The sequence below is a fragment of the Quatrionicoccus australiensis genome, from assembly GCF_020510525.1.
Classification (GTDB): Bacteria; Pseudomonadota; Gammaproteobacteria; order Burkholderiales; family Rhodocyclaceae; genus Azonexus; species Azonexus australiensis_B.
Window position 1 is genome coordinate 2,820,800 of record NZ_CP075188.1, and the last position, 115,343, is coordinate 2,936,142.

86 protein-coding genes and 8 tRNA genes (2 of these 94 running past the window's edge) are annotated in these 115,343 nt (G+C 61.6%); 24 read left to right on the forward strand and 70 right to left on the reverse strand.

From position 1 onward, the window contains the following. The 3 genes in view from KI612_RS13565 to KI612_RS13575 are tightly spaced (at most 21 nt apart) and all read right to left on the reverse strand, a layout consistent with a single transcriptional unit that may run on beyond the window. Positions 1-645, reverse strand: partial view of a DUF2325 domain-containing protein gene (locus tag KI612_RS13565; protein WP_226440610.1) — the 5' portion only. It extends 630 nt beyond the left edge of the window; the window shows 645 of its 1,275 coding nt (coding positions 1-645); the start codon lies at positions 643-645; the stop codon falls past the left edge of the window. Between the two features lie 21 nt (positions 646-666). Continuing rightward, entirely contained in the window at positions 667-930 is a 264-nt protein-coding gene (locus KI612_RS13570) for a hypothetical protein (RefSeq protein WP_226440611.1), read from the reverse strand. A gap of 12 nt (positions 931-942) precedes the next feature. Continuing rightward, entirely contained in the window at positions 943-1,098 is a 156-nt protein-coding gene (locus KI612_RS13575) for a hypothetical protein (protein ID WP_226440612.1), read from the reverse strand. Between the two features lie 378 nt (positions 1,099-1,476). On the opposite strand from KI612_RS13575, the gene KI612_RS13580 reads away from it, so the two are divergent. Then, a complete protein-coding gene (locus KI612_RS13580) occupies positions 1,477-1,743 on the forward strand; it encodes a hypothetical protein (protein ID WP_226440613.1) in 267 nt (88 codons plus the stop codon). A gap of 23 nt (positions 1,744-1,766) precedes the next feature. Further along, a complete protein-coding gene (gene rpsD / locus KI612_RS13585; RefSeq protein ID WP_226440614.1) occupies positions 1,767-2,384 on the forward strand; it encodes a 30S ribosomal protein S4 in 618 nt (205 codons plus the stop codon). A gap of 45 nt (positions 2,385-2,429) precedes the next feature. On the opposite strand, the gene KI612_RS13590 is transcribed toward rpsD, so the two are convergent. The 3 genes from KI612_RS13590 to KI612_RS13600 form a co-directional block, all read right to left on the reverse strand. Next, positions 2,430-2,876, reverse strand: a complete 447-nt coding sequence (locus tag KI612_RS13590) for a PaaI family thioesterase (protein ID WP_226440615.1) — start codon at positions 2,874-2,876, stop codon at positions 2,430-2,432. Positions 2,877-2,884: 8 nt separating this feature from the next. Continuing rightward, positions 2,885-4,066 (reverse strand): acetylornithine transaminase, encoded by a 1,182-nt coding sequence (locus KI612_RS13595; RefSeq protein WP_226440616.1) that lies wholly within the window; start codon positions 4,064-4,066, stop codon positions 2,885-2,887. 131 nt (positions 4,067-4,197) lie between these two features. Next, positions 4,198-4,755: a YkgJ family cysteine cluster protein gene (locus tag KI612_RS13600; protein ID WP_226440617.1), complete on the reverse strand. Its 558-nt coding sequence runs from the start codon at positions 4,753-4,755 to the stop codon at positions 4,198-4,200. A gap of 234 nt (positions 4,756-4,989) precedes the next feature. Between KI612_RS13600 and KI612_RS13605 the strand changes: the two genes are divergently transcribed. The 3 genes from KI612_RS13605 (at position 4,990) to KI612_RS13615 (ending at position 7,235) form a co-directional block, all read left to right on the forward strand. Further along, positions 4,990-5,589 carry an RNA polymerase sigma factor gene (locus KI612_RS13605; protein WP_226440618.1) on the forward strand — a complete coding sequence of 200 codons (600 nt, stop codon included), beginning with the start codon at positions 4,990-4,992 and terminating at the stop codon, positions 5,587-5,589. A 13-nt stretch (positions 5,590-5,602) separates the two neighbouring features. Beyond that, a complete protein-coding gene (locus tag KI612_RS13610) occupies positions 5,603-5,983 on the forward strand; it encodes a DUF3106 domain-containing protein (protein ID WP_226440619.1) in 381 nt (126 codons plus the stop codon). Between the two features lie 76 nt (positions 5,984-6,059). After that, entirely contained in the window at positions 6,060-7,235 is a 1,176-nt protein-coding gene (locus KI612_RS13615) for a metallophosphoesterase (RefSeq protein ID WP_226440620.1), read from the forward strand. Between the two features lie 75 nt (positions 7,236-7,310). On the opposite strand, the gene KI612_RS13620 is transcribed toward KI612_RS13615, so the two are convergent. Genes KI612_RS13620 through KI612_RS19905 form a run of 3 tightly spaced genes read right to left on the reverse strand, consistent with a single transcriptional unit; the run spans position 7,311 to position 12,117 of the window. Next, complete coding sequence (locus KI612_RS13620) at positions 7,311-8,711, reverse strand: diguanylate cyclase (RefSeq protein ID WP_226440621.1); 1,401 nt, start codon at positions 8,709-8,711, stop codon at positions 7,311-7,313. 11 nt (positions 8,712-8,722) lie between these two features. Beyond that, positions 8,723-11,329 carry a hybrid sensor histidine kinase/response regulator gene (locus tag KI612_RS13625; RefSeq protein WP_226440622.1) on the reverse strand — a complete coding sequence of 869 codons (2,607 nt, stop codon included), beginning with the start codon at positions 11,327-11,329 and terminating at the stop codon, positions 8,723-8,725. After that, positions 11,326-12,117: a response regulator transcription factor gene (locus KI612_RS19905; RefSeq protein ID WP_319002948.1), complete on the reverse strand. Its 792-nt coding sequence runs from the start codon at positions 12,115-12,117 to the stop codon at positions 11,326-11,328. The genes KI612_RS13625 and KI612_RS19905 overlap by 4 nt, the downstream gene beginning before the upstream one ends. Before the next feature lie 272 nt (positions 12,118-12,389). Here KI612_RS19905 and KI612_RS13640 point away from each other — a divergent pair, with 272 nt between their 5' ends. Together KI612_RS13640 and KI612_RS13645 are read left to right on the forward strand one after the other, a co-directional pair. Continuing rightward, complete coding sequence (locus KI612_RS13640) at positions 12,390-15,323, forward strand: autotransporter domain-containing protein (RefSeq protein WP_226440623.1); 2,934 nt, start codon at positions 12,390-12,392, stop codon at positions 15,321-15,323. A gap of 65 nt (positions 15,324-15,388) precedes the next feature. Beyond that, positions 15,389-16,312, forward strand: a complete 924-nt coding sequence (locus KI612_RS13645; protein ID WP_226440624.1) for an alpha/beta hydrolase — start codon at positions 15,389-15,391, stop codon at positions 16,310-16,312. A gap of 17 nt (positions 16,313-16,329) precedes the next feature. On the opposite strand, the gene KI612_RS13650 is transcribed toward KI612_RS13645, so the two are convergent. The 29 genes from KI612_RS13650 to KI612_RS13790 form a co-directional block, all read right to left on the reverse strand. Next, positions 16,330-16,773 carry a GlcG/HbpS family heme-binding protein gene (locus KI612_RS13650; protein WP_226440625.1) on the reverse strand — a complete coding sequence of 148 codons (444 nt, stop codon included), beginning with the start codon at positions 16,771-16,773 and terminating at the stop codon, positions 16,330-16,332. Continuing rightward, on the reverse strand, positions 16,773-18,008 hold the full coding sequence (locus KI612_RS13655) for an MFS transporter (protein ID WP_226440626.1): 1,236 nt from the start codon (positions 18,006-18,008) through the stop codon (positions 16,773-16,775). The genes KI612_RS13650 and KI612_RS13655 overlap by 1 nt, the downstream gene beginning before the upstream one ends. Before the next feature lie 164 nt (positions 18,009-18,172). Next, positions 18,173-18,565 (reverse strand): MAPEG family protein, encoded by a 393-nt coding sequence (locus KI612_RS13660; protein WP_226440627.1) that lies wholly within the window; start codon positions 18,563-18,565, stop codon positions 18,173-18,175. 30 nt (positions 18,566-18,595) lie between these two features. Beyond that, entirely contained in the window at positions 18,596-19,792 is a 1,197-nt protein-coding gene (locus KI612_RS13665) for a Bcr/CflA family multidrug efflux MFS transporter (RefSeq protein WP_226440628.1), read from the reverse strand. A 246-nt stretch (positions 19,793-20,038) separates the two neighbouring features. Further along, on the reverse strand, positions 20,039-21,493 hold the full coding sequence (locus KI612_RS13670; protein ID WP_226440629.1) for an NAD-dependent succinate-semialdehyde dehydrogenase: 1,455 nt from the start codon (positions 21,491-21,493) through the stop codon (positions 20,039-20,041). Between the two features lie 859 nt (positions 21,494-22,352). Continuing rightward, on the reverse strand, positions 22,353-23,144 hold the full coding sequence (locus KI612_RS13675; RefSeq protein WP_226444248.1) for an aldolase/citrate lyase family protein: 792 nt from the start codon (positions 23,142-23,144) through the stop codon (positions 22,353-22,355). A gap of 22 nt (positions 23,145-23,166) precedes the next feature. Continuing rightward, the gene (gene hpaH, locus KI612_RS13680) at positions 23,167-23,970 is read right to left on the reverse strand and encodes a 2-oxo-hept-4-ene-1,7-dioate hydratase (RefSeq protein ID WP_226440630.1); all 804 of its coding nucleotides are present in this window, start codon (positions 23,968-23,970) and stop codon (positions 23,167-23,169) included. 20 nt (positions 23,971-23,990) lie between these two features. Beyond that, a complete protein-coding gene (locus tag KI612_RS13685; protein ID WP_226440631.1) occupies positions 23,991-24,383 on the reverse strand; it encodes a 5-carboxymethyl-2-hydroxymuconate Delta-isomerase in 393 nt (130 codons plus the stop codon). Between the two features lie 27 nt (positions 24,384-24,410). After that, on the reverse strand, positions 24,411-25,307 hold the full coding sequence (gene hpaD, locus KI612_RS13690; protein WP_226440632.1) for a 3,4-dihydroxyphenylacetate 2,3-dioxygenase: 897 nt from the start codon (positions 25,305-25,307) through the stop codon (positions 24,411-24,413). 67 nt (positions 25,308-25,374) lie between these two features. Continuing rightward, on the reverse strand, positions 25,375-26,223 hold the full coding sequence (gene hpaD / locus KI612_RS13695; protein WP_226440633.1) for a 3,4-dihydroxyphenylacetate 2,3-dioxygenase: 849 nt from the start codon (positions 26,221-26,223) through the stop codon (positions 25,375-25,377). A 157-nt stretch (positions 26,224-26,380) separates the two neighbouring features. After that, positions 26,381-27,835 (reverse strand): 5-carboxymethyl-2-hydroxymuconate semialdehyde dehydrogenase, encoded by a 1,455-nt coding sequence (gene hpaE, locus KI612_RS13700; protein WP_226440634.1) that lies wholly within the window; start codon positions 27,833-27,835, stop codon positions 26,381-26,383. 21 nt (positions 27,836-27,856) lie between these two features. Continuing rightward, complete coding sequence (locus tag KI612_RS13705) at positions 27,857-28,618, reverse strand: fumarylacetoacetate hydrolase family protein (protein WP_226440635.1); 762 nt, start codon at positions 28,616-28,618, stop codon at positions 27,857-27,859. Then, positions 28,615-29,259 carry a fumarylacetoacetate hydrolase family protein gene (locus KI612_RS13710; protein ID WP_226440636.1) on the reverse strand — a complete coding sequence of 215 codons (645 nt, stop codon included), beginning with the start codon at positions 29,257-29,259 and terminating at the stop codon, positions 28,615-28,617. The genes KI612_RS13705 and KI612_RS13710 overlap by 4 nt, the downstream gene beginning before the upstream one ends. A gap of 15 nt (positions 29,260-29,274) precedes the next feature. Beyond that, positions 29,275-30,603: a TRAP transporter large permease gene (locus tag KI612_RS13715; RefSeq protein WP_226440637.1), complete on the reverse strand. Its 1,329-nt coding sequence runs from the start codon at positions 30,601-30,603 to the stop codon at positions 29,275-29,277. Further along, positions 30,600-31,142: a TRAP transporter small permease gene (locus tag KI612_RS13720; RefSeq protein ID WP_226440638.1), complete on the reverse strand. Its 543-nt coding sequence runs from the start codon at positions 31,140-31,142 to the stop codon at positions 30,600-30,602. Before KI612_RS13720 ends, KI612_RS13715 begins: the two co-directional genes overlap by 4 nt. A gap of 28 nt (positions 31,143-31,170) precedes the next feature. Next, entirely contained in the window at positions 31,171-32,190 is a 1,020-nt protein-coding gene (locus KI612_RS13725) for a TRAP transporter substrate-binding protein (protein WP_226440639.1), read from the reverse strand. A gap of 205 nt (positions 32,191-32,395) precedes the next feature. Beyond that, positions 32,396-33,826, reverse strand: a complete 1,431-nt coding sequence (locus tag KI612_RS13730; protein WP_226440640.1) for an aldehyde dehydrogenase family protein — start codon at positions 33,824-33,826, stop codon at positions 32,396-32,398. Positions 33,827-33,903: 77 nt separating this feature from the next. Further along, a complete protein-coding gene (locus tag KI612_RS13735) occupies positions 33,904-34,896 on the reverse strand; it encodes a WD40/YVTN/BNR-like repeat-containing protein (protein WP_226440641.1) in 993 nt (330 codons plus the stop codon). Positions 34,897-34,908: 12 nt separating this feature from the next. After that, entirely contained in the window at positions 34,909-37,302 is a 2,394-nt protein-coding gene (locus KI612_RS13740; protein WP_226440642.1) for an efflux RND transporter permease subunit, read from the reverse strand. 80 nt (positions 37,303-37,382) lie between these two features. Further along, positions 37,383-39,008, reverse strand: a complete 1,626-nt coding sequence (locus KI612_RS13745; RefSeq protein WP_226440643.1) for a DUF1302 domain-containing protein — start codon at positions 39,006-39,008, stop codon at positions 37,383-37,385. A gap of 32 nt (positions 39,009-39,040) precedes the next feature. Beyond that, the gene (locus tag KI612_RS13750) at positions 39,041-40,420 is read right to left on the reverse strand and encodes a DUF1329 domain-containing protein (protein WP_226440644.1); all 1,380 of its coding nucleotides are present in this window, start codon (positions 40,418-40,420) and stop codon (positions 39,041-39,043) included. A gap of 396 nt (positions 40,421-40,816) precedes the next feature. Next, complete coding sequence (locus tag KI612_RS13755) at positions 40,817-42,436, reverse strand: methyl-accepting chemotaxis protein (protein WP_226440645.1); 1,620 nt, start codon at positions 42,434-42,436, stop codon at positions 40,817-40,819. A 201-nt stretch (positions 42,437-42,637) separates the two neighbouring features. After that, positions 42,638-43,078, reverse strand: a complete 441-nt coding sequence (locus KI612_RS13760) for a cytochrome c (protein ID WP_226440646.1) — start codon at positions 43,076-43,078, stop codon at positions 42,638-42,640. A 10-nt stretch (positions 43,079-43,088) separates the two neighbouring features. Continuing rightward, positions 43,089-43,538: a c-type cytochrome gene (locus KI612_RS13765; RefSeq protein ID WP_226440647.1), complete on the reverse strand. Its 450-nt coding sequence runs from the start codon at positions 43,536-43,538 to the stop codon at positions 43,089-43,091. Continuing rightward, entirely contained in the window at positions 43,535-44,077 is a 543-nt protein-coding gene (locus tag KI612_RS13770) for a methylamine dehydrogenase light chain (protein ID WP_226440648.1), read from the reverse strand. Before KI612_RS13770 ends, KI612_RS13765 begins: the two co-directional genes overlap by 4 nt. Before the next feature lie 3 nt (positions 44,078-44,080). After that, positions 44,081-44,698 carry a methylamine dehydrogenase accessory protein MauD gene (gene mauD, locus KI612_RS13775; protein ID WP_226440649.1) on the reverse strand — a complete coding sequence of 206 codons (618 nt, stop codon included), beginning with the start codon at positions 44,696-44,698 and terminating at the stop codon, positions 44,081-44,083. Further along, positions 44,695-45,240 (reverse strand): MauE/DoxX family redox-associated membrane protein, encoded by a 546-nt coding sequence (locus KI612_RS13780; protein WP_226440650.1) that lies wholly within the window; start codon positions 45,238-45,240, stop codon positions 44,695-44,697. Before KI612_RS13780 ends, mauD begins: the two co-directional genes overlap by 4 nt. Position 45,241: 1 nt before the next feature. Continuing rightward, positions 45,242-46,411, reverse strand: coding sequence for an amine dehydrogenase large subunit (locus tag KI612_RS13785; RefSeq protein ID WP_226440651.1), 1,170 nt, complete (start codon positions 46,409-46,411; stop codon positions 45,242-45,244). Between the two features lie 106 nt (positions 46,412-46,517). Then, positions 46,518-47,516 carry a helix-turn-helix domain-containing protein gene (locus tag KI612_RS13790; protein WP_226440652.1) on the reverse strand — a complete coding sequence of 333 codons (999 nt, stop codon included), beginning with the start codon at positions 47,514-47,516 and terminating at the stop codon, positions 46,518-46,520. Positions 47,517-47,628: 112 nt separating this feature from the next. Between KI612_RS13790 and KI612_RS13795 the strand changes: the two genes are divergently transcribed. Further along, positions 47,629-48,045 (forward strand): hypothetical protein, encoded by a 417-nt coding sequence (locus KI612_RS13795; protein ID WP_226440653.1) that lies wholly within the window; start codon positions 47,629-47,631, stop codon positions 48,043-48,045. A 114-nt stretch (positions 48,046-48,159) separates the two neighbouring features. Continuing rightward, positions 48,160-48,735 (forward strand): hypothetical protein, encoded by a 576-nt coding sequence (locus KI612_RS13800; protein WP_226440654.1) that lies wholly within the window; start codon positions 48,160-48,162, stop codon positions 48,733-48,735. 250 nt (positions 48,736-48,985) lie between these two features. On the opposite strand, the gene KI612_RS13805 is transcribed toward KI612_RS13800, so the two are convergent. From KI612_RS13805 to hpaA, 7 genes are all read right to left on the reverse strand, one after another. Then, positions 48,986-50,041 carry an NADH:ubiquinone reductase (Na(+)-transporting) subunit F gene (locus KI612_RS13805; RefSeq protein ID WP_226440655.1) on the reverse strand — a complete coding sequence of 352 codons (1,056 nt, stop codon included), beginning with the start codon at positions 50,039-50,041 and terminating at the stop codon, positions 48,986-48,988. Positions 50,042-50,105: 64 nt separating this feature from the next. Beyond that, positions 50,106-50,468: a phenol hydroxylase subunit P4 gene (locus tag KI612_RS13810; RefSeq protein ID WP_226440656.1), complete on the reverse strand. Its 363-nt coding sequence runs from the start codon at positions 50,466-50,468 to the stop codon at positions 50,106-50,108. 10 nt (positions 50,469-50,478) lie between these two features. Next, positions 50,479-52,023 (reverse strand): YHS domain-containing protein, encoded by a 1,545-nt coding sequence (locus KI612_RS13815; RefSeq protein ID WP_226440657.1) that lies wholly within the window; start codon positions 52,021-52,023, stop codon positions 50,479-50,481. Between the two features lie 25 nt (positions 52,024-52,048). After that, positions 52,049-52,318, reverse strand: coding sequence for an MmoB/DmpM family protein (locus KI612_RS13820; protein ID WP_226440658.1), 270 nt, complete (start codon positions 52,316-52,318; stop codon positions 52,049-52,051). Between the two features lie 10 nt (positions 52,319-52,328). Beyond that, positions 52,329-53,321: a ferritin family protein gene (locus KI612_RS13825; protein ID WP_226440659.1), complete on the reverse strand. Its 993-nt coding sequence runs from the start codon at positions 53,319-53,321 to the stop codon at positions 52,329-52,331. Positions 53,322-53,381: 60 nt separating this feature from the next. Beyond that, positions 53,382-53,648 (reverse strand): phenol hydroxylase subunit, encoded by a 267-nt coding sequence (locus KI612_RS13830; protein ID WP_226440660.1) that lies wholly within the window; start codon positions 53,646-53,648, stop codon positions 53,382-53,384. A gap of 130 nt (positions 53,649-53,778) precedes the next feature. Then, positions 53,779-54,693, reverse strand: coding sequence for a 4-hydroxyphenylacetate catabolism regulatory protein HpaA (gene hpaA / locus KI612_RS13835; RefSeq protein WP_226440661.1), 915 nt, complete (start codon positions 54,691-54,693; stop codon positions 53,779-53,781). 152 nt (positions 54,694-54,845) lie between these two features. Here hpaA and hpaR point away from each other — a divergent pair, with 152 nt between their 5' ends. Beyond that, the gene (gene hpaR / locus KI612_RS13840; RefSeq protein ID WP_226440662.1) at positions 54,846-55,331 is read left to right on the forward strand and encodes a homoprotocatechuate degradation operon regulator HpaR; all 486 of its coding nucleotides are present in this window, start codon (positions 54,846-54,848) and stop codon (positions 55,329-55,331) included. 92 nt (positions 55,332-55,423) lie between these two features. Here the strand turns inward: hpaR and KI612_RS13845 are convergent, their stop codons facing one another. The 15 genes from KI612_RS13845 to KI612_RS13915 form a co-directional block, all read right to left on the reverse strand. Next, positions 55,424-56,059, reverse strand: coding sequence for an SOS response-associated peptidase family protein (locus KI612_RS13845; RefSeq protein ID WP_226440663.1), 636 nt, complete (start codon positions 56,057-56,059; stop codon positions 55,424-55,426). Positions 56,060-56,137: 78 nt separating this feature from the next. Next, positions 56,138-56,320, reverse strand: coding sequence for a hypothetical protein (locus KI612_RS13850; RefSeq protein ID WP_226440664.1), 183 nt, complete (start codon positions 56,318-56,320; stop codon positions 56,138-56,140). Between the two features lie 33 nt (positions 56,321-56,353). Then, complete coding sequence (locus KI612_RS13855; protein ID WP_226440665.1) at positions 56,354-56,779, reverse strand: hypothetical protein; 426 nt, start codon at positions 56,777-56,779, stop codon at positions 56,354-56,356. A gap of 153 nt (positions 56,780-56,932) precedes the next feature. After that, the gene (locus KI612_RS13860) at positions 56,933-57,856 is read right to left on the reverse strand and encodes a radical SAM protein (RefSeq protein WP_226440666.1); all 924 of its coding nucleotides are present in this window, start codon (positions 57,854-57,856) and stop codon (positions 56,933-56,935) included. After that, a complete protein-coding gene (locus KI612_RS13865) occupies positions 57,843-58,703 on the reverse strand; it encodes a hypothetical protein (protein ID WP_226440667.1) in 861 nt (286 codons plus the stop codon). Before KI612_RS13865 ends, KI612_RS13860 begins: the two co-directional genes overlap by 14 nt. Positions 58,704-58,805: 102 nt before the next feature. Then, positions 58,806-59,789, reverse strand: coding sequence for a methyltransferase (locus KI612_RS13870; RefSeq protein WP_226440668.1), 984 nt, complete (start codon positions 59,787-59,789; stop codon positions 58,806-58,808). Then, on the reverse strand, positions 59,734-60,477 hold the full coding sequence (locus tag KI612_RS13875; protein WP_226440669.1) for a hypothetical protein: 744 nt from the start codon (positions 60,475-60,477) through the stop codon (positions 59,734-59,736). The genes KI612_RS13870 and KI612_RS13875 overlap by 56 nt, the downstream gene beginning before the upstream one ends. A 74-nt stretch (positions 60,478-60,551) precedes the next feature. Beyond that, entirely contained in the window at positions 60,552-61,388 is an 837-nt protein-coding gene (locus tag KI612_RS13880) for an efflux RND transporter periplasmic adaptor subunit (protein WP_226440670.1), read from the reverse strand. A 5-nt stretch (positions 61,389-61,393) separates the two neighbouring features. After that, a complete protein-coding gene (locus KI612_RS13885) occupies positions 61,394-63,388 on the reverse strand; it encodes a preprotein translocase subunit SecA (RefSeq protein WP_226440671.1) in 1,995 nt (664 codons plus the stop codon). Beyond that, a complete protein-coding gene (locus tag KI612_RS13890) occupies positions 63,381-65,519 on the reverse strand; it encodes a peptidase M50 (RefSeq protein ID WP_226440672.1) in 2,139 nt (712 codons plus the stop codon). The genes KI612_RS13885 and KI612_RS13890 overlap by 8 nt, the downstream gene beginning before the upstream one ends. Positions 65,520-65,523: 4 nt before the next feature. Then, positions 65,524-67,344, reverse strand: coding sequence for an efflux RND transporter periplasmic adaptor subunit (locus KI612_RS13895; RefSeq protein ID WP_226440673.1), 1,821 nt, complete (start codon positions 67,342-67,344; stop codon positions 65,524-65,526). Continuing rightward, positions 67,341-93,149, reverse strand: coding sequence for a DUF4347 domain-containing protein (locus tag KI612_RS13900; RefSeq protein WP_226440674.1), 25,809 nt, complete (start codon positions 93,147-93,149; stop codon positions 67,341-67,343). The genes KI612_RS13895 and KI612_RS13900 overlap by 4 nt, the downstream gene beginning before the upstream one ends. Positions 93,150-93,297: 148 nt before the next feature. Further along, positions 93,298-94,674, reverse strand: coding sequence for a TolC family outer membrane protein (locus tag KI612_RS13905; RefSeq protein WP_226440675.1), 1,377 nt, complete (start codon positions 94,672-94,674; stop codon positions 93,298-93,300). Further along, positions 94,667-95,503: a SapC family protein gene (locus KI612_RS13910; protein WP_226440676.1), complete on the reverse strand. Its 837-nt coding sequence runs from the start codon at positions 95,501-95,503 to the stop codon at positions 94,667-94,669. Before KI612_RS13910 ends, KI612_RS13905 begins: the two co-directional genes overlap by 8 nt. A 208-nt stretch (positions 95,504-95,711) precedes the next feature. Beyond that, entirely contained in the window at positions 95,712-96,080 is a 369-nt protein-coding gene (locus KI612_RS13915; RefSeq protein WP_226440677.1) for a hypothetical protein, read from the reverse strand. A gap of 214 nt (positions 96,081-96,294) precedes the next feature. On the opposite strand from KI612_RS13915, the gene KI612_RS13920 reads away from it, so the two are divergent. Both KI612_RS13920 and KI612_RS13925 read left to right on the forward strand, forming a co-directional pair. Next, positions 96,295-97,857, forward strand: coding sequence for a CYTH and CHAD domain-containing protein (locus tag KI612_RS13920; RefSeq protein WP_226440678.1), 1,563 nt, complete (start codon positions 96,295-96,297; stop codon positions 97,855-97,857). Between the two features lie 18 nt (positions 97,858-97,875). Continuing rightward, positions 97,876-99,099 (forward strand): sensor domain-containing diguanylate cyclase, encoded by a 1,224-nt coding sequence (locus tag KI612_RS13925; protein WP_226440679.1) that lies wholly within the window; start codon positions 97,876-97,878, stop codon positions 99,097-99,099. Between the two features lie 63 nt (positions 99,100-99,162). Here the strand turns inward: KI612_RS13925 and KI612_RS13930 are convergent, their stop codons facing one another. Beyond that, entirely contained in the window at positions 99,163-99,717 is a 555-nt protein-coding gene (locus KI612_RS13930) for a hypothetical protein (RefSeq protein ID WP_226440680.1), read from the reverse strand. Positions 99,718-99,794: 77 nt separating this feature from the next. Between KI612_RS13930 and KI612_RS13935 the strand changes: the two genes are divergently transcribed. Together KI612_RS13935 and KI612_RS13940 are read left to right on the forward strand one after the other, a co-directional pair. Then, entirely contained in the window at positions 99,795-100,421 is a 627-nt protein-coding gene (locus KI612_RS13935) for a ParA family protein (protein ID WP_226440681.1), read from the forward strand. Between the two features lie 51 nt (positions 100,422-100,472). Beyond that, on the forward strand, positions 100,473-100,844 hold the full coding sequence (locus tag KI612_RS13940) for a Crp/Fnr family transcriptional regulator (protein ID WP_226440682.1): 372 nt from the start codon (positions 100,473-100,475) through the stop codon (positions 100,842-100,844). 42 nt (positions 100,845-100,886) lie between these two features. On the opposite strand, the gene KI612_RS13945 is transcribed toward KI612_RS13940, so the two are convergent. Then, the gene (locus KI612_RS13945; RefSeq protein WP_226440683.1) at positions 100,887-101,318 is read right to left on the reverse strand and encodes an NUDIX hydrolase; all 432 of its coding nucleotides are present in this window, start codon (positions 101,316-101,318) and stop codon (positions 100,887-100,889) included. Between the two features lie 331 nt (positions 101,319-101,649). Continuing rightward, positions 101,650-101,724, reverse strand: a tRNA-Val gene (locus KI612_RS13950). Between the two features lie 94 nt (positions 101,725-101,818). Between KI612_RS13950 and gltX the strand changes: the two genes are divergently transcribed. The 7 genes from gltX to KI612_RS13985 all read left to right on the forward strand — a co-directional run bounded on the left by gltX (position 101,819) and on the right by KI612_RS13985 (position 103,955). After that, positions 101,819-103,213 carry a glutamate--tRNA ligase gene (gltX, locus tag KI612_RS13955; RefSeq protein WP_226440684.1) on the forward strand — a complete coding sequence of 465 codons (1,395 nt, stop codon included), beginning with the start codon at positions 101,819-101,821 and terminating at the stop codon, positions 103,211-103,213. A 64-nt stretch (positions 103,214-103,277) separates the two neighbouring features. After that, positions 103,278-103,353, forward strand: a tRNA-Ala gene (locus KI612_RS13960). Positions 103,354-103,378: 25 nt separating this feature from the next. After that, positions 103,379-103,454 (forward strand) — tRNA-Glu (locus KI612_RS13965). 31 nt (positions 103,455-103,485) lie between these two features. Continuing rightward, positions 103,486-103,562, forward strand: a tRNA-Asp gene (locus KI612_RS13970). Positions 103,563-103,661: 99 nt separating this feature from the next. After that, positions 103,662-103,737 (forward strand) — tRNA-Ala (locus tag KI612_RS13975). Positions 103,738-103,772: 35 nt separating this feature from the next. Beyond that, a tRNA-Glu gene (locus tag KI612_RS13980) sits at positions 103,773-103,848 on the forward strand. Between the two features lie 30 nt (positions 103,849-103,878). After that, positions 103,879-103,955, forward strand: a tRNA-Asp gene (locus KI612_RS13985). An 85-nt stretch (positions 103,956-104,040) separates the two neighbouring features. On the opposite strand, the gene KI612_RS13990 is transcribed toward KI612_RS13985, so the two are convergent. Further along, positions 104,041-104,817: a ferredoxin--NADP reductase gene (locus KI612_RS13990; RefSeq protein WP_226440685.1), complete on the reverse strand. Its 777-nt coding sequence runs from the start codon at positions 104,815-104,817 to the stop codon at positions 104,041-104,043. Between the two features lie 100 nt (positions 104,818-104,917). Between KI612_RS13990 and KI612_RS13995 the strand changes: the two genes are divergently transcribed. Continuing rightward, complete coding sequence (locus tag KI612_RS13995; RefSeq protein WP_226440686.1) at positions 104,918-105,838, forward strand: LysR family transcriptional regulator; 921 nt, start codon at positions 104,918-104,920, stop codon at positions 105,836-105,838. Between the two features lie 8 nt (positions 105,839-105,846). On the opposite strand, the gene KI612_RS14000 is transcribed toward KI612_RS13995, so the two are convergent. Further along, positions 105,847-107,055, reverse strand: coding sequence for an MFS transporter (locus KI612_RS14000; protein WP_226440687.1), 1,209 nt, complete (start codon positions 107,053-107,055; stop codon positions 105,847-105,849). A gap of 178 nt (positions 107,056-107,233) precedes the next feature. On the opposite strand from KI612_RS14000, the gene KI612_RS14005 reads away from it, so the two are divergent. Further along, the gene (locus KI612_RS14005) at positions 107,234-108,823 is read left to right on the forward strand and encodes a transglycosylase SLT domain-containing protein (RefSeq protein WP_226440688.1); all 1,590 of its coding nucleotides are present in this window, start codon (positions 107,234-107,236) and stop codon (positions 108,821-108,823) included. Between the two features lie 82 nt (positions 108,824-108,905). On the opposite strand, the gene KI612_RS14010 is transcribed toward KI612_RS14005, so the two are convergent. The 4 genes from KI612_RS14010 to KI612_RS14025 all read right to left on the reverse strand — a co-directional run bounded on the left by KI612_RS14010 (position 108,906) and on the right by KI612_RS14025 (position 113,607). Beyond that, the gene (locus KI612_RS14010) at positions 108,906-110,882 is read right to left on the reverse strand and encodes an ABC transporter ATP-binding protein (protein ID WP_226440689.1); all 1,977 of its coding nucleotides are present in this window, start codon (positions 110,880-110,882) and stop codon (positions 108,906-108,908) included. Next, positions 110,879-112,279 carry an ABC transporter permease gene (locus KI612_RS14015; protein WP_226444250.1) on the reverse strand — a complete coding sequence of 467 codons (1,401 nt, stop codon included), beginning with the start codon at positions 112,277-112,279 and terminating at the stop codon, positions 110,879-110,881. Before KI612_RS14015 ends, KI612_RS14010 begins: the two co-directional genes overlap by 4 nt. After that, the gene (locus tag KI612_RS14020; RefSeq protein ID WP_226440690.1) at positions 112,279-113,256 is read right to left on the reverse strand and encodes an ABC transporter permease; all 978 of its coding nucleotides are present in this window, start codon (positions 113,254-113,256) and stop codon (positions 112,279-112,281) included. Before KI612_RS14020 ends, KI612_RS14015 begins: the two co-directional genes overlap by 1 nt. A 263-nt stretch (positions 113,257-113,519) precedes the next feature. Then, positions 113,520-113,607 (reverse strand) — tRNA-Ser (locus KI612_RS14025). Between the two features lie 76 nt (positions 113,608-113,683). Between KI612_RS14025 and mltF the strand changes: the two genes are divergently transcribed. Further along, positions 113,684-115,060, forward strand: coding sequence for a membrane-bound lytic murein transglycosylase MltF (gene mltF, locus KI612_RS14030; protein WP_226440691.1), 1,377 nt, complete (start codon positions 113,684-113,686; stop codon positions 115,058-115,060). 207 nt (positions 115,061-115,267) lie between these two features. On the opposite strand, the gene serS is transcribed toward mltF, so the two are convergent. Next, positions 115,268-115,343 carry the end of a serine--tRNA ligase gene (gene serS / locus KI612_RS14035; protein ID WP_226440692.1) on the reverse strand. 1,211 nt of this gene lie beyond the right edge of the window, so the window shows 76 of its 1,287 coding nt (coding positions 1,212-1,287); its start codon lies beyond the right edge, outside the window; it ends in the stop codon at positions 115,268-115,270.

Below are 115,343 nucleotides of genomic sequence, written 5' to 3' on the forward strand. Positions count from 1 at the left end.
CTGCGCCTGCGTCGCTCGCTTCTGGCGCAGATCCTCGGCGTCGGCCAGGGCGGCATCGAGGCGAGCCTGCAGTTCGGCATTCTTCGCCTGCGCATTGATCAGGGCCTGCTGCTCGGTGCGGTCATGCGCGCCGAGCTGGTGCTGGATCATGTGGATGTCGCCGTAGATTTCCTGGTCGAGCTGCTCGTTGCTGCACGGATGCGTCCAGCACGCCCAGAGGACGGCCGGGATGTCGCGCTTGGCGCGGCAGGCGGCCTGCCAGGCGCGGCGCAGCTCGGCGACCGACTTGCAGGCGGCGAGCTGGCGAATGCTCAGCTGGTAACGTTTTTCCAGCGATTTCTGCAGGATTTCGGCGAGCCGGCTTCTTTCCTCGCAGGCGCCGACCGCCGTGGTGTGCAGCATGAAATCCGAGGCATCGCGCGGCAGGTGCATGACTTTTTGCATCAGGCGGCGCAACTCGTCGCATTCGAAACAGACGCCGACGATGGGGCAATGGAATTTGTGGGAAATCTCCCACAGCTTGCGCCGGCGCGAACCGACCGCAACTTGCGCCTTGGGCAGGGCGGGCGGCGTCATCGCCTCGGCGAGCAGGGAATGGCCAGCGCCGAAGGAACCGCCGGCGACATGAAAGGGAAATCCGGACATCGATGTTCTCCGCAAAGTGAATCAGGAATGGCCGGGCAGCGGCCCGGACGCAAGACCCGAACGGGCTCGGGGCGCGGCATTGACGGCCGCAGAAGCAGGCGCCAGGCTGTTTTCGAGACGCCGGCTGGCCCGCTCGCAGAGGCCACGCACGTCGGCATCGAGATCGTCGAATTCGCTGAGTTGCTCGAGCAGGCGAATGGCGTGCCGGGTCGAATGCGGGCAGCCGGTTTCCTGGTGAATCAGCAACTGACTCACGACGCCGGCCCAGAAGTTATTGCTAGGCATGATTGACCTCCCTCAAAAACAGCTCAAAGCCAGCCAGAGAAAGCCGGCCGCGATGGAAATACTGAAATAGAGACTGTCCGGCCGGGTCAGCGCCCGCCCACCCGGGGCGGCCGGGGATGACCGACGGCTGGCGGCCTGGCCGCCCGACTGCAAGAAAGTGATGTGCATGCTGCCTCCACGAGAGGATTGCCGGATTGGCTGGCTAGCACGCGGGCTTGGCTGGCTTGTTGAGAATAATTCTTATCAAAAACATTGGCATTGTCAAGCAAATGAGAACCGTTGCTATTTGAGCAGTGAGTCGCGCGCTAACTTGCCGCGCCTGCCAGCCGCCTTTTCGCGCTTGCATTTTGCCCGAACTTAAATAACAATAATTCTCATTCGCCAGCAAACGGCGAAAAACGCCTAGCCAGCCAGTGCGCCGCAATCGCCCCCAGCCAGCCGGATTTCCCTGTCACCAGGGGGCTGCATGCGGCAGCGGATTGTCCGTACCGGCAAGGCCGGAGCCGGCATCCGGTCGCATCCCTCCGCAACTCAAGTGCAATCTTCATGGATATCGAACCGATGCCGCTCGCGCTTCGCCTGGCGGCGATCGTCGCCCTGCTTTCGGCCAGCGCCCTGCGCGGCAATACCTGCAACAAGACCGACGCCCTGTGCGCCCATCTCGCCGCAGCGGCGGGCGCCGACGGCATCGATCCGCGCCTGCGCAGCACCCTGGAACAAGTCCTGGCCGGCTGGCAGGCGGTCGACTGCCAGCCCGCCTCGATTTCGAGCGAATTTTTCCCGTTGACCGTACCCGGTCAGCTTCTCCACTAACCGTTCACTGGAAAGAACACGCAATGTCCCGTTACACCGGCCCCCGCCTGAAAGTCCTGCGCGCCCTCGGCGTCGACCTGCCCGGCCTGTCCCGCAAATCGACGCAGGACCGCCCGCAGCCGCCCGGCCAGCATGGCGCCCGCAAACAAAGCAGCCGCAAGTCCGAGTTCGGCCTGCAATTGATGGAAAAGCAGAAGCTGCGCTACAACTACGGCCTGACCGAGCGCCAGTTGCGCCGTGTCGTCGTCGATGCCAAGAAGGACAAGGGCGCCACCGGCAACAAGCTGGTCGAGCTGCTCGAACGCCGCCTCGACAATCTCGTCTTCCGCGCCGGCTTCGCGCCGACCATCCCGGCCGCGCGCCAACTGGTCAGCCACGGCAAATTCGAGTTGAACGGCAGGCGCGTCACGATTCCGTCGATCCGCCTGCGCATCGGCGACCGCTTCGGCCCGAGCGAGGCCGGCCGAAAAATCGATCTCGTGCGCACCACGCTTGAAGCGCCAGCCCTCGAACGCCCGGAATGGATCGCCTACGACGCCACCACCGGGACGGCGCACCTGAACCACCTGCCGGACGGCGATTCGGCGCCCTTCCCGCTCGACCTGCAGCGCATCGTCGAGTATTACGCGACCCGCCTGTAAAAAAGGCGACCCTGCGGTCGCCTTGTTGCCTGCCTCGCCGGCGGACTAAGTCCGCATGGCGATCACCGCCAGCGGCGCCGTGGCGCTGGCGAGCAGGCTGTCATCTGGGCCGTACAGGCTGGCGCGTGCATTGACCATGCTGCGCCCAATCTTTTCCAGCTCGGCTTCGGCGAACAGTTCGCCGGCCGGCGCCGGGCGGAAGTAATTGCTGGTCTGGCTGACCGTGGCCAGCGTCATGCCGGCCGGGGTTTGCGAGAAGGCGGCAAAGATCATCGCAAAGTCGAGCAGCGCCGCAACGATGCCGCCCTGCACGACACCATTGCCCTGGGTGAAGGCCGTGCCGACCGTGAAACCGAGACGCACCCGCCCGTCGCTGGCCGAGACGATGCGCATGCCGAGCGAAATGGCCAGCGGATTGCTGTCGACCGCCAGGTCGCGCAAGCCGCCGTCGATCGCGCGCCGGACAAGCAGGCGTTCGGGATGATCGGTCACGACTGCCCTCAGCCCTTGAGCAGGCCGTCAAGGATGGCGATCATCTGGTCGATTTCGCCTTCGCTGACATTGAGGGCCGGCATGAAGCGCAGCAGGTTCGGCCGCGGCGAATTGAGCAGCAGGCCCTGCGGCGCCAGTTCGAGGCCGCGCTTGACGATGTCCGGGCCACGCTCGTCGGCAAGCACCAGGGCGCGCAACAGGCCGGAGCCGCGTTCGCCCTTGAGGCCGTGGCGGGCGCTGAGTTCGAGCAGTTTCTGCGACAGGTACTGGCCGCGTGCCTCGACACCGGCCAGGAAGCCCGGCGCCAGCAGCGCCTTGGTGACGGCCAGGCCGACCGCCGTCATCAGCGGGTTGCCGTTGTAGGTACCGCCCTGGTCGCCCGGCTCGAAACAGCAGATGGCTTCGCGGGCGAGCAGCGCGGCGAGCGGCACGCCGCCGCCGATGCCCTTGCCCAGCGTCATGATGTCCGGCGTGATGCCGGCGTGTTCGTAGGCAAACAGCTTGCCGGTACGGCCCATGCCGGTCTGCACTTCATCGACGATGAGCAGCACGCCGCGCGCTTCGGTCAGGGCGCGCAGTGCCTTGAGGAATTCGACCTCGGCCGGAATCACGCCGCCCTCGCCCTGCACCGGTTCAAGCATGACGGCGACGGTTTTCGGCCCGATCAGCGCGTCGACCGCTGCGATGTCGTTGTAGGCCGCCTTGTGGAAGCCCGGCACCTGCGGTGCATAGAGCGTGTCCCAGCCGGCCTTGCCGGAGGCCGACATGGTCGCCAGCGTACGGCCGTGGAAGGAATGGTCGAAGGTGATGATCTCGTGCGCACCGCCCTTGTTGAGGCGGCCCCACTTGCGCGCCAGCTTGATGGCGCCTTCGTTGGCTTCGGCGCCGGTATTGGCGAAGAAGACGCGGTCGAAGCAGGAATTCTCGGTAAGCAGGCTGGCCAGCTTGACCATCGGGCCGTTGTAGAAAGCCGGGCTCGGATTGATCAACTGCGCAGCCTGGGTGCTCAGGGCCGTGGCGATTTCCGGCGGGCAGTGGCCAAGGCAATTGACCGCCCAGCCCTGGATGAAATCGAGATAGGCCTTGCCGGTGTGGTCATACAGCCAGGAACCTTCGCCGCGCTCGAAAACGAGCGCCGGGCGGTTGGTGATGTACATCAGCGAATCGGTATTGGCAGATTGGTATTGCATCGTCGGTTTTCCGTAGCGGGGGACGTGAATGGTAAGGGCGTAATGTTACCGAATTACGCCATGCTGCGCCGCACCAAAAACGCCGGACGGCATGCAGCCGGTCCGGTTTGCGCCGCGCCGGGGCGGCGCGATCAGGCCCGCGGCGGACGCCGGCCCGGCGCCTTCTTGACTGTCTTTTTGGCCGCCAGCGTGACCAGGAAGGGAAACTCGGCATCGGCAGACTGGACGATGCGGAACTCTGGCCCGACCGCGCGGGCCAGGCGGGCGACGAGTGCGTCGAGATTGACCGCTTCGCAGCGCAGGTCGGCGGTGACGCTGCCCATGTCCTCGTACACCGGAAAGTCGGAACACCCCGCCGGCTTGATGTCCTGGCCGTAAATCGTGCAGGCGTGTCCGCTCAGATCGTAGGCAGGACAAGGCTTGCTATGCACGTAATACAGCCCGTTGCCGGCCCGGATTTCCTCCGGACCACCGCCCGTGGCCAGGCGCTTGTCGAATGCATTGCGCGACTCGCCAAGCTTCCAGAAGGTCTTGATCTGTTTCCACTCCAGTTCGAGCACCAGCGCATCGAGGCAGCAACAGGGCCTGGCGCAGACGCTGCAATGCGGAATCACGTCAGCCACCTGGTAGGCATCGGCGGCGGCAGCAAGCTCGCTGGCGAGAGAACGGCGGGAATCGCGATTGCTCATTGCAGGGCAGACGGGAAAAACGGGGCGGCGGAGGAAAGGAGGATCACGGTCAACGGGTGTCAGATGGAAAAAATGGGGAGTTACGCCCGAGATCACCCGGGCAGCGCGCAGTATACGGCCAAAGTCACCGGACTTGCCGGCAGAGGCTGGCGGCAGGTAGGCCGGACTGCCGGCATACTGCAATATATTTTCGCCGCGCCACAATATCCGCGTCTGGCGTTCGTCTACCCAGGCATGGACACATCGCTTTCCCTGCCGCCACCTTACGAGAAAAACCGCCTGATGGCCGAGCAGAACCGCCGCCTGACCGAAACCGTTGCCCGCGAAAGCGGGCGGCTGGGCAGCTTCATCCGGCAGCGCGTGCCTGATCCGGGCGAGGCCGAGGACATCCTGCAGGACGTCTTTTTCGAACTGGTCGAGGCCTGGCGCCTGCCGGAACCGATCGAACAGGTCGGTGCCTGGCTGTTCCGGGTGGCGCGCAATCGCATCATCGACCGCTTCCGCAAGCGGCGCGAGGAGCGTTTGCCGGCATCCGGCACCGCGGATGCCGACGAGGACAGCGAACATTGGCTGGAGAACGCCTTGCCGGCCAGCGACGGCGGTCCGGAAGCTGCGCATTTGCGGCGCCTGTGGCTGGATGCCATTGCGGCCGGGCTCGAAGAACTGCCGGCCGGGCCGCGCGATGTCTTCATCGCCCATGAACTCGATGGGCAAAGCTTCAAGGAAATGGCCGCGGCCAGCGGCACCTCCATCAACACCCTGCTCGGCTGGAAGCGGCAGGCCGTCCTGCACCTGCGCGAACGCCTGCGCCCCCTTTACGACGAACAACCCTGAACGAGGAATCACCATGTACTGCTCTACTGAAAAATCCGGCTGCGTTTCACGCTGCCTCAAGATCGGCCTGATGGTCGTTGCCGGCATCTCTGCCCTGACCTGGGTCGTCATGCAGTTATGGAACTGCCTGCTGCCCGACCTGTTTCTCGGCGTCTCGCCGATCGGCTACTGGCAGGCGCTCGGCGTGCTGGCACTCAGTCGCATCCTGTTCGGCGGCCTGCGCGGCAGTTGCCCCAGCCATTGGCACGAACGCCGCGAGCGCTGGGAAAAAATGACGCCGGAAGAACGGGCGCAGCTCAAGAGCCGCTTCCGTAGCCGCTGGAGCGCTTGCCGTTCTTCGGAGAAGAGCGAAGAAGCCGCACCCGCCGACGACAAACCCGCCGGCAAGGCCTGAGCCAGACTGCATGCACCGCCCGCCACCCGCCGGGCGGTGCACGCGCAAAAAAAGCCAAAAATTAAAATCGAAGCCCATGCCCGACAGCCCCACCCTGCCGCCCGCGGCAAGTAACCGCCCCGCCCTGCCCGGCCGCCTGCGCCGTGCCTTCTGGCGCTTTCTGCCCCTGATCGGCAGCCTGCATCTCTACCTCGGCTGGCGTCTGCTGCCACCGCTCGATCTCGACGCCGTCGGCCTGACGCTGGCCATCGCCGGGCTGACGATTTCCACCGGCCTGGTCCCGCTCGGTTTGTTCGCCCGTTTCGTCGTCGACCGCCAGGCGCTGGCCGACCGGCTCGGCTGGCTGGGCGGTCTGGCGATGGGGCTTTTCTCGTCAGTGCTGGTGTTGACCGTATTGCGCGATCTCGCCCGGCTGTTCGCCGACGCACCGGCGCTGGCCGCGCCGACGGCCATCGGCGTGCTTGCCCTTGCCGGCCTGTTCACGCTGCTCGGCTATGTCAATGCGCGCCGCGTTGCCCGCGTCGTCCGGGTCGATATCCCGCTGAGCGGGCTCCCCGAGGCGCTAGCGGGATTCACCATCGTCCAGCTCAGCGACATCCACGTCGGGCCGACGATCAAGCGAAAATACGTCCAGGCCATCGTCGACCGCGTCAACCAGCTCGCTGCCGACCTGGTCGTCATCACCGGCGACGTGGTCGACGGGACAGTCGAACAGTTGCACGCCGATACCGCACCGCTCGGCCAGTTGCGCAGCCGGCATGGCAGCTACGTGGTGAGCGGCAACCACGAGTATTACTCCGGCGCCAAGGCGTGGCTGCGCGAATTCACACGCATCGGGCTGCAAGTCCTCGATAACCGCCACGTCGTCATCGAGCACCGTGGTGCCCGCTTCGTTCTCGCCGGGGTCAGCGATTACTCGGCCGCCGCTTTCGACGTAAGCCAGGCCAGCGACCCGGTCGCCGCACTCGCCGGCAGCCCGCCCGGCCTGCCGCGCATCCTGCTCGCCCACCAGCCACGCTCGGCCAGCGCCGCCGCAGCCGCCGGCTTCGACCTGCAACTCTCCGGCCACACGCACGGCGGCCAGTTCTGGCCGTGGAACCACTTCGTGCCCTTGCAGCAACCCTTTACCGCCGGCCTGCACCGGCTCGGCCGGCTGACGGTCTATACCAGTCGCGGCACCGGCTACTGGGGGCCACCCAAGCGCTTCGGGGCACCTTCGGAAATCAGCGTGCTGCGCCTGGCCAGCGGCTGAAGGCCGGTCAGGGAATCGTTCGCCGTTTCGCCGGAAACAACCTGCCGGCCATTGACGACTCGAGAGGAAGCAAGACTATCCCGCTCGCGTCTGATTGCCGCCCTGACGCCTGGCTTCACGCAGGGCCACATCGGCGCGGGCAACAATGTCCCTGGACTGGTCACTCAGCTGATACGAGGCAAGCCCGAAACTGACGCTCTTTTGCTGAGCGACAAGTAGTTCCATAGGGGCCAGCAACTGGCGCAGGTTTTCCGCCAGTTTTATCGCCCCCTTCTGGTCGGTTTGCGTACAGACGAGCATGAACTCGCAGCCACCAACGCACCCGAGCACATCGGTTTTGCGAGTATGGGCCTTCAGGACATCGGCCACGGCAAGCCGCACCTGACGGTCGGCCTCGGCAACAACACCGTCATTGAGCTCATGGTTCCCGTCGATATCAAGCAGGATGACACTGAAGGGATGACCGAAGCGCAAAGAACGCTGGAATTCGCTCTCCACTACCTCATTCATCTTCACACGATTGAACAGGCCGGTCGGCTTATCCGTTACCGACAGCCGGGCCAGTTCCCGGTTCAGCGTATTGAGCCTGTGCATCCAGGCCAGCACAAGGACCAGCACACCAGCCGCTGCGCCGGCAATCTGCCAGACCAGCGTGTAGTCGACTCCATTCTGGACATTGATCGGAACATGCCGGTTGGCGATGGCTTCGCGCTCCGCCGCCGTCACCGTTTTGACTCCCTTGTCGAGAATATCCCGCAACAGGGGTTCATCCTTCACTACGCCGATGCGCAACTGGTTGGAATAGGCCGGGATGTGTCCCGAGATTTTCAGGTTGAAGAACCCCTGCTTCTTGATCGCATAGGCGGCGACGATCAAGGAACGTACCGTCATGTCGGCCTTGCGCTCGGAAACATAGCTGATCGCCTCGGCCTCGCTATCCGTGGTGATCACCTTCAAATTGGGGAAGTCACGCCGGATGCGCTCCTCGATCATCGTGCCGCGGGGCAAGACCACGGTATGCTCGGCGAGATCCCTGGGTTCGCCGATATAAGGATGCTCTTCACGGGTGATGATGATGTTCTGGTCGTAAAAGATCGGCTGGGTGAAGATCAACCACTGGTCGCGCGCCGGCGTCTGGTTGAGAAAACTCATCAGCTGGCAGCGCTTGCTCTTCGAGGCCACCAGCGACTCATCCCAGGTCTTGACCGGATACACCTCGATTTTGAGGCCAACGCGCTGGGCCACCAGTTGCAGCAGATCGGCGGCAATACCTTCGTGCTGCCCCTGGGCATTGATCTGTTCAAAAGGAATCCAGTCGGGATCAACACATACCCTCAGCGTCCCGACCCGCTCCAGGTAGGCCTTCTCCTGCGGTGTAAAGGCAATGCCGGCGGGTGCTGCATCAGCAGCCCGCAGAATGGGAGCAAAAACCAGCGGCAAGAGCAGGCGCAAGACAAAAAAGAGGAAATTCATCATCGGGGCGATCATCACTGACAGTTATTGTGCACTTGCAGCCGCCCCCAAGCCCTGCGGGCCAGGTGTTCCAGCAAACCCAGATCGAGGCGCCCCAGGGCTGCGCGCACCCAGGAAGCAAGCCGTTCGTCATCTTCCGTCCGGATATCCAGTCCGGCCAGCCAGTCCTCGATACCGCTGACATCGCCGTCGCTGGCCAGGGTGGCGAGTTCGAGCCAGCGTCCGGCAGTCACGCCACCCGGCGTCGGGCTGGCGGAACCGATTTTCAGCAGCAGCATCCATAGTGTCAGCAGCAAGTCTTCCGACAAGGCCGGCTTGCGCAATATCGCATCGAATTCCACCCCGGCCGGAAATCCGGGAGGCCGTTGCGGCAATGCCGCTGAAAGCAGGATGACCGGCATGAATTGCCCAGAGTCGCGAATCTGACACAGCAGATACCAGCCATCGCCTTCCGCCATCATCTGATCGGTGATGATCGCATCCCACCTTGAGTTTTCAGCCTGTTCGAGCGCGGCCAAGGCGTTGCGAGCCACGCCCGTATCGAAGCCGGCTTCGCCGAGCTGATCGCGCAGCAATGCAAGATGTTCCGGATCATCCTCGACCAGCAACACTCTGGGAGAAGACGCGACCACAGGCAAACCGGTCAAGTCAGGCAAGGACACCAGTGGCCTGGCGCTGACGGAAAAGGCATTGAGCTCCACGCCACTGACTTCTTCAGGCGCCAGCAGGGGGCAATGCAGGGTAAACCGGAAACAGCTCCCCTTGCCCGGATCACTGCTAACGGCAATATCGCTCCCCATCTGGCGAATCAACTCGCGACAAATGGGCAAGCCCAGACCAAAGCCGGAACGCCTGCGGCGATCGCCCTGCCCATTTTCCGGGCCGCGGACGAAGGGTTCAAAAATGACCCTGATCTGCTCCGGCGTAATCCCTTCCCCATCATCCCTGACAACGAATTCCAGAAGCGCTGTCGCATCCCTGAGCGAGGCCTTGCATTCAAGCTGAATCTCGCCATGTCGGGTGTGCCGATTCGCATTGCTCAGAAGGTTTTCGAGCACCTGGCGCAAGCGCAGGCCATCCAGCAAGACCGCTGGCGGCAACTCAGCCGAACGTACGCAGACAAAGCGGTTGCCCTGCGCTTCGCAAGACACCTCGGCGCCGGCCACCACCTCTTCCAGCCAGCTGACAAACGGCGTCGGCACCGGCGAGACACTGAGTTTGCCTGCTGCCACCCTTGCCTCATCGAGCAATTCGTCAATCAGGCCAAGCAGGCGGATTGCCCCCTTTTCGATGCCGGCGGCACCTTCGGCCAGAGACAGGCGGGCAGAACCGCGCCGCAGCATGCGGGCAAAACCAAGGATCGTGTTCAGCGGCGAACGCAACTCATGGCTCACCCGCGCGAGAAAGGCCGATTTGGCCTGCTGCAACTGCTCCGCCACGGCCAGTTGCTGCGACAGCTTGCGGGTCTGCTCGACCATGCCGATCAGAATGAAAGGCGCCGAGAGCAGATAGCCGGCCAGGCTGAAATCCATCGCCTTCGCCCAAGGCAGAATGCCCAGGTTAGCCAACTGGCGAGCCGTCTCAAGCAACAAGCCAAGCGAAAACGCAGCGGCAAACCAGCGCGCTGGCGCATAACCCCGCCGCCAGAGCACGAGAGGCAGCGTCAGGCCGGCCAGATGCACACACACCGCGGCCACGGCCAGCAGGCGAGCCCCCAGACCATAATCGAAAAAGCTGACGCAGACCGCCCCTGCGGCAATCCAGCGCAAGATCCGGAGCAGGGTTTCGGCACGGGGCAACTGGCGTGGCAAGTCGAGCGCGAAAGAAAGCACCCTGGCCAGCGCAAACAGGGCCAGCCCGGCAAACAGCGACAGCATTTGCAGTGGCACAGCCATGTCGTGCGGCCAGAGATAAACCCCGATGAAATTTTGCCGGGCCGACTCCAGGCCGGCAATGGCGATCAGGAGCAGGCTCAACCAGAGATAGCGGGTCTGCCGCAACCGGATGAAAGCGAGCAGCGCCAACCAGCCGCTGATCAGAATCCCGGCCAGGATGGCGACCAGCCACAAGCGGCTTTCGCCCGATGCGAAGCGATAGGCTTGCGGCTCCCACAGGATGCAGGACATGTCGGTCGCACCGCGTGCGACAACCCGGATCAGCAGTTCACGATTTTCGCCGGGCGCCAGGGTGACCGGGAACACGGCATCCGTCGCCACCACGGGCTTTTGGGCCAGCGCCACACTGCGCCCCGAGTACATCGCCTGCCAGTCATTGCCGCTTCGCAGATAAAGCGTGACCAGATTGATCTTGGCCGTTCCCACCACCAGCCAGCGGGTGATGGGCTGCGCCCCGGCATGAACCAGGGAGACGCGCAACCAGAACACCCCGGCATTGAAACCGCGTACCAGATCCTCAGGCTGAGCTTCGCGAAACGCGTCACCCATGGCCAGCACTTCGGTGTAATGCAGCTTGCCCGCCGGATCATGCAACAGGCTCAGGCTGCCGGACAGGTCAATGCGTTCCGGGTAGGCATCCAGCGCCAGCGTGGCGGCCGATGCGCCAGAACAGAGCAGCGCCAGCAGCAGCGCCCAGGTGCGCAGCAGATAGCCCGGCAAACTCATGCCTCGGCACCATCTTCGGTAGCATCCTGATTGCCGATCCGGCGCCGGAAGTCACGCGGCGTGCATTCAAAACGCTCCTTGAATGCCGTTGAAAAATTGGCCGGTGATGAATAGCCGCAATGCACCGCAATATCGGCAATCGGCGTATCGGTCTGCGACAACAGCTGGCGCGCCAGACGCAGGCGTTGTTCGCGCAACCAGGCAAAGACCGGCAGCGAAAAGGCTTCATGGAAAGCCTCGTTCAGGCGCTTCTCGTTGGTCCCCAGTTGCTGCGCCAGCTTTTCCGGCGATGGCGGATTGCCCAGCTTGTCCATGAGAAGCTGGGTCGCAGCGCTGACCAGTGCCGACTGTTCCGTCCCCTCGACGGGCCTTGGACTCTGCGCCTCGCCCAGGCGGCGGGAAAGCTCAAGATGAATACCCAGCCGCGCCAGAACCTCCTCCTCGCAAACATAGGGCTTGATGATGTAATCCACGGCCCCGAGCGACAAGCCGGTCAGACGATCTTCCCTGTCTTCGGCCGAGGTCAGGAAAATCACCGGGATCGCCTGCGTCCGGGGATCGGCCTTCAGGCGCCGGATCGTGCCAAAGCCGTCCATCCCGGGCATGCGCACATCCAGCAGAATCAGGTTGGGCTGCTTGACCTGCGCCTTGCGATAACCGTCCAGCCCATCAAAGCTGACCAGGGTGCGCCACTTGCGCGCCGCCAGCAGGTCGATCAGCACACGCAATTCGGCAACGGAGTCATCAATCAGCAGCAGGGTTGGCGCAGGGGCAGTAACAACATCCATGGCAGGCACGACAGGCAATAACAGGTCAAGCCATGCAGGCTACCGATTGAAGCCGCCGGGGGGAATAGCGGCGGGCACAAATATTCGCCAGTACAAAGGTTTTTGCCGCCAGACCAAAAGTCCATGCCTGCCAGACGGTCGACCATGCAAAAAAGGCAAAAAATATCCTCTACAGCAAAACTTCCCGGCGCCAGCGCAAAAATGGCCGATTGCATTCCTCCTTAGACTAACAAGGTCAAATTTTCCGCACGTTTTTCCCAGGGGATGGAAGCATGAACAGCAAAAACAATGGATCAATGAATCGCGTGTTCCGGGTTGTATGGAACGCCGCCACCGGCGTCTGGCAGGCCGTTTCGGAAGTGGCCAGCGGGCATGGCAAACGCCGCAGCAGCGGCCAGTGCGTCAAGCAGGACACTCAACCCGCCTGGCCGCTGAGCGCCCTGGCGCTGGCCGTCGCAACAACGCTGGCGACAGGGCCGTTGCACGCGGGAGAACTTGGTGCGCAAGTGTTCACCGATATCAACGCCAATCTCACTGTCCAAAGCGACCAAACGATAACGCTGCCGTATGCATCTGGCACAAAAATTGGTATTCACGCCCTGTGGGATACCTTTTCGACGAACACCACCCTGAGAGCGGATCTAGCCAATGAGGGCATGATCGATGTGCAGTCCTCGGATGGATACACAGCGGGAGTCAGGATCATGTCGGTGCCGATGCCAGGTTCAGGCGCGATTATCCTGACTAACAGAAACAGGATCTCAAGCCAGAGCTTTGGTGGAGCGGCCGACGGACTGGTCGTCGCAAATCAAGTGGGCGCGCTCCTTATTTCGAACGAGGGTCCCAGGGCTCAAATTAATGTGAGTGGAACCGCCGGGCGCGTCAGTGGAATTTCCCTGGATGGCAGTCTACTGTCGGGGGGCAGCTATATAGGGAACCAAGGTGTCCTGAGTGTAACTAGCAGCGATGGTGCAGCAGGCAACACCTATGGCATTAACGCACGCTCATTGAACGGTGGTGCCTATATCCGGAATGAAACAACTGGCAGAATCACGGTGGCCAACAGTAATGCCAGCAGTACGGGAACAGTGTACGGGATTTATACCGAGACAGTGCGGGACACGTCCGGGGTGACCAATTTCGGCGCGCTGAATGTCAGCAGCACCCATGGTTCGGCGACCGGGATCAATGTCGGTACCTTGAGTGATAGTGCCACTATCCAGAGTAGTCAGATCACCATGCAGGGTGGGAACGGGGCCTGGGGTATTGTGGTCGGTACAGCCCAAGGGAACTCGACGGTTGTTAACCAAGGATATATTAGTACCGCTGTCCAGACCGGTCCGGCCACCGGTATTGAGGTTGCCAGCCTGAACGGAAATGCCAGCATCTCCAACGCGGGGGGGATCATGCTGACCTCCGGGGATATTGCTGCCGGCATTACTGTGCGGAACCTGAATAGTGCTGCCGCAGTTGCCATTGATAATAGCGTCACGATTAATGTCAATTCGACTAGCGTCGCTGCACTTGGCATGATGATCGGGAGCGGAACCGGCACAATCCGTAACAGCGGCCTCATTAACGCAACCATGAACGGGGTAGCTGATGCAATGGGGTTTTCTCTCATGGTGGGGGGGGCTGGGAATACCGCTACCAATACCAGTACCGGTGTGCTGAACGGCAATTTAGGCATCGCTGGAACGCTGAATAATGCCGGCACCATCAGCCTGCCGCACAACGCCAACACCGATCAGGGCGGGTTGTCTGCCTCGGTCGGCACCTTCGTCAATACCGGCACGCTGGAGATCGGGCTGCTGACCAATGGCACGACCACCACGCACTCGCAACTGCTGACCGACACGGCGACCTTCGACGCGGGTTCGAAAATCAAGGTGAATGTGCTGGCTGCATCGACAAACGAGGCGCTGCTGGTCGGGCAAACCCTGCATGATGTGGTCAAGGCCTCCACATCCCTGACGGTCAATGCGGCTCCGACGATAGACGACAACTCGGCACTGCTCAATTTCGAATATGCACGAAATGGCAACTCGATCGACCTGAATGCCGTTGCGGGCACCACGATTCTCGACTCGACTGCGGCTGGCGGCGGCTCCTCGAATGCCCAGGCCGCAGCTGGCGCCCTGATGCGCATCAAGGACGATGGCATCACCCCCGCGATGACCCCGATCTTTACCGCCCTGAACGCCCTGCCGAGCGATGCCGATGTCGCCCGGGCGGTCAACAGCCTGACGCCGGTGACGACGCAGGCCGCGCAGCAGGCTGGTGTGCAGATTGGCAATACCATCCAGAACATCATCGGGACGCGCCAGGCAGCCAGCCTGAACGGCAGTGGCCTGAACGCCGGCGATACGCTGCTGGCCAACCGGAACTTCTGGCTCAAGCCCTTCGGCTCCTGGGCCAAACAGGATGACAAGGGTGGCCTGAGCGGCTTTGACCTCAAGACCCGCGGCATTGGCCTGGGCCTGGACGGCGAATATGCACCGCAGCAGAAACTTGGCTTCGCCTTCTTCTATACCAACGCCGACGTCAATGTGAACAACATGGCCCAGAAGGCGGATCTGAATGTCTACTCTGCCCTGCTCTACGGCAGCCTGCCGGTGTTTGACGACAAGACCAATGTTCTCTACCAGGCCGGCTATACCGCCCAGGAGACCGACACCACGCGGCAGATTGCCCTGACCGGCCAAACCGCCAAGGGCAATTACACCGCTACGGTCGCATCGGTCGACCTGAAACTGGTGCGTGATTTCCAGGTTTCCGAGCGACTGCTGCTGCAACCGCTGGTTTCGGCCAGCTATCGCAGCCTGACCAACCCGGCCTACAAGGAAACGGGCGCCGGTGCCGCAAATCAGCAGCTTGACCGGATGACCAATTCGCAAACCACGGTGGGGCTTGGCGTACGTGCCAATTACCTGCTCGACGAGCAGTCGAAGCTGATCACCAACCTGCATCTCGGCCACGACCTGAACAGCAGTGCGGTTACGATCTCCAGCAGCTTCGACGGGGCGCCCGGCGTCAAATACCAGACCCGCGGCATCGACAATGGCCGCAACAGCTATGAGCTGGGCCTGGGCTATGAACGCAAGGTCAGCGACAGCAGCAAGCTCAACCTGATGTACACCCGCCAGGGTCAGGGCAACAGCTTTGCCAACGACGCCATCTCGGCCACCTACAGCCTGAAGTTCTGAGTAGCTCACCGGCAATCCTGAGAAGCCTCGTTCGCGAGGCTTCTTTTTTTTGCTATCGTCGATTCATGAACGCTAACGAAACCGGCCAGGGAAGAATCGATGGCAGCCGCCCCCGAGCACAGGCCCATCTACGCAAACATCTGCCGCGCCTCAAGCGGCGAATGCTTTGCGGCGGCGCACTGCTGCTCGGCCTGTTTGCGCAGGCGGGCTGCACGACGATTCCTTCGGCAGCGACGCGTCGGCAAACGGCAGATGAAGTCGCTGCCGCCCGGGACTGGGCGCGCAGCACGATCGCAGCCCCGGGCTTCGAGCTCACTACCTATGCGCCGCAACGGATTACGCCGGATGAAATACTGACGATCTATATCGAAGGCGATGGTCTGGCCTGGCTAAGCACCGACACCCCGTCGTCAGACCCGACGCCGCGCGATCCGCTCGCCTTGCGCCTGGCGCTGGCGCAGCCATCGGGCAACGCCGCCTATCTGGCCCGCCCCTGCCAGTTTGCCGGCATTGACTCGCCCCGATGCAGCCAGCGCTACTGGACCAGGGCGCGCTTCGCTGCAGAAGTGATCGAGGCCATGGATGCCGGGGTGACGCAGCTGAAATCGCGCTTCGGGGCCAGACAACTGACCCTGGTCGGCTATTCCGGTGGCGCAGCGGTGGCCGCACTGCTGGCGGCACGGCGCACGGATGTTGAACGGCTGGTCACGGTGGCGGGCAATCTGGACCACCGCGCCTGGACCACCCATCACCGCATCAGCCCCTTGACCGACTCACTGAATGCCGGTGATGCAGCGCATCAACTCCGGGCGATTCCCCAGACGCACTTTTTCGGCAGTCTCGACAAGATCATTCCGCCCACCCTGGCACTCAACTTGCCGAGCGAACTGCGCGGACAGGGAAACCGGCATCTGCAATTCATGCCAGACCATGACCACCAGTGTTGCTGGGTGCAAGACTGGCCCCGGCTCTGGGCGCTGCTGCCGTAAGCGGATAACCGGCGGCTTCAGGCAGCCTGCGCCGCCTCGCCCACAAGCAAAGCGGCCAGCGCCGCCTCGGCAAACTGCACGTCCTGCGCTTCGCTGCCGCCCGAGATGCCGATCGCGCCGACCAGCACGCCTTCGTGCTTGACCGGCAGGCCGCCGCCGAAGCCGACGAAGCGCTCGCGCTGCAGCAGACCGTGGCGCAGCATTTCCGAACCCTTGGCGAGGCGGGCATCCCATTTGGCGGTGGCCGGGCCGAAGCTGACCACGGTGTAGGCCTTGTCGAGGGCGATGTCGATGGAGTGGAAAGGCGCACCCGGGTGGCGTTTGAAGACCAGCGGGTAGCCGGCGCGGTCGACCACCGCCACACACACTTTTACGCCGGCTTCGGCCGCGGCGGCCAAGGCGAGGTCGGCCAGTTCGTCGGCCGTACCCAGGCCGAGCGAAGCGATCATTTCAATATCCATCAGGTTTTTTCTCCATGGGCTGCCGACACCGTCGCCGCCAGACGGGCGCGACGGGTCAGCAGGAAGACGACAAAGCCGGCGAGGACGACGCCTTCGCCGAGCAGGGTATTACTGGCGCCGAGGCCGACCGCGACGAAGCCGGCGAGCAGGCCGCCGAGCGCGTCGAAGCCGAAGCGGGCCGAGGTGAAGAAGGAAACGATGCGGCCGCGCAGGTGGTCGGGTGCCATGCTCTGCAGCAACATGTTGATGCCGACATTGCACACCGAGATGCCGAAGCCGAGCCCGGTCATCGCCGCCAGCGCCAGCGGCAGGTGTGGCGTCAGGCCGAAGACGAGCAGCGCAGCGGCGGCAATTGCGGTGCCGGCAACGACGGCGCCGATCAGGCCGGGCACCGTCTTGCGCGTGGCGAGGAAGATGGTCGAGGCGAAGGCGCCGCAGCCGGCGGCACCCCACAGCCAGCCCAGCGTCGTCGCATCACCGGCAAAGACGTCGCGCGCGAAAACCGGCAGCAGCACGGCGTAAGCCGAGGCGGTCAGGTTGAGCCCAATCAGCGTGATGATCAGCATCCGTACGGTCCACGTCTGCCAGGCATACAAAATGCCTTCCTTGAAGACCTGGCCGACCGAGCCGCTCGCCCGCGCCGTCGCCTTGACCTCGATGCACAGCAGACCGCCAATCAGGGCGAGGAAGGACAGGCCGTTGATCGCGAAACAGGCTGCTTCCGAGGTCAGCCCGACGAGCAGGCCGGCAATCGGCGGCCCGACGAAGCGGCCGGAATTGAACAGCATGGCATTGAGCGCCAGCGCGTTGGGCAGGTCGTCGCGGCTGCCGACGAAACCGCCGATCATCGACTGGCGCAGCGGCGTGTCGAAGCTGTTGAGAATGCCCAGGGTCAGCGACATGGCGATGATGAAACCGGTCGTGATCAGCCCCGAGGCGGTCAGCGCCGCCAGCACGAAGGCCTGCAGCGCGAGCAGCGACTGGATGCGCAGCAGCCACTTCTTCTTGTCCTGCTTGTCGATCCAGGCGCCGGCCAGCGGCCCGACGACGAGCTGCGGAATCAATGCGCAGAAGGCAGTGACGCCGAGCAGCGCGGCCGAACCGGTCAAGCGGTAAACCAGCCAGGAAAGCGCCACCTGCTGTATCCACGAACCGAGAATGGAAACCGCCTGACCGAGGAAATACAAACGGAAATTGCGGTGCGCCAGGGCGCGCATGCCGGCGGGGAGAGCCATATCAGTGGTCTGCTTCGTAATTGATAGGACAGGATGAAAGCGCCGGATTTGTTTGTCTGGCTAGGCGCGAACCGCAGCGATAGCCGACGCTATCGCGAGGATGAGCAACGACGCCAGGCGGACAAAGACAAGCTTTCATGTTCGATTAATTGCGAAACAGGCCACTATATGCTCGCCACCATCGCCGCACACAAGGCTGCACCGCACAGATAGGTACCGAGCGCCCCGACGAAGCGGGCCGGATTCGGTCGGCCAAGGCTGGGCCAGGCGACCAGGCCGACGACGATCAGGAAGCGGCAGATGGTGGCGGCGATGATCAGGTTGACCACCAGGCTGGACGGGCCGCGCCAGCCAAAATAGAGAAAAATCACGGCAAGAAATGGCGCGAACTCGGCAGTATTGGCATGCGCCCGGATCACCCGGTTGAGCAGCGAATTGCGCTCGTCAGACGGCCCGGCACCGACACCGCTGCGAAAGCGCAGGAGGGAAACAGACAGGCCGAGCAGGAAAAGCAGGCCGCCGAGCGCGGCGGTGCAATAGAGGGCGACGGGATGCATGGGGCAGGACTCTTTGTTGTTTTGACGGGATCAGCGCGCCGCGCGCCGGAACAGCAGGTAGCCGGCGAGCGAGGCGGCGGCGGTCACCAGGATGACCCATGCCATCGGCCGGCCGCTGCCGTCGTGATGATAACTGACCGCCGCACTGGCCAGCATGCCGAGGCCAAACTGGCTGGCGCCGAACAGTGCGGCCGCGGCACCGGCATTCTGCGGGTAGCGCGCCATCAGCAAACCGACACAATTGGCGCCGAGCAGGCCGGTCATGCTGACCACGACGAAGAGGCCGCCGATCACCGCCGGCAGCGCATCGTTGACACCGGCCGCCACCCACAACAGCAAGGCGCCGACGAAGCCCAGGCCGCTGCCGACACCGGCCATCACGGCCGGCCCCTTGGCCTTGACCAGACGACTGTTCACGTAATTGGCGGCGAAGATGCCGATCGCGTTGGCCGCAAAGAGCAGGCCGTAGGCGAAAGGCGAAAAGCCGTGCAGTTCGATGAAATAGAAAGGACTGGCCGTGATGTAGGCAAACATCGCGGCGAAGGACATGCCGCCGGCCAGCACCAGGCCGAGCGCCACCGGATCAACGAGCAGGCTGCCGTAGATGGCAAAAGCGCGGCTCAGCGGCAGTTGACCGCGCTGGTCGGCCGGCAGGGTTTCCGGCAACTGCCACCAGACGACGAGCAGGCTGAGCACGCCCCACAGCACGACGGCGGCGAAGGTGCCGCGCCAGCCGAACTGGACGAGCAGCAGGCTGCCGAGCAGCGGTGCCAGCAGCGGCGCAATCGCCGTCACCATGGCCATCAGGGAAAGCTTGCGGATCGCCTCGGTCGGCGTGTACACGTCGCGCACCACGGCCCGCGCCAGCACCGAGGCCGCCCCGCCGCCAAGCGCCTGGACGAAGCGCGCGACGATCAATTGCTCGACCGCCGTTGCCAGCATGCAGGCCAGACTGGCCGCGGCGAACAGCGCGATGCCGGAGAGCATCACCGTACGCCGGCCATAACGGTCGGAAAGCGGCCCGTAGAACAGCATGCCCAGCGAAAAGCCGGCGAGGAAGACGGTGATCGATAACTGCACCGCCTCGGCCGACGCCGCCAGACCGCTCGCGATGGCCGGCAACGCCGGCAGATAGAGGTCGATGGCGAGCGGCCCGAAGGCGACCAGCGCACCGAGCAACAAAATAAAACGGCCCTCGCGGGCCGGATCGATAGCGGAATGGGTCATGGTTCGGAAATCAGTAAAACTGGACGAAGCCTGGCGGAAAGCGCGGAATCTGCCCAAATTCGCCGGTCGACCGCTGGGGACGGTCGACGCGGGAAAAAAGGCAAATTCCGCAGAACATATTCCTTGGCAAGATCAATCGTGACGCGAAGACGAGCCGAAGACAGTGCGAATAGCACGGCAAGGCGAAGCGACGCCCCGGAGGAAGTCCCCTTGGGGGACAAAGTCACGGTTGGTCTGGCCAAGGAATTACAGGCCGCCGAGCGCCAAATATTTGGTTTCCATATACTCGTCGAGACCATGGCTGGAGCCTTCGCGACCGACGCCGGACATCTTGACGCCGCCGAACGGGGCAACTTCCGTCGAGATCAGGCCGGTATTGACGCCAACCATGCCGTATTCAAGCTGCTTGGAAACGCGCCAGACGCGGCCGTGATCCTTGGAGAAGAAATAGGCGGCAAGACCGAATTCGGTGTCGTTGGCCATGTGCACCGCTTCGGCCTCGGTCTTGAAGCGGAAGAGCGGCGCCACCGGCCCGAAGATTTCTTCCTTGGCCACCGCCATGCCGGCGGTCACATCGGCGAGGATGGTCGGCTCATACCAGGTGCGGCCGAGCGCGTGGCGCTTGCCGCCGGTCACGACGCGAGCGCCTTTATCGACGGCATCCTTGACCAGTTCCTCGACCTTGTTGATCGCCGCATCATCGATCAGCGGGCCTTGCGTGACGCCCTCTTCCGTACCATGCCCGACCTTGAGCGCGGCAACGGCGGTCGCCAGCTTGGCCGCGAAAGCATCATAGACGCCATCCTGGACCAGGAAGCGGTTGGAGCAGACGCAGGTCTGGCCGGCGTTGCGGTACTTGGAAGCGAGCGCACCGGCGACGGCGGCATCGAGATCGGCGTCGTCGAAGACGATGAAAGGCGCATTGCCGCCCAGTTCCAGCGACATCTTCTTGACCGTGCCGGCGCACTGCTGCATCAGCAACTGACCGATAGGGGTCGAACCGGTGAAAGTCAGCTTGCGGACAATCGGGCTGGCCGTCATCACGCCGCCGATGGCGGAAGCCTTGCCGGTGACAACGCTGAACACGCCGGCCGGCACGCCGGCCCGCTCGGCCAGTTCGGCCAGGGCGAGCGCCGACAGCGGCGTCTGTTCGGCCGGCTTGAGGATGATGGTGCAGCCGGCAGCCAGCGCCGGGGCAACCTTGCGGGTGATCATCGCCGACGGGAAGTTCCACGGCGTGATCGCCGCGCAGACGCCGACCGGCTCCTTGGTAACGACGATCTGGCGGTCCTTGAACGGCGACGGGATGACCTCGCCGTAGGCGCGCTTGGCTTCCTCGGCGAACCACTCGATGTAGGCGGCGGCGTAGGCAATCTCGCCCTTGGCCTCGGCCAGCGGCTTGCCCTGCTCGGCGGTCATCAGCGCGGCGAGGTCGTCCTGGTGGGTCATCAGCAGGTCGAACCAGCGGCGCAGGATGCGCGAACGCTCGGCGGCCGTGGTTTCGCGCCAGGTCTTGAGCGCCTCGTCGGCGGCGGCGATGGCGCGCTCGGTTTCGGCGGCGCCGCAACGCGGGACGGTGGCGATGGTTTCGCCGGTGGCCGGGTTGGTGACGGGGAAAATTTCGCCGGAGTCGGCGGGGGTCCAGGCGCCGTTGATGTAGCAGGCCTGGCGCAGCAGGGTGGGGTCTTTCAATGCCAGCATGAGGTGGGCTCCTTGGTGTACGTTTTTATGAATGGTGGTGGTCTGGGGTCAGACCGGGGAATGTTGGTTGGCTTGGCCGGTGGTTAGCGGCGGATGTTGTGCTTGTTTGACGCTAGGGTTACGGCGTTCGCTTTGGTCTCGGCTACGGGGGATGTTGTGCTTGTTTTACGTTGGGGTTCCGCCTTGCGGGCGGGCGTACTTTCTTCTTGCTTCGCCAAGAAGAAAGTAGCCAAAGAAGAAGGCGACCCCCGGGTCGGCGCCGGGCGTTGCCCGGTCCCTTGCGCTACTCGGCTAGCCGGGCGGCTTGCTAAACTCGCCTGCGGCTCAGACAGACGCAAGCCGAAACCCCCGGCCAGCCTGCGTTGCTCAGCGCCTCCCAGGGGGACCCGAAAGGCGTCGCCGCCGAACCGGTGGGGGTGGTTTTGGGGTGTTTTCAGCGGTCGACCGTTAAAAACAAGGCCTTTATTTTTTTCTTCCTGGGCAGAGCCGTTGCTCCGAGACGCCTTGCGGGGTCCCCCTGAGAGGCGCTGAGCAACGCAGAAAGCGGCGGAAAGAGGGCGAGGACTGTCTGAGGCCCGCAGGGCCGAGTTCCGCAGCCCCCGCCGATTTCGAGTAGCGCAAGGGACCCGCGTAGCGGGCGCCGACCCGGGGGTCGCCTTTTCTTTGGCTACTTTCTTTTGGCGAAGCAAAAGAAAGTACGCCCGCGCCGCCAGCGCGGAACCCAACGGTTCTGCAAGCGCGCCAAACGACAACGCCCGCGCAGAACCCAGCGCTTCACCGCGCAATGCGGCCCGCGCCGATCCCGGCAGCCAAACAGCGCCGCAAAGCATTTGCCGCAAAGAAAAGGCAAAAGCGTCCATCAGTACGCCGCCCCACCCTTCGCAACATCACCCTTCTTGAACTTGTCCGCCAGCGCCACCGCAGAATTCCGCAACAAAAGCGCATCAACCCCCACCAGCAAAAAGCTCGCGCCAATCTCGCGATAGGCTTCCGCCGCAGCCGGATCAGCCGAGAACACGCCCGCCGCCTTGCCGGCCGCCGAGATCTTGCCGATCGCAGCAGCAACCGCCGCCTTGACGTCGGCGTGTCCCGGATTGCCGAGGTGGCCCATCGAAGCGGCGAGGTCGGACGGGCCGATGAAGACCGCGTCTACGCCTTCGACTTGCAAAATCGCGTCAAGACCGGCCAGACCGGTGGTCGATTCGATCTGCACGATCAGGCACATTTCTTCGTCGGCATGCGCGAAGTAGCCTTCGACGCCATTCCAGCGGGCGGCGCGCGCCATCGCCGTGCCGACGCCACGGATGCCGTTCGGCGGGTAGCGCATGGCGCGGACCAGCTTTTCGGCATCGGCGGCGGTTTCGACCATCGGCACCATGAGCGTCTGGACGCCGCCATCGAGCAATTGCTTGATGCGGGCGACGTCGTGATCGACGGTGCGCACGACCGGTTTGACCGGGTACGGCGCCAGCGCCTGCAGCTGTTCGATGATGCTGCGCAGGTCGTTCGGACCGTGCTCGCCATCGATCAGCAGCCAGTCGAAGCCGGTGGTGGCGACGATTTCGGCGGTGTAGGCGTTGGCCAGGCCGAGGAACAGGCCGATCTGCGTTTCGCGGGCGGCGAGCGCACGCTTGAAGGTATTGCGGGGCATCTGCACGGTCGACTCCTGTTTTTCAGACAAAACGGCAGGTGATGTTGCCGAGGGGGCCGTAATCGACATGGAAGGTGTCGCCCCGGCTGGCCGGCACCGGCCGCGTGAAGGAGCCGGCGAGGATGATCTGGCCCGGTTCGAGCGCCACGCCGTGCGGCGCGAAGCGCTTGGCCAGCCAGGCGATGCCGTTGGCCGGATGGTTGAGCACGCCGGCGGCGACGCCGGTTTCCTCGATCACGCCGTTGCGGTAGAGCAAGGCCGAAACCCAGCGCAGGTCGATGTCCATCGGCTTGATCGGACGACCGCCCATGATGATGCCGGCGTTCGCGGCATTATCGGAAATGGTGTCGAAGACCTTGCGCGGCCGCTTGCTTTCCGGGTCAATGCGCTGCGAGCGGGCATCGATCAGTTCGAGCGCCGGAATCACGTAGTCGGTGGCGGAGAGCACGTCGAGCATGCTGACGTTTTCGCCTTCGAGACGATCTTTCAGGATGAAGGCCAGCTCGACCTCGATCATCGGCACGATGAAGCGGTCGACCGGGATTTCGCCGCCATCGGCAAAGACCATGTCATCGAGCAGCGTGCCGTAGTCCGGCTCGTTGATCTGCGACGACATCTGCATGGCGCGCGAGGTCAGGCCGATCTTGTGGCCGACGATCTTGCGCCCTTCGGCGATCTTCATGTCGACCCAGGCCTTCTGGATCGCGTAGGCGTCGGGGATGGTGATTTCCGGGTAATCCAGCGAAATCTGGCGGATCTGCTGGCGGGTCTTTTCGGCTTCGTGGAAGCGACGCGCGGTGGCTTCGATGATGTCCTGGCTGAGCATGGTCATTCCTCTTGGTGGGCTTAAGTCTTCTTGTAACGGGCGTGGATATTGTTTTGCTTCCAGGTCCCGGATTCGCTGAACTCGACGATTTCCATCGACAGGGCCAGCGTGCGCTTTGCGTAAATCGTGGCGAAGTGCTCGCAGATCATCGCGAACAGCTCGTCGCCGGCTTTCTTTTTGGCTTCTTCGCTGCGGCCGCCGCCAATTTTCAGCGTGACATGCACGAAGGCATCGTCCACCGTGCCGTCGGCCACGCAGTAATCGTGCAGCCAGACGACGCGGGAACGGATGCCGCCGATCGGGAACACCCCACCCTGGTCAATCAACACCTGGTTGGCTTTTTTCAACAGGCTCCTGACGTCGGCTTCGGCCGCGTCAAGGTTGTCGGTGACTTCAAAGATCAGATGGGGCATTCCTTGCTCCTTTGGTTTGTTATTGCTTCAGGAAACCGGCATTTCGGCGCCGATGCCGCGCGCGCTCAGCGGGATGCCGGCGACCGGCAGGCTGACCACGACCTGGCCGGTACCCGAACTTTCGAAGTACGGGCAGACGATTTCGGCCTTGCCTTCGTATTTGTCCCAGCCGAGCGCGCCGAACAGCATGGCGGTGTCGTGCATCTTGCCTTCGCCGGTGCAGTACTGGGCGTATTCGGGCAGCATGCGCAGGAAGGTGGCCCACTGGCCTTCTTCCCACAGTTGCAGGGCGCGCAGGTCGACCTGCTTGTTGAATTCGCGGCTGATCGTGTTGAAACCTTCCTCGACCAGGCGGTTTTCCCAGATCTGGTGCGACATCGAGCCGGACGCGACGATGGCGACCTTGCAGTTGCTGCGAGCGACGGCCTTGGCCAGCGCTTCGCCGAGGATGCGCGACTCTTCGAGCGAGCCGAAGGTGCTCCAGCCGGCAATCGAAACCACCTTGATCTTGCCTTCCGGGTTCATGTAGCGCATCGGCAGGATGGTGCCGTATTCGAGATCGAGCGAAGCAACCCGGTGCGCACGCGTCTTGACGCCCATGGCGGTGGCTTCTTCGGCGATCAGGTCGCCCAGTTCCGGATTGCCCGGAAACTCGTAGGGCAGGTCCTGGATGAAATGCGGGAACTCGTGGCTGGTGTAATTGCCCTTGTGCACCGCATTGTTGTTGATGTGATAACCGGCATTGACCAGCCAGTGCGTGTCGAACACGATGAAGGTGTCGACGCCGAGTTCGGCGGCGCGGCGGCCGATCTCGCGTTCGGCATCAATCGCAGCCTGGCGGCACCCATGCGCGGGTCCCGGCTGTTCGGAAATAAGCATCGACGGCACGTGCGTGCACTTGATGGCCATCAGAATTTCACCCATGAAACTGTCTCCCTGAATTTTGAAAAAGATGTTTTCTCTGTATGGGGATCAATATGGCTTTACGCTCTTATTGAATGGGGAACACGACGTTGATCTGGCCGGTGCCGGACGAACCAAAGTAAGGCGTCACGATTTCGGCCTTGCCCTGGTAATCCTCGGCACCGAGCACGCCGAGCAGCATCGCCGTGTCGTGCATCATGCCTTCACCGTGACACTTGACCGCGTACTCCGGCAACATGCCGCAGAAGGTCTTCCAGTCGCCGTTCTTCCACAGTTCGATGACGTGGCGGTCGACGTTTTCCAGGAACGGATCCCAGACCTTGTGCATGAATTGCTCCGACACACCGTTCTGCGCGAAGCGGTGCGACAGCGAACCGGAGGCGAGCACGGCAACATTGCCTTCGCTCTGCTCGATGGCGCGGCGCACGGCGCGGCCCAGCTCGATCGAGTCGGCGAGGTTATGCACGGTGCACATCGCCGAGACCGAGATGACCTTGAACTGCTTGTCTTCGTTCATGTAGCGCATCGGCACCAGGGTGCCGTATTCGAGCGCCAGGCTGGTCGCGTCATGGGCGCGGGTAAGCACGCCGGCAGAGGTCGCTGCCGCGGCGATGGCATGCCCGAGCGCCGGGTTGCCTTCGTACGAGAACGGCATGTTCTTGATGAAGTGCGGCAGCTCGTTGGAGGTATAGATGCCCTCCCAGCTCGGCGCGCAGTTGATGTGATAGCCGGCATTGACCAGCCAGTGCGTGTCGAAGACGACGATGGTGTCGACCTTCAGCTCGCGCATGCGGCGGGCGATTTCCTTGTGGCCGTCGATGGCGGCCTGGCGGCAGCCCTTGTGCGGCCCATCCATTTCGGACAGGTACATCGACGGTACGTGGGTGATCTTGGCGGCGAGGACGAGTTTGCCCATATCTGTGTCTCCTTCTGTTCTTTAACTCCCTCCCCTTCAAGGGGAGGGTTGGGGTGGGGATGGGTTTTATTCGCGGAACAAACCCATCCCCCTCCCGGCCTCCCCCTTGTCCTACTGGATACCGTCCCTGCGGGACATAAAGGGGAGGGGTTTCTTGTTAGACGCCCCAGCGCGGGATGTGATGGCTGCCATACGAGACGGCGATGTTCTTGGCTTCGCAGAACACGTCGTAGCTGTAATGGTTGCCTTCACGACCGGTGCCGGAAGCCTTGGAACCGCCGAAGGGCTGGCGCAGGTCGCGCACGTTCTGGCTGTTGACGAAGGTCATGCCCGACTCGATGGCCTTGGCCAGGCGGATGGCGCGGCCGGTGTTGTTGGTCCACAAGTACGACGAGAGGCCGTAGATGGTGTCGTTGGCGATGCGCACAGCGTCCTCTTCGGTCTTGAAGCGGATGATGCAGGGCACCGGCCCGAAGATTTCTTCCTGGGCGATGCGCATCTTGTTGTCGACATTGGCGAACACGGTCGGCTGCACCCAGAAACCGTTCTTGAACTTGTCGGCGACGACCGGCGTGCCGCCGCCGAAGACGACTTCGGCGCCTTCCTGCTTGCCGAGTTCGATGTAGTAATTGACCTTGTCCTGGTGGCCCTTGGAGATCATCGGGCCGATCACGGTGTTCGGATCCATCGGATCACCGACCACCAGGCGCGAGGCACGGGCGGCGAAATCGGCGACGAACTTGTCGTAGATGCCTTCCTGGACAATGATCCGCGAGCCGGCAGTGCAGCGTTCGCCGTTGTTCGAGAAGATCATGAAGATGGCGGCATCGAGGGCGCGTTCGTAGTCGGCGTCGTCGAAGATGATGAACGGCGACTTGCCGCCCAGTTCCATCGAGAACTTCTTCAGGCCGGCGGCCTTGACGATGCGGTTGCCGGTAGCGGTCGAGCCGGTGAAGGAGATCGAGCGGACATCCGGATGCGAGACGAGCGGTTCGCCAGCCTTGTCGCCGAAACCATGCACGACGTTGAAGACGCCGGCCGGAATGCCGGCTTCGAGGGCCAGTTCGCCGAGGCGGTTGGCGGTCAACGGCGACAATTCGGACATTTTCATCACCGCGGTGTTGCCGAAAGCCAGGCACGGTGCCGTCTTCCAGGTCGCGGTCATGAACGGCACGTTCCACGGCGAGATCAGCGCGCAGACGCCGACCGGCTGCCACAGCGTGTAATTAAGGTGGCCGGTGTCGGAATCGTAGGTTTCACCGTGCATGTGCTGGATCAGCTCGGCGAAGTAATTGAAGTTGTCGGAGGCACGCGGAATCAGCACGCGCTTGGTCTGGTTGGTGACCTGACCGCAGTCGGCGGTTTCCATGTCGGCAATCGGCTCGACATTGGCGGCGATCAGTTCACCCAGCTTGCGCACCAGACGGGCGCGTTCCTTGACCGGCGTTGCCGCCCAGCCCGGGAAGGCGGCCTTGGCGGCAGCCACCGCGGCGTTGATTTCGTCCGTACCGCCGCTGGCAACGGTGTCGATGACTTCACCGGTCGCCGGGTTGATGGTTTCGAACGTTTCCTTGCTGTCGACCTTCTGGCCGTTGATGATGTGCTTGATCATGCTGTCCTCGCTTTTTGGTCTTCAGTTAGCGAAATAGGTGGCGTCGTCGACGATGCTGTTGATCAGGCAACAGACCCCTTCGACTTCGGTTTCGATGACATCGCCGGCCTTGACGTCAGCCAGGCCTTCCGGCGTGCCAGTCAGGATCACGTCGCCCGGATTCAGCGTCATGAAGGACGACAGGTATTCGATCAACGTCGGGATGTCGAAAATCATGTCGGCGGTCGTGCCTTCCTGCGTCGTCTTGCCATTGACGCGGGTGGTCAGCTTGAGCGCCATCGGATTCGGCACGTCGGCGGCGTCGACCAGCCAGGGGCCGAGCGGCGTGCAGGCGTCGCGGTTCTTGACGCGCAGGTTCGGGCGGTAATAGTTCTCGAGGTAGTCGCGGATGGCATAGTCGTTGGCCACGGTATAGCCGGCGACGATATCCATGGCGTCGGCCTTGGCGACGTTCTTGCCGGTCTTGCCGATGACCACGGCCAGCTCGCACTCGTAGTGCATGTAGGTGGCGTCGGCCGGGCGGCGCGTCTGCGCCTTGTGGCCGGTGATGGTGTTCGGCCCCTTGAGAAAGACGAGCGGCACTTCCGGCGCCTTGAAGGCGAGTTCCTTGGCGTGGTCGGCGTAGTTCAGGCCGAGCGCGAAGACGGTACCGACTTCGACCGGCGGCAGCCACTGAAAATCATTTTCAGAGAGCAGGCGGCCGTCGGCCAGGCAGAGCCGGCCGTCGGCAGATTCGGTGACCTGATGAACGGCGCCGTTGTAGGCAATGCGTCCGTGCTTCATGCTGCAACTCCTTCGGCGATGGTGAAGCTCAGGCTGCCGACCCCGTCGGCGCTGAGCGTGATCTTGCTGCCGGCCGCGGCTTGCGGCGCCTGGTAGCTGACGCCGACGAGCAGCACGTCACCCTGGCGCAGGCTCATGAATTCGGTGACATCGGCGAGCAGTTGTGCCGGCTGGCGGATCAGGCCGGCCAGTGAGCGGGATTCGACAACCTTGCCGTCAATTTCGGTGTTGAGGACCAGTTGATCGAGATCGACCAGCGGCTTGACCGAAGACAGCGGCAGCGAGCCGTCGAAACATTTTTCGCGGATCGCCGGGCGGTAGTAGCTGGCGTGCGGCAGGCTCAGGTCGGCGGCGAGCACGATGCCGGCGACAGCATCGAGTGCGTTTTCAGCCGTCAGGCGACCGGCGGCACGGCCCATGACCAGACCGATGGTGGCGGCCACCTCGACGGTTTTGGCATCACCCGGCAGGTTGACCGCTGCGCCGCAGGCAGCGCGGGTATTGGCCGGCTTGATGTACAGGGCCGGGGCCTTCGGAGCGCCCTTGTAAGGCGCCTCTGCGAGCGAACCGATTTTTTGCACGGAGGCTGCGTCATTGAGAATGACGCCATATACCGTACCGCTGACTTGCTGTTTGATCATTGTTGCTAGCTCCAGTTAGCCGAGGTAATGCACGAGGCCGAGGGACACAATCGGGAAGAAGACCAGGGCGACGATGCGGATGAAGTCGGAAGCGAGGAAAGGCATCACACCCCAGGCGGTCTCGCTCATCGGCACATCCCTGGCGATCTTGTTGATGACGTAGAGGTTCATGCCAACCGGCGGATGGACCAGGCCGATTTCAACCACCATCAGCGCCAGGATACCGAACCACACCGACTTGTCTTCCAGACCCATGCCGAAGAAATCGAGGCCCATCACCATCGGGTAAAAAATGGGAATGGTGAGCAGGATCATGGCCAGCGAATCCATGACGCAGCCGAGCAGGACATAGATGACCAGGATGGCGAACAGCACGACCAGCGCGGGCAGGCCGCTGCTCTGCACCCACAGCGCCAGCTCGGTCGGCATTTGCGACAGGGCCAGACTGGAGTTGAGCAGGTCGGCACCGATCAGCACCATGAAGATCATGCCGGTCGCGTGCGCCGTGCCATAGACGCTCTGCAGGAAATCCTTGGTCCGCATGCCGCCCGACACCGCGGCGATGATGCCGCAGGCCGCCGCGCCGATCGAGGCGGCTTCGGTCGGATTGGCCCAGCCGCCGTAGATGCCGACGATAACGACGAGGAAGACGCAAAGCACCGGAATGATGTTGATCTGGGCCTTGATCATTTCGCCGAACGGCACTTTCTTGCCGGCCGGACCGGCCGTCGGATCGCGGCGGACGATGATGGCAATGACCAGCAGGTAGCCGAGCGCGGCGACGATGCCGGGCACGACGGCGGCCACGAAGAGCTTGCCGATCGATTCCTGGGTGAGCACGGCGTAGATGACCAGCGGCACCGACGGCGGAATCATGATGCCCAGCGTGCCGGAAGCGGCCAGCGTGGCGGTGGCCAGCTTGCCGGAATAACCGGCTGCCTTCAGTTCAGGCAGGGCAACCTGGCCCATCGTTGCAGCCGTCGCCAGCGAGGAACCGCAGATTGCACCGAACGCCGCGCAGGCCGCCGTCGAGGCCATCGCCAGACCGCCGCGCCAGTGACCGATCAGGGTGCCGGCCGCCTTGAACAGCGCCTTGGACAGGCCGCCATGCGTGGCGAACTGACCCATCAGGATGAACAGCGGAATCACCGCGAGGTCGTAGTTCGACACCCGGGCATAGACCAGGTTGTTGAGGGTATACAGCAGGCCGGACGTCTCGCCGTGGTTCATCACCAGGTAAATCGCCGAGCCGGTGATGAACATTGCCATCGTGATATGGATCCGGATGGCGAGCATGCCGAGCAGGCAGGCGAAGCCGATCAGGCCGATTGCGGTACCGCTCATTTGTGGGCTCCCGGAATGTTCTTGGTCGGATGGAAGTGGGCGTAGGCGCGGTAGATGGCACAGATCATCATCAGGAACAGGCCGGGCACGAGCAGCGCGGTCGGAATCCACAGCGGCAGCGAGACCAGGGTCGTCACTTCTTCCGATTCGTAGGTGGCAATCGCCGACAGGATGGTGCGCCAGACGAGAATGCCGGAGACGATGGCAAAGAGGACTTCGGCCACGCCATCGATCGGGCGCTTCAGTGAATCACGCATGTTCTCGGTGAAAAAATCGACCTTGATGTGCTCGCCGAGCAGCGTGCAGTACGGCAGGAAGGCCGTGGCTGCAACGGCCGTCCCGGCCTGCATCAGCTCGATATCGCCATTGACCGAGCCGAAACCCAGCTTGCGGCCGATGATCGACACCAGCGACATCGCGATCAGGGCGATGAACAGCATGCCGCCCGAAATCGCCATCGCCTTGCCCGCCAGGATCAGCCAGTGCTCTGCCCTGTCGTGTTCCACCAGATCGTGGGGCATCCCCATCGGATCATGCATGATTCACCTCTTCCCTGTTTCGTCTTTGTTACTTGTTGGTGCCGGTCAGTTCGCGGGCAGAGGCAATCAGCTTCTTGCCGTCCAGACCCTTCTCGGCAACCTGCTTCGCCCAGTCTTCCTCGACGCTGTCGGTCGCCTGCTTCATGGCAGCAACCTGGGTCGCGCTGAAATTGGTGATCTTGTCGCCCTGGGCGGCAATGCGCTTGCGGGTATCGGCAGCCACTTCGTCAAACATCGCGCCGAACTTGGCGACCATGACTTCGCCGGTCGTCTTGTCGACAATGGCCTTCAGGTCAGCCGGCAGGCCGTCGTACTTCTGCTTGTTCATCAGCACGGTGAGCACGGTGGCGGTCGGGTGAGCGACGCCGGGGGCCGGCTGGGCGTGGAACTTGGTGACTTCGGAAAGCTTGGTCGGGTAGACCAGCTCCCAGGCGCCGAGCGAACCGTCGACGACGCCCTTGGCAATGGCTTCAGTGACCTGGGCCGGCGGCATGGCCACCGGCTGACCGCCGAGTGCGGCCAGGGTCTTGGCGCCAACGCGCGTCGAGGTGCGCAGCTTCATGCCGGAAAAGCCGGTCAGGCCAAGAATTTCCTTTTTCGAGGTGTGCACCGCCTGACCGCCGTCGGTATGGAAAGCCAGCACCTTGTAGGCAGCAAATTCCTGCTGCGCGTTCTGCTGGTAGTACTTCCACAGCGCCTTGGAGGAGCTGGTCGCGTCCTTGACCATGAACGGCAGTTCGAAAGCTTCGATGGCCGGGAAGCGGCCGGCCGAGTAACCCGGACCGGTCCACACCACGTCGGCAACGCCGTTCTTGACCTGGTCGGCGAGCTGGGCCGGCGTACCGCCCAGTTGCATGGCCGGGTAGAACTGGCAGGCGATGCGGCCGTTCGACTGTTTCTTCATGTCGTCGCACCAGGGCTGCAGCACCTTCTGCTGGGTCGGCGCAGCCGACGGCAGGAAGTGGGCGATCTTGAAGGTGACTTCCTGGGCCATGGCCGGCAGCGAAACAGCCAGCGCACCGAGAACTGCGAAGTTGCGATAGTTCATGTTATCTCCTCGTTTTGGAAAAATGGCCGGGGCCAGATCTTTGTTAATATGTTAGCGATTAAATCACTACGATATTAGTGAGTCAACATGCTGAGATGAAAATCTTTGAAAATATTTTCAAAAAAAACCGGCCGCACAAGGCGGCCGGAAAACTCGCAGAGGAGAGAGAAAACGAACGACAGGCCGGCCCGCAACGGGCGCCGGCTCAGGACTTCATGATCTTGAGGGTCTGGATCGAGGTGTATTCGGCCAGACCATGGCTGCCGAACTCGACGCCGATGCCGGACTGCTTGACGCCGCCGAAGGGCGCATCCGGCTGCACGGCGCCATGCTCGTTCACCCAGGCCGTGCCGCATTCCAGGCGCTGCGCCAGCTCGGCCGCGCGCACCAGGTCGGAGGACCAGATCGAGCCGCCCAGACCGTTCAGGCTGCGGTTGGCACGGGCAATGACTTCATCGACATCGCTGTACTTGATGACCGGCAACAAGGGGCCGAACGGCTCTTCATCGACCAGGCGCGAACCGTCGCTGAGATCGGCGACGATGGTCGGCTCGTAGAAATAGCCCGGCCCGGCGCGACGCTTGCCGCCGCACAGGAAACGGCCGCCACTGGCACGCGCGTCGGCGGCCAGTTCCTCGACCTTGGCCAGTTGCATGGCATTCTGGATCGGCCCGAGCTGGGTTTCCGGCAGCAGGCCGTCGCCGACCACGGTCGACGTCGCAATACGGGCCAATTCCGCGCACATTTCCTCGTAGATGCTGGCATGCACGTAGAGGCGCTTGAGGCAGGCGCAGGTCTGGCCATTGTTGTGAAAGGTGACGCCGAACAGCTTGGGCGCCACCGCCTTGACATCGACGTCGGGCAGCACGATGCCGGCGTCGTTGCCGCCGAGTTCCAGGGTCAGGCGTTTCAGGTTGCCGGCGCCGGCCGCCATGATCTTGCGCCCGGTCGCCGTCGAGCCGGTAAAGACGATCTTGGCGATACCGGGATGGCTGGCCATGGCCGGGCCGACGTCGGAGCCGGCGGCACCGGTCACCAGGTTGAGCACCCCCGGCGGCAGGATGGCATTGGCCAGTTCGACGAAACGCGCCGTCGCCACCGGGCTCAGTTCGGACGGCTTGATGACCACCGTGTTGCCGGCGCGCAGGGCCGGAATGACGTGCCAGATGGCGATCATCAGCGGCCAGTTCCACGGCGTGATCGAACCGACCACGCCGAGCGGCTTGCGGTGAATCTCGACACGCGCTTCGGCGTTGTCCTGCAGGATTTCGACCGGCAGCGTCAGGTCGGCCGTGACATGCGTCCAGGCAATCGAACCGCCGACCTCCATGCCGGCGCCGACACCGTTCAGGCCGGCGAGCGGCTTGCCGGTTTCCAGCGTGACCAGCTCCATCAGTTCCGGCATGTGCGCCTCGAGCGCCGCCCCCACGGCATGCAGCAGGGCCTGGCGTTCGCCGTCCGGCGTCTTGCTCCAGCCGGAAAACGCCCGCTGCGCGGCGTCGACCGCTGCGTCCACATGCGCGGCATTGCCGGCTGCCGCCAGGGCGAAAGCTTCACCGGTGGCCGGGTTGATGACGGGAAAGGTCGCCGCAGCGACCACCGGCTGACCATCGATCAGCATCGTGATGTTTTTCATGTTTGTCTCCTGATTATTATGTGTTGTTGCCGTGGTGCAGCGCCAGGCACTGCACCACGCTACTACCTGTTACCCGTTCAATGCTTGCCTTCGGCCAATACGCCGCGCCGCGAAAAACGCACCAGGCCGTTGCCGCTGCCGGCCACCAGCGCCGTCATCGACACGCGGTCGTCACGTTGCAGGCCGGTGAAACTGGCACCCGCATCACGACTCTCGATTTCCACGCCGTCCAGACCGACACCGACGACGCGTGCGCCGACTTCGAGCAGATTGGTCAGCGAGCTCTTGCTGCCGCTGTCGACGGCATGCCAGCTCTTGCCGTCATCGCTGCTGCGATACAGCGAGCCGCGCAGGCCGGCCACCAGCAAGGTGCCGTCATGCAGCGCGAGGCCGCTCCAGAACGAGCCCTTGTAGCCGGTGTTCAGGTATTGCCAGGTCTGGCCCTTGTCGTCGCTGCGCAGCACGGCGCCGCGCTCGGCGGCAACGAACAGGCTGCCCTTGGGCGAAGCGAAGGTCGCAAACAGGTTGCGGTCGGCCCGGCCGCCTTCCGGCGGTGCCGGCAGGGTGACCGTTTCCCAGGTCTTGCCGCCGTCACGGGTGCGCAGCACCAGCGACCACAGGCCGACCGCAACGCCCTCTTCGGCATTGAAGAAATGCACGGCAAACAGCGGCCGGTCCTCCTGCGTGTCGAGACGCTGGATGCTCCAGGTCTCGCCGCCGTCGGTGGTATGCACGATGGCGCCCCAATGACCGACGGCCCAGCCATTCTTCTCGTCGGCAAAACTCACAGCGGTCAACGTCGAGGAAACAGGCATTTTGCCGGCCTGACGGAAGTGCTTGCCGTCATCGTCGGAAAGCAGCGCGATGCCGTAGTCGCCGACTGCAACGATGCGCTTGCCGGCGGTGGTGGCACCCAGCATCGGCGCCAGGGTGGCACTGGCCGACTGGCGGGCCGGCTGCGCCTGCAACGGGACAGGCGCGGCCGGCATCTGGGCCAGGGCCGGCAGACAGGCGGCAGCGAACAACAGGGCGACGAGCGGACGACGGAAGTTGAAGGATTTGTTTTGCATGATGAACTCCGCTCAGTGACTGAAGATGCCCGGCGCGCGGACCGGCGTCTTGCGCGGGAAAAGTTTTTCCAGCCAGACCGCGAAGGCGGGCAGGGCCGTCATCGCCATGACCATGTTGACCATGAACATGAAGGCGAGCAGCTTGCCCATGTCGGCCTGGAACTTGAGATCCGAGAAGGCCCAGGTGGCGACACCGACCGCCAGCGTGATGGCGGTGAAGATGGTTGCCGTGCCGACTTCGAGAATCGAGAACTCAAGCGCCTTGACGATGCTCTGGCCACCCGCCATGTGCAGCTGCAGGCGGTTGTAGATGTAGAAGGCGTAATCGACGCCGATCCCGACCGCGAGCACCATGACCGGCAGCGTGGCGACGGTGAGGCCGATTTCCAGCTCCTTCATGAACCAGTAACCGATGAAGGTGCCGACCGTGAGCGGCAGGCAGCAGGCGATCACGGCGCGGAAGTCGCGATAGACAAGCGCAACCAGGATGATGATGGCAGCGTAGACATAGAGCATCATCGGCATTTCGCTCTTCTCGACCTCGTCATTGACCGCGGCGAGCACGCCGGCATTGCCGGAGGCGAGACGGACGCTGACGCCGTCGAGCTTGTTGCTGTCGCGGAAGGCCTTGACCTGGTCGATGACGCGGTTGATCGTGGTCGCCTTGTGGTCGGTCAGGAAGAGATGCACCGCGGTCATGCTGCAGTCTTTCTTCATGTAACCGCGCATGCGGCCGATCTCGGTGCTCAGCGCCGCGTAATTGCCCGGATCGATCGGGATCGCCCCCATTTTCGGGTTGCCTTCGTTGTAACCCTCGTTGAAGGTACGCAGCTGGCCGGCGTAGGAACTGGCCGAAAGAACGCCTTCGACGTGCTGCATTTCCCAGACGAACTGGTCCTGGTAGATGCCGATCGCGACGTTCTCGCAGGACTCGGGCGCTGCCTCGAAAATCACCGTCAACCAGTCGAGACCGGTGTCGTAGGAGGTCGAGATGGATACGGCGTCACGGTTGAAGCGGGCTTCCGGACGCAGTTCCGGCGCGCCCGGCTGCAGCGTGCCGATGACACGGTCGCTGCTCTGCCAGACGGCTATGCCGAAAATCGCCGTGGTGATCGCGATGACGATCGCGGCATTGCGCGGCTCGGCAACGCGGGCCAGCGAACGCAGCCAGCGCGCCCGCTTGTCACGCTTGAGCATCGCTTCCTGCGCGTATTGCTTGGTGAATTTGAAGTAGGACGCGGCAATCGGCAGCATCGCCAGATTGGTGGTGATCTTGAAGAAGACGCCGAGCGAGGCGGTGATCGCCAGTTCGCGCACCATCGGGATCGGGATCATGACCTGGGTGATGAAGGAAACGAAGGCGGTGACCAGGGCCAGCACGCCCGGAATCAGCAGGCCGGAGAAGCTGGCGCGGGCGGCTTCTTCAGTCGTCTTGCCGTGCGACAGTTCGCGCACGATGAAGTTGATCTGCTGCACGCCGTGCGACACGCCGATCGCGAAGACCAGGAAAGGCACCAGCACGGCCAGCGGATCGAGCCCGAAGCCGAGCAGGCGCAGCGCGCCGAACTGCCAGACCAGCGAGGTCAGCGAACAGACCACCGGCAGCAGCGTGAAGCGGATCGAATGGCAGTACCAGTACACCGCGGCAGCGGTCAGCAGCAGCGCCACGGCACAGAATTCGAGCACCGCCGAGGCGCCGTTGGCGATGTCGCCGATCTGCTTGGCGAAGCCGATGATCTGGACCTCGAAGCCGGCATCCTCGTACTTGCCGCGCAATTCTTCGAGCAGCGCGTTGTAGGCGACGTAGTCGATCTTGTTGCCGTCCTTGTCGAGTTCGGCCAGCTCGGCGACGATCATCGCACTCGTCTGGTCACGCGAGACCAGGGTGCCGACGAAACCGCCCTGCCCGGCCGAACGCTGGATGCCGGCGATCAGTTCCGGGGTCAGTTGATCCGGCATCACGGTGCCGGGAATCAGCGGGTCGGCGCGAAAGCCTTCCTCGGTGATTTCGTTGACGAAGCTGTTCGGCGTCCACAAGGACTGCACGCCGAGGCGATCGACGCCGGGCAGGTAGATCACCGCCTGGGTCACGTCGTAGAGGCGCTTCAAACCTTCCTGCGTCCAGATCGTGCCCTGCTTCGCCTTGACCACGACGTTGAGGCGATTGGCGCCAAGCACGTCGTTGCGGTATTTCTGGAAAGTCTCGATGTATTCGTGGCCGGTCGGCATCTGCTTTTCGAAGCCGGCTTCCATGCGTAGCTGGAAGGCGAAGTAGCCCATGCCGGCAGTAAACACGGCGAGCCAGATCAGGAAGGGCGTCCGGAAGCGGAAGCAGAAATCTTCAAGGCCCTTGAGCAACCGGGTCAGATGCCGGTCGACATCATTTACGCTGAAAAAATTGATCATGGCGAGCTGTTCCCTGCGGAGTACTTGTTATTGGTTTGGGTCAAAAAATGGGGCCGACCCGCGGCCGGCCCCGTCCTGCATCAGAGATTGCGTGAAACGGTGATACCGAAGAAGTCGCGGTCGGCGTACGGCTGGTCGAAGACGCGCTTGCCGGCCCAGAACTTGGCGTAATTGACGCCGATCTGCCAGTTGGCCGGGTTCTGCACGAAATTGACCATGAAGTTGGCCGACTTGGCCCCTTCCATGAACAGCGCCGAGGAGTTCGGCGTACGACCGCTGACGGCGTGGAAGAAGTAGATTTCCGGAATGACCTGCCAGCCCGGAATCAGGCTGCCGTCATAAACCCAGCTGAAATCCAGGTTGTAGCCGGCCGACAGCTTGTCGCCAACCGGTTCGGCGGTACCGCCGGCAAACTCCTGACCCCAGCCCCAGACGCCGGCAGCTACCATCTCGCCGTTATAGAACTTCTTGAGCTTCGGGTAATAAGTCGCCACACCTTCGACCATCAGGGTGGCAGTCGAAGCACCGCCGAGCGCCTTGAGAATGCCGCCGTAATCCCCCGGCGTCATGCTCAGCATGCCGGTCAGGTGCCATTGGTACTTCTGCTCATCCACCCAGCAGCGGCCACCGGTTCCAGCACACCCGGTCGGATTCGGATTGAGCGACACGGCGTCCTTCGGGCGGTAGGACAGCTCGGTACCGATAGACCAGTCACCAACCGGCGCATTGGCCGAGATGCCGAACATCTTGCGGTCTTCGGCAAAAACCCATTCCGGTCCATTGGCAAAGCTCAACTGCGGCACCTTGTCATGGTAGGCCATGGCATAGAGCCCCAGACTCAGCTGCGTGTCAGCCGGTTGCCAGCGTACGGCCGCGCCGTACTGACCGGAATCCTTGGCGTTGCGCTTGGGCAGGCCATAAGCCGCATCGCCCTTGCCCAAACCATTGACCTGCGACCAGTAACTGCCGGTCGGCGGGAAATAGCTGTCGTTCCATTTCCCCTGCACATAGGCCTCGACATTGACGCCGTTGCCCAGACCGGTCGCAAAACTGACGATGGGCGCCGGCAGGAAGACTTCCTTCAACTGCGTGCCGGGCTGCGACAGACGCATGATGTCCTGGGCATTGGTCTGGTTGATCCCCCCCGGCAGGAAGATACTCTCACCCCAGCTGATCACCTGGTTACCGACGCGGACGCGGGCGCGCTGCTCGCCGATCGAGAATTCCTTGCTGACCCACAGGTCAAGCACGCGTGCCTTGAATTTAAGATCGTCGCGGGCTTCATCGCTCAGCGAAGCGCTGTAGCCATTCGGCCCGCCCGCCGCACTGACGTAGCCGGTCGTGTTGGAAGCCGAGAAATCCTTCAGCCAGCTGACCCGGCCCATGAACTTCCAGTCGTCGGGCAACTTGACCAGCAGTTCGTGCGTGCCCTTCAGATAGGTCGTGAAGGCATCACCCTTCTTGTAGTTGATATTGCCCTGGTCGCCGACACCCAAAGCAGTCGTGCACCCCGAAGGCGCACCGCTGCCGGTGGCGCCGCTGACCACCAGGTTACAGGCCGGGCTCTGGGCACGAATGCCCATGCCCATGCTGATCGTCGAGTCGAAACTGCCGGAAACGCTCTCGGTTTCAAAGGTGAAGGCCGCAGCGCTGCCGATGTAGCCGAGCAGTGCCGCGACGACGGTTTTCTTGAAAAGTCCGTGCATGGAAAATCCCCCGTTTTAAGGTGTCGACCGGATCAGCGATCGCTGATGGCGCGCAGGTTGTCCGCCGTGTAATAGCTTTCCTTCAGCTTCGGGTCGTTGGCTTCGACGAACCACTTCATGTCCTTGCCGCCAGCCAGCGAGCTCTGGTCGACCAGGTAACGGTTGTCGATCAGGTTGTACTGGACGAAGGCCGGGTTATCGCAGGCGCCGGTTTCATGCACCGGAATGACGAAGCCTTCGCGCAGCTTCCACAGCTTGCCCTGGGCGTCGTAGTCTTCGGCAACGACCAGCGACCAGCTGTCTTCGTCGATGTAGAAGGTGCGCTTCGGTGCAACGTGGCGCACGCCGGCCTTGACCGTGGCCTCGACCACCCAGACGCGGTGCGTTTCGTAACGGCGATGTGCCGGATCGACACCGTTGTCCTTGGCGACCTCGTTGAACTTGACCTTGGGGTCGTACATGCCGAAGGCGTTGTAACCGACGATCAGTTCCTTCTTGCCGACCAGCTTCCAGTCGAAGCGTTCGATGGTGCCGTTGAACAAACGCGGCTCGTCCATCGTGTACTGGTTCTCGAAGCCGAGTTGCGGCGCATCGTAGGCGTAGGTCGGCATGCGGCGCACGCGACGCTGGCCCGGGAAGTAGTAGAAGACGTCGTTGGTCTTGTCGAGGAAGTTGGTCACCGCCAGGGCCTGACCGGCCAGCGCGGTCGGCGACTTGTAGGTGAAGTAGGTGAAATACTCGACCTGCGGCACCGACGACAAGGCATTGGAGCCCTTCTTGCCCCACGGGAAGAAATAGGTCTGCGTCGAGGTGGCGGCAATCCACTCGCTGGAACCGGCGCGCGGCGACAGGGCGGTATAGACATTGGGCAACTCGTAACCGACGCCCATGTACTTCATCTTGGCGTTCCACATCACTTCCGTACCGGTCTTCGGCAGCGGGAAGGGAATGCCCGGCACGGTGGCTTCCTTCAGGCTCCAGCCATCGGCGCCAATCTTGGCCGTGGTGGCATTCTTTTTCGTGTTTTCCACAACGAAGTCAGGATTGCTGCAGGTGCGGCGCGACGGATAAACATCCATCTTGTAGCCCTTGTTCTGCTTGATCATCTGGACCTGACCCGGCGACAACTGGGCGGCGTACTTGTCGACGTTGCTCGCATCGATGCTGTAGAGTGGCTTGTCGGCGTGATATTTCCAGAATTCGCCGCGGTTCTTGCCGTAAGACCAGCCGGCGGTCATCGCTTCGCCCTGGAAGGCCGGGATGGAACCGTCCTTGTTGGCGCCCTTTTCGGCACCGACGGCGGTCAATTCCTTGCCCAGCTTGGCCGCTTCGGCCTCGCTGGCGGCATACGCACTGCTACTGATCGCAAACAGCGCGGTCAGGATTGCGCCCACTTTTCGCATTTCAAACATTTGAACCTCCTGGTTAGGTAGTAGGCGCGACCCCCGCCGAGCCCGGACTGCTTATTGATGACTTGAGTGTAGAAATTGCGGGTGCCTGCCCGTTATCAAAAATCGGCAACTTTTCTTGATCTGGATCAGAACGGCGCCTGGCGATTGGGTACACGTGCGGAAGCTGAAGTGGTATGCAATGGTTCGCGCTCTCCGACTGGCGATGAAAACCCCTCCCGACCTCCCCTTGTCAGGGGAGGAGCACCCCAAATCGCGCATGGACGGGCTCCCTCCCCTGACAAGGGGAGGGCTGGGGATAAGCAGAGACTTGGCCGCCGTTCTTTGGCGGCTTAGTCGGTTGCTTAGTAGTTTCATCAGGGGTTTTACAGGCGTATCAAATAAAGCCACTGCCCGTCGCTACGCCAGCCGATAACTGGCGACGATTTCCTGCACCTGGCGGGCCAGCCCTTCGAGCTGCACGGCGGCATCGGAGGTTGCCGCAGCGGCGCGGTCGTTGTCCTGCGACATGTGGGCGATCTGCTCGATGCGCCCGGCAATTTCGCCGCTCGCCCGACTTTGTTCCTGCAGCGCGGCATTGATGCCGGCGACCATGCCGGTGATCAGCGCACTGCTGCTGCCGATCCGTTCGATCGCGCTGCTTGCGTTGCCGGCCCGGGCGACGCCGGCTTCGACCTGGCGCACCGCCTGCTGCATGGCCCCGGCAGTCTGCTGCGTGTTGAGATGCATGACTTCGATGGTGGCGTTGATTTTCTGCGTCGATGCGGCGGTACGCTCGGCGAGTTTCCTGACCTCGTCGGCGACCACCGCGAAGCCGCGCCCCTGCTCGCCGGCGCGCGCCGCTTCGATGGCGGCATTGAGGGCGAGCAGATTGGTCTGTTCGGCAACCTCCTTGATCACCCCGACGACCAGCGCAATTTCCTGGCTCTGCCGCTCGAGCTGGTCGATCATGCCGGCCGCGTCGCGCACCGTGCAGGCGATGTCACCGATGTCGCGCACCGTTTCCTGCATCGCTGCCTGCCCGTCGCGAGCGACGGCGGCCGATTCCAGCGCGAGGCGGTCGGCGCTATCGACCTGGCTGCCGACCTGGCCAATGCTGGCCGCCATCTGCTGCACGTTCACCGCCATGTTGGAGGCGGCATCGGTCTGTGTCGCCGAGGCACGAGCGACCTGCCCGGCATGGGCGGCCAGATCGTCGGCGGCCTCGACGACTTCGCTGGCGCGGGCGGCAATCGCCTGCAGGTTGTCTTGCGTCTTGCCGGTCAGCGCATTGAGATCGCGCGCCAGCAGGCCCAGCTCGTCCTGACCGGTCAACGCGATGCGGGTCGTGAAATCGAGTTCGCTGGTGATCCGCGTCGTCGCCCGGTGAAAGGTGGCAAGACTGCCGTTGATCTTGCCGATCAGCGGCACGGCGGCGAGCAGCAGGAACACGATGCCGGCCAGGGTGATGACGCCCGCTGTATTGATGCCATGCGCGGCGGCGTCGAGCGACTCCTTGCCATACTCGGCCGAGAGCCGGTAATTCAGTTCGAGGTGACGGCTGATCGCCAGACTCGCCGCCGCGCTGCGCGCCGCCCCCTGGCTCACGAAGCGGGCCCGCGCCTGCGCCTTGTCGCGATGCGACAGGGCAAAGATCTCCTGCATCACGGCATAAAGCTCGTCGACCGCCTGCCGGTCGGCCGCCAGATGCTGACGGTCGATATCGGACGCCGGATCGAGATAGTTCTCGTATTGCTTCAGGGCCGCTTCGATGCTCGCCCGGCCCTGCGCCGCGCGCTGCTCCAGTTCGCCCATGGCTGCCGCATCGGATTCGGCAAGGTGCTGCAGCAGGGCAATGCGGATGCCGGCCAGTTCGCGCTCGCTGTCGGTCAGCAACTTGATGCTGGGCACGGCAAGGTTGATGATGGCGCCGAGATTCTCGCCCAGGCCGCTGGCGGCGCGGTAACCGGCACCGCCGACAATGAGCAGGGAAAGCGAGGAGAGCAGCGTGATCGCCCAAAGGCGGAGCTTGATGGTCATGCGGTCGACTTCCGGTGGTGGGGTAATTCGTTTCCGAAGCTCCGCACAGGACGGCGAACCTCGGCGAAATGCCGGGTTATCGGCCCCGGCTGGGGAAAATTATCGCCAGCCGCCGCCCCCCGCCTTTATCGAAAATCGGCAATAAAAGGGCAAAAAAATGGCGGCAGCGCCGGCCGACGCTGCCGCCATGCAAGGACGAACTTACTCGCCCTTGCGTCCTGCCTCGATCAGGCCGACCAGCTTGACGCGCAGGCCCGGAATGTCTTCCGGCACGCTGGCGCGATAGCCCTTCACGTCGGCCTCGGTATAGGGTTTGAAATCGGCCGGCACGCTGCGCCCGCCGATGTTCTTCATGACCCAGTTGAGCAGTTCGGCGGTATCGCCGTCGCTGAGCGGCGTATGCAGCGTACCCGGCACCTGCGACAGGTAGGCGCGACCGCCCGGCACCTTGAGGAAGTTGCCGACTTCGCCGCGCATGCTGGGAATGCCGTTGGCCGGCGAACCGCTGCCATCGGCCTGGTGACAACCCATGCAATGCAGGCGGTAATTCTTCTGGGCCGGATCGGCCTGGGCCGTGCCGGACGCGATCAAAGCGAACCCGGCAATCGCCAGGCAGCGGGCAAGCAGAGTGGAGGCACGCATGTTTTTTTCCTTATTCCGACTCGGCCCGCCAGGCCTTGAGTTCCTTGCCAGAGGGCTTCTTTTCACGCATCTGCGCAAACTCGGCAACCACGTAAGGCTGATGTCCGGGCTGCAGCTCGGCCGCGTTGTACGTCGTCAGCACGTAATTGACGACCCCGGCCAGCTCCTCGTCGGAGAACTGCTGCCAGGACGGCATGATGCCGGTGTAGGTGACGCCCTTCGAGACCAGCTTGCCGGCCAGCCCGGAAATCAGCACGCCGGGCACGTACTGGCGCCCGGCCGGCGTCGTGATGCGCTTGCCGAGGGTGCCGGCGAGCGGCGGCGCCAGGCCGACCGCACCGGCGCCATCCGGCTGGTGGCAGGACGCGCAGTTGGCGTCGTAGATCGCCTTGCCGTCGGCGGCCAAAGCGCCGCCAGCGGTCAACACCAGAAAAAGGGCAAAAATGCGCGGCAACTTCATGACTGCCCCTCTTCCAGACCGACGATGACCGACACCGTGCAGTGATAGAGGCTGCTCTGGTTGGCCATGCACCAGTTGATGTCGTTATGCACGCCCAGGCGATAGCCCGGCCGTTCGCGGATGTTGGTGTTGCACTCGCAGCGGCCGCAGGTCGTCTTGCCGCAGCAGTCGTTGTAGCTGACCAGGTAGTCGCGGCCGTCGGCCGGGTTGCGGCAAGTGCCGACCCAGGATACGGCGGACGGCGTCGTGCCCGGCGGGCAGCTCGTCTTGGTACCGCCGCAGCAGGTGCAGAGAAAGCCGTCGACGCTGCAATAACGCCAGTAGTCGCAATCGGTATCGGTCGGCTCGGCCTTCTTCTTGCGCGAGTCGTCGGCGGCGAGCGCCGAGGTGGTGCGGTCGAAAGGCAGCACCGGCAGCGTGAAGGCGCTGGCGACGAGGATCTTGCCGACGCCGGTCAAAAAGCTGCGGCGGCCGGTTTTCGATGCCACCTGGCGCGTGCCGCGCTCGGCGAAACGGTCCAGCAGTTTGAGGAAATCCATGATTTACACCTTCTCCGGGGTCACGTCGCCGAGCAGCTGGCGATCGATGTGTTCCTGCACCGAGGCGACGCCGCTTTCATAGGCGGTCATCAGGCTCTCGACCTGCTCGCGGGAATTGACCAGGCCCTTGGCGCGCACGAAGCCCTTGGCATCGAGCAGCACGCAATACGGCAGCTTGGAAATCTTGTAGGCCATGCCGAGCGGCTGCGACAGCACGTAGGGGAAATCCGCGAGCTGATGCTTGGCGTAAAAATCGACGTGCTCGGTGCGGTCGCCATCGGAAGCGAGCACCACGTCGAGCCAGCGGTTTTCACGCGCCTGCACCGAACGGATGATAGGCAGCAGCTTCTTGCATACCGGGCAGGTCGGCGACAGGAAGAAGACCAGCTTGCTCTTCTCGGCGCTACGGCCGATGGTCAGGCTGCGGCCCTCCCAGGTGGAAACTTCGACTGGCGGGGCGATTTCGCCGACCTTGGGGCCGGTGTCCATCATCAGCGCGCCCATCGGTGCGACGCGTTCATAGAGAATGCCAATCTGACGGGAGAGTGCGAGGACGCAGACGCCCAGCGCGATGACGACGGCCCACAGGATGGCCAGGGAAAGGACGATGGGGTCCATCATGATTGCAACTCCTTCAAGAGCGGTTGATTGGCAAGCAACTGGTTGGCGCTGGCGTAGATCGCCAGCAGGGCGAGGATGGTCCCGGCGACGCTGAAGTAATCGAGAACGCCGAGTTGGCGCGACTGTTCGTCGGCGGCAGCAAGGACGATCAGGCCGATCAGGCAGACATTGCGCCCGACCAGGCCCCACGAAATGCGCTGGCCGCCGGTGCCGCAACCGCACTCGATGCGATCGAGGCCGCGCAGCAGGTTGACCGCGACGCCACCGGTGGCAGCGAGCATCACGGCCAGCGCCAGCCACATCGCGAAGGGCCGCGTCGTCTCGAAGACAAGGCCGATCCCGGCGAGCAGTTCGGCGCCGGCAAAGAGCGGTGCGAACAAGGCGGCGGCACGGCTGCCGAGCAGACGGTAGTTTTCGACGGCGTAGCGGAACAGCTCGATGTCACGCAGCTTTTCGCTGGCGCCGGCGATCAGCACCAGACCGACCGCTGCCGCCGCGGCATGCACGACGACCGGATCGAACAGGAAGAGACCTTCGTTCATCTCAGTTCACCTCCATGAAGACGGCGGTGTCACCGACGCGCGGAATGGTGCGCAGCTTGGGATAGCCCTTCTTGCCGATGGCGCGCACGTCGATCTCGCCACGCTCGACATTGAGCGAGTAGAGGAAAGGCTCGGCGCCCTGGCTGGCGACGATGGACGAAGCCGTGTTCGACGGAATGCGCGCCGTGCGCTTCAGCGTGCCGAGGTCGAAGGCCCAGATTTCCTTGGACGGGAACTTGTGGCTGCCCTCCTCCCCCTTGTCGTGCATATTCACGAACAGGGTGTTGCTGTTGCGATGCAGGGCCATGACCTGCATGCCGCCCGGCACCCAGGCTTCCTTGCGGTCGCGCGCCGTGAGCAGCGACACCGGCGGCGTGAAAGTCGGCTTGTCGCCGGCCAGGCGGACCTTGTACAGATTGGCGTTGTAGGAGACGAAGTAACGCTCGTCGCCGACCACTTCCGGGTGGATGTAGATCGGGTCCTTGTCCGGATCGAAGAAGGCTTCGCTGCGCTCGCGCGACACCGGCTGGCCGTTGTCGTCCAGCGTCACGGTGAGCAGGCGGCCATCGCCGCAGATCGCCGAGAAACGATGCCCCTGCGCCCAGGTCTGGATGGACCAGCAGCCCGGCGTCTGGATTTCGGACACGAACTTGCGCTGCTGCAGATCGACGACGGTGACCGAGGTCGCCGGCGTCGCGTTCTGCACGTAGAGGAAACGCCCGTCAGCGCTCGGCGCGAGCAGGCTGCGGTAAGTCGCCGACTGCGCCCGGCGCGCCGGGATGTCGATTTCGGCGAGCAGCGCAAAGGTCTGCGGATCGTGGATTTCGACCACATCGGCACGTTGACCGCGATAGAGGCGCGTGTAGTAGGTGGTTGCGACGTAGATCGCCTTGCCGTCCGGCGCCACTGTGGTCAGCCCGCCGAAGCTGGTATTGACCATGCCGAGATAGCGCCCGGCCTTGCCATCGACAATGTGCAGGCGCCCGTCGACCATGTGGTGGAAGGCAAAATCGCTGACATAGAGGCGATTGCCATCCGGCGCAGACGCCTTCTCGACGCGCATTTCCTCTTCCGGCAGGGGGGCCGGCCGGCCATCCTGGGCACCGGCGAGGGGCGCTGCCAGACAGACTGGCAACATCAGCAGCCAGAGCCGCTTCCTGAGTTTTTTCATTTTCTGACCTCGATCGACTCGTTAGGGAGTGTGAGGTCAGTATCCGGCAGCCCCCGGGAGAGGCTGTATCAAGAATTGGCAAAAAGCACGCCGTTCAGGCGTTGATTCAGGCGTTGAGACAGCGCTCCCGCGTCTGCGACGGCAGTTCGCCGAACAGGCGGCGATAATCCTGGGCCAGTTGCGACAGGTGCCAGAAGCCCCAGCGTGCCGCGACATCGCCGATCGACTCGCGGCCCGGATCGCAGGCCTTCAGCGCACGGCGGAAACCGTTCAGGCGGATCGCCTTGAGGTAGTGCTGCGGCGAAATGCTGAATACTTCCTGGATGGCGTTCTGCAGCGTACGGCGCGTTACGCCGACCTCGTCGCAGATATCGGTAATGCTCAGCGCCGACTCGGGATTGGCATCAAGAAAGCTGCGCACCCGGCGCACGATGCGCTCGCGGTTCGGGCACAGGCCGCGTGTTTGCGTATCGCGCCCGGCACTGATCGTCTCGGTCAGCAAGGCATAAAACTCTTCGGCCAGCTGCTTCTGGTTGGAAGCAATCAGCAAGCGCTCCGGCGACTCCTGGGTGGTTTCGAAGGCGCGCAGCAGAAAATCAGCCAGCGCCTCGGAATGACAGGACTCGATGGTCTTCGCGCTATGCAGCAATTCATTCTCGAGTTCGCGGAAATTGACGCTGGGATCGTCGAGATTGGCGCACAGGTCTTCCGGCGAAAAAACCGCCGCCACCAGATCGAAACGCTCCGGCGTGCGGATCTCGAATTCGGCATTCGGCTCAAGCAGGGCAGCGGAGCGCGGCCGCATGATTTCACCGCAGTGATAGCCATGGTCGGCCAGCCCCATGACGGTACCGATCGCGAAGATGCCGCTCGGCGTGCAGCCCTTTTGCAGCAGCACGCGATTGCTGGTTTCACGCATCAGCGTGAAGGCCGGCAGCTTGATTTCGTGGATGGAACCCTGGAAAAGCCCGGACGACAACTGGTCGTAACGCTGCCCCCAGCCAGAGTAGCCAAAGGCCGACGCCTGCATGTCGACATCGAAATTCTGAGTGGCGCGGCAATGAACGGCGCCACGAGCAGCGACTGATTCCATACCCAGGTTCATTTGCATTTCTCCACCCCCATCAAATTCACTAATGCAAAACTCGTTCATTAATGTACAACAAATTCACTAATATGTTCACGTAAATTCTGCGCCGGCATGCAACGCGTGCTGCGTGCCTGCTCAGAAAAATCCGGATGACCCCTTCCAGCAAAAACCCGGCCAGGGATTTACGAGAACAGCAAAAAACCCGAATGGAATCATCGGACTCGCCGCGAAATCCGCGAAAAACAAGGGGTTGACCGGTAGCAGGCGAATTACGGAGAAAATTCGCTGGGCATTACGCCGCGACGACGACGCACGGGGAAAAGCACCAAAATGGGGGAAAGCGCACAAGGGACGCACCAAAGGCGTTGCGCACAAAAGCCCGACCGAGTTACCCGCCGGGATTAAATCAGCTGAAGATGCAGATTACCGCCCTAGCTGCGAACTGGCTGGCAGCAGTCGGCCAGAAGCGGACACTTGCTTGCCCTTCCCCAAAGCAGACATTGCCCTGCGGAAGTTGTCCGGCATATTGAAGTTGTTATACTGACAGCCAATATTCCAAGTGACTGAAATCAATGGACTTAGAGCAACACATAAGGCACCCACAATATCAATTGTTATACGGCCCCCTGCGTCCGTGTAAACACTGTTGGGTATCTTTGTGATCACCATGCGAATGATTAGCCGTTGGAACATAACTGTCGTTCTTGTGATCTCCACCTGCGCGGTGCTTTCGGGTTGCATGGGGGATATGCAGTGGTCCGAGGATGTCGTACTTGCTGATGGGAAAATTATCACCGTTAGCCGACGGGTTTTGTATGAGCGAGGCGGCGGCGAATGGGCGTCCAACAGAAGCGGAACAAAGCCCAGGTCTCAAACTATAGGAATCCCGTTGGCCACAAACAAAGTCATCGAGTGGACAACCACAAAGATCAGCCCTAGTACTTGGCCAGAGATTCCATTGCTCATCGAAATCGACGGTGATCGGCCTGTCGTATATACCCTATTGGCAGTATCGCTGGCATGCGAGAGATATTCAAAATATGTGTTCCACAATGGCCGCTGGGTAGAAGAAGCACTTCCCAATAGTTTTCCGATACGCCCAACAAATCTGCTCTTTGGTAACCGAGAAAACCTTCCCTCTCACGTGAGTGTAGAAGAAAAGAAAAGGAGAAATGGTGGTGTTTATCGCCGTACGCTAAAGCAAGTCGGCCCTTCAAAACTTGTTTGTGGCTAGATATAAATGCAACAGCTCGGTGTATGCCCAACCCATCAATCCATCGGACCTGCGGAAAAAGCTGCGCAGGCCAGTGATCTCCTACGTTCCTGAACGACAGCTTTCCAAAGGCAGCTACGGCAGCAAAGGGCACATTCGAGCCAGTCAGGCTTATGCAACTCCGTAGTCAGAAAAGCCTGAAAAAGGCCCCGACGCCCCACAGTGAAAAAGGCATCCCGCAGGATGCCTTTTTCATTGACTCAAAACCCGATCAAACCCGCTTGAACAGCGGACTGCGCACCTGTTGCGCATCGGCGGCCGAGAAGAACTTTTCGGTGTAGATGTCACGTTCGAACAGGCGGCCCTGCATCAGGGTGGTGATGCAGGCTTCGATCATGACCGGCGGGCCGCACAGGTAGGCTTTGCGGCCGCGGAAGTCGTTGTCGAAATGGGCCTTGGCGGCGTCGTGGACGAAGCCGCGGAAGCCGCTCCAGCCGCTGTCGGCCGGCTCGTCGTTCAAGGCCGGGACGTAGCTGAAGTTCGGGTATTTGGCGGCCAGGTCGAGGAATTCCTGGTGGTAGTACAGCTCGGTCTGGTTGCGCGCGCCGTAGACCAGCGTGATCGGCAGTTCGCTGCCCTCTTCCAGCAGGTCGAGGATCATCGAACGCGGGCTGGACAGGCCGGAGCCGCCGGCCATGAACAGGGACGGCACGTTGGCCGACTTGTGCACGAAAAAGCGGCCGTAGGGACCGGAGACGGTGATCTTGTCACCGACCTTGAGTTCGTTGTGGATCCAGGTGGTGCCTACGCCGCCGGGCACGATGCGGATGTTCAGTTCGATCTCGTCACCGGTCGACGGCGAATTGGCGAGCGAAAAGGCGCGGTGGCCCAGATCGTTCGGCAGGTTGAAATTGACGTACTGGCCGGCCTGGAAATCGAGCGCCTCGTCGAGCTTGAGCCAGATGCCCTTGATGGTCGGCGTCAGGTTCTCGATGCGGCTGACCACGCCCGGGAAGTCCTTGACCGGAATGTCGCGGGCGTCCTCGTCGACTTCCATCTCGACTTCGATGACGGTGTCGGCTTCGAGCGTGGCGCAGCAGGCCAGGGCCTTGCCCTCTTCGCGCTCGTAGTCCATCAGCGCGAAGCTCGATGAATTCTGGTGGTCGACTTCGCCGTCGGTGATGCACACTTTGCAGGTGGCGCAGTAGCCCTGGCCGCAGGCGTGCGGCAGGTAGATGCCGGCGCGCAGCGCGGCATCGAGAATGGTCTGGCCGTCCTCGACCTCGATGGTCCGGCCGAGCGGCTCGATACTCAGTTCGTAGCTCATGTTTTATCTCCGCGGGGTGAAACCGGGCTGCCGCGCGGACTGGCCGCGCGACGCCCTGCTGTTTTTAGTAGCCGGTGCCGGCGATGCCATCCAAACCCGGTGTGCGGAAGCGGATCAGGTCCTTGTGGCCGATGCCGTTTTCCTTGAGGCTCTTGTTGCGATCCGGCGTGAAGGGCGTGTTGCCGTTCTGCCAGACGACCGTGTTCCAGTCGATCTGCTTCCAGTCCGGGTGGTAGCTGAAGCAGTCGGTCATGTACTGGTCGATGATCACCGAGAACGGGGTTTCCGGCGGCAGCGCGAGCACGAAGGGACGCGAGAACATGCGGTGACGTTCCCAGTTCACGTACAGCAGCTGGCGGCCCTTGTAGTTCTCGACGGCGTCGCGCGACTTGACTTCGTAGGGCGCGAGGGTTTTCAACATGGTCATGGCTGTCTCCTTAGTTCTTGGTGGCCTGCTCGCGCCAGGCGGCAAAGTTCTTCTGGTCCTCGGAACCGTTGAAATCGCCGAGAGCGCGCTTGTCGAGCTTCCAGTAGTCGAGCATGTTCTGGCCCGGCTTGAAGTCGGCGGCATTGACGTCGGTGCCTTCCGGCTCGCAGTTGCCCTGCAGCACCTGGTGCGAGGAGATGAAGGTCTGGATGTACTTCTCCGGCTCGTTGTCGAAGATTTCCTTGCAGTGATCCGAACAGGTGTGGAATTTCTCACCCTTGTAGATCGATTCGCGGAAACACATTTCCAGCGGGTCGCCCGGCTCGTTGAACTTCATGGTGCTGACGCAGACCTGGCAGTTCATCGGCGCCGTCTTGTTGTCGAAGCGGTTGCCGGCCTTTTCCTGCGCGTCGAGATGCTCGAGCACCGGACGGTAGTACTTGTCGAAGGTGTTCGGATACTTCTCGGACAGCCAGTCCATTTCGTCCGAGGTCGGAATCCAGGTGTGGAAAGGGGTCGCCTGCGGCTTCATGTAGAAACCGATCCACGACTGGTGGGTAACGTGTTCTTTCTCTTCGATGGTCTGGCCGAAGCACTTCGGAATGGTGATGCCGTAACGGGCGAGGTCCTTGAACAGCGCGCCGCCGTTTTCCTCGACGTACATTTCCCAGGCTTCCTTGAAGCTCATGATGCGCTTGGGCAGCATGTAATCCATCATCATGCCGACCGAGGCCAGCTTGCGCGTGCCGCGCCAGGTCCATTTGTCGATCCAGCGCTGGACGATGGGCAGGTTATCCGGGTCCTGTTCGAGCATGAACTTGATGCATTCGAGGCCGAGCGTCATGTGACGCGCTTCGTCGGACTGGGCCGAGAAGCCGACGGTCATCGCTGCCATGTCGCCGTTGTAGGCGGCACCGGAGATGAACGGGACGAACAGGATGTTGGTCAGCACGTATTCGAAGGCAAAGCCGATGGCGACCATGAATTCGAACGGGCCGGCGGTAATCGCGTCGTCGAAGAAGGACTTGCCGTCCGACAGGTACCACATGCGGGACTGCTGATGGGCGAACTCGTCCATCCCGTTGTAGTACTTGTTGTAGTTGGAGATCGAGTGGATCTGCGTCTGGAAGTGACGGTATTCATCGACCGCCTGCATCTGGCAGGCAACGCGCGGACCGGCGCCGTTCATCTGCCGGCCCATCATCGAGAAGCCGCGGGCAGCCATCAGTTCGAGCGGCGGCGTCGAGCCGAGGAAGAGCTTGAGCACGTTGATATAGCGCGCATCGGTGACCGACAGATGGCCGTTGTTCTGGTTAAAGCCGTCGAGGATGGCGTACAGCTTGCGCTCCTTCTCGGCCTGGTACTTCCAGTAGGCGTCCATGGTCAGGCGGAAGGGATCTTCCCACTTGTCCCAGTCGTGGATCTTGATGCCCTCGTAGGTCGTCTGCGGGAAGACCTTGTCCATCGGCTGGTAGGTCGTGTCCCACGCGAGATCGCGGGTCATCAGGCTGTAGCGCTCCTTGAGGCCGAGCTTCTTGGCAACTTTCATATCCATGGTGTTCTCTCCTTGGGGGCCGAAATCAGGAATTCCAGCTCAGGGTGAATTCGTCGTCGGTCTCGTCAAGGTGACCGGAAATGGTGATCAGGTGCAGTTGCAGTTCCTGCAGGTCGAACTCGCGGCCCATCTTTTCCTCGACGGTTTCGCGCTTGATGACCAGGCGGTTCGGCACGTCGATCTTCACCATCGACGGCTGGTCGACGACCATGGCGCCCGGGTTGTCTTCAAGGATGGCCTCGACGATGCAGCGGGAGTCGTCGTTCTTCTGGAATGCGATAAATGCGTTGGACATGCGACTTCCTTTACAGGGTGATACCGGCCTTGGCGGCGCGGGCATTCAGGTTCTGGACCAGTTCGTCCAGGATGGCATCGGCGTCAGCACCGAAGGCGAGCACGGCGACCGGCTTGATCGCCTTGAGGGCACGTTCGCGCCAGTGCTTGATCCACTCGCCCAGTTGCGCCTTGTTACCGGCGTTGTCGGCGGCGGTCACCTTGAGGATGGAATCCATCCACTTGGTGGTTTCGCCGAACCATTCGCGCTGGAAGCGGGTCAGCATCGAGAAGACCGGGCTGTAGGCGGCATTGAGCTTTTCGTTGTAGCGCTCGAAGATCAGCGGATAGAGCAGGCCTTCGAGGGCGAAGTCCTGGGCGACGAGGACTTCGAACCAGTCCTTCTCGACCATCAGGTCTTCGACGTAGCGGCGCATTTCCTGCCATTCGGCGCCTTCCAGCCAGGCCGTCTTGGCGGCGGTCAGCGCATCGAGGTCGTTGAAGGCAAGGCCGAGACGGCTGGTGTATTGGGCGACGCCGAGCTGGTCCATCGAGGCGTAGCAGGCGGCCTGCGAAATGGCGATGCCGTAGCCGTAGGAGGAAACGTAAGCCTTGTTCAGGTTCGAGGCCCAGGCGACATGGCGCAGCGGCAGGAAAACCTTGAGGGCTTCTTCCTTGCCGGCAGCCGGATAGGCGGCGGCAAGACCGAGTTCATCGACCAGATCGAAGTCGCCTTCGGCGATTTCCTGCATCTTGCCGCGTGCCAGCGTCCAGGCGCCGTAGTAGTACTGGCGCGGGTCTTTCAGCGCGTACCAGTCCTTCATCGTGACCTTGGTGCGGGTCTCGTCGAAGATTTCGTACTGCGGTTCCCAGGTCGGGCGGTAGTGGTAATTCTCGACCGGTTGCAGGTCCATGGTGGCTTCCATGTAGCGCGAAGCCGGCTTGTCGGCGCCCATGCGGCGGGCCAGGTGGCCAAAGGTCTGGCGCAGCGGTGTGATGCTGACCGTCCTCAAATCAATTGCCATGTTTGTCTCCTGAAAATACTGAAAATGGAACGGTCGACCGCTCCGGAAAGGCAAAAACCCTTAGCGGAAACGCTGATGCGTTGCCTGGTGCAGGTTCCAGTGGAAGTCGGCGTCGGCCGCCTCGGCGTCGAAAGCGACGGCGGGACTGGCGCTCAAAAGCTCGACCTGGTTATTCGCGCAGAACTCGTCGAAGGCCGCCTTGGGCATGACCAGCTCGACCGCGACATCGGGATCGCCGACGGCAAACTCGAACTCGATCAAACCATTTGGCCGGGTGCGCATGACACGCACAAACTTGCGCGTGATGTCGAAACTGCCTGTCGCCATGTCGTCTCACTCCTCATTTTTTTACTGCCCTGAGAGCAGCTATCTGATGAGACGTATTAAATCTTTTACTAAGATATTAATGAATGGACGTTTGGGGAAATGACTTGTACTTTTCGTAATTGGGAATGGATCAGCCCTGCCCGGCCAGACGGAACTGGCTGGGCGGCGTGCCGGTGCGCTTGGTGAAGAAGCGCGAAAAATAGGCCGGATCGGCAAAACCCAGCTGGTAGCTGATCTCGCTGACCGGCACCGCCGAGAACAGCAGCAACCGGCGCGCCTCCTGCAGCAGGCGCTCGTGCACGACTTCCTTGGACGGCCGTTCGGCCATGCGCCGGCAGATGTCGTTGAGGCGCGCCTCGGTGATCAGCAGACGGCCGGCGTAGTCGGTCAGGGTCAGGTGATCGCGGAAATGCGCCTCGACCAGGTCGCAGAAATTGAGGAAGAGGCGCAGGTCCTCGCTGCGCTCCGGGCGCTGCGCCGCGGCCGGCTCATGCGCCAGCAGCAGGCGGCTCAAATGGATGAAGGCACTCTCGCCCAGCGCGCGCAACAACGCGGAATGACCCTTCGCGTCGCGATCCGCCTCGCGTTGCAGCAGTTCGACGGTCTGCACCAGCGCCGCAAAATCCTCGCCACTGGCGGCTGGCAGGCTGGCCAGTTCGATGAAGGCTGCCTCGCGCAGCAAGGCATCCGGCCACTGACCGGGCATGCCGCGATACCAGCTGCGCACGACTTCCTGGCGCACGGTCAGCACATGGCCGTCGGTGTCTTCCTCGGAATAAAAGGAGTGCGGAATGGTCGGCGGCGTGAAGATCAGCAGCGGCGCCGCGCCGCCATAGACCTGGCCGTCGAGATTGAGGCGGATGCTGCCCTTGACCAGGATATGCACCTGGTAGAAGCAGTAATGCCGGTGCGGCGGCGTGTTGCGCCCGAAAAACTGGGCGAGGCGACCGAAGGTTTCGTAATGGATCTCGCACTCGGGATCGCGCTGGTCGTACACCCGGCCGATATGGATATCGGGAATTGCCTGCACGGGAGCTACGGTCATGGTCACCACCTGGGTCAAATTACGGAATGCTTGCCGGCAGCGGGCCGGGAATTGATTCAATCACTAACATATTAAGCAGTCAACTGGTATCATTCGACATATTCAAGCCATAATTACCGGGCCAGCCCCTTTTGCCAAAAGAAGCAGATTCCATGTCCAGCAAGCTTGCCTACCGCAATCTTCCCCAGCTCTTTCTGAAAGCCCGCGAGGAGCTGCTCTGCCATTTTCGCCCGATCATCAGCCATTTCGGCCTAACCGAACAACAGTGGCGCATCCTGCGCGCGCTGGCTGAAATGGAGCAACTGGAACCGCGCGAAATCTGCGAGCACTGCCACATTCTCAGCCCGAGCATGACCGGCGTACTGTCGCGCATGGAAGAAATGGGCCTGGTCACGCGCAGCCGCGTGCCGGAAGACCAGCGCCGCGTCATCGTGCGCCTGACGCCGAAGAGCGAACGCCTGGTTTCCGAACTCGGTCCGCTCATCGTCGCCCAGTACAAGATCATCGAACAGGCCTTCGGCCCGGAACTGATCGCCCAGCTCTACGAAGTCATGGACAAGGTGATCGCCGCCGAACGCGACCCGATTCCGCGCATCAGCCTGCCGGAAAAGCGCGACTGGAGCACCATAGAGTCGTAAGTCAGTTGTGAGTCAGTCGTAAGTCGCGCCGCGAAAATCGGCCTTTCTCACCGGTCTACCGGTAAAAATGCCTGTTTTTGCCGGTCGACCGCTCAGGCGAAGCGAAAAGCCAGTTGCGGCGACACTTCCGGCTCGGGCACGACCTCGCTGAGCAAGGGCGGCGCCTCGAGCGACAGGATTTCCGCGAACGCAGCCGCCGGAAACTCGGGGAAATCGGCAAAATCCGCCAGCCAGAAGCTGGCCGCAAGGCGATTCAGGATGACCGGCAGGCGCCGCCCGCCGACATCGCGCGTCACCAGCGCACAACTTGTCCCGACCTGCGGATGCTCGTCGAAGACAGCGGCAAACAGCAACACCTCGCCGGCCGGATGACTGAGCCGCAGCTTCCGGCACTCGCCGCGCCCCGGCGTCTGCCAGGTAAAAAAAGCCGTCGCCGGCACCAGGCAACGCTTGCTGCGCAAGATCTTGCCGTAGAACGGCATGTCGGCCAGCCCTTCGCCACGCAGACTGAGCACCGGCACCTGTGGATCGAGCGACAGGAAACTCCCCATCAGGCCCCAGCGGGCCGTCGCCGCGACATAAGCGTCAGCCTCGGCACGCAGCATCAGCACCGGATCGCGCGGGTTCATCTCCGCTGCCCGCGGGATCTGCTGCGGGCTGACATGGAGCTTCGGCAGACACTTGCCCAGCCCCCTGGCCTTTACCTTGAGTTCAAACTGACTGCACATGGCTCAACCCCGGATGAATTACTGTATGAATATACAGCACCCGAACCGGATAAAACAAGTCGGACAGCAACAGGTCGCCTACGAGCGTTTCTGCTTGGGCGTGAAAAACTCGCAGACCTGCCCGGACGACGCGATCACGTCGCGCTCCGGCAGGCGCCGGCTCTTGAAGCCCAAGGCCCGGCAGCCATAACGGAAATTCAGATCGAAGGTAATGTGGAAATGCTCGCAGGCATTGCAGCGCGGCCGGTGGTCAGAAGGCATGACGGATTTCAGCGGCAAGCGGCAGTTGAGTTGCTACAGGGCTTCCATCGCCCGAGCCGGCAGGGCAATCTCCAGATTGAAGCGCTCGCGCAGGCTTTTGACCAGCCAGCGCTCAGCCGTTGCCATATCCGAAAATATCTCGGTCGGATAGAAACAGAGCGGCGACTCGACATACTCGCGCGCCAGATCAATGATATCGGGCTTGCTGGCAACCAGGGCAATCAGGATGTTCGGATTGCTGGCCGAGGCCGCCTGGTCGATCGCCGCCACTTCGTGGATATCGAATCCCGCAAAGGAAAGACTTTCCGCCGCAAGAAAGTCATTGATGACATAGCGAATCGAATCGAACTCGGGATCGCGATGCATATCGACGACCGAGTGGTAGATATCACTGCCACTCACCCGGCCGGAGAATCGTTTGATGGCTCCTTTCGGATACCAGATGATTTGGTAGCTCATCGGAATGAAGCGACGGCGAAATTGAGAATGGTCATAGCTTAGCCGATTCCTGGCAAAAACAGAGCCGAGCAAAGAAGCTAAAACTCTTCACGGCAAGCGAAACAACATAGCAAAAACCGCCAAGTTTTATGTTAACGAACAGGTTCTCAGGTCTTATGGCTTGGCAATTGGCGCCAGCAGCTCCGCCTCAGTACCGAACTTCGCAACGTAGGCATTATTCAGCCCCAAGCATTCCGTCGCGGCGCAACGATCACGATATATGCACTGAAAAAAGCCGTTGCGAGCAAACTCCGGCCAGAAAGCAGGATCGATGAACAACTGCGGCTGACTATTGCGCAAAGCCCCTCTTATATCTTTCAACAGACATTCGGGAAAATGCTTCACCTCAACACCAAGATCAAGCCTACGCGCATCAAGGATGGCTGCGCGCAGGAGTGGCAAAACATCGGCATGACTTGGCAGAAGCCCCCGAACGTCACGGTCCTGCATAGGCAGATAGCACCAGAACTCAACCTGGGTCAGCCGCTGGACGGGCGCTAGGGTCGCGAGAATATCAGGGAGTTGACGAAAGTTGAGTTCACTCACCACCGTATTGGTGATGGCAACCACATGGTCGAACTCCTCCAGGTTCATCAGGCCCTGCAAGGTCTTGTCAAAAGCACCCGGCACACCAGTGATAGCATCGTGAGTTGCAGCATCAGCACCGGCGACGCTGACGAAGAATTCATCGACGCCAGCGGCGACCAGCTCATTAAGATAACTGCGCTGGGCTAAACGCATACCGTGAGTCTGGATGCGCACATGAGAGAAGCCCGCTTCCCGGGCTTGCGCTGCCCAGCGCGGCAAATCATGGTGCAAAGTTATTTCGGCTCCGGTAAGGATCAAGCCACGCCACTGACGGCTGGCGGCGTTGTGCGCCAAGATACGTCGCAGCTCCGCCTCGCTTTGCGGACGAAGGTATTGCATGGCATCCTCGATCATGCAATGCTGGCAACGCAAATTGCAACGAAATTCCATTGCTGCCGAGACGTAATCCTCATTGCGGTAACGCTGGAACGCCTGCTCAGAAGAAACCATAGCAGGCGCTCTTGGTGATAGTGAAACGGCCATTCTCTACTCGGTAGTCGAAGCCGACGTCGAAAAGTAAATGATCGAGTCGCGACTGCTCGGCGGCGACAAAGTCGATCAACGATGCGGGCCAGGCCAGCCGGCGCATGAAGCTCAAGAGCTGGACCACCGATACACGGGAAAAATAGACGCCGTCACGGTCACTTTTGTTGGCCACAACGATGGTGCGGCAATCGCAGAAATCCGGCCAGAGGACATGCTCGGGGCGAAAACCAGGATAGTCGAGATGCATCGACGTGCGGGCCTTGGCGAGAATTTCCTTCATCTGCGTGGCGGCATCGAAAAAAAAGTAGAAGTTCTTCAGACGCGGCGGACCATTGCCGATGGCGTAACAAATTCCCGACGACACCTGGCTGCCAGGATTACCAACGTAGATATCGGCCGTATCTATCACCACCATATCGGTAAAATGGTGCGACTGCAGGTCGAGTGAAAACATGAAATGGGGCGTGGCCTCGACGGCAGGTAGGCACCCACGCCAACGTTTCGCCAGCGCATTCAGCAGGCGCGGCAGGGAACGTGTACGACGTTCGCGTTCATAGTCATAGAAATAGAACTCCCAGCTCAAAGCGGCACCGTCGTGCTTTATTCCCCAAACGCTACGCCCCATACCAAGCCCAGCACGAATGGCAGCCACAGTTTCACGCCCGCCCCCCCCAATATCCGCAACATCAAAGGAGCGGTACAGCACATTCACCGAGCGCAACTTACCGGCCACCGGGACCACCGCCGGGTATTCCCAGAGGCAGAAATCGTAAAGCGATTCATTTGCGCTGCACAGTTCCATGATATTCAAGAGACTTGCTTGCTTGCGACGATCAGATGAAAGGGAGTATCCAGCATGAAGCGTGTAACGGCAACATCCCCAAAACCCGCAGCGGCAAGCGCCTCACAATACTCACCGGTTCCTCTGTAGGAACGAAAGAACAATGCCAGCGGCAGATTGCCGAAAGTGAGCGGAACCTCCTCCGCGGCATCCGCTCGCGCACGCTCGGCAATGAGCACACGGCCACCGGGCCGTAGCGCGGCATGCGCCTGGCGCAAAAAAAACCGCCATCGCCTCCTGAGGCCAGTCGTGTAGCATCGATTTGAAACTCACGAGGTCGAAGCCACCTGGCCATGTGGCCTGCGCCGAGGTCACCGGCTCAAACCGGATGCGCGCGCCTTCCGGGCAACGCCCAACATGTACTGCACCAAGAGCACACACGGCCGGCAGGTCGAGTACCACGGCGCGCAAGCCGGCGTGGCGACGGCAGAGCTGCAACACGAATTCACCACTGTTGCCGCCAATATCGAGCATGTTTTGATAACCAGCGAAGTCATGGCGAGCCAGTACAGCCGGAGTCTCATAGCGCGTTAGCGCTGTCGTGTAGCGGAGCCAGCGGCCGGTAGCCGCGAGGTCTTCCGGCCGCGTACTTAGAGCCTTGCCATAATCGAAAATCTCGAACAGCCTTGACTTCACCGCAAACCCCCTCTCGTCATCAAGCAATAGTCCGAAGCGCTCGAACCAGTCACCACTGACAGCCAGGGCCATATCGAGCTTGGCCATTAACAGGTCGCGATATTTCCAGGTGTGGCGGAAGGTATCGCTCAGCCCCAGCAAATCACCGGATGCTTCCAGCACATGAGCATCGAGTAATAGACGCAGCAGAAACTCAGCCGCACGCGGCTCAGCAGCCCCCATTGCCAAGACGACGGCCTGCGGCAGCAGCGTTTCGGTCGCCAGCCGGTCAATCAGCCCTCGTTCGATAGCCGTGGCCAGAGCGCGCACGCTAACGACGTCCATCAACCAAGCATCGACCCGCAAGTAGTCGAGCTCGTTGTAGTCAGTGGACATTGCGTACACGAGCGTCGCCTGCGTCGTCCATTGGGTAATAGACACTGAGAAACTCGTCGCCGTGGCGGTCGTAACCAGAGGAAAGATGTCCTAGGCGGCGCTCACCGAGCGGGCCGAGGAAGGACGTCAACTCACTACCCAGACCGAGCGACCCGGCCACGGTCTGCAACCGCGACGCAACATCGATCAGGCGCAGGCCGCTGCCGTAAAGGTTGATGTCGTAGGAACTGCGTAGGTTGCCGTCTTCTCGAACCTCCAGATACATGGGCGATGGTGCCTGGCCAAATCCCACCTTGAGGGCTGAGCAAACCATGTCGCTCACCGGCGATGGGGAGACACCGTGGATGCGCTGCACCCGCTCTAGCATATCAGTCAAGGGCAGATCGACATGGCAGAAATAACGAGAAATGCCTCCGTCAAGCGGCCGCGCCGTATCCCATTTAAAAGCCAGGTAAAGCAGCAAGGGGATACTAGGCGGTCGGGGCTGCCGACGCGCGGCGGCAAGATTGCGGTTAAATTCGAGATAGACCTTACACCAGCGGCGCGCACCGTCCGTCTCCAACCCGACATGTAGATGGTCAGATTGTCGTAGCAAGCTAGCCACCTGCGCCTCCCACGCTGGCGGCATTGAGAAAGCACGTGCCAACTCGACAAACCGCAACCAGGCAGCAGGGGTGGCGAGAAAACCAAGCAGCAGGCGATCAGTTAGCAGTCCGGCACGAGAAATCTTCATCGACCGTTCTCGCCCCGCTAAGGGTACGCCGGCGAGCATCTCCAACAGGACGTCACTACCAAACTCGCGACCGCTCATTTTCCCGGCAAGATGCGCACATTGCATTTAATTCCGGCGGGAATGCGACCACCACGGTTAGGCAGTTCCAGGCGCACACCGAAGGTCCCCGAAGCGGCGTCGATCACTTTGTCGATGGCACTCACGCGGGCCTTGTAGACCCCACTAATAAGCGGTGCAAGGCGAACCTCGCCAGTCATTCCGGCGCGGATGGAACCAAACAACTCGACCGGAGCGACAACCTCCACGTTCAGGGGGTCAATCTCGGCGAGCTTCAGAATTTTGTCGTTGCTGACATGCTCGCCGGGCGACATGTAGCGCTCAACGACGACGCCGGCAAAAGGACTGCGAATGGTGCGCTGGTCGAGATTGGCAAGCTGCTGTGCCAATTCCAATTTCGCCAGTCGGGTCTGGGTCTCCAATTCATCCTTTTCATTAGCCGAGATAAGTTCCTTGCGGAACAACTCTTGGTTCCGTTCCACCTTGCGCTCGCCAAACCTGGCCTGAGCATCGCGCAGCGCGACGGTAGCCATCTCCACCGGCGACTTCAGGCGGGCAAGCACCTGACCTTTGGTCACGAAGCTGCCGCGATCAACCAGCACCTCAGCCAGTGAGCCTTCGACGGCACTGCCCACGCTAGATACCTGGCGCGGTTCCACCATGCAGTCCATCTCGTCGCCGAGTTGCTTACCGGCATTAATGCTGCGCAGCAGGCTACGTCCATTTGCTGTTGGCAACGGAACGCCTGCCGCCCCCGCCGCGGCTGTCGCCGCTCGAGGGGGCGCGGCGGTCTGGGCAAAAGCCGAGAGGGTCGCCAGTACAAGTGGAATAACTGAAATGTAGCGAATTCTCATAGTCATTATTCTCGTTGTCCAGAAAAGGAAAGCATATCGCCTAATTGACGGTCTGATTTGAGCACGGCGGTACGCACCTGAGCTTGTTGGCGTTCTGCGCGAAGCTGGGCGAAACGCATCCAGCCGGAAAGCAGCAACGCGCGCCAGCGCCCGTTCCCCGCCAGCCGCAACATCAGCCGTTCGGCTAGCCCACCACGCATCGGCTCCAGCAGAGTGTCTTCGAGAGACAAGAATGCTTCAACGCAGCCAGCATCGCCTTGGCGGGCACTGCGCCCGGCAAGCTGACGATCAATGCGTGCCGCCTCGTGGCATTCTGAAAGGATAACATGTAGACCGCCGAGGGCATCGACGCCCTCACCCAGTTTGATGTCGGTACCACGACCGGCCATGTTGGTGGCAATAGTAATGGCCCCCGCCTGCCCGGCAGAGGCAACCACCTCTGATTCCTCGCTATCCTGCTTTGCAGAAAGCAGGTTGAAGACCAATCCGCATGTCGCCAGTTCCGCCGCCGCACGCTCCGAAGCAGCAACCGTACGTGTCCCCAATAGCACAGGAATGTTTTGCGCATGCAGCTCGGTGACGCGCAGGGCAATCTGGCGCCACTTTTCGGTGGCAGTGGAATAGATACGCGTGGAAAAGACTCGCCGCCGGCTCCGACGATGGGTAGGAACCGCCGCCACCGCCAGCCCATAGACGCGGCCCAGTTCGCCTGCCACCTCTTTGGCCGTACCGGTCATTCCAGCCAGCCGCAGATAACGCGAAAAGAAACGCTGATAGCTGATGCTGCCTAGCGTGCGGCGCTCATCTGACAGTGTCTCGCACCCCTCCTTGGCCTCGATCAATTGATGCAACCCCTGCCCCCAGGTTCGATCAGGCATGACACGCCCCGTGCCGACATCAATGATCTGCACGGTACCATCACGTACTAGATAGTGCTCATCGCGGTGGTACAAGTTAAGAGCAGCAAGCGCCTGAAGAATGACTTCCTCGCGCCACCGTACGTGGCGCCACAGGCCCGTACGTCGGGAGCAGAGATCGGCGAGCCGCCCATAACCACCTTCCGTAAGACTCACACGCCCCTCGCGCCGCATAATGATGAAATCATTACCCAACCGAAGGTCGCGAGCCAAATCCAGCGCAGTGCGCACCCAAGCGGCCGAACCATCCGGCGCAGAACCGGAAATGATGAGGGGAGTACGCGCCTCGTCGATCAACACGCTGTCGGCTTCATCAACGATGGCAAAATGTAGGCCGCGCAGCAACAGCTTGTGTGTGAGCGATGCACCACCATAGAGGTTTTCCAGCAACAAGTGCAAACCATCGGTATCACCGCCGAGACAAATCCGATCGCGCAGGTAGTCGAAAGCAAGCGTCTTGTTGGTGCAATAGGCGATGTCACGACGGTAAATTTCCTGCCTCTGAGCGTGATCCATCCCTTCGACAACCGTGCCAACCGACAAGCCAAGAGCTTCATAGACCGGCCGCATCGCCTCGCAGTCACGACTGGCCAAGTAGTCGTTCACCGTCACCACATGCACCGGCATACCAGAAAGTGCGGCAGCGGCGGCGGGCAACACGGCGGTTAGCGTTTTACCTTCGCCAGTGGCCATTTCGGCAATCATGCCCTTGGCCATCAGCCAGCCACCCAGCAGTTGTTCGTCAAAATGCCGCATCCCAAGCCGGCGGAAAGATGTCTCACGGATAAGAGCAAAGGCTTCCGCGAGCCCTATATCATGAAGCCCTTCCCGCCGCATGCGCAAGCCCGTCGCACGGGCACGTTGCCTGATTTCCTGGTCACCACACGCAGCGATTTCCTCCGCATGACTGTCCACCGCCAGCAGAAACTGCCGACGGCAATCACGGCGGGTCAGCCAGCGTCGGGCTAGGCGGCCAACAAGAAGAGAGCCATATTGATCCAGCCACTCGTCGGAGCGAAATTCCTTTCGTTCCGGGCAAGGCACGTCGAGCGGTGCTCGCTCGAATAGTAGTCGATCAAACATTAAAGGATCGCAAGAAGGCACGTCGCACACTGCGATACCACTGCCAGGCGAGAGGTTCAGGCTGCAAGGCAAAACGCACGTGAATGCGCTCGCCTACATAGGGCAGACTCTCCCCTACTGGCAGGCGGAGATCAACGAGAAAGAACTTTTGCAACGACTGATTGGCCTCGCGATAACCTGGATCGAGAACGATCTTGCCGCCCCCCTGAGCGCCAAGGATGGCACTCGGCAGTTCGTGTGTTGCTGCCGGCACCTCCCGCTCCATACGCGCAACAATCAGTGTCGCAAGGTGGTGCGTCGCACGAATCTCTACTTCCGACGTACGCCGGCTGACCAGGTCGCCTTCGGCCTCGGGCACCACCACGCGCACATTGGCGGAGCAGCCAGTCACATAGGCCAGCACCTCGCCACGCGGCACGAAACGACCGATGGCATCAGTTGCATCCGGCATAACGAACACGCCATCACAACGGCTGGCAATGACGAGATCGTTAACGGAACGACGCGCCTCGGCCTGTGCTGCCAGAACTTCTGGCCGAAGGTCATTGACCATTTCGGCGGCCGCCCGCGTATTGGTTCGGGCGAGGTCATAGCGGGCATCGAGTTCCATAACCTGAGCCGTCGTCAAAGCAAGATGTGCTGTCAGACTCGGATCCACAAGCCGTATCAGAGGTTGCCCAGCTTTAACCCTGGCGCCGGGATCCGCCAGCAACTCGACGATAAAACCATCTACCGCCGGCCGCAGCACGCTCTGCTCATCAGCCCAGACCACGCCCTCGGTAAGCGTCGACGCCGGCCACGGCAGAACCAGCAGAATGAGCAGCACTAGCGCCAAGGAGGCACCACTGGCCGAAAGCGCTCGGCGCCGCTTGCGCGCCAATGTCTGGCCATAGAAAAGATGGCTTGCCATTTTGAGCAAGGGCATTACCAGCAGCCCGACTACGGCGGCAATGGCCAACACAACGCCAAACAGGAAGAACCGACTGGCCACGCCTTCGATGATGGCGACCATCATCAACATGCGGAAGATAAACGAAGCAAGCCCGTAGCTAACCAGAATGGCGCTCTCGCGCCTGTCTCGGGCTGGAGAAGGGATTTCGGCCAACCCAAAAACATGGTGGTTAATAAGGTAGGCAATCTGTTCACTGGCACGTTTTGCGAAATTGGGCATTTCCAGCCAGTCGGCGAGGATGTAATAACCGTCGTAGCGCAATAGCGGATTGCCATTGATCAGCACGGTCGAAATACCAGCTACAAGAATGACATTGTATGCAACCGCACGCGCGGTACCCGGCTCCAAGGCGATCCAGGTGAACACCGCCAGTGCGGCGACGAAGAGATCCACCATCATTCCGGCTGCCCCAACCAGTATGCGGCACCTCTTGTCGGCGAAGGCCGTGGCGGCGCTGGCATCAACGTAGGGTATGGGCATCAGCACCAGCAACATAATACCCATTTCATGAACTTCGCCGCCACGCTGGCGCGTCACCAACGCATGCCCCAACTCGTGTAAAAGCTTGATTAGGGGAAAGACTACGACAGTCAGCAACAGGTTGTCCGCCGAAAGTGCCCTGTCGACAATATTGCTCGTCAACTCCTGCCAGTGCTGCCCCGCCAGTGCCGCCGCAGCTACAACCGTTGCCAGCCAAAGCAGCCCCCCCCATCGTCCGAAAAGCCAGCGCAACCGAGGCAGCGCAGCACATAGCCACGCATCGGGATCAACCAATGGAAAACGTAACGACAAAGGATTGGCAAAGCGTTGCCGCCAGCGCAGATTCTCATGGCGGCGTCGCCGTGCCTGAAGCTCGCTGAAATCGGGTGCCGCGTCACTTTGTAGGACATCTGCGCGATAGAGATCGGAGAGAAGCTTTATCACTTCGGTCTGGCTCGGCATCTCCTCGCCCAAGGCTGTACTGGCAAGGTCCCACACTTCTTGCACGCTGCGCTGACCATCCATGAAGCCAAGGATACGGTTGGCTACGACCGAAAACCGGTGGAAGCGGCCGGTTGAGTGGTTCTGTAGGACATACCAGACTTCGCCGCGATAAACGTGGCGGTGAACCTGAGCGTGGTTGCGCAGCCGCGGACGAAGCGCCGCCACGCGATACCAAGAGTCGCTGGCCATCGTCATCGGACTACATCCAAACCCACAGGGACAGGCGCAGCCAGTCGAGGAAGGAGTGCGTCCATATCCATAAAAGTTTTCGCCGGCCAGCCTCGATCTTAGCCACGCCCTCCATGCCCAGTCGCAGCCCTGGCAACGGTTCTTCCAAGTTACCCTCAACACGAACGACGCTACGCCCATCCTTGGCCGTTACCACCGGCGTCACTTGAGTCACAGTGAACCTAAAACCTCTCCCGGGCAGAGCGGCCAAGGCGAGCTCCCCCTGCTGTCCGGACGCAACAGCGGCAATATCGGCATCCGGCACCTCGAGAACGACACGATAATGGTCGGTCGGTGAAACCTCAAATAACATCTGGCCGCGCTTGACTGCAGCACCCAGAGATTGCGATAGATCGCCACTCACCACGACACCGGCCAAGGGGGTAACGATGCGCGCCCGCTCAAGCTGACTTGCATAGAGGGCTGCCTGCGCTTCCGCCTGCTGCATCTGCGCCAAAGCAATATTGCCAAGACCACGGTCATGCTTAGCCATAGCTTCCTCATACTGCCGGGCATACTGGCTCTGCTGACCGAGCCATTTGAAGTACTCCATCCGTATTTCTCGATCATCGAGCACGGCGAGTACATCTTCGGCGGCCACTACATCACCAGCGCGATGCGGCGCACTCGCCACGTAACCATCGAAAGGAGCAGCAAGAACCTGACGAACAGCTCCTTCAACGCTAGCAGTCGCATTTACACGGTAGTCACCATTCACCACCGCGAAAAACGCCGACACGGTCATGAAGACTGTAGCTGCAAGCTTTCGGGCGTAGTAACGCGGCCCGGTTAGCCGGCGCAATTGGTTGTGCACCTCGTCGGTCACGCGGCTCATCAACGACCGGTCATTGAGGCGCTTGTGCTCAAGGATGCGCGCGCACAAAGCGACAACCGCCTGACACAACTCGATGGTGGCGGTGTCAAAAACACGACCTCCACCGGATCGTTCGAAGGTAAAGGCACCGCGCACCTCGTCGGCAAGCTCGAATGGGACTGTAAGCAGGCTATCGTTGCCGAAAAGACGCGCCAGCGCTAGGTGATCACGCGGAAGAGGCCCATCATCCGCGGACGAGGGCAGGACGATAAGCGTACGCAGGTCGATCGCTTCGTCCATAGCCTGCCCGATGGCACGAATCAGGTTCATGCGACCACCAAATTCCCCGCTATGGGAAACTGCCATCACCTTGGTTCTCAGTTTCTCGACGACACCGATACTGACACGATCACAATCAAGCCTGGTAGCCAACTCGGTCGCAAGCATCGGCGCTGCTGCGGCGAAGCGCGGCTCATTTAACGCCGAGGCAACGAGATCCAGGGTGGCAATCAGGCGTTCGCGCGTGACCTGCTCCGCCGCAGCCGCCTGCCGCTGGCGGGCAACAACGAGAGCATAGGACGCCATGTGCATGCGTTCAAGAATCGCCTTACAACCCTTCTGTGCCGCAGCAAGCTGAATCGCAACGCAGCCGAAGACCGATCCGGCGTCAGCCAATGGACAGGCCAGCAGTAGCGCGCCACCGTTTTCACTGATAATTTCGCCGTTCGTCTCGATCGCCTGCCCGGCAGCCTGCGCCAGTTCTGGCGTCGGAGCCTCACCGGGCGGCCAGAAACCGGCCGGTGCATATTCGCCGTTCGTCGGATCGCCAAGCACCAGCACACCACGAATGGTGCCAGCGCTGCCACGGCAGAGCATGTCCAACCATGCGGCATGAAAGTCCTCTTCCGACGTCGCCTGGTCGAGATGCTCCCAAACAGCGACGTCTTCCGCGCGTACTTGCGACACCCGTATGATCACGTTTCGCTCGGCGCCCTTTGCCAGTCGATGTGTACGCGCCTGCGGGCCATGGCCGTCGCACAGGCCGGTCCACCGGCCCAGGCAATCTGGCCAACAAGACCCGCAAGAGGCAACGCCGAGGCCATTTGCAGCGGAGAGGAAGCCTGAGCCGTTTTCCCCATATCCGGCCACCCGGCCAATACGGAACGTTCTTCAGCCTCAAGCTGTTCCGGTAGCCAGCCGGCTGACGCGTCCGACAAGTCGCTGTGTGCCCCTGCCAACAGGGTTGCATGGCTCGAAGCAGCGCAAAACCTGGTGGGCGGTTCGTCCGACAAGTCGCCGTGTGCCCGTGCCAACAGGATTGTATGGCCCAAAGCGGCACCAGCCCCAGCAGGCGGTGCTTCACCGAATGAAGCCAGCAAGCCTCGGTCATAAATGCGGTCAGCAATATTGGCGAACACGCTATCGAACACCGAGATAGGCCCCCGACCAAACATAATCTCCCCGAAGATCTCATCTGTATTAGCCTCCTCATCGACCAACCACGGCGATATTGAAGGAGCAGGAGGAACTGCCGACGACGGAATTTGCGCGATTCCACCGCTATAAAGATGGTTAAGTGCCTGAGTGACCGCATCCTGGGAATTGTTGAGGGCGAAGGAATACGCCTCCGTGAAGCGCCACCCAGGCGTCAGGGCAACCGAGCCAGCTTCGCCCATCATGATGGAATTATCCAGAGAGCCACGCAGCAGGTCGTTGCCGGCACCCGCGATGAGAATGTTGTAGTTATTACCACCACCAAGATCGTCATTTCCGCCGATGAACGGATTGATGTCCTCCGCCAGTATCGGATCACCGGTGACAAAGCGAACCCGGCCATCGTCGCCAATCAGCAAATTCCGGCCGTTGCCACCGCTTAGAATGTCGTTGCCTTGGCTACCGATGACGACGTTCTTACCGCCACCACCGACGAGGGCGTCATTGCCAGCAGGCCTTCCAAGGAAGGACTCAACAAGCGCCGGCAGCCTTCCACCCGAATCCATGACGATGTGGCCGTTATCACCCAGAATGTAGTTGTTGCCGCTTCCGCCACTGACGTGATCGTCACCGTTACCGGCAATCACCATGTTGATGCCGGTTGTGGCCGACAGGTTGATCTGATCATTACCGCCGGTGGCGGTGCTGGTATCGAGTGAGCTGACCTCTGCTAGGCTGCTACCAGCAAAATCAGCGCGACCGTTGTCGCCAACAATGACATTGACGCCGCCCCCTGTCGAGGCAACCACATCGCCCCCGGCACCTGCGATAACCGTATTAGTGCCCCCGCCGAGCTCAATGATGTCATTGCCACCCAGCGTGATCTCAGTCGATTGCACACTCACCAGCTTGCTACCGCTAGCATCCCATTGTGCGATGCCGTTGTCGCCCAAGATGGTACGAGTGCCGCTGGCGCCGATGGCACTGATGCTGTCGTCGCCAACACCGCCCAGGACAACTTGGTTGCCATCCCACAGGTTAAGGATGTCATTGCCGCCGGTGTCGACCTTAGTATCGAGGGTCTGAATCTGGATCAGTTTGCCGGCCGTGTTATAGGAGGCGGTTCCGTTGTCACCAACAACCACGTTGTTGCCCGTCACCGTTACATTGACAGTGTCCCCTCCAAAACCTGCGACAACCGTATTCGCCCCCCCGCCAAGCATAATGATGTCATTGCCACCCAGCGTGATCTCAGTCGATTGCACACTCACCAGGTTGCTGCCGCTAGCATCCCATTGTGCGACGCCGTTGTCGCCCAAGATGGCACGAGTGCCGCTGGCACCTGTGGCACTGATGCTGTCGTCGCCAACACCACCTAGGACAACTTGGTTGCCATCCCCTAGATTAAGGGTGTCATTGCCGCCGGTGGCGGCAATGGTGTCGAGGGTCTGAATCTGGATCAGCTTGCCGGCCGTGTTGTAGGAAGCGGTTCCGTTGTCACCGACAACCACGTTATTACCCATCGCCGTGACGTTGACCGTGTCGCCGCCGAAACCGGCGATAACCGTGTTGTCACCACCACCGCCGTTGATAGTGTCGCTGCCGCCCTGTCCAGTATTGGTAGACATCGCGGACGTTACCAGCACGGCGTGATTGACATCGGCCCAAGTGTAGGCACCACTATCGCCGAAGATAATGTCGTTGCCGTTGCCGCCGGTGATGTTGTCATCGCCAATGCCACCCATGATGACGGAGCCCAGGGTAGAACCGGAGGCGTCAACGGCATCGTTGTCGGTCCAATTCGGATTCGAGGGATCACTGGTGCGCGGCCCTTGAGTATCAAGGACGAAGAAACCATCAGTGCCGGCAGTGAGGTTTACCGCAACCTGGTCATTGCCCAGCCCAGTGTTCAACGTGGTGATGGTCGGGATATCAGCGTAGTACAAGGCATGGGCCACAGTCACGATATCGCTGCCATAACCTAGCCAATATTCTAGGCAGCTGAAGCGGCCGCCGGTAGCCGTCCACGTAACATCCGTTCCTGAAGTAAAGAGTCCCTCTATACTGTCCCTATTGACGGTAACAATCTTGTCGACATGGGAGCCGATGTCGCTGACACCGAGTGCGTTGTTCCCGATACCGGCGTCGATTGCCAGCGTTCCGTAGAACGTGCCATCAACGGTAAAATCGGTCGCTATCGTACCAATGTTGACTATGTCATCGCCGCCTAGGGTGTTCAAGTGTGTTGTGCTACCCGCCGGATTGGCCAGCACAGCCACCGTATCGGCGCCCTCGCCTAGTTCGATGTCCAGGTTTTCCACGCGCCGGTAAAGCACTGCGCCGCCGAAGCCCTGAATGCGGCCGTAGCTCGTTCCCGACAAAGACTCTTCATCCAGCGTGAAGGCGCTACGCCCGGCCACAAAGCCGGTGTCATCCAGCCAGAGGCTGTCGCCGCTGCCATCGTTGCCATCAATGACAATCCGTGCCACCAGCTCGTCAAGCGTACCGCTGGCATTGGTTGCACGGGTCGAATCCACCAAGGTGGCCTGACTACCGAGATAGATGCTGTCATCGCCGCCCCCGGCGTCCAAATTTACCGTCGTGCCGGTGGAGCGTACATCCAATTTGCGGATGGCGAAGCGATCCGCGTAGGCAGAACCTAGGAGATTAACCGTAGCGGCATCGATGTCGCCATAGATCATCACGTCGCCGCCAGTCATCTCGCCAGCCAGCCGGGCGATCTCGATGTCCACCTCGTCCGCCCGGATCGTAGCACCCTCTTCAAGGGTGAAACTGTCGTTAGCGCTTGCATGGATGGTGTTAATTGCCGTCACCGTCTTGCCGGACTTAACGACAAGATTATCGCCACTGGCACTAATGCTACCACCCGCCTCAAGGTAAACATCGCTGCCCGAGATATCCTTATCGACGGTCAGCGGCGAATGGGTGGAAATATGCACATCGCCGCCCGACTGGAAGCCCGGATCTGTACCACCGACGATCACGCCCCCGACGGTCATGGCTCCCGTGTTGCTGATCCAGGCGTTGCCGGTGGTTGCCTTGCCTTCGATGTTGCCAACGGCAGTCTTGATTTCCGCCCCCGAGGTGCCGATGTTGTCGCGGGCGAAGAGCCACAGCTTGCCGCGCAGAACGTTGTCACCACTGGTACGGCCGTTGTAGATGCTCCCGTCCGGCACAACGATGTAGGCCGTGGAACTGGCGCCGACGCCGACCTGATCGAGGTACAGATCGCCCACGGTCTGGATGATGCGGGTATCCTTGTAGCTTTCGGTCTTTACTAGCCCCTGTGTTCCCGCCATGTACTGCGCCCGAATATCCAGCTCATTGCCAGCCTCGCCGATACCGCCACCATCGGCAGTCAGGGTGATACTGCGAGCGGATATATCGGCACCAGGACGGCCATAACTCCCAACGGTAAAGTCGCTGGCGCGGTCGAGAATAGACAGAGCCGCCCGCAACGTAACATCGCCGTTGTTGGCGACGACGTGATCCAGCTTCAAGTTGCCGTCTACTTCGCGCAGGTTGATCGAGCCGCCGCTGGCGGTCAGATTCACCGTGCCGGTGGTGTCGGCGGGATCGACGATGAGATCGCCTAGCATGGACACTTCGAGAGCATCACCAGTCTCGCCGATGCCGTTGGCGGCGGACAGCGTCAAATGGTTGGCGGATATCTTGGCCGAGTCGCTGTTCAGCGCATCGACAATGGCGCCGATGGAAGCCAGGGTCACGTCGCCCTCCAGGGACGACACCCCTTCCAGGCGCAAATCACCGCTGCTCGCGGCAACTCCGGCGCTCTTGATGCCGGCAATGAAGACATCATTGTTTGCACGGGCCGTCAGCGTCCCCTTGAGGGCACTGGTGGCGCGCAGGTCAACCCGCACCGGGCTACCGCTGGTGCCAATGGCACCCAGGCCCGACTCCAGAACCACGTCGCTGGAAACGATATTGGCGCTGGCATCACCAAGCCCATTGACGATGCCGTTCCGGGCACGGATGCGAACGTCCGCCGCGCCCGTGATGTGTCCAAGGGAAACAGTATTCTCCGAGCCAAGATATAGGCTCCCGGCGCTGGCAGTCGCATCCACCGCGACCGTGTCGCCGTTGGCGGCACCGACGTTCACGTCGTTGATCTGGGCAATGAAGAGTTGAGTGATGCCATTCGCCGAGACGGTGGCCGAGGCATCGTTCTGGGCAGTGAACTGAGCGCCGCCAACGGCCTCCACGGTCAGGGTGGCACCCGAGACGGCGGTGATTCGATACGACTGACCCGTTCCCGTCGCGCTCTTGACGCCATTGCCGCCAATCTGGATCAACGCGCCGACCACATAGCCGTTATCCGTATTCCAAGCGCCGCTCGCCAAGGTGATTGTATTGGCGCCGCCGGCCACGGCGAAACTCATTGCGGCGGAAACCGGGTTGGGATTGTCAATGAACGGCGTCACCGTCGCCATCTGCGAACTGCCCTGAGCGACGAAGCGGGCGCCGCTGACCGACTCCACGGTCAGCGTGGCTCCGGAAACTCCAGTGATGCGATAGGACTGTCCCAGGGACGTGGCGCTGCCAACGCCGCTGCCGGAAACCTGAATCAACCGCCCGACTACGTATCCGTCGGCGGCGTTCCAGCTACCGCTGTCCAGCGTAATCGTGTTGACGCCACCCGTGGTGGCAAAACGCATCGCGGCGGTAACCACATTGCCGGCCACGAAGGTAACATCGGCACGGTCGGCGGCAGCCAAGGCGAGGCGCTGGACATCGGTGAGCACAGTGCTACCCGTCACATCCACCGTCACTGACGCGTCCGCATTGCCAACTCGGGCAGCGTTTATGACCACGTGGGCGGCGACGATGTTCGGACTTTCGATGGACGCCTGAGTAGACGGCGTCGGCTTGAGCAGCCCGGCACCAATAGTAAATAGCAGTTCCTGTTCGGTATGGACCTTGATCCCGCTGATCAGCGTGGCGATATCGGCCGCCGTCAACGTATAGCCGTAGTTCGCATCGTATAACACGCTCGTTGCGCGCCAGCGCGCATCGAGATCTGCGTACTGCTGGAGCCGCGAATTGTTGAGCGTCTGGATGGCGGCGTCGTTGTAATTGAGAACCGTCCGATAGTAGGATTCCTCCGCTGTCGTGAGCGCGGCACTGCCTGCATTACGCCATTGCCAGTAGGTGCGATATTCCTGCGTCTGGGCGGCAGCAAAAGCGTCTTTGGTATCGGCAAGCTTCTGGTCGAAACCGGCACTGCTGGTGAGGTTCAAATCCTTCCACAGGCCATTGCGCAACTGGTCGACAGTGCGCGTGTCGACGGTCTGCACGCCATTGGCGTCGATCATTCCGCCGCCGACAATGGTAAGCGAGACCCTACTGTTGGTCCCGGTGGACGCGATCCGGTTCACGCGCAGATCCCCGCCAGAGGACGACAGGTAAATGTCGCCGGTGGCGCTGGCGGAAAGCGCGTCGGTGACCGTTGCGGCGTTGATGGTGATGGCGCGGGCGGCGCTGCCGATGGCGCCGTTCGTGGCGATCAGGTTGACGTTGCTGCCCTGGACCGTCGTGCCGGCGACGGCGGTGATATCGTCACTTGCCGTCAGTTTGGCCGTGCCGCCACCAGCCCGGATATTGCCCAGATTGAGATTGCCGGCCACCTCGCGGATATCGACTCCGCCGCCGCTAGAGCTTGCGTCAAGCCGGCCGGCATTCCAGGAAACCGACTGCCAGTTAGCCGTGTCACCGTAATTTACCCCGGACAGTGTTGTCGTCAGCGGATTAGCGCCGACATAACGATAAACGGCGCCGGCCGTGCCGCCGGCCATGTAGCCCTGAATCGCCTGCACCGTGGCGCCCTTTACGATGCGCGTTGTGCCATTGGCACTCACCGCATCGCTGCTGGAGAAGTCCCGCGCCGCGTTGTCGGCCAGATCGACTTGCAGACTAGTGTTACCACTGCCGTTGATGTTGCCGCCGGCCGTGAGCGACAATGACTGGCCGGTGATGATGGCACTGTCATTGACACCCTGAATGCGCCCGGTGGCAGTTAGGGTGGTCATGCCCGAAGTATTGCGGATTTTCCCCGAGAGCAGGATGCCGGCGTTGGAATTCACCGTCACCGCGCTGGCGGTTCCACCGATGAAGTTGATGTTTACCGCGCGGGTCGCCGTGATGGTGCTGGTGTAATAGTTGCGGGTGCTTTGGTATTTTTCCCACTTCGTCGTTGTCGTCGACTCGCCGTACCAGGTTGTCTCAACGTCACGATCCGTGATGTGCCACCCCGTTCCGCTAAGGTCAATTACTTGGTGATCGAACTTCGTCGCTTCGGGACTGGCATCAACGCAGTAGTAGGCTGCATCGCCCACCAATGCGGGTCCGGTTAGCGGAATGGTCGTACACCTAGCGTCCAATGTTGCAGAGCTAAGCGTAAACCACGCCCAGCCCGACTGGACATCCGTGTAGGTCGACTCAAATCCTATATCCGCTGCCATCGTCCAGCCGTAACGCAGGCCGTTGGTGGTCGGGGTGTAGGACGATGCGGGAGTCGCCTGCACGACACCATCGATCGTCTCGGTAACGGAGTTGCCAACCACCTCGTATCGAGTGACCTGCACCGCACCAGTGGTCTTATTCTTGTCGTTGATGATCAGCAGGCCGGCGCCACGCTGGCCGGCGTCGATGCCACGTATTTCCACATCGTAGCCAGTCTGATTATTGACGTTGACATTGGAATAGCCGCTGAGCACCTTGATATTGCCGTTGCCCGTGTTGGCAATGGTTCCGGTCAGTTCGACATGTCCACCGCCCGTGTTGATCTGGGCGACGACGATGCGCTTATTAGTGTTGTCCCAATAGACGGTGAAGTCCTGTTCCCATGCGTAGGGATGCGCCAGATCCCGGCTCGCCAGAGACGTCAGGCCCTGGGCGCCACTGGCCTTGATGGCGGCGATCCGGGTGGCCATGGTGCCATCCAGGGTCATCGCATAGCTGTCATTGCCACTCTGGAGTAGACCATTGAGGTTGATCGTCTGGGCCTCGATCTTGATAACGTCGCCATAGAGGATGGCGGGATCGCCCTCAGTGGCTGGACCCGCGGCAATCATGGCGTTGTATTTATTAACCAAGGTCTGCTTGAGGACGTCATCGGACGCCGTGTAATCCCAAGTGATGGCATCCAGGATCGCCAGAGGATCGCCGCCACGGCAGTATTCGGTCACACCATGGATATTGACGCCACCACGGGAAGTGATGCTCTGATCCTTGGCGCGCAAGGCGGCCCCGATGTCGGTCACCCCTCCGGCACTGTTGCGGATGATCACGCTGCCGCCAAGATTGTCGACGGCGCCGCGAATCAGGATGTCGCCCAGAGGCACCGTCACGCCGTTCGGCAGCGATGGCGCCTGCTCGACGATCGTGATCGTGGGACCGAGGCCGGTGGTGCCGGTGCGAATGGAGCTGAAGGCGGCGTCGGCGCCGATCTCGGCATTGCTGCCAACGGCATAGCCGTTCAAATACAGGCCCGAGCGATTGTAGGGAATCACTATGCCGTTGATTTGCAGGCTCGCCGGCGCCCTATTTTCGATGGTCACCGAAATGTCGCCGCGCGAATCGAAGCTACCGCCACCACCGAGGCTGGTGCCTCTGATATCGATGATGCCCGCCTTAACCCGGATCGGATCGACCACGATAATGGCGGAGGGCTTTTTGACCGGGGTGATGACGGAATTTCCGCTCGGGTCCGTTTCTCTCGTTCCCAGCCCATCGGCCAGCAGCAGGTTGGCCAGGCGGCTCACTTCGGCCGCGTAGTAGTCGGTCAAAGTGGTATTGGGACCACCCTTGAACAGACTGTAATTGGCGAGAGCCGTTTTATATTCCGTGAATAGTTCCTGATCGGCCGTTGCCGAGGTCTTTCTCCAGGTGACGTTGCCGACATTCGTCGTCTCCATCACCCGCGGATCTGAGGTGGACTGGTTCCAGTCGAGTACCAAGCTCAGGTCGCTGTTGATGTTGGTTTGCAGCGCGCCGTCGACCCGTACCGTGCCGACGGTGGTGGTGGTCCACTCGCCACTATCGCTGGCGCTGCCGCGGATGGCGTCGCCAATCGCGCTAATCCAGCTAGTGGTATGGGCATGGGCGTAGGCATTGATGACGTTAATATATGCCGCGCGCAGGTTGATGTCATCGCCGCCCAGCAGGCTGGCACCGGCGTCGACGCCGATGTTGTTGGCGATATTGAGAATGATGGTGGCACCGACTGAACTGATCGGGATCAAGCTGCCGGCAAAGGTATCGACACGGGATGTGACGGCCCAACTGTCGAAGTTGTGGTCGCCATCCTCGCCGGCCAGCAGGTTCATCGCCCCCAGCGCCTTGAGGGTGGCGCCATACACATGCACCTCGTTCAGCGGATTGAGCGTGATCGTCGCACTACCGGTGGCAACCGTGGCGGCACCGTAGGTTTCGGCCGAGACGGTGTTGGACAGGTCCCCCGTGGCGCGGGCGGAAAGCTCCATCAGGCCGACACTTTCCAGCTTGGCGCCGCTCTTGACCAGGACATGCCCCGCCACCGTGCCACCGATGCTGGAACTGGCCCCGGCGCCGGAGATGGCGCCGCCGGTGGTCAGACTGACCCGGTCGCGCATCTGAAGGTCATTCAGTGTCGTCAAATGCATCTCGCCGGCTGCCAGAACGGGACCGATGACCGTAAGTTGAGCGTTGGTGCCCACCGTGGTGTTGGTGTCTAAATTTACCGTCATCTTGCTGACGGCACCGGCGGCGGAAGCAATGCCACCGGTGGCACCCTTGATGTTCGGATCGGCCAGGTCGGCCTTGCGCACCCGGTCGGCGGCGCTCATGGTGATGTTGTAGGCCGTGACACGGGCGTTGTCGCCGGCTTCTGCCGTGACATGAGCGTTGACGGTATTGTCTTCCTCGGCGCCGGTACCGGCGAGCAGGCCAGCGCCAACGACCACAATCTGGCCGTTGGTGGTGGCGGTGTGATCGGCACTGACGGTGAGGTTGCCGCCGGCCGCGGCATTGGTGAGCGTGACAGTGACGTTCTTGCCCAGCGTCGCGTTGGTGGTACTGCTACCGTTGGCATCGGCCAGGGCACCGGCGCCAGCAATGGCGCCACCGCTGCCGGCAAGCACCTTGGCCAGGTTGTCTTCCCTGGCATTAGCGGTGATGCTGAGATTGCCGCCAATGTATGTCGCGCTGTCGGCCAAGCTCGCCGTGTTGAGCGCATTCGAGGTGGCATGGGCCAGCCCGGCACCAGCGGCGAGAAGTCCGAGGTTGAAGTTGTCGGCGGTGGCGCGCTGCACGCTGGTGGCCGTCACCGCCGCCGTGCCGGTGCCGCTGATGCTGAAACTGCCGCCGGCATCGAGCCAGGCGCTGGTGACCGCCCGCTGAGCGTCCGTGCCATCGCGGGCATTGGCTTCCGAACCGCTGACGCCCACCAGCAGGCCACCGGACGCGCCGATGGCCTGGGCCGTCGCATTCTCGCCGGCTGCGGGCACATTGCGCAGCGCCTGCACGGTGAGGTTGGCGGCTGTCAGTGTGCCACTGGCGCCAGCATGAGCCTGAACGGTAGGATTGACAACGGCATCGGCCTTGGAAACGCCGATGGCCACGCCGCCGGCAACGGCAACCCCTATCGACCTGGCGTTCGCCCGGGGCGTCGCGGCGGCGGTGATATTAACGTTGCCGGTAAACGTGCAGGTGGCACCGCCGGCCAAGTAGGCCGTCACGGTCGGATTCACCGTGGCTTGCGCCGCCGCGCCGGCACCGGAAATGATGCCACCGGCCAGTGCTATCGCTTCAGCGTTGGCGGTTTGGTTGGCAGTGGCGCTAATGCCGAGGCTATAGGCTCGGACGCTGGCGCTGGCCACGTAGGCACTCACGGTACCGGCAGCGACAACCTGAGTCGTACTGCTACCCGCAGCGAGGCCGTTGCTGAGTGCCGCACCTGCGGTCTTCGATGTCGCGGAGCTGGAACTCAGTGCGCTGACGGTGACGGCGCTACCGCTGGTGTCCAGCGTGCTGTTCGACGCCGTATAGGCGGAAACGTCGGTAGTAATAGTCGCCGAGGACTGGGCGCCGCCTGCGGCGACGGCAATGCCGCCGTAGCTGTAGGCGACGGAGGTAGCCCAAACCGTGCTGTTGATTGTATCGTTAGCGGTGGCGGAAATCGAAACGCTGCCCCCACTGGCTGAGATCGTGGCACTGTCGCCTACCCAGGCACTCACCGAACCGCTGATGTCGTTGGTAGCAACGGAGAGGCCGACAGATACGGCGTTCGATACGCCGGCTGCAACCGAAACGGCCCCGACCACCGCATTGATGGTGGATTGCTCGTAGGCGGACAGGACAATCTTGCGCGCGGCGCTCCCGTTGGCGGTTGCAGTCAGGCTGCCACCGGAAACATAGGTAGCGACGGTGTTATGCACCGTATTTCCGGCGCCGGCACCGGCGCCGGAAATGGCGACGTTCGAAGCAGCAAGACTGGCGCCGATGGCCGTGGCGTGGATGGTGCCGGCCGCAGAAGCCGTCATTTCGAGGTCATTGGCGCTGATGTTGGCACCACTACTGTAGGCTTTCACCGTATCGCCGATGTCGTTGGTCGCAGCGGCGGCGGCCAAACCTACTGCGGCACCGGCCGAGACCGCCACCGTCAGGCTGGCGGCGACGATATCGGATTCAACCGAGGCCGTATCCGAAGCCGTGAAATACGCCTTGTGACCGGCCGTCAGCTTGCCGCCACTGGCGTAGGCCAGCACGCTATTGGTGGTCTTGTTCTTGGCGTAACCGACGCTGACGCCGACCGAACCGCTGCCAATGCCGCCGGTAATACTGGCCGAGGCGGCAACAGAAAGGGCGTAAAGATCTGCGTTCTCCGTCGCCGTAAACAGGGCGTCGGAGCCGATGCTCAGGTAGGACGTGTTGGTGTAGGCATGTACCTTGTTATCGACCGTATTTTCCGCCAGGGACAAGCCGAGGGAAACCGAGCCGGCGCCAATACCACCAGCAGCGGAAACCGCCAGCGAACCGGCCACGGCGCGAATCGCCGTGCTGTCGGTGGCCGTCACCGTAAGCGCGCCACTGGTCGTGATGCCCTCATGGCCGACACCGGCGCTACCGCTGTTGGCAATGTAGGCGGCAACGGTATTGGTCACAATATTGGTCGAATCGGCACCAGCCGCCGAAGCCGCGAAACCGCCACCGACGCCACCGGCGCCAGCCACAGCCGCGCCGACGGACACGGCGGTAACGTAACCCGTTTCCTCGGCCGCAAGGCTGAACGCATCGTTGGCATTGACGGTTGCGCCGTCGACGTAGGCCTTGACGGTATTGGTGACGGTATTGATGGCCACTGCCGCCCCGAGGGAACCGGCACCGCCACCCCCGGCGCCCCCGGCGCCCGACCCGGCAAGACCGCCACCAACCGCCAGCAAGGTACTGGTATCGCTGGCTTTCAGGCTGATATCGGCACCGCTGCCCGTGGTGGTCAGACCGCCGACGCCGTCCGCATGAGCCAGCACGGTGTTGGTGATGAAGTTGAGCGACGTCGCCCCGGCCACCGCCACCGACCCGCCGCCACCGGCGCCACCGGAACCGGCCACCGAGCCGCCGACGCTGATCGCACGCACGGTGGCATTCTCCGTCGCCGTGAGCGTGATGTTGTCGACGGCCGTGATATAGGCCTTCTCGGCATAAGCCTTGACGGTGTTGGTGACAGTGTTCGTCGTCTGGGAATATCCGGCCGCCACTGCGCCACCACCACCGGCGCCACCAGCGCCAGCAATCGCGAGCGACCCGGCACCGCCGTCGATATGCGTGGCGTCCGTGGCACTGATGGTCACGGCCCCGCCCGCCTGGATGCCAGGCAAAACGGCACTGCCGCTGTTGGCAATGTAGGCGGCGATGGTGTTGGTCACCGTGTCGACTGAAGCCGAGCCGGCCGCAGAGGCGCCAAAACCGCCGCCGGCACCGCCGGCACCAGCCACTGCCGAACCGACCGACACCGCGGTGACATAACCGGTTTCCTCGGCGGTAAGACTGATGGCATTCTTGGCGTCAAGAGTGGCCCCATCCACGTAGGCTGCCACCGTGTTGCCCACCGTGTTGGCGGCTCCAGCCACCCCCAGGGAACCGGCGCCGCCGCCGCCGGCACCACCAGCACCGGAACCAGTTAGACCGCCGCCAACCGCCAGCAAGGTACTGGTATCACTAGCTTTCAGGCTGATATCGGCGCCGCTGCCGGTAGTGGTCAGAGCGGCGCCACCATCGGCGTAAGCCTTGACGGTGTTATGAATGAAGTTGAGGGAAGTCGCCCCCGCCACCGCCACCGACCCGCCACCGCCGGCACCGCCGGAGCCAGCCACCGTGCCTCCCACCGAGATGGCACGCACCGTAGCCCCTTCTGTCGCCGCAAGCATGATGTCGTCGACTGCCGTGATATAAGCATTCTCGGCATAGGCCGAAACGGCATTGGTCACGGTGTTCGTCGTCTGCGCATAACCGACCGCCACTGCGCCACCACCACCGGCCCCACCGGCGCCGGCAATGGCGAGCGACCCGGCACCGCCATCGATTTCGGTATTGTCGGTGGCACTGATGGTTACGGTCCCGCCGGCCTGGATGCCAGGCAAAACAGCGCTACCGCTGTTGGCAACGTAAGCGGCGATGGTATTGGTCACACCATTGACAACGACCGAGCCGGCCGCCGAGGCGCCAAAGCCGCCACCGGCACCGCCGGCCCCCGCCACGGCCGCGCCAAGCGCCACCGCGGTGATGGTTCCACTCTCTCCAGCGGAAATACTGAAGGCATCCTTGGCGTTGATGGTGGTGCCATCCACGTAGGCGTTAATCGTATTGCCGATTTCGTTGTCGGCCGTAGCCGCGCCGAGTGAACCCGCCCCGCCGCCGCCGGCACCACCGGCGCCGGACCCGGCAAGACCACCGCCAACCGCCAGCAGCGTGCTGGTATCGCTGGCAGTAAGGCTGATGTCAGCGCCTGCCCCCGTGGTTGTCAAATTACCGGCGCCGTCGGCATAAGCCTGGACCGTGTTGTTGATGAAGTTGAGAGAGGTCGCCCCGGCGGCTGCCACGGCGCCACCGCCCCCGGCTCCGCCGGCTCCAGCCACGGCGCCGCCGACGGTAATTGCCCGCGCGGTGGCGTTTTCCGTCGCCGTGATGGCGATATTGCCCACGGCCGAAACATAGGATTTCTCGGCGTAGGCCGAGACGGCGTTATGCACAATATTCGTTGCCAGAGAGAAGCCGACCGCTCCCGCCGCGCCGCCGCCCGCTCCGCCCGCGCCGGAAACGGCGAGTGCCCCGGCGGAAGTGTTGATTTCCGTGCTATCCGTGGCGCTGATGGTCACGCTTCCATCGGCCTGGATGCCGGGCGAGGCGATGCTGCTGCCGCTGTTGGCAACATAGGCCGCGACGGTGTTGGTCACCGTGGCAGTGGCGGACGACCCCGCCCCGGAGAGAGAAACACCACCGCCGGCACCGCCAGAGCCGGCTACCGCCGCGCCCAAGGTGACGGAAACGATGCTACCGGTGGCCTGGGCAGTTAGGCCGATGTTGCCGCTGGCGTCCAGCGTGGCGCCGTCGGCGTAGGCCTTAACGGTATTGCCAATATTGCTGACAGCCACAGCCGCGCCGAGCGAACCCGCGCCGCCGCCACCGGAACCGCCGGCGCCAGCGATGGCAAGCCCACCGCCGATGGCAAGAATGGTGCTGGAATCGGTAGCGGACAGCTTAATGTCATTGCCAGTGCCGGTTGTCGTAAGTTTGGCGCCATTCAACGCATCTGCATAAACGTAGTTGTGGATGGTGTTCGTTGACACCGCACCGCCGGCAGCCGCTGCCACACCGCCGCCGGAACCACCGGCAGCGGCCACCGAACCACCAACGGTCAAGGAATCAATCGACGCATTTTCGCTAGCGGACAGGGTCAGCGTACCGCCGGCTTCGACGTCTGCCTTGTCGACCTTGGCTTCAACGGTATCGCTGATGTCATTGACGGATACGGAAATGCCGACAGAGCCGGTACCACCGCCACCACCGCCCGCCGCCACGCCGACAGCGAGTGTGCCGGCGATGGCACGGATGTCGGCATCGTCGGTGGCGCTGACCGAAATGGCGCCGCCGGCCTTGGTCTTGCGGCTGCCGACGCCGTTGCGAATGGTGGCGCTAATGCTGTTTCTCACCGTATTGCCACTGCCAGCACCGGCACCAGACCCTGAAAGCCCGCCGCTGCCGGTAGCAACGGCCACCGAGACGCCGAAAGTAAAGGCATAGATAGCCGAGCTGGAGGAAGCCGTCACCTGCACACCGCCAAGGTCAACGCTAACATCGGCGTTATCGATGCTCGCCGCCGTGTTATTGGCAATGTCGTTGTAGGCCACGGAAACCCCGGCCGCCAAGGAGCCGCCGCCAGAGGTACCCACCGCGACGCCAATGCCGCCAGCCAGGGCCCAGATGGCGCTACCGTCGATGGCCGACACCTTGATGGCATCGGCAGCGGTGCCAGTAACGTCGATATTGGCGGCGTTCTTGATGGTGGCAGTCGTATGTCCTTTGATGCGATTGATGGAAACCGCTCCGCCAAGCGCAAACGCGGCGGAATTGCTACCGCCGCCGGCACCGGCGACGGTGATGTTATTGATGCTGGCGGAATAGCTACCCTCCACCAGCAGTAGCTTGGCAGTAATGCTGCCGGACACATCGCGGATCACCGCGCTGACGGAGTTCTGTGTCGTGCCGGTGCCGTCGATAGGGTCACCACCCAGATAGTTGTAGCTCACCGAGGCGCCCACCGCGCCGGAAGCTCCCTTGGCACCGATGCCGGAAATGGCGATGGCACCGGCCAACGCGTTGATGGTCGAGGTGTCGCTGGCCTTCACGGATAAGGTGCCGTTGGCGGCGCTGATCGACTGGCTGGCGTCGATGTCGGAAATGCGCGCTTCGATGTTGTTGCAAATCCAGTTCAAAGCCACCGAGCCGGCGCCAGCAAAACTTGGCCCACCGGAGCCGGAAACAGCCACGGCAGCAATCTGCGCATCAAGACCAGGCGGCAGGTCAGTAGGCTTGGCGAATGTCGCCGCGACGGCAATGTCGCCATTGGTGGCTGTCAGGGTCGCCATTTCGACGACGGCGGCAACCGTGTCCTTGACTTGGTTGACAGCTACTGCAATCCCGGCCGCGCCAGTACCATTGGTAGACGCACTGATGGCGCCAGCCAGAGTAGCAATAGACGCGGCATCGTCAGCATTGACTGCAATTCCCTGGCCTGCCTCAACTGTGGTGGTGACCGCATCGGACGTAACGCTGTCGGTGATGCGCGCGTCAACAGTATCCTGAATGAAACTGAAGGCAAACGAACCAGAGAGTGCAACACCACTGGAACCGGTGCCGACACCGGCACCGACGACGATATTGATATCGCGAGCACGCTCTTGGGCAGAAATGACGACATTGCCGATGGTGGCGGACACCTTGGCGTTGTCGATGGCCGCCTTGACGCTGTTCTGGATCGAATTGACGCCGATGGCGGCACCGATCGCGGTACCCCCGGTAGACACACCCAGAGCGCCGGAGCCGGAACTCACCTGCGAGTTGTCGGCCGCCAGTACGCTCACGTCGCCGTTCTCCGCCGTGACGGTCTTGCCGCTCGGCGTATTGCTGATGTGCGCATCGACGTTCATGCGCACGAAGTTGAGGGCAACCACGGCGGCGCCGGAAAGGCCCTTGCCGCCAGCGCCGCCAGCGGTGACAGCCACCAGTTGGGCGCCGACAGAGGGAAGATCGACGGACGTGCCGGCGAGATTCAACGACTTGGGCCGAATGGTGAAGGTCTGGGCGTCGTTGCCGGCGCCGGTGAACAGCAGCGTGTCGCCGGCTTGGGCAGCAACCAGACTGGAGGCCAGACGGAAGTCGTTGGCATCAACCTTCACCACGTAATAGGTGGCACCGTCCTGCAAGCCGGCAATGGCGGTGCCGCCGTTGGCGTGATAGGTCACGGCATCGCCGGTGGCAAGACCGTGATTGGTCAGTTTCACGGCATCCGGCACGGCGGCAGCGACGACGCTCGCGGACGTGGCGACTGCAAAACTCTGTACACGAGAGAAGAGCTGCGACTGATCGCCCGCGGCGGTCAGATCAATGGCGGTGCCGGCCAGCGCGTTGGCCTGGCTGCTCGCCAGCTTGAAGTCGTTGTTATCAACCTTGATCACGTAATAGGTGCTGCCGGATGACAAGCCACCGATTGCCGTGCCTGTGCCCGGGTCATAAACCACGGCATCGCCGGTGGACCAGCCGTGGCCAGCCAGCGCAACAGAGTTGTGGGTGATATCAACCGCAGTGCTGACGTCGGCAACGGTCTTGGCTTGGGATATGGAGGCAGTGCCACTGCCGGCAGAGGTGAAATGGATGGTATTGCCGGCAAAGGCATCGTCCAGGCTGGCGGCAAGCTTCAAGCTGTTGTCGCCAGTCTTGACGACGTAGTAGGTGTTGCCCGATGTCAGGCCGCCGATAGCCGTACCCGATCCCGCGTCATAGACCACGGCGTCGCCGGTCGCGTATCCGTGGCTGGCAAGCGTGATGGCATCGGTGGTGGCGTCAACCGCGCTGGTCGGCACGGTTACCGCGCGGCCGGCGGCTGGACCGTCGCTGGTCTGGGTGGGATCATCCAGGCCGGCGGTGATGATAACGCTGCGGCCAGCGACTGCCTGGCTCGAATCAATGTAGGCAGTGACCCCGGCGGCGGTAACGCCCGTCGCGCCGACGGTAAGCTTCTTGGTACCCAGGGAATTGCCGTCACTATCCTTGGCGGCACCATCAAACAGACCAATGAGATTCGGATCGGCGGCGTTATTGGTGCTGCCGACGTAGTTGTAGGCAAACAGCCCGCCGACGGCCTTGTCGCCCGAGGAAATGGCGACAGACAAGGCGGCGCTGGCCAGGGTGGCCGATTCGCTTGCCTTGACGAGAATGTCGTTGCTATTGCCGCGAGCACGCACATCACTGCCCGAAATGTGGCTATCGATGGTGTTGGCGATGGCATTGATGGTCAAGCCACCTGCGACGGCGGTGCCGTTGCCACCTGCGCTGATGCCGCCAGCGATGCCCACGCCAACCAGCAGCGCATTGGACTTAGCGACAACGCTCACCGTGCCGGCAGCATCGACCGTGGAGCTTTCGATGGCCGCCGTAATGCCGTCGCTGATGCGGTTCCAGGACAGGGAGATGCCGACTGCGCTGGCGTTGGTGGACACACCCAACCCGCCCGTGATGCCCACCAGGGTCGCGCTGTCAGTGGCGCTAACGGTGACCGCGCCCACCGAACGAGCGCTAGTAGCAGCTGTAGTAGTGCCTAGCGTCGAGCCGGTGATGCGAGCGCTGACACCATTGGTGATGTCATTGAAGGCGAGCGATCCACCGATGGCCAGTTGCTTGCCACCGGCGGCGCCAATGGCAAGGTTGGCCAGTACGCTGCTTTCGTTGGCGGTGACACTGACCGCCCCGGTGGTCTTGAGGGTGGAACTCTCGATGCTGGCAGCAACCGTATCGACGATGACGTCGGCGGCCAATGCCACGCCGAAGCCTTTGCCCTTACTGGCGGCAAAGCCGCCGGCTAAGCTGTAGATGGAAGCCGCGTCGAGGGCACTGACCGTCACCGCACCGGTGGAGGTGTCGCCGGTGAAGACGTTCTTGATGCGCGCGACGACGCTATTGTTGACTGCATTCACCGACAGGGTGCCGCCAATGGCAGTGGCGTTGTTGGTGTCGGAACCACCGCCGCCCGTGGCGACGCCAAGGGAAGCCGTGGCCGCAATGAGCAAGGCATGGCTTTCGGCATCCACCGTGAGAGCGCCGACGTGCGTGAAGCTGTGGGTCGCATTGCCCAGAGACTCGGCATAGGCACCGACGCTGTTGTGCAGGAAATTGAAGGATAGACCGCCGGCGACGCCGGTCTTGCCACCAAAGGAGCCCGCGCCACCCAGCGAAATGATATTGGTGCTATCGATGGCCTGCACCGTCACTGGACCGGAAACCGTGCTGTCGCCGGTGATGTTGCGCAAGACCGCTTCCGTGGTATTCACGGTAACGGCGACGCCGATGGAGCCAGAAAAGGCGCTGCCCTTGCCCCCCTGGGCAGCAGCGACGGCCGCCGAGGCGCCGACGATCCATCCGCCGCGCGTCGCTTTGTCGTCCACCTGGGTCGCCGTCAGGCTGACCACGTCGTCGATATAGGCGCCCGTGGTACCCATGACGAAGTTGAAGCCGACACCGCCGGCCACGGCGACGGCCGAGCTTTGGCCGGTGGCCTTGGCGAAGGCCACCGCCCCGGCAAGGGAACCAACCGAGGTATCATTAACCGCATTTACGGTGAGCTTGGCCGTCGTTACCGTACCGGTCTTGCGCACAGCGGCGCGGGCGTTGTCGTAAACGAAGTCGACAGCTACCGAGCCGGCGCCGGCAAAGGAACTCTTGCTGCTGTCGTCCCCGGCAACTTTGGCAGCCTGATCGCCGATGGTCTGGAGGGCATCGCCGACGCCGCCGGACTGGTCGGTGCTATCACTGCCGCTGTCTCCAGTCGACTTGGTCTTGGTCTTCAGTTCGCCGAGCACGCTGCCCCATTTGGTCTGCCAGTCGGACAGGGCCTGGTTCATGGCCGTCGAACCGTCCGAACCTTGGGTACCGCCGGTACCCAGCGTGGGTGCCTTGGTCTGCTCGGTCTTCTGCGCCTGACTGCCCGTGGCGGCTGCACCGGCAACAGCGAAGGCACCCGCAAAGCCGTGGTTTTCGGCATCCACGCTGACATCGCCTAGGGCAGTGAAATAGCCCGTGCCGGGGCCAGTATCAGTTGTATCCTCGAAGCTGGTACCGATCAGCGCCTCGGTATTGCGCACCAGGGTGTTAATCGCTATAGAGGCGCCGATGCCGGTGGAATCGGAAATAGCCACCGAGCCGGCGACGGTGACTAGGTAGCTTTCGTCGGTGGCTGCGACATTGACCGCGCCGGTGTTGGCCTTAGCCGAGCGACCGACGGTAATCTGGGCACCGTTGTCAATCTGTGCCAGGGTGCTGTCCACAATCACCCCGACATCGAGGGTACCAGCCACATTGAGAGCCCGTCCGGTGGCGGCGGGTCCTTCCGTCGCTGCGCCGGACTTGCTGCCCGAGGCAGCGAGCGTAACGACGATGTTTTTGCTGTCGGCGGTAACGTCGAGGAAGTCGGCGTAGAGCTTAACGCCGTCTTCGATCTTTGCCGTCACATCATTGACAAACACGTAGCCACCGCCCGCAACGCCAACCGATTTTCCGCCAGCCGCAGAGGCAGAGCCGCCGCCCGGCCCACCCCAACTTGAGGTATTGAGACTCACCTTGCCGGTGGCATCTTTGGTGAACCAATCAGTAACCTTATCGCCCGGCCCGTTGATGGTCTTGAAGTTACCGACGAGGTTAATTTCGTCGCTTTCGCTGGAAGCGGCAACGGTGACCTTCTGGCCGAAATCGTTGATCTCACCTGTTGTTGCATCCGTATTACCGGCAGACGAACTGCGATAGCTCGCATCCTGGTTGATCTTGGCGCCATTCTGGATGACCGCGCTAGCGCCGTGATGAATGTAGGAGACAGTAATCGCACCGGCCAGGGACGAGGACTGACCGGCGGCGGAAGACTGAGCCCAGGTGTCCACCAGGTTGTTGTCCAGACCCAGGTTGTCGTTCAGATAGCCGGCTACCGAACTCAGCACGCTGGTCTTCAACTGGCTGACATAACCGCCGTTATCTTTCCAGAGGTTTGTGTCGGTGAAATCCGTCTTTGACAAGTCGGTGGAGAGGGGAGTATCGCCGATGTACTCGTACCAGGTACCCTCGTCGCCACCGCCGGTGTGACCGGATTTGACTTCCACCTTATCGCCCTTGCTGACGGACGAACTGCCATCGTCGGTCGTGAAGTCGGGTTTCGGCTGGAAGGCATCAACAAGACTTGCGCCCCACAGGGAAGCCGGGTCAATCTGGTTGAGCGAATTGGCTGTCACCGAAAGCTCACCGCCCGCGTTGACCGTCGCATTGCCGGCGATGTGGGCATCGGCCCGGTCATCAAGCAGGGCAAAGCCGACAGCGAAGCCCCCACCGAAGTTAGCGGTCTTCTGGGCAGCCTTTTCCGTCGAGTTGGACGCCCGCGTGGACGCCGTGACGGAAGGACGGTTGGACGCCTCGGCATCCACCGTTATCTTGCCATCGGCATTGACACTGGCCGTATGACCGACAACACCATCGCCGATACGCGCCTCCACATTACGAAAATCCAGTTGCGCAGCCAAGGCGCCGGAGAGGTCAAATTTATTGGAGGCGGGAGAATTTATCAGGCTCTCGACCTTCGTCACCACACCGCCGATAACCGGCGTTGTCTTGAGCTTGGTGACAAGATCCTTGCCCGCCTTCGAAACCTTGTCGAGATACGGCTTCAACTTGGTTTCCAGCGACTTGTAGGCACTCGAACCCGTAACCAGCGATTTTTGCCCGTCTTTGAGCGCCCCGTTGATATCGTCGACACCACCCCAGGGGCCATCCTCGCCGGTACTCGAAGTAGCGCTGACGCCGCCACTGGAGTCGACACCGAAACTCAGCGGAATATAACCACCAAATTTGATTTTGGAGGTGACGGAATCTTCCGTGTGGCTAGCGGTTACGGAGACATCCGTACCGGCGCTCGCCGTGCCGTCCAACCGGGCGCGGGTCTGGCCAGTTTCGACCGACACCCCCACGGCCAAGCCCACCTTGCCCTCGGTTCCCGCATCGGCAGAGGGAGCCACCAGCACCTGATTCACCGTGGCAGCGTTGAGATTGAGGTTGCCGAAAGCATTCAAGGTCGAGCCGGCATTGGCAAGGACCTCGGTATCGGTGCATACCACGGCCACGGCCACGGCTATGCTATAGCCGCCGAGAGGGTCCGGCGCCGACTTGACATTGGCATAATTGTTAGCCAGGGCATTCAGGGTCAGATCACCGCCGGAGGTGGTAATGGAACCGTCAATGGTGATCCTGGAGGTAGTAACAACGACACCGACGGCAACGCCAAGACCCTTTTGCAGCGTCAATAGCGGCTTCACCGAACCGTTGGCAATGGTATCGGCCTCGAAACTGCCGGCACTGATCAGCGCATGGCTGCCGATGTCGATGGTCGCCGTGGCAATGCTGACAGAAACTGCCGCCTCGGCCGACAGGCTCTCGATGACGCCGATGATGGCCTGGGCGGCATCGTCCAGCGTGTCGCCGAAGTTGTAGCTGCCAATCTTGGCGTCGGCTTTGGGAATATCGAAGCGAGCGGCCTCGGCCTTGGCCTTGACGGTGACTGTACCGCCGCTGATGATCGTGTTGGCGCCGGTGCTGCCGATGACGACGGAGGCTTCGTTGACGTCCACGTTGGCGAAACCGAAGCCGGTGAAGTCCTTGACCAGATCCTGGGCGAGGATGTTGATGCTGCCCGTGCCGGCGAGCAGCTTGGCGCCGTTATCGATAATAATGGACTTGCCTTGCAGGGAAATATTCTTGTTGGTAGCCAGCGTACTGATCGTGTGACCGTTCAAGTTGATACTGTCGGCAACGATGGAAATGTTGTGCGACGAGGTGATGTCGTCTTGGATGTTGCCGTTGGTGAATTTCAGCGTGGAATTAGCCGCCTTCGTTCCTGCACTGCCAACGGTGGCGCTGTCGAGTTGAGTCAGCCCGGTGACCTCCAGGGAATTGCTGAGGCCCACGTTGTCGACGATGGTGACGCTGGCAAGGGCACTGACATCCACCATATAGACGTTGTTGCCGGTGCCGCCCTTGAGCGTGTCGGCACCGCCGCCACCGGTCAGCGTGACATCGCCGGTGAAGGTATGGGCGTCCAGGGTCTGGGCGCTGCCATTGCCACTGATCGAGGCGACTTCGATACTTGAAAGGGTCGTTCCGGCAAGGCTGCTATTGGTCAGGGTAGCGCTGACACCTCCCACATCGGCAATCAGCGTATCGCTACCGCCGTAGCCGTTGATTGATGTGGCGCCAGATGTCCATACCAGAGTGTCATCGCCGGCCGTCCCCTTGAGGACGCCACCACCGGCCAGTCGGACATGGGCGTTGCTCTTGAGGATACTGCCGGTCAGGGTGGCGCCGCTGCCGGTGGCAGCGATGCCGAGGTCGGCGGCAGCGGTAGCACCGTTCAAGGCCGCGACGGAAAGATTGCCACTGCCGGCGCCACTGTCGGTGATCACGATCCGACCGCTGGCGTTCAGGCTCGCCGACAAACGGCTGCTCGCCGTGTTCAGCGCGTCGAAGACGTCTTGCAGGGTGTTGAGCCCCGCCAGGTCGACATCTACATGGGTGCCGTCGCGCAAGGTGACGCGCATGTCGGCGAGACTTTCCACCTGGCCGATGCCGTTGTCAGTGCCGGCAGCATTGGTCAGGAAACCGAGTTGCGTGACCGCCGTGATGCCGGTGAAGGCGCTGGCATCGAGGCTGTTGCTGCTACCAGCACCGGTCAGGTTGGCGTATTCGATGCCGACGAGCAGGTCGGTTTCGCTGCCAATGACGAGACTGGAATTGGTAAGCGTAATATTGGCGTTGGACGCGCGGCTTTCAATCACGGTATCAAGGCTGGCACCACCATTCAGGAGGTCGCTACCACCGCCGCCGGTAAGCTGGTCGTTGCCCAGGCCGCCAATCAAGGTGTCGATGCTCGCACCACCGACAAGGACGTCGTCGCCGGCACCACCGTCCAGATAAACGCTGCCGGTGAAGGCCGAAGCGTCCATCAGGTTATCGTTGTAATCGCCATACAGCCGGGCTTTCTGTATATTGCTCAGGGTGTCCTGAATGCCACTGCCCATGGTGGTATGCGCGACTGTAACGCTGCCACCGGTGAGATTGGTGGAATTCACGCTGATCGCAGTCATTGCCTCACCAGCCAAGTTGCCGGTGAAGGCGATCGTCCACGCCTTGGTGTTGTCGCTGAAACCCACGGTCACGTCCGTGCGACCAATGCCATCAAGGCGCGTCAGTTCGGCTTCAAGCTCGTCGGCACTGGCATCCCAGGCAATGTCGCGGGTAGTCTCCGCCTGGCCGGCAACGGTCACGGTCAGGTTGAAGGTTCCACCGGTCACACCCGAGCCCCGGGTCAGGGTCTGCACATCGTTGGTGCCGTCGCCCATGTCCAGCGAACTGCTGGCAAGTACAAAACGGTTGTTGCCGAATTCAATCAGGGTGTTGCTGCCACCTCCGCCGTCGATAGTGTCGGCACCTGCCCGGCCGAGCAGGGTATCGTCGCCGCTGCCACCACGGAGGGTGTCACCGCCGACACCACCGTCCAGAGTCACGCTCCCCAAGGTGAAGGCGCTAGCGTCGAGGGTGTTGGCGTTGTCGCCGCCTACTAGGATAGCGTGCAGGATGCTGTTTCCGACTAGATTGTCAGTGCCTCCTGCCCCACCCGCTCCGATCGTGAGCTGCCCGTTGGTCAGCGTCATGTCCAAGTCAGCGGTCTCGAAGACCGTGTCACTGCCACCGCCGCCGGTGAGACTATTCCCACCACCGCCGCCAGTGAAGGTATTGTCGTTGGCGTCGCCGATCAGGGTGTCGTTGTAAGCACTGCCCACCAGGTCGCGGAAGTTGGCGATGCTTGTCAGGCCGGTGGCGTTGCCGGTGGCAAGATTCACCGTGACGCCATGGGCGTAGGTCGAATAGTCCAGAATGTCCAGGGTATTCCTAGAGACAAGATTTTCGAAGCTGGCAAAACTCACGCCGTTGGTCGTGCCAGCACCAACTCCGATGATTTCCCAGGCATCACTGGCATCGGCGTAACCGATGAAGGTATCGCTACCCGCACCGCCCTGGAAGTTGGCGATGTTGGAAAAGCCGCCGCCGATGCCACTGGCGGTACGCCGCCCATCGTTATCTACGGTGGAGAAATTCACCGTGGCACCACTGACCCAAGCGCTGTAATCGATCTTGTCGCTACCACCAGATTTTCCGGTGATATAGCCAGCCAAGCTTGCACCGTCCTGGAAAACAAAGATGTTGGTACCACTGCCACCGACGAGGTTCTCGATGCCAGTTGCACTTACCGTAGAGGTACCATCGCTGACGGAAATAGTAGTCTCGCCAGAGGAGGCATCCCTGCCAATCGTGAACGTCAGATCGGTCGTAACCCCGGAGAAATCGAGGGTGTCGGCACCACTAGAGTCACTGATGATGTTGCTTCCGAAGGCATCATAAAAAACATATGTATCGTCACCAGCCAGACCAAACATGATCTCGTTCTGGCTACTGGTGGCCACGAGACTGTCGGCGCTGAGGGTGCCGATGACCAACGGGCTATCAAGCAGGCTGATGTAATTGGCGGCGGCAAACAGTGGTGCTGCCTCAATTGTGCCGGTATGGTATTCGAGAGTCCAGTCACCGCCACTCGCTTCATTACCGGTAGGATTGGCGGAAGCCGCAATGTCGGTGCCGGTAAGCTTTGCCAGCCGGTCGACAAAACCCTTGCCAACGGCGCTTTCGGCCACGTCGCAACCATAAAGCAGAATGTCCCCCCCTGGCTTGAGGGCCTTGCCCCAAGTACCAATGTTCTGTTGGTTGACCTCCAACAGGGTCGAGTCGAGGGCGCAGGAACCCAGACGTAGCAGGCCGGCATCACCATGGGATACGATGTGCACAGAATCCAGATTACTATAGGCGGAGAGAATGCGACTGATCTGGTCTACACCATTCGCATTTGCATCTAGGATGGCTACATCGATATCGCCAATGCGGGCGACTTGTAGCGTCGGATCCGACGCTTTGGCAACCGAAACGGTGGCAGCCACCGAGGAGGTTGCCACCGTTTTGGCGCTACTAGCGGCAGTCTGCTCGGCACGGATCAGCAAATCGTTGAGCAACTGCTGGGTATTACCCACAGTGGGATCGATAATGACTAGCTGGTGCGTAGCCGGCTGGGCGGCCTGCCAATCAGCATAGTCGTTCAGGGAAAGCGACTTGGTAACAGACTGTGCAGCTGCAACCTGGGGTGCCACGGCCTGCGATGCGGCGGCGGACGCAACGCCATCCACCAGCGACTTAGAGAGCATCGGAGTTACTTGCGCCGATGGCGATGGCGGCGGGGGAAGCACCAAAATATCGGCGCTAAGCAGCAGACGGGGTTCAAGAGCTTCAAACAGGGCACGGGGAGCAACGGTCGTATGCAGGCTGCGGCCTATACCAACTCCGCCCAAGAGTCGTCTAGTGAGGCCGGCCAGCAGTCCGCTGGGAGAAGTGCGGGTATTCCGCCGGGTGCTGTTATGGGCAGGCATTTCATTCCCCTCAATATTGCCACGCGCTTATTCTTGCCAATTACCGAATCGCGCGTCTTGCGGTTTAAAGCAACCTACATTCCTGCAAAAAGAAAGAAGGAATAGTGCCAATCCAGCTAACAACCTCTTCCTCTTATCTCTTACTCCATCACTCCCTGACCAGCATCTCACGGCTGATATCAGCAAGATCGACTTCACTCAAGGTACCCACCGCCTGCTTCAGCTTCAGGCGATTGAGAAAGTAGTCATAACGGGCCTTGGCGGCATCACGCTTGGCGGCGAATAACTCGCGTTCGGCGTCCAATACCTGCAAGGTGGTATTAATACCCGCCGCGTAGCCTTCGACACGAAGCCGGCTAGCACTCTCAGCCGAGACGACGCCTTCATCGAACGCCTTAATGCGCGCGACTCCATTCTTTACTGTTAGGAAGGCAGCTCGCGCCTGACGCTCTGCTTGGCGCCGCTGACGCTCCATATCTTCCATAGACTGAAGGTAACGTTCGGTGGCTTCTCGCGCCAGCGAGACAGTCGCACCGCCAGAGAAGATCGGCACCATCAGCCGCAGCATCACTGCCTCAGTCGACACTTTGCTGCCGCCACCGAACAAACTGCCGCCAGTATCGTTGCGATTGTCGGTGGCTACCAAATCTAAGACAGGGGCGTGCTCCGCCTGCTGGCGTCGCATCTCTTGCCGCGCAACCGCAACCGCGTGGCGCCGCGCCTCGGTAAGCAGGTTCTGGCTCTCAGCAGCGCTGACCCAGTGATCGACATCGGCAGGCTGCGGTGACAGGGGTACCCAGTTGGCACGCAGTGGCACTAGAGCACCGGGCATTTCGGCCGTGATTTCGCGCAACGCCTGCCTCCGGTCTTCAAGCTCGTCACGAGCAGCGAGAACGTCGGCATCCTTAATAGCAAAACGCGCCCGCGCCTCATGCAGATCGACAACCGCAACCAGCTTGCTGCGGTAACGCGCCTCGACCAGATCAAGTTGGCGCTTGATGGCATCCCGCTCGGCAGTAGCGAGAGCCAGCGCATCGCCGGCAGCCAAGCCTGCCAAATAAGCGGTGGCAGTGCGAACCATGGCATCCTGCTCGGCGGCAGCGTAGGTTGCCACCGCCTGCTTGACTTTGTCCTCGGCCTGGCCATAACCGATCCACGAAGACAGCTTAAATATCGGCTGCGTCAGCGTCAGCGTCTGATTGATGCCGGTATAGTTCGCCACCCCTTGCGCATAGACCGGATTGTTACTTCGTAGAACGGACTGCCTAGTGTATGTTTTGTCATACTCGTAACTTAGTTTGGGCAACAGGGCTGCCAAGGCTTGAGGCTTTGCCTCTAGCAACGCCGCCATTTCGTGGCGCGCAGCCTTTATCACGGGATCGGCGTCCCTCGCTTTTGCATAAATCGAAACAAGATCGTCGGCTTGAGCCACGCAGCCCACTGTCGCGAGCATCAGCAGCAATACCCAGTTGCGGCGCCGCAGCGGCTTCACATAACACGACACCACATTCACTCCATCAAACATGGCTTATGCCTTTCTTGCCAGACTTGCCTGCACTCTCCGTAGCCTCAGTTTCGGCACTCTCCCCCGTGACATTGGGTTCCACGACTTCGACAGGAGGAGCCTCCGCCAGCGCAGTGATTTTATCCAGCCGCTCGGCTAGCGCCCCTACATTACTCAAGGACATCAAGTGGGCATAGATCCACGCTAACTGACCACTACGCGCCAGCGTCAGTAACGCCGCATCATCAAGAGCCTGCAACCTCGCTTCATCAACGACGCGAAAACCTTGCAGAACTCGCGGAGTCTGCCCAGGCCGTGAAACCTCCAGCCGACGCGGCACCAGCAGATCCAGTTCATTCAAACGCTCAACGAAACGAGTTGTGCGCTCAACCTCTCCTTGGAACTGGCTCAAAAACTCGAGAGCCAGTTTTAATAGAGGAGTATGGCTACCATCATCGTTGAAGAGGCGCTCGCCGTCCTCGCTGTTGATCCCCTCGTAACCCTCGTCGATATAGACGTCGAAATCCTTGCTATCAGGACGCTCACCGAGAACAAAAGGATAGCGACGGATAAAGGCGGGAACATAACGGCCTTGCCAAGAACCATCATCGCCAACCAATAGATTTTCCTGATTGCGCACACCAGTAAGCATGGCCGGATAGGGCTTCTCGTCGTCGGTGAAGACAATGGGCCACTCTCGCGCCACATCAAAAAACTCCACGGCGGCCAGCGGCACAGAGTTGGTAACGGCTGCAAATCGATAGTCGCCATTGAGCGGGCGGACGCGCATACGTAGGCTAACCGCAGCATTGAGGGGGGCCGGAGCCTGATAGAACATTAGTGTGGTCATGGCATGTCAGAAATGGAGTGATATGAAAATGTCTTACACAGTAAGTAACGGAGCAGGAACATTTAGCCAAGTCAGCAAATAAACAGCACAAAGACCATGATTTCGTCATGGGCAAATAGATAGTACTCCAAAGTAAGTAATTCATATACCAGTTATCTGCCATAACCAAGGAGGACTGTGTCATTTTGGACACTATGAACACCATTTATTAAAATAGAATAAGCGACAGGATGATGTGGAGACTTGGGGCTTGGCTATCCCCTCCCACCGAGACTGAGGATTGGAATGTCTGCAACTCACCGTGCAGACTGAACACACCTGCACTTAAACCACGGGGCTCATCAGCCACTCCACGGCCTGATGAGCGCTGGCCCCTAGCAGCAAGTCTTCTACGACGTCTGCTTGGTCGTGCCGTCAGATTCCTTCTGGCGGATTTTTCGATGTTGTTCTTCCAATCATCCATTGCCGCCTTGTCGTCCAGCAAATGGGCAACTGTTTTTTCGGCAACTTCATGCTTATATTTTGCGGAAAAAACGGTGGAATTGGATGGTGTGCTTGACGTCTGTTGATTGTCCATTTTCTGCTCTCTCAAAGTGATGTGTGCCAACGACGCGCCACAAAAAAACTGCTGGCTTGTTCCTGTTTTGGCTTTTATGTTTTCGGAAACTCTACCGTTCTCTCGACGCTGGAGACAATCCGTGGCTAGCCATTCATAAATTTGGGGCGGCAAGGTAGAGCCGAATTATGGCTTTCGATAAACTTCGCGGCATCCTGACTCTTCGCTCAGCACCATGGCCACCGAAGTTGAACTGAAACTCTACTGCTCTCCCGAGGCTATTGCTCGCGTTGGGACTCACCCCCTCATCACCGCAGGTGTCGAAACAGGTCCTGCCAAACGTCTCGAGAACACCTACTACGACACGCCAGACTTGGCGCTGCATCAAGAACGCATTGCGCTCCGCCTTCGCACAACACCTACGGAGAAACTGCAAACAGTCAAATGCGCCGCCAAGTCAGTCGCAGGCCTATCTGCCCGCCCCGAGTGGGAAACCCCATATGCGGGCGCATTCGATTTCAGCGCAGTCGATGCCCGCAAGGTTCGGGCCTTCTTGGTGGAGCGGCAGTCAAGCCTGGTTCCCGTCTTCACTACATCGTTCGAGCGGCGAACCTGGCGTATCGATATTTCGAAAAAGATTGCCATCCTGGTCATGGTCGACACTGGGCAAATATCCTCGGGCGGCCGTTCCTTACCGATTTCAGAAGTGGAGCTCGAACTGGCGCAGGGAAACCCGGAAGACCTGCTCGATTTTGCGACAGCCTTATCGACCCACCTCGCCCTGGTGCCAGATGATGTCAGTAAGGCCGAACGTGGTTATCAATTATTCCTGAACCAGGTTTCCGCCCCCCAAAAAGCCTCCCCCAGCCCGGTTGCTACCAAACAGAGCTCAGCGGAAGCATTCAAGCTCCTGGCCAGTCAGGGCATGCAAATGTGGCAAGCCAATCTGCTGGGCACACTGACCTCGCAAGACCATGAGTTTGTACATCAGTTTCGCGTGTCCCTGAGGCGCATCAATAGCCTCATGAAGGTCTTCAAGCCTGCCCTGCCAGGGCCTTATCAGGAGCAATGGACGAAACGTGTCAAAGCGCTGTCACAAATCACCGGGGATGTCCGTGACCTGGATGTGATGCGGATAGGTATCGTAGAACCGATGCTGCAGAGCGCTGACCTGCAAATTTCCTTGCATGCCAAGGCTGCACTTGCCGCATTGGATGAGGCGAAGAAAGAAGCCGTCGAGCAGTTGGCGCAGCTCCAAAACGGCGGCCCCGTCCTCTTGTTTGCACGCGACTTGCAAGACCTGGACACGGATGATTTCCCGAAGAGCCTGCCTCGGTTTGCCGAAAAACAACTCGCAGGTTTGCACCGCAATGCCGTCAAACGGCTAAGCAAGACGCTCAAGACACCAACGCCGGAGCGAGCCCACAGATTCCGCATCGCCTTGAAGCATCTGCGCTACTCATGCGAGTTTTTTGCACCGCTGTTCGACAACGACGAGATGCTGGAGTACGCCAAAGCAATTGCCGGCTTGCAGGATGCATTCGGATTCATCAACGACTTCCACGTGGCGCTTTCCAAAATGCAGGACTGGGTAGCGCAAGCGGCAATCCCGAGAGAAACCCGCGACGCCATTGCGGTATGGCATACCCCTCAGGCGCAAGCGATATTGGCCGATGCACTGCATCTTGCCGAGTCGGTAATGAGCCGCTGTCAGCCTTGGTGTACCGAATGCGAGCGGCGGGGGCTGACCGAGATTCGGCGTCGCATGCAGCGTGACATCAAGCTGCAAGTCGAATAGATGATTGAGTCGTCCACCATGCTGTACTCCCAATATCGCGTGCTGGATTTGCTGACTGCACCCGTGTGGGTTGTAGTGTGCAGTGAGAATGAAGTTGTTTTCGCAAACAAGTCTGCGGAACGGCTTTCCGCCACGTTGGACCTGCACGAGTTACGCCACGGCAGTCATTCGGCACATGCCGAAGAACAACTTGCCGCCTATCTGCCGGCACTGCGTGCCCGTGAGCCCATCATCGAAATCTGGACGTTGCATCGGAATGGAGAGGCCGTTCCGCTGAGCTGCCAATTGTCATTGCTTGACCAGACCCCGCAAAAGGAGCGAATCCTCGTTGAAGGGATATTGGCCAGTCTGCCGTCGGTTCCTGTTTCCCCGCTTGACGGGCTTGCCGAGCACGGTCTCCATGACCAGCTATTTCATTCGAATGGCGCGCCCATGCTTATTATCGACCCAGCGGAGGATGGCCTCATCGTCGATGCCAACCTGGCGGCATGCCGATTTTACGGCTACTCCCGGGAAGGCTTCCGCCAAAAACACACCTGGGAAATCAACGCGCTCGGTCGCCAGGTGATGCCCATCATGAGCGAGGTGGCCAAATTGCCTGGTGGCCACCGCCCGCTTAATTTCGTTCATCGCCTTGCGGATGGCAGCCTACGCGATGTGCAGACCTATGCCAGCCCTTTGGGAATCGACGGCAAGCGGCTCATGCTGTGCGTTGTTCATGATGTCACGGAGCAGAAACGTCTCAAGAATGAACTCGAATACGCGGCATCCCGCGACCCGTTGACCGGCCTGTGGAATCGACGCCACTTTCTCGACTTGCTGGACAAGGCCCGGCAGCAGAAGCGTCGCAATGAGGTGGACTACAGCCTCTTGATTCTGGATGCCGACTTTTTCAAGAATATCAATGACCAGTTTGGCCACGACAAGGGCGATGAGGTGCTCGCCTTGTTGGCAAGAACCTTTGAGAACCGGGTTCGTGAGACTGACTCAGTGTGTCGTTGGGGTGGAGAGGAGTTCATCATCCTCCTGCCGCAAACTGACATTGGCAATGCGGCTCATCTCGCAGAATGCTTAAGGGTATCTGTCACCGAAATGCATATTCCAATGTTACCCCGCATTACGGTGAGTATCGGTGTCGCCCAGCATCAGCACGAAGAAACGACAGAAAGTCTGCTCAAGCGTGCGGATGCTGCGCTTTATCAGGCCAAAGCATCGGGGCGAAACAGAGTCGTCGTCTGCTGAGGCAACATCGGCAATCGATGGGGCGGCTTCTTTGCATGAAGTCGCCCCGTTGAATCGTTGGGCTTATTTCTTCGGGCGCCCCGTCTTGATGCGTTCAACCAGGCCAATCGCCTTGATGAGTTCAGCATCGTCAAGTTTGGCCAGCGCCACCACGGCTGCGCGCAAAATTTCGCCCTTCTTCACCTCGACGCCAGCAATCAGGGCACGTTGCTTGATGCTTGCAAACAGAGCGTAGTCGGTCTCCGGAATGGTGAAGCTGTCGCGAACCAGTTTCGGCTTCTTCACCTTGGGTGCTTTTTCGGCCTTCGGTGTTTCGGCAACTTTTTCCTTGGCAGCTGCGGGAGCCTTCTTCGCAGGCTTGGCCTGCGTCTTCGGTGCCGGAGCGGGAACCGGCTTCTCAGCCACTTCCTTCTTGGCTGGCTTGGCGGCAACTACCTTCTTTTCGACTTTAGGCTTGGCAGCAATTTTTTTGACGGCAGCGGCCGTGGCAACTTGCTCCACAGGCTCAGGTGCGGCAGCCTGGGCGGTCACCGGCTTACTCGTTTCAACGACCGGGGCAGCGACTTCGGGGGCTTTGACTTCATCATTCGCGGGTTGGACTGCGGCTTCCTTGCTCATTTTGCTCTCCTAAACTGGCATCAAAGGTATAAACTATATAAACACTTTATACACTAAGCGGAAGCAAAGCAATTCAGATGCGCAAAATCATGGTGGCCAACCCCAAAGGTGGGTGTGGCAAATCAACCCTGTCAGTTCATATCGCGAGCTGGTTTGCCCGGAACGATGAGATTGTCTATTTGGGAGACCTTGACCGACAGCAATCAAGCCGGCATTGGCTGGAGGCCCGCCCCAGTCAACTCGCGCCCATTCGACACTGGGAAATTTCCGACGATGACTTCCAGTTGCCACCCAAAAACTGTAATTTCGCCATTCTCGACACCCCGGCAGGGTTACACGGAAAGCGCCTGAAAGAGGCGCTCAACGCTGTAGACAAGGTGGTCGTGCCGGTTTCCTCGTCCCGTTTCGATATGCTGGCCACCCGCGAGTTCTTTGAAGAGCTTGCCGCAACCAAAGCAGTACGCAAGGAGCGGGTGGATATTGGTGTCGTCGGGATGCGTGTCGATGTCCGTACCCATGCCTACGCCCAATTGCTCGAGTTCCTTCAAGAGTTTGACCTGCCCGTCGTGACATGCATCGCGCAGTCGCAACGTTACTTGCAGGCAGCCGATACTGGCCTCACGCTTTTCGACAACGACGCGAACTCGGTGGCTGTGAACACCCAGTGGCGTCCGTTATTGAATTGGCTGGTAAGTCGCCACTGACTGTTCGGTTCGCTTTCGTTTTCTCAAAAAACAACCAGGAGACAAACTGTCATGATTCCCATCGAAATCTTCTCTCACAACACGGCAAAAATTTCGATTCAAGCAGGTCAAGCCCTTTTCAGAGAGGGCGACGAGGGTAACCAGATGTTCATCCTCGAAACCGGCACCGCTGAAGTGCTTATTCATAACCGAGTCGTCGAAATGCTGGAGCACGGAAGCATCGTCGGAGAGGTGGGCCTGGTCTCGCCGGGGCCGCATTCGGCCAGCGTGATTGCCAAGACCGATTGCGAGTTTGTCGCTGTCGACGAGAAGCGTTTTCAGTTTCTGGTGCAACAAACGCCGTATTTCGCCATCCAGGTCATGCGACTGATGGCGGAAAGACTGCGGGCAACCAACAAACTGTTGGTGGCTGCCGCAACCTAGTTTCTGCTCTTCTCCGGAGAGGCGGGAAGATTACACCGCCACTCAGTGGCTGGCCGCCTTCTCCAGCACCCCCTTCTTGATGGCAATCGAGGTGGGGCCGTTAAACCGGGACGGTAGCTGCTTGGCCGTAAACCAACGGAAATCACTATGTTCGCGGTTAAGGCGTGGAGAAAACTCCCGGTCGGCTTTAATCACGAAGTAATGCATATCTCGCTCATCCTGTCCTGAGCGGAACCTTCGGGTGAGCGTATGCAGTTTTGCCAGACGATGCGGCTTGATGCTCAAGCCAGCCTCTTCACCCAATTCGCGGGCTAGTGCTTCACGGGGGCGCTCACCGTTATCGATACGACCGCCAAACAGGTTCCATGCTCCACTGTTATTGACCTTGGAAGAGCGTTTTCCCATCAGGAATTTTCTGGTGGCCGCACAGTAAATGACGGCCCAAGCACCTGGTTGGCTGTATCCCTTGTCCATGTCTGATTTTGGCGGCAACGGTTATCAATGAGTCGTTATGAATAATGTAAACGATTTATACCGTTCCATTATTTCTGTTCGATGACAGATTTATGAATTCATTGGGAGTACGCCTGGGAGAACATAAATTGAAGGTTATCGATGTTGCCCGTGAGACTGGTCTCCACCGGAACACGATCACTTTGCTTTACCTTGGAGCAAGGGCACGAATCAGGCACATGGTGGGCACAAATTGGGCACGAACAAGAAATCAAGGGAGCCCGTTCTACCGAAGCAGAAAACAAAAAACCCGCCGAGGCTTGCGCTGAGCGGGTTTCTGTTTTCTCGAAAGTGGTGGGCGGTACTGGGATCGAACCAGTGACCCCTGCCGTGTGAAGGCAGTGCTCTACCGCTGAGCTAACCGCCCACTTGAGAGGCGCGCATTTAACCATAAGTCACGGGACGGGTCAAACGCGGTCGGATAGAATACCGCCTTTGTTTCCGCATAGATTCCGTATCCCATGAAGCCTGTCCGCACCCGTTTTGCCCCCAGCCCCACCGGCTACCTGCACATTGGCGGCGCCCGCACCGCCCTCTTCTCCTGGGCCTTTGCCCGTCGCCACGGCGGCACCTTCGTGCTGCGCATCGAGGATACCGACGTCGCCCGTTCGACCCCGGAAGCCGTGCAGGCGATCATCGACGGCATGCAATGGCTGGGTCTGGAACACGACGAAGGTCCGTTCTACCAGATGCAGCGCATGGACCGCTACAAGGAAGTGATCCAGGAAATGCTGGCCAATGGCTCGGCTTATTACTGCTACACGACGCGCGAGGAACTCGACGCGCTGCGTGCCGAGCAGGAAGCGAAGAAGGAAAAGCCGCGCTACGACGGGCGCTGGCGTCCGGAAGCCGGCAAGACCCTGCCGACGCCGCCGGCCGACGTGCCGCCGGTGATCCGCTTCAAGAATCCGAAGGACGGCGTCGTTGCCTGGGACGACCAGGTCAAGGGCCACATCGAGATCGCCAATGGCGAACTCGACGACCTGATCATCGCCCGTGCCGACGGCACGCCGACCTATAACTTCTGCGTCTGCGTCGACGACTGGGACATGGGTATCACCCACGTCATCCGCGGCGACGACCACGTGAACAACACGCCTCGCCAGATCAACATCCTCGCTGCGCTGGGCGCCGAAGTGCCGCAATACGCCCACCTTTCGATGATCCTCGGCGACGACGGCGCCAAGCTGTCGAAGCGTCATGGCGCCGTGTCCGTCATGCAGTACGACGAAGACGGCTTCCTGACCGAAGCCGTGATCAATTACCTGGCCCGCCTCGGCTGGTCACACGGCGACGATGAAGTCTTCTCGCGCGAACAGTTCGTCGAGTGGTTCGACCTCGACCACATCACTGCCTCGGCCGCCCAGTTCAATACCGAAAAGCTGCTCTGGCTGAACCAGCACTACATGAAGCTGTTGCCGGCCGCCGAACTGGCCGCCAAGGTCCAGAGCCGCCTCGCTGCGCGTGGTGTCGATACGAGCGCCGGCCCCGATCTGGAAAAAGCCGTGGTTTTGTATGTCGACCGCTGCAATACGCTGAACGTGCTGGCCGATGCCGTCGAAGTGTTCTACAAGCCGGTCACGCCCAGCCCGGAACTGCTCGCCCAGCATCTGACCGACGAAATCAAGCCGGCCCTGGCCGATTTCGCGACCGGGATCGCCGGCGTGGCCTGGGAAATTCCGGCCATCTCGGCACTGATCAAGGAAACCATTGCCAAACACGGCCTCAAGATGCCGAAGCTGGCGATGCCCTTGCGCGCCCTGCTGGTCGGTCAGACGCAGACGCCTTCGGTCGATGCCGTGATCGAACTGGTCGGCCGCGAACGCGCCCTGGCGAACCTGCAAAAATATCTCTGAAAAATCGCGAAAGGCCCTTTACAAGGGGAAAGTCGATCCCTATAATGCGGCCTTCTTTCGCGGCGGGGGTATAGCTCAGCTGGGAGAGCGCTTGCATGGCATGCAAGAGGTCCGCGGTTCGATCCCGCGTACCTCCACCAAAAGCGCGAAAGAAGATAGTCCAGGGTCCCCATCGTCTAGAGGCCTAGGACACCGCCCTTTCACGGCGGTAACTGGGGTTCGAATCCCCATGGGGACGCCAAGAATTTGGCAGTAAAGAGTTAAGCAGTACTGGAGTGGTAGTTCAGTTGGTTAGAATACCGGCCTGTCACGCCGGGGGTCGCGGGTTCGAGTCCCGTCCACTCCGCCAACTTTCAGAAATCGGATTCGTCCGGTTTGTTTTACGGGTTGATGCCTTCGGGTTGCAGTCCGGGTCGCAAGACCGAATGGTTCGGCTATCTCTCCGAATGGGGGTATAGCTCAGCTGGGAGAGCGCTTGCATGGCATGCAAGAGGTCCGCGGTTCGATCCCGCGTACCTCCACCAGATACCGAACCGACAGCAGTAGATGTACCGTCCGGGTCCCCATCGTCTAGAGGCCTAGGACACCGCCCTTTCACGGCGGTAACTGGGGTTCGAATCCCCATGGGGACGCCAAGAATTTGGCAGTAAAGATTTAGCAGTACTGGAGTGGTAGTTCAGTTGGTTAGAATACCGGCCTGTCACGCCGGGGGTCGCGGGTTCGAGTCCCGTCCACTCCGCCAACATCATGAGAAAAGCCGTTGAAACCCTGTTTCAACGGCTTTTTTCTTTGGGCCGCCGGGAAAACCCCGCCGGCCCTCTCCCGCCTTACTTCTCGACGAAAGCGCGCTCGATCACGTAATCGCCGGCAACGCCGATGTGCGGCGAGATCTTGAAGCCGCGCGCATCGAGCATCGCGACCGTATCGTTCAGCATGGCCGGACTGCCGCAAATCATGGCGCGGTCAAATTCCGGGTCGAGCGGCGCTTGACCGATGTCGGCGAACAGCTTGCCGCTTTCGATCAGATCCGTGAGCCGGCCTTCGTTGCGGAAGGATTCGCGCGTCACGGTCGGGTAATAGATCAGCTTGTCGCTCGCCCAGTCGCCAAAGAACTCGTGCTTGACCAGCTCTTCGGTGATGTAGTCGTGATAGGCCAGTTCGTTGGTCCAGCGCACGCCGTGAATGAGGATGATCTTGTCGAAATTCTCGTAGGTTTCCGGATCGTGGATCAGGCTCATGAACGGCGCCAGGCCGGTACCGGTCGCGAACATGAACAGGCGCTTGCCCGGCTTGAGGTCGCGCAGCACCAGCGTACCGGTCGGCTTGCGACTGACGATCAGCGGATCGCCCGGCTGCAGATGCTGCAGGCGCGAGGTCAGCGGGCCGTTCGCCACCTTGATGCTGAAGAACTCGAGATGCTCTTCGTGGTTGGCACTGGCGATGCTGTAGGCGCGGGTCAGCGGCCGGCCATTGACCTCGAGGCCGATCATCACGAACTGGCCGTTGATGAAGCGCAGACCGGGATCGCGCGTGGTGCGGAAGGAAAACAGCGTGTCGTTCCAGTGATGGACGGAAAGTATGGTTTCGGTAGCGAGCGAGCTCATGGCAGAGGGTCCTAGTGCAAGATTGATGCAAGTCATCATAGGCTTCCCCGCTTAGTTACTTAAGCGGATAATTTCGATATCACTTATCGACCAGACAACTATGCGTATCACTCTGCGCCAGCTCGAAATATTCACCGCCATTGCCGCCAGCGAAAATGTGTCGCGCGCCGCCGCGCAACTCGCCATGTCGCAATCGGCGGCAAGCAGCGCCCTGGTCGAGCTGGAACGGCAATTCGACTGCCCGCTCTTCGACCGGATCGGCAAGTCGCTGCGCCTCAACGCCACCGGCCGCGGCCTGTTGCCGCAGGCACGCGAAATCCTGGCGCGCGGCGCCGACATCGAGAGCTACCTGGCCGGCGGCACGCTTGGCCCGCTCGCCGTCGGCGCCACCCTGACCATAGGCAACTACCTGGCGACGCTGATTGTCGCCGAACACCTGCAGCGCCATCCGGCCTCGAAAGTTCAGCTGCGCGTTGCCAACACCAGCACCATCATCGAACAGTTGCTGCATTTCGAACTCGACATCGGCCTGATCGAAGGCGAAGCCAGCCACCCCGATCTGCTGCTCGAAGCCTGGCTGGAAGATAGCCTGGTCGTTTTCTGCGCACCGCAACATGCCCTGGCCAGCCACGGCATTGCGACACCAGCCGAGCTTGCCGCGCAGCAATGGGTGGTGCGCGAGCACGGTTCCGGCACACGCGCCCTGTTCGACCGGGTGATCGGCAAGGCCCTGCCCGAGCTGCACATCCAGCTCGAACTGGAACACACCGAAGCGATCAAGCGCGCCGTCGAATCGGGGCTCGGCATCGGCTGCCTGTCACGCCTGTCGCTGCGCGAAGCCTTCCGGCGCGGCAGCCTGGTCGAGATCAAGACGCCCTTCGACCTGCGTCGCCATTTCTATTTCGCCCGCCATCGCCAACGCCACCTCAGCCCGGCGACACAAAGCTTCATCGCGCTGTGCCGCGAAACCAGCGGCACGGCGCACGACACCGATACGCTGGCGCTGCCGTTTATCGGCTGAGCCAGCGGTCAACCGGCGACGGAGGCTGTTTTTCCCGAAAACATCCGGCGCGCCGCCAGCACCAGCAAGGCGAACAGGCAGAAGACGGCGCCGGCCAGAAAAGTCACTGAAGCGCCAGCGGCATCCCAGAGCAGGCCGGCCAGCACGCTGGCCAGCAGCATGGCCAGACCGCTCAGCAGGTTGAAAAAGCCGAAGGCCGTGCCGCGCATGTCGGCCGGCGCTGTCGCCGCCACCATCGCGGCGAGCAGACCCTGCGTCATGCCCATGTGCACGCCCCAGAGCGCCACACCGCACAGGACCACCAGCCAGTCGCTGCTCGCCGCCAGCACCAGGTCGGCCCCGACCAGCACGAGCAGACCATAGACCAGCAGGCGGACGTGGCTCATGCGATCCGACAGTTTGCCGAAGGGGTAAGCGGAAGCGGCGTAGATCACGTTCATCGCCACCATGACCAGCGGCACCAGCGCCAGCGGAATGCCGCTCTGCTCGGCGCGCAACACCAGAAAGGCCTCGCTGAAACGGGCCAGCGTGAACACCGCACCAACTGCCACCACCCACCAGTAGGCCGGACCAAGGCGGCGCAAATTCTCGCGGCGGATCGGGTTGCTGCGCTTTTCCCCGGCCGCAGGCACCGGCTCGTGAATGCCGAAGAAGAGCAAGGCGACGGCAAGCAGACCGGGAATCACCGCTACCCAGAACACCGCCCGGAAATCGTTGGCCCACAACAGCATCAGGGCCACCGCAAGCAGCGGCCCGAGAAAGGCGCCGACCGTATCGAGCGACTGGCGCAGACCAAATGCTGCACCACGCAGATGTTCCGGCGCAATGTCGGCAACCAGCGCATCGCGCGGCGCGCCGCGGATGCCCTTGCCGACGCGGTCAAGCAGGCGCGCGCCGAGTACGACACCGGCCGTCGGCGCCAGCGCGAACAAGGGCTTGGTCAGCGCCCCCAGCGCGTAGCCGAACAGCGCCAGGCCCTTGCGCCGGCCGAGATAGTCGCTGAGCGCACCGGAGAACACCTTGACGATCAGCGCCGTCGCTTCGGCCAGGCCTTCAATCAGGCCGACCATCAGCGCACTCGCGCCGAGCGTGCTGACCATGAACAGCGGCAGCAGGCTGTGGATCATCTCGGACGAGACGTCCATCAGCAGACTGACGCCGCCGAGCACCCAGATACCGGCCGGCAGACGCCCCGCGTTCGAGACGGATGAATTCATCAAGACTCCAGATAAAAGGCCAGGCAAAAACGCCCGCCAGCAGCGGTCGACCGGTAAAAACCGGCCATTTTGCAGCCCGCCCGAATCCCCAAAAACGGCCGAACGGGAAGCAGCCCCGGACGAGCTCGGGTATAATCGTCGTTTCAGTCGACCCCGTTCGCGCCCGGAGCCTCATTCTATGCAACATCGCAACGTTCTGTCGCTTGTTCGCCGCATTTTAGGCACAAGTCTTTGTGCCGCCGCGCTTGCCGCCATGGCACCGGTGCACGCGGAAACGGCGGCAGAAAAGCCGGACGATGCGGGCGGCAGTTTCCGGCTGATTTCCCTGCTCATGCCCTCGCTGCTCTCCGACGCACCCGCCGGCCCTTCACTGCGCATCGAGGACAACGCGCTGACCACCTACGAGCTGCCCAGCGCGCCGCAACTGCCCGGCACCATCGATCTGACCGCCAACACAGACAACCTCTGGGACCGCATCCGCAACGGTTTCTCGATGATAGATCTGAACGACGATCTGACCCTCTATTACCAGCAGTGGTACCAGAACCGCCCGGACGCATTGCGCCGCATGGTCGAGCGCAGCCGCCCCTACATGCACTACATCGTGCAGGAACTCGAGGCGCGCGGCATGCCGACCGAACTGGCCCTGCTGCCCATGGTCGAGAGCTCGTTCAACCCGATGGCCTATTCGCGCTCGAACGCCTCCGGCCTGTGGCAGTTCATCCCGGCCACCGGCAAGCGCTTCAACCTGGAACAAAACTGGTGGCAGGATCAGCGCCGCGACATCGTCGCCTCGACCGGCGCCGCGCTCGACTACCTGCAGACCATCTACGAAATGCATGGCGACTGGCATCTCGCGCTCGCCTCGTACAACTGGGGCGAAGGCGCCGTCAAACGGGCGATCGAGAAGAACAGCGCGCGCGGCCTGCCGACCGACTACGCCAATCTCAACATGCCGAACGAAACGCGGCATTACGTCCCCAAGCTGCAGGCGCTCAAGAACATTTTCGGCAACCCGGTATTGATGGTGCAGCTGCGCCTGCCGGAAATCCTCAACCGTCCCTACTTCGCCACCATCGACACCGGCCGCACCATGGATGTCAAGACGGCGGCCCGCCTCGCCAACATGCCGCTCGAGGAATTCATCGCCCTCAACCCGTCGCACAACCGCCCGGTGATCAAGGCCGACACGCCGCTGGTGATCCCGACCGACAAGCTGGAAACCTTCCGCAGCAATCTCGAACGCCACGCCGCACCGCTTACCGAATGGCAGGCCTACACGCTCAAGCACGGCGAAAAGCTGAACCAGGTCGCACCGCGCTTCGGCATCGCCGTGCCGGAACTGCTACGCATCAACGGCCTGCCCAGCCGCGCCCGCCTCGGCGCCGGCACGACGCTGCTCGTCCCGGCCGGACGCGGCGCCGACGACATCGGCCGCCTCGCCGCAACACCGTCTTTGCCGCAGATTTTCGAGCCGGAACCGGAGAACCGTTCAAGCAGCAAGGGCGGAAAATCGGCCAAGGGCGGCAAGAACAAGGCTGAGGGCAAGCAGGCAAGCAAGGGTGGCAAGTCCGACAGCCGCCAGGTTGCCGGCAAACGCGACAGCAAGCAGGCCAGCAGCAAGTCCGCAGGCAAGACAGCCAAGGCCGGCGGTGACAGCAAATCCGCCAGCAAGAGCGCCAAGAGCGGTAGCGACAGCAAGGCGGCCAGCAAAGGCAGCACCAAGGCCCCCAAGGTCGCCAAATCAGGCAACGGCAAGCGCGGCTGATTGAGGCCGGACGCCCGAGTCCGGCGCTCGCTTTTCACCAGCTGAACGCAGCCCCGGATTCCTCCGGGCAAAGAATCCCGATTTATCCCGGAAAATGACAGTTGACCGTATGGCTCGCTGACAGCGCGCTGCTTTCCGGATAACGCTCGCGACAGATGTCAGCGGCGCGCGGACAGCGCGGATGAAAATGGCAACCGGCCGGCGGATTGGCCGGCGACGGCGTTTCGCCGGGCAGGCGGATGATTTCCGGACGCGCTTCGAGACGCGGCACCGGCACCGCCGACAGCAGGGCCTGCGTGTAGGGATGGCGCGGCGTGCGCAGCACCTCTTCGGCCCGCCCGCGCTCGACGATGCGCCCGAGATACATCACCGCCACGTCGTGCGCCAGATATTCGACCACGGCAAAATTGTGCGTGATGAACAGGTAGGCCACACCCAGCTCTTCCTGCAAGCGCTTGAGCAGATTGAGAATCTGCGCCTGCACCGAGACGTCGAGCGCCGAGGTCGGCTCGTCGCAGACCAGCAGTTCCGGCTGCACGGCCAGGGTGCGGGCAATCGCGATGCGCTGGCGCTGGCCGCCGGAAAATTCGTGCGGATAACGCCCGGCCGCTTCGGCCGGCAAGCCGACCTGAGCGAGCAAGGCGGCGACCGCTGCGTCACGCGCCGCCGCATCGGCCGCCAGACCGAGCGCCGCCATACCTTCGGCGATGATTTCACCGACCCGCAGACGCGGATTCAGCGAGGCGAATGGATCCTGGAAGACCATCTGCAGATGCCGGCGTGCCGCGCGCAGGCGCTGGCCGGCCAGGCCAACCAGTTCCGCGCCGCCGACGCGGACGCTGCCGGCGGTCGGCTTGATCAATTGCAGCAGCGCCTTGCCGACCGTCGTCTTGCCGCAGCCCGACTCACCGACCAGCGCCAGCGTACGGCCCGGCGCAATGGCCAGGGAAACGCCGTCAACCGCCCGGACGTGACCGACCGTACGCTGCAGGAAGCCGCGCCGGATCGGGAAATGCACCTGCAGACGGTCGACCTGCAAAAATGCCGCATTTTGCGCGTCGACCGCTGGCCGGCTGACCACGGCTTGCGTCGCCGCCCGTTCACCCGACCAGTGACAGCGCACGGCATGCCCGGGCGTCGCTTCGCGCCAGGGCGGCGAGACGTCACGACAGACCGGCATCGCCTCGGCGCAGCGCGCCGCAAAGCGGCAACCGGCCGGCATCGCGGCCAGCGCCGGCACCTGGCCGGGAATCGTGGTCAGCTGCGTGCCGCGCCGTGCCACTTCGGGCAAGGCGGCAAACAGCGCCTGCGTGTAGGGGTGCTGCGGCTGACTGAAGAAATCCTCGCGCGTCGCCACCTCGACCAGCTCGCCGGCGTACATGACGCCGATGCGCTGCGCCATGCGCGCAACAACGCCGAGATCATGCGTGATCAGCAGCATGCCCATGCCGCGTTCGGCCTGAATTTTCGCCAGCAGATCGAGAATCTGCGCCTGCACGGTGACGTCGAGCGCCGTGGTCGGCTCGTCGGCGATCAGCAGTTCCGGCTCGCCGGCCAGCGCGATGGCGATCATGACGCGCTGCTTCATGCCGCCCGAGAGCTGGAAGGGATATTCGCCGAGACGCCGCTCGGGATCGGCAATGCCGACCTGGCGCAGCAGTTCGAGCATGCGCTCGGTCGCCGCCGCGCCGCGCAGGTCAAGGTGGCGTTCGAGCACTTCGCCGATCTGGCGACCGACGGTGAGCACCGGATTGAGGCTGGTCGCCGGTTCCTGGAAGATCATCGCCATCTTGCGCCCGCGCAGGCGGCGCATCTCGGCCTCGGGCAGCGCGAGCAATTCTTCGTCATCGAGCCGGACCGTGCCGCCGAGCAGGCGTCCGGCCGCCGGCAGCAGACGCATGATGCCCTGCGCGGTGGCCGACTTGCCGCAGCCCGATTCACCGAGCAGCGCAAAAGTCTCGCCGCGGGAAATGGCAAAGGAAATGCCGTCGACCGCTGGCAGCGTGGTCTTGCCGGCGGTGAAGCCGAGGCGGAGGTTGTCTACCTGCAACAGGCTCATGCCGCCCTCGGATCGAATGCGTCGCGCACGGCGTCGGCGAACAGGTTGGCGGCGAGCACGAGCACGAACATTGCCGTGAAGGCGGCGGCCAGCGACCACCAGACGACCGGTTCACGGCCGAGTTCGAGGCGCGCGTTGTTGATCATCGTGCCGAAGCTGGTCATGCTCGGATCGACGCCGATGCCGACGTAGGACAGCACGGCCTCGGCCAGCACCAGGCCGGAGAAGTCCATGACCAGCGAGATGATCACGATATGCATCAGGTTGGGCAGGATGTGGCGGACGATGATGCGCCAGTTCGACACGCCGAAGGCCTGCGCCGCCTGGATGTATTCCAGCTCGCGCAGCTTCAGCGTCTCGCCGCGCAGCAGCCGGCACAGGCCGGTCCAGCTGGTGATGCCGAGGATGAAGCAGAGTGCCAGCAGGCGCAGGTCGGCGCGCTCGGCGGCAGTCGAGAACCATTGCGGATGGGTGTCGATGACGACCTGCATCATCAGCACGGCAGCAGCGATCAGCAGCACGCCGGGAATCGAGTTGAGCACGGTATAGACGTACTGGATCAGGTCGTCGATCCAGCCGCGGAAATAGCCGGCAACAATGCCGAGCAGCACCGCCATCGGCAGCATGACCAGCGTCGTGACCAGGCCGATGATCAGGCCGGTGCGCACGCTCTTGAGGATTTGATAGAGCACGTCCTGGCCGACCTTGTCGGTGCCGAAGACGTGGTATTGGCTGGCCAGCCAGAATAGCGGCAGCGCCGCGAGCAGGATCAGGCCGAGCGTCGCCAGCACCGCATCCCAGGCCAGCGCCGTTTCGCCACGCCAGATTTTGCGCCAGCCGGAGGCGTCGACCGCTGTGCCGTCGCCAACCCTGGCCGCGACGCCACCCGCCAGCACCAGCCAGAGCAGCAGCGCCAGCACGCCGGCGCGCAGGGCGGTGAAACCGGCATCGGCCGCCACGTCGTTTTCGTTCGCGCCGAGGTGGGCTCCGCCAAATTTCAGGCGCGGATAGTCGCGCACGCTGCCCTGCCCCGGTACATCGATGCTTTCCTTGGCGTACAGACGCGTCGCAAACGGCGCCGAGTAGGTCTTTTCATTGCGCGTGCGCAGCGGCGTCGCCAGCGCATCGAGCAGCGAGCGCACCTCGATGCCGTAGCGAACCGGCTCGCCGGCCTTGCCATCGAGCCGGACGCGGTAATGCAGGGAATCGAGCAGACCGATGCCGATGAAGACGAGCAGCACCGTTGCCGCCGCCATGCCGACCCGGTTGGCGCCAACCCGCCGCCAGGCGGCGAGCAGGGGCGGACTGCGCGCGATCAGCACGCCAAACCCGAGCCCGGCTGCCAGCAGCAGCCAGACCAGCACATCCGACCAGAGCACGACGACCTGGAAGCCCATCATTCGAAACGTATCCGCGGGTCGACCAGGGTGTAGGAAATGTCGGTCAGGATCAGGCCGACGATGTAGAGCAGCGAACCGATGAAGACCATCGAGCGCACTACCGCGAAATCCTGAGACTGAATGGCCTCTATGGTATAGCTACCCAGCCCCGGAATACCAAAAAAGGACTCTATGACCAGCGCCCCCATGAACAACGAGGGAATGGCCACGACAACCTGGGTAAGGATCGGGATCATTCCGTTACGCAGGACGTGACGAAAAAGAATCAAGGTTTCCGGCAAACCTTTGGCACGGGCGGTACGGACATAATCCTTGGATATTTCCTCAAGAAAGATGGTGCGATACCAGCGCGTCCCCGAGCCGATGCCCCCAACCACCCCAATCACTACCGGCAGGATGAGGAAACGCCAGGCATCCAGCCCGTCGCCGAAACCGGAGATCGGCACCAGGCGCCACACCTTGGCGACCAGATACTGGCCGCCGATGATGTAGAACAGCCCCGATATGGACATCATCGCGACGCAGAGCACGACGCCCCAGAAATCGACAGCGGTGGCGCGGAAGAAAGCCAAGGTCAGCGCAAAGGCGATGGTCACAAACAGGCCGAGGACGAAAGTCGGCAATTGAATGGCGAGCGATGGTCCCATGCGGTTGCCGATCTCGCGCGCAATGTCGCGGCCGTCCTCGGCACGCCCGAAATCGCCGACGAACATGCGCGCCGACTTCTCGAAAAAGATGGTTTCCGTAACGGTCGACCGTCCGGAAACGGCCGAATTGAACAGCAGCGGCTTGTCGTAACCGCGCTCCGCCTTCCATTTCTGGATCGCCTCGGGGGTGACCCGCTTGACGCCCAATTGCATGCGCGCCATGTCATCCGGCGTATTGACGACGAAGAACAGCGCGAAGGTAATGAGATTGACGCCGACCAGAATCGGGATGGCGTACAGCAGGCGGCGGAAGATGTAGGCAAGCACAGGCGGATTATGCCAAGAGCCGGCGCGGGATGGACAGCACTGCGGAAAAAACGGCAAAACACCCGGCAAATCCGGCAACAAACGAGATGGGCGATTTGTAAATGGCCTTACAAATTCCCGCTACCCGCGATCCGCAAGCTGTGAGATATTCCGCCTCGCCGAAGGCCGAGGGGATTCCCAAGCCGGCAGGCAAGCCTGAAAAAAAGAAACCCTGTTATTCGCAAGTCATTGATAGACAAGGAAAAACAGGGCTTGTTTGGTGCTGGCGGAGAGGGTGGGATTCGAACCCACGGTACCTTGCAGTACGCCTGATTTCGAGTCAGGTACATTCGACCACTCTGCCACCTCTCCGCAGCGGCCGGCATAATAGCACAAAGAATTGATGCACTGGATTAAAACTCTTGCTGTTGCAACACTGATTTTTTGCATGAGCGCCTGTGAGTGGCTCGGCGGCCCCTTGCCGTTTCCGACGCCGGCCCAGCATGACCTGGTCGTCCTGACCCGTCCCGGCCCGCTGACTTATTCAAATGACGACAACGGCAATACCCTCGGCCTGGAGCACGATCTGATCGAGGCCTTTGCCCAGGACCTCGGTGTCGGTGTCGAATATGTCGTCGCCGGACCGGATGAATTCAACTCAGAACTGGGCCGTGGCCGCTATCACCTGGCGACTGCCTGGCTGTCACCGGATGACAATCCGCAACTCCAGGCCACCCCGCCGATCTGGCTGAGCGCTGACGTGCTGGCGCAAAACGATGCCTCGCTGCCGTTGACCGACAAGGCACAACTCGCCGGCAAGACCGTGCACGCCATGGCCGGCTCGGGCCAGGCGGCGACGCTGCATCGCCTGGCCGGAGAAATCACCGACCTCAAGGTGGTTGAAGTCGGCGAGGGCGACATCCTCGATCTGCTCGAAGCCCTCGGCAACGGCAAGGTGGACTACGTGGTGATGGATGCCAACCTGGAAGACCTCGCCAACCAGTTCGTACCAACCCTGAACACCACGCTCGAACTGAGCGAGGAAAAGCCCATCGTCTGGCTGCTCGGCAGCCGCCCCAATGCCGAACTGGCTGCCCGCGCCAAGGCCTTCATCGAGCGCATCCAGCTCGACGGCACGCTGGCCCGTCTCGAAGACCGTTATTTCGGCCATGTCCGCCGCCTCGAACAGGCCGACATCGTCAAGTTCATGGGCGAGATCGAAGCCACCCTGCCCCGCCTGCGCAAGCATTTCCAGGCAGCCGAAGCAGTCACCGGCATCGACTGGCGGCTGATCGCCTCAATCGCCTACCACGAGTCGCACTGGGACCCGAACGCCACCAGCTACACCAACGTGCGCGGCATCATGATGCTGACCGAGGAAACGGCTGACCGCATGGGCGTCAGCAACCGGCTCGACCCGCAGGAAAGCATCCTGGCCGGGGCGCGTTACCTGAACATCCTGCGGGAACAGGTTGGCGAAAACATCCAGGAGCCGGACCGCACCTGGCTGGCGCTGGCTGCCTACAACATCGGGCCCGGCCACTTCAATGCGGCGCGCCGCCTGGCCAAGGTGCTCGGCAGCGAAGACAACAACTGGTTCGAGATGAAGCGCATCCTGCCGCTCCTTGCCCAGTCCAAGTACTACCAGCGCATCAAGTCGAGCCGGGCGCGCGGCGGCGAAGCAGTCATCCTGGTCGAGAATATCCGCAGCTATTACGACATCCTGCAGCGCAACGAGCGCCCCTACCTGTCACTGGCCGACAAGATCGAAAGCATGGCCGGCAAGCTGGGCAACGGCCCCGGCCTGAAACTGAAGCACCCATGAAAAATCCCCGCCGCAGCGGGGATTTTGAGCGCGGTTAGCCTGCGCTGAAACAATCAGCGCGCAGCTTCGATAACTTCCAGCCCGCCCATATAGGGCCGCAACACCACGGGCACTGTCACACTGCCATCGGCGCGCCAGGAGTTTTAGCTCCGGCCGCGCCTTCGGCGCTTAACACGCGCGATGCGCGGTTAGCCTGCGCTGAAACAATCAGCGCGCAGCTTCGATAACTTCGAGCCCGCCCATGTAGGGCCGCAACACCACGGGCACTGTCACACTGCCATCG

Excerpts from the sequence above, each read along its gene's own strand:
- KI612_RS13570 (WP_226440611.1), bottom strand. The coding sequence starts at position 930 with ATGCCTAGCAATAACTTCTGGGCCGGCGTCGTGAGTCAGTTGCTGATT.
- KI612_RS13575 (WP_226440612.1), bottom strand. The coding sequence starts at position 1,098 with ATGCACATCACTTTCTTGCAGTCGGGCGGCCAGGCCGCCAGCCGTCGG.
- KI612_RS13580 (WP_226440613.1), top strand. The coding sequence starts at position 1,477 with ATGGATATCGAACCGATGCCGCTCGCGCTTCGCCTGGCGGCGATCGTC.
- rpsD (WP_226440614.1), top strand. The coding sequence starts at position 1,767 with ATGTCCCGTTACACCGGCCCCCGCCTGAAAGTCCTGCGCGCCCTCGGC.
- KI612_RS13595 (WP_226440616.1), bottom strand. The coding sequence starts at position 4,066 with ATGCAATACCAATCTGCCAATACCGATTCGCTGATGTACATCACCAAC.
- KI612_RS13600 (WP_226440617.1), bottom strand. The coding sequence starts at position 4,755 with ATGAGCAATCGCGATTCCCGCCGTTCTCTCGCCAGCGAGCTTGCTGCC.
- KI612_RS13605 (WP_226440618.1), top strand. The coding sequence starts at position 4,990 with ATGGACACATCGCTTTCCCTGCCGCCACCTTACGAGAAAAACCGCCTG.
- KI612_RS13610 (WP_226440619.1), top strand. The coding sequence starts at position 5,603 with ATGTACTGCTCTACTGAAAAATCCGGCTGCGTTTCACGCTGCCTCAAG.
- KI612_RS13615 (WP_226440620.1), top strand. The coding sequence starts at position 6,060 with ATGCCCGACAGCCCCACCCTGCCGCCCGCGGCAAGTAACCGCCCCGCC.
- KI612_RS13620 (WP_226440621.1), bottom strand. The coding sequence starts at position 8,711 with ATGATGAATTTCCTCTTTTTTGTCTTGCGCCTGCTCTTGCCGCTGGTT.
- KI612_RS13625 (WP_226440622.1), bottom strand. The coding sequence starts at position 11,329 with ATGAGTTTGCCGGGCTATCTGCTGCGCACCTGGGCGCTGCTGCTGGCG.
- KI612_RS19905 (WP_319002948.1), bottom strand. The coding sequence starts at position 12,117 with ATGGATGTTGTTACTGCCCCTGCGCCAACCCTGCTGCTGATTGATGAC.
- KI612_RS13640 (WP_226440623.1), top strand. The coding sequence starts at position 12,390 with ATGAACAGCAAAAACAATGGATCAATGAATCGCGTGTTCCGGGTTGTA.
- KI612_RS13645 (WP_226440624.1), top strand. The coding sequence starts at position 15,389 with ATGAACGCTAACGAAACCGGCCAGGGAAGAATCGATGGCAGCCGCCCC.
- KI612_RS13650 (WP_226440625.1), bottom strand. The coding sequence starts at position 16,773 with ATGGATATTGAAATGATCGCTTCGCTCGGCCTGGGTACGGCCGACGAA.
- KI612_RS13655 (WP_226440626.1), bottom strand. The coding sequence starts at position 18,008 with ATGGCTCTCCCCGCCGGCATGCGCGCCCTGGCGCACCGCAATTTCCGT.
- KI612_RS13660 (WP_226440627.1), bottom strand. The coding sequence starts at position 18,565 with ATGCATCCCGTCGCCCTCTATTGCACCGCCGCGCTCGGCGGCCTGCTT.
- KI612_RS13665 (WP_226440628.1), bottom strand. The coding sequence starts at position 19,792 with ATGACCCATTCCGCTATCGATCCGGCCCGCGAGGGCCGTTTTATTTTG.
- KI612_RS13670 (WP_226440629.1), bottom strand. The coding sequence starts at position 21,493 with ATGCTGGCATTGAAAGACCCCACCCTGCTGCGCCAGGCCTGCTACATC.
- KI612_RS13675 (WP_226444248.1), bottom strand. The coding sequence starts at position 23,144 with ATGCCCCGCAATACCTTCAAGCGTGCGCTCGCCGCCCGCGAAACGCAG.
- hpaH (WP_226440630.1), bottom strand. The coding sequence starts at position 23,970 with ATGCTCAGCCAGGACATCATCGAAGCCACCGCGCGTCGCTTCCACGAA.
- KI612_RS13685 (WP_226440631.1), bottom strand. The coding sequence starts at position 24,383 with ATGCCCCATCTGATCTTTGAAGTCACCGACAACCTTGACGCGGCCGAA.
- hpaD (WP_226440632.1), bottom strand. The coding sequence starts at position 25,307 with ATGGGTGAAATTCTGATGGCCATCAAGTGCACGCACGTGCCGTCGATG.
- hpaD (WP_226440633.1), bottom strand. The coding sequence starts at position 26,223 with ATGGGCAAACTCGTCCTCGCCGCCAAGATCACCCACGTACCGTCGATG.
- hpaE (WP_226440634.1), bottom strand. The coding sequence starts at position 27,835 with ATGATCAAGCACATCATCAACGGCCAGAAGGTCGACAGCAAGGAAACG.
- KI612_RS13705 (WP_226440635.1), bottom strand. The coding sequence starts at position 28,618 with ATGAAGCACGGACGCATTGCCTACAACGGCGCCGTTCATCAGGTCACC.
- KI612_RS13710 (WP_226440636.1), bottom strand. The coding sequence starts at position 29,259 with ATGATCAAACAGCAAGTCAGCGGTACGGTATATGGCGTCATTCTCAAT.
- KI612_RS13715 (WP_226440637.1), bottom strand. The coding sequence starts at position 30,603 with ATGAGCGGTACCGCAATCGGCCTGATCGGCTTCGCCTGCCTGCTCGGC.
- KI612_RS13720 (WP_226440638.1), bottom strand. The coding sequence starts at position 31,142 with ATGCATGATCCGATGGGGATGCCCCACGATCTGGTGGAACACGACAGG.
- KI612_RS13725 (WP_226440639.1), bottom strand. The coding sequence starts at position 32,190 with ATGAACTATCGCAACTTCGCAGTTCTCGGTGCGCTGGCTGTTTCGCTG.
- KI612_RS13730 (WP_226440640.1), bottom strand. The coding sequence starts at position 33,826 with ATGAAAAACATCACGATGCTGATCGATGGTCAGCCGGTGGTCGCTGCG.
- KI612_RS13735 (WP_226440641.1), bottom strand. The coding sequence starts at position 34,896 with ATGCAAAACAAATCCTTCAACTTCCGTCGTCCGCTCGTCGCCCTGTTG.
- KI612_RS13740 (WP_226440642.1), bottom strand. The coding sequence starts at position 37,302 with ATGATCAATTTTTTCAGCGTAAATGATGTCGACCGGCATCTGACCCGG.
- KI612_RS13745 (WP_226440643.1), bottom strand. The coding sequence starts at position 39,008 with ATGCACGGACTTTTCAAGAAAACCGTCGTCGCGGCACTGCTCGGCTAC.
- KI612_RS13750 (WP_226440644.1), bottom strand. The coding sequence starts at position 40,420 with ATGTTTGAAATGCGAAAAGTGGGCGCAATCCTGACCGCGCTGTTTGCG.
- KI612_RS13755 (WP_226440645.1), bottom strand. The coding sequence starts at position 42,436 with ATGACCATCAAGCTCCGCCTTTGGGCGATCACGCTGCTCTCCTCGCTT.
- KI612_RS13760 (WP_226440646.1), bottom strand. The coding sequence starts at position 43,078 with ATGCGTGCCTCCACTCTGCTTGCCCGCTGCCTGGCGATTGCCGGGTTC.
- KI612_RS13765 (WP_226440647.1), bottom strand. The coding sequence starts at position 43,538 with ATGAAGTTGCCGCGCATTTTTGCCCTTTTTCTGGTGTTGACCGCTGGC.
- KI612_RS13770 (WP_226440648.1), bottom strand. The coding sequence starts at position 44,077 with ATGGATTTCCTCAAACTGCTGGACCGTTTCGCCGAGCGCGGCACGCGC.
- mauD (WP_226440649.1), bottom strand. The coding sequence starts at position 44,698 with ATGATGGACCCCATCGTCCTTTCCCTGGCCATCCTGTGGGCCGTCGTC.
- KI612_RS13780 (WP_226440650.1), bottom strand. The coding sequence starts at position 45,240 with ATGAACGAAGGTCTCTTCCTGTTCGATCCGGTCGTCGTGCATGCCGCG.
- KI612_RS13785 (WP_226440651.1), bottom strand. The coding sequence starts at position 46,411 with ATGAAAAAACTCAGGAAGCGGCTCTGGCTGCTGATGTTGCCAGTCTGT.
- KI612_RS13790 (WP_226440652.1), bottom strand. The coding sequence starts at position 47,516 with ATGAACCTGGGTATGGAATCAGTCGCTGCTCGTGGCGCCGTTCATTGC.
- KI612_RS13805 (WP_226440655.1), bottom strand. The coding sequence starts at position 50,041 with ATGAGCTACGAACTGAGTATCGAGCCGCTCGGCCGGACCATCGAGGTC.
- KI612_RS13810 (WP_226440656.1), bottom strand. The coding sequence starts at position 50,468 with ATGACCATGTTGAAAACCCTCGCGCCCTACGAAGTCAAGTCGCGCGAC.
- KI612_RS13815 (WP_226440657.1), bottom strand. The coding sequence starts at position 52,023 with ATGGATATGAAAGTTGCCAAGAAGCTCGGCCTCAAGGAGCGCTACAGC.
- KI612_RS13820 (WP_226440658.1), bottom strand. The coding sequence starts at position 52,318 with ATGTCCAACGCATTTATCGCATTCCAGAAGAACGACGACTCCCGCTGC.
- KI612_RS13825 (WP_226440659.1), bottom strand. The coding sequence starts at position 53,321 with ATGGCAATTGATTTGAGGACGGTCAGCATCACACCGCTGCGCCAGACC.
- KI612_RS13830 (WP_226440660.1), bottom strand. The coding sequence starts at position 53,648 with ATGGCGACAGGCAGTTTCGACATCACGCGCAAGTTTGTGCGTGTCATG.
- hpaA (WP_226440661.1), bottom strand. The coding sequence starts at position 54,693 with ATGACCGTAGCTCCCGTGCAGGCAATTCCCGATATCCATATCGGCCGG.
- hpaR (WP_226440662.1), top strand. The coding sequence starts at position 54,846 with ATGTCCAGCAAGCTTGCCTACCGCAATCTTCCCCAGCTCTTTCTGAAA.
- KI612_RS13845 (WP_226440663.1), bottom strand. The coding sequence starts at position 56,059 with ATGTGCAGTCAGTTTGAACTCAAGGTAAAGGCCAGGGGGCTGGGCAAG.
- KI612_RS13850 (WP_226440664.1), bottom strand. The coding sequence starts at position 56,320 with ATGCCTTCTGACCACCGGCCGCGCTGCAATGCCTGCGAGCATTTCCAC.
- KI612_RS13855 (WP_226440665.1), bottom strand. The coding sequence starts at position 56,779 with ATGAGCTACCAAATCATCTGGTATCCGAAAGGAGCCATCAAACGATTC.
- KI612_RS13860 (WP_226440666.1), bottom strand. The coding sequence starts at position 57,856 with ATGGTTTCTTCTGAGCAGGCGTTCCAGCGTTACCGCAATGAGGATTAC.
- KI612_RS13875 (WP_226440669.1), bottom strand. The coding sequence starts at position 60,477 with ATGAAGATTTCTCGTGCCGGACTGCTAACTGATCGCCTGCTGCTTGGT.
- KI612_RS13880 (WP_226440670.1), bottom strand. The coding sequence starts at position 61,388 with ATGAGAATTCGCTACATTTCAGTTATTCCACTTGTACTGGCGACCCTC.
- KI612_RS13885 (WP_226440671.1), bottom strand. The coding sequence starts at position 63,388 with ATGTTTGATCGACTACTATTCGAGCGAGCACCGCTCGACGTGCCTTGC.
- KI612_RS13890 (WP_226440672.1), bottom strand. The coding sequence starts at position 65,519 with ATGACGATGGCCAGCGACTCTTGGTATCGCGTGGCGGCGCTTCGTCCG.
- KI612_RS13900 (WP_226440674.1), bottom strand. The coding sequence starts at position 93,149 with ATGCCTGCCCATAACAGCACCCGGCGGAATACCCGCACTTCTCCCAGC.
- KI612_RS13905 (WP_226440675.1), bottom strand. The coding sequence starts at position 94,674 with ATGTTTGATGGAGTGAATGTGGTGTCGTGTTATGTGAAGCCGCTGCGG.
- KI612_RS13910 (WP_226440676.1), bottom strand. The coding sequence starts at position 95,503 with ATGACCACACTAATGTTCTATCAGGCTCCGGCCCCCCTCAATGCTGCG.
- KI612_RS13915 (WP_226440677.1), bottom strand. The coding sequence starts at position 96,080 with ATGGACAATCAACAGACGTCAAGCACACCATCCAATTCCACCGTTTTT.
- KI612_RS13920 (WP_226440678.1), top strand. The coding sequence starts at position 96,295 with ATGGCCACCGAAGTTGAACTGAAACTCTACTGCTCTCCCGAGGCTATT.
- KI612_RS13925 (WP_226440679.1), top strand. The coding sequence starts at position 97,876 with ATGCTGTACTCCCAATATCGCGTGCTGGATTTGCTGACTGCACCCGTG.
- KI612_RS13930 (WP_226440680.1), bottom strand. The coding sequence starts at position 99,717 with ATGAGCAAGGAAGCCGCAGTCCAACCCGCGAATGATGAAGTCAAAGCC.
- KI612_RS13935 (WP_226440681.1), top strand. The coding sequence starts at position 99,795 with ATGCGCAAAATCATGGTGGCCAACCCCAAAGGTGGGTGTGGCAAATCA.
- KI612_RS13940 (WP_226440682.1), top strand. The coding sequence starts at position 100,473 with ATGATTCCCATCGAAATCTTCTCTCACAACACGGCAAAAATTTCGATT.
- KI612_RS13945 (WP_226440683.1), bottom strand. The coding sequence starts at position 101,318 with ATGGACAAGGGATACAGCCAACCAGGTGCTTGGGCCGTCATTTACTGT.
- gltX (WP_226440684.1), top strand. The coding sequence starts at position 101,819 with ATGAAGCCTGTCCGCACCCGTTTTGCCCCCAGCCCCACCGGCTACCTG.
- KI612_RS13990 (WP_226440685.1), bottom strand. The coding sequence starts at position 104,817 with ATGAGCTCGCTCGCTACCGAAACCATACTTTCCGTCCATCACTGGAAC.
- KI612_RS13995 (WP_226440686.1), top strand. The coding sequence starts at position 104,918 with ATGCGTATCACTCTGCGCCAGCTCGAAATATTCACCGCCATTGCCGCC.
- KI612_RS14000 (WP_226440687.1), bottom strand. The coding sequence starts at position 107,055 with ATGAATTCATCCGTCTCGAACGCGGGGCGTCTGCCGGCCGGTATCTGG.
- KI612_RS14005 (WP_226440688.1), top strand. The coding sequence starts at position 107,234 with ATGCAACATCGCAACGTTCTGTCGCTTGTTCGCCGCATTTTAGGCACA.
- KI612_RS14010 (WP_226440689.1), bottom strand. The coding sequence starts at position 110,882 with ATGAGCCTGTTGCAGGTAGACAACCTCCGCCTCGGCTTCACCGCCGGC.
- KI612_RS14015 (WP_226444250.1), bottom strand. The coding sequence starts at position 112,279 with ATGGGCTTCCAGGTCGTCGTGCTCTGGTCGGATGTGCTGGTCTGGCTG.
- mltF (WP_226440691.1), top strand. The coding sequence starts at position 113,684 with ATGAGCGCCTGTGAGTGGCTCGGCGGCCCCTTGCCGTTTCCGACGCCG.